Origin of the sequence: Pseudomonas sp. MAG733B (assembly GCF_036884845.1) — a bacterium.
GTDB lineage: Bacteria > Pseudomonadota > Gammaproteobacteria > Pseudomonadales > Pseudomonadaceae > Aquipseudomonas.
On sequence record NZ_CP145732.1, the window covers coordinates 976,225 to 1,091,567 of the forward strand.

Consider the following 115,343-nt stretch of genomic DNA (forward strand, 5'->3'; position numbering starts at 1 on the left):
TCAGGCGTTCACCGGTTTCCAGGTCGCTGATCAGGTAGTTGATCTTCAACCGGTTCTCCCACTCCACCAGATTGGCGCGCACGTTCAGTTTCTGACCGAACACCGCGCCGCGCACGTAGCGCAGCTGCAGGTCGATCACCGGCCAGGCGTAGCCCGACTCGGACATCGCGGTGTAGTTGTGGCCGATCTTGTCCAGTAACGCGCAGCGGGCGATTTCCAGGTATTTGACGTAATGGCCGTGCCAGACGACGTGCATGCTGTCGACGTCAAAGAACGGCACGAGGATTTCCGTATCGGTGTGCAGCACTCCCTTGCTACGCATGCAGCCTCCAGTGTTGTTTGGCGATTCGTTGCAGGCACAGGCGCAATTCGCCTTCCAGCGCGCGGTCTTCGATGACCGGCGGGAAGTCCTTGCGCAGCTCTTCATGCATGGCCGCGAGCGCTGGCGGCAACGGTCGCGCCTCTGCGGCCTGACCGCGCAGCCAGACGCCTTGGTTTGCGGCGAGCAACGTGGCGGCGGCGACTTGTTCTGTCAGCTCCAAAACACGGATCGCATCGCGGGCGGCAATGGTGCCCATGCTGACCTTGTCCTGGTTGTGGCACTCGGTGGAGCGCGAAAACACGCTGGCCGGCATGGTGTTTTTCAGCGCTTCGGCGGTCCAGGCGCTGGTGCCGATCTGCACGGCCTTGAAGCCATGATTGAGCATGGCGCGCTCGGCCGTTGCGCCGGACAGGTTGCTCGGCAAACCGTGGTTGTAACGCTCGTCTACCAGCAACGCGAGCTGCCGGTCCAGCAAGTCGGCGACATTGGCCACGAGGTTTTTCAGGCTGTCCATGGCGAATGCGATGTGGCCGCCGTAGAAGTGCCCGCCGTGCAGCACACGTTCGGCTTCGGCGTCGATGATCGGGTTGTCGTTGGCGCTGTTGAGCTCGATCTCGATGAACGAACGCAGCCAGTTCAGGCTGTCGGCCAACACGCCCAGCACGTGTGGCGCACACCGCAGGGAATAGCGGTCTTGCAGGCGATGCAGCGGCGCGGTCGGCGCATCGATCGCCAGATCCTTGCGCAGCCACGCGGCGACTTGCATCTGCCCTGGATGCGGTTTGGTGGCGAACAGGCGTTCGTCGAAATGCTCGGGATTACCTTGCAGGGCGACCACGTTCAGCGCGGTGATGCGCGTGGCCAGTTGCAGCAAATAATCGGCGCGGGCGAAGGCCAGGCAGGCGAGGCCGGTCATCACGGCTGTGCCGTTCATCAGCGCCAGGGCTTCTTTCGGACGCAGCACCAGCGGCTGCCAGCCGAGTTCGCGATGCACGTCGGCAGCCTGGCGGCGTTCGCCGCGGAACATCACTTCGCGTTCACCGGACAACGTGGCGGCGACGTAGGACAGTGGCGTCAGATCACCGCTGGCACCCACCGAACCCTCTTCCGGAATCAGCGGCAGAATGTCGTGTTCGAGGAACGCTTGCAGGCGCTCCAGCAGCTCAACGCGCACTCCGGAAACGCCGTGGCACAGCGACTGCAAACGCGCCGCCAGCACCGCACGGGTGGCTTGGGCATCGAGCATTTTGCCCAGCCCGCAGCCGTGGAACGTGTACAGATGCTGCGGCAGTGCCTCGACGTGATGCAGCGGCACCGCCACCACGCAAGAATCGCCATAGCCGGTGGTCACGCCGTAGATCACGCCTTCCTTGTCCAGCAGGGAATCGAGGAACCGTGCGCCTTTGGCAATGCGCTCGCGGTACGCAGGGTCGCTCTGCAACTGCGTCGGCGCCTGACGGTTGGCCAGGGCCAGCACGTCTTCGATGCGCAAAGGGAGTTCGCCGAAGGTTACCGGCTCAAGCGTTGACGTCGTCATCGGTCTTCCAGAAAGGGTAAAAGTTGAACCATTGTTGGGGCGCGTCGAGGCAATAGTGACTCAGGCGCTTGGCATAGCGGGAGGCCCACTGATGAATGACCTGCTCGCGGTCGCTGCGCTTCCACGTTATCGAGTCCGCGAACGGCTCAATGGTCAGGCGATAATCACCGTCGGGCTTCTTCAGGCACATCAGCAGGTTGATCGGGCATTTCAACAGGCCGGCCAGCAGCCACGGCCCCTGCGGAAATTTTGCCGGGTAACCCAGGAAGTCCACGGTCACGCTGCGCCCGCCATGCAGCGGCACGCGGTCGCCGGCAATCGCCAGCCACTCGCCGCGCTCCAGGCGTTCGTGCAGTTGCAGCATGATCACCGGGTCCAGTTCGCTGACCTGGATCAGGCGCAGATTGGTTGCACCAGCCTCGCCCAGCAAACGGTTGAACTGTTCGGCGTGCTTGGTGTGCACCAGCACGTTCATGGTGACCTTTTCGCCGATCTCGGCCAGAGCGCGGCAGACTTCGAGATTGCCCAGGTGCGCGCCCACCAGCATCTGCCCGCGTGTACCGCGCAACTGGTTGCGCAGCAGCGCCGGGTCGATGATTTCGATTTGCTCGATGCTCAGCTTGCCGTTCCACACGTCGAGCTTGTCGAGCATGGAATCGGCGAAGGCCATGAACTGGCCGAACACCCGCCAATGGGTCGGGCGCAATTCGCTGCGACCGCTCCAGTCGGCGAGCCGTTGCTGGTATTGCCAGGCGCTATGGCGGGCGCTGCGGCCGAACAGAAAAAAGTACAGGACGATGCCGTACAGCAATGGGCTCAACAGCCGGCGACCGAGCACTTTGGCGGCGAGTGCGGTGAATTTCATCAGCCAGAAACTGCCGCGTTCTTCGCGATCGGCCCAGTGTTGCTTTTCTGCGTTCATGCGCGCCACCGTCGCCAGAGGATCATCGGCGAGCGCAACAACATGCCGAAGAACAGTCGGGTGTGCATGCTCGAAATCAGCACGTTGTCGTGGAACATGCGGAAATGCGAAACACCGTCCAGCGGGTAATGAACCTTGGTTTGCAGCCACTGCATCGGCTGCCCGCGCCAGGCCAGGCGCACCAGAATGTCCGAGTCGAAATCCATGCGTTTGCCGATCTTCGCGGTGTCGATCAACGCCAGAACCGGTGGCAACGGATAAACACGGAAGCCACACATGGAATCGCGAATCTGCAACGACAGGGTGTTGATCCAGACCATGACGTGGGTCAGGTAGCGGGCGTACAGGCGACCCTTGGGCACGCTGGCGTCGTACTGCGGATAGCCGCAGATCACCGCGTAAGGGTGGGCGCGCGAGTGCTCGATAAACCGCTGCACATCTTGCAGGTCATGCTGGCCGTCAGCGTCCACCTGCAAGGCGTGGCTGAAGCCCAGACGCGACGCTTCGCGCAGGCCGGTCATCACCGCGCCGCCCTTGCCCTCATTCGCAGCGAGGCGGATCAGGTAGACCATTTCGCGTTGGGCCAGTCGATCGAGCACTCTGGCGCACGCCGGGCTGCTGGCGTCGTCCACCAGAATGCACGGCAGGTTGCTGGCGATTAGCGCGTCGACCACGGTGGTGATCGCGGTTTCGTGGTTGTAGACGGGGATGACTGCGCAGGGGCTATGCATGAGACGATGTCTCCACAAAACCTCTGTGGCGAGGGAGCTTGCTCCCGTTCGAGTGCGCAGCACTCGCCATGAAATCGGCATCGAATGGTTTTGGGGCTGCTTCGCAGCCCAGCGGGAGCAAGCTCCCTCGCCACAGGTTAGGCATGCGCAGCCTCCAGCAATATTCGTCCGCTGGAGCAGGTGGCGGTTTCGTTGCGATAGGCGAAATACAGTTTGCTGCGAACCGGGTCGAAGCGCAGGTGCAATTGGACTTCATCGCCCGGCCGCACCAGTTGCTGGAACTTCAGCACTTCCATGCCGGCAAATTTTTCCGGCAGGTTCATCAATTGCTGGCCGAGGTTCAGCGCCCATTCCACCTGCACCACACCGGGCAAAACCGGGGCGGTGGGGAAGTGGCCGCTGAAATAGGCAAGATCCGGCGGCACGGCCAGTTGCAGGCTCCACTCGCCCTCGGTTTCGGCCTGTTCCAATACCTCTGGCGCCTTGGGACGTGGCGCCAGCAGCAGGGCTTCGACGTCGGTCTGGGGCAGTTTGCCTTGACTGTTCAGCGGCATTTGCCGCAGCAAACGCCAGCGTCTTGGCAGGGCCAGCGCTTCACAATGCTGGCTCAGGTGTTGGCGCAATTGTTCGGTGAGCGTGCGTCGACCCTGATTGCGCAGGGCATGCAGGCCCGCGTCGGTCAGGACCAGCAACGCTCCCAGCGACGCGCGATTTTCCTGGACAACGCCAAGCCGCGCTTCGGCGACCCAGTCGTGGGCTGTCAGCGCCTGCTCCAACATCGGCAGCGAGATGCGTTTTTCTTCCAGTTTGACGATCCTGTCCAGCCGTCCAAGCAGCTCGAAACGCCCGTCAGCGGCGATCCGTGCAGCATCGGCGGTATGTTCGATATGACCGGGAGGCAAATACGGCGAGGCGATAAGCAGCGCGCCGTCGCGGTCCTGACTCAGTTCAACGTCCGCAAATGGCTGCCAGAGCGTTTCGCCCTGGCGCCAGGCAATGCCGCCGGTTTCCGAGCTGCCGAATATTTCGGTCGGCCATTGATGCAGGCGTTGGTGCAGGCTCTGCGCGGCTTCGGTCGGCAACGCGCCACCAGAAGAAAATACCCGGCGCACCGCGCTCAGGGCTGGCCAATCGAGATTGTCGCCCATACGCTTGAGCAGCGCCGGGCTGGCAACCCAGGCGAAGGCAGAATGTTCGCGGCCGGCGCGTTGCAGGTCTTCGGGGAAAGCCAGTTGCTTGCGCACAAACGGCCGCCCGGCGCACAGCGGCCACAGCACCCGAAACAGCAAGCCGTAGATGTGTTGGGTGGCGACGCTGCCGATAATGCACGCCGGGCCGAGATCGGCACCCCACAGCTGTTCCAGGGCTTCGACTTCATTGGCCAGTTGCCGCAGGGATTTCTCGATGCGCTTGGGTTCGCCGCTGGAGCCGGACGTGCACAGGCTCAACCGACATTGATCCAGATCCAGTGCCGCGGCACTCAGCGGTGAATGCCGATAGTCGCTCAGCTGCGCATCGTCAGGCTGATAGGTCAGCCACACATCCACTTCGCTCGACCAGCGTTGGCGGGTTTGTGGTTGCAGGTCGGCCGGCAGCAACACGCTGACCCCGGCACGCCAAGCGCCCAGAAGGGCAATCGCCAGATCGGCGGCGTCTTCAAGGTGCACGGCGATACGCTGCGCACCCTGGGCTTGCAGGCCGGCCGCCAGGCTCAGGGCCTGCTCGCAGAGCTGCGTGTGATTCAACGCCGGTTCGGCCGTTACGCCGCGTTCCGGCTCGGGCTTGAGCAACAAATGCTCAAGTTTTATCCAATTCATGGGCGGCCTCGTACCCGTTGTCGTATCAGCCATTCAATGGCAAACATCAGGCCTATCAATCCGTAGGAAATCAGGCCGGTGTACAACATCCACCAGCTCAGCGGCGCCCACAGTGTCAGGGCAGCAGCACATAAACCGTTGCAGAGAAAAAACACGCTCCAGGCGATGGTCACCTGGCGTGTATAGCGAATGCCCTTGGCCGGCAAATCCGGCTCGCGCAGGCGGGCCAGGCGCTCGACCATGGGTGGGCCGTATTTCAGGCTCAACCCGAACAATGCCAGCATGAAACCGCTGATCAATACCGGATACCAACGCAGCAGCACCGGACTGTCGAACAGCGCCAGCAGCAGGCAGAAAACGATGGCGACAGTGGCCATCCACGAGCTGCCCGGACGGTGCCGGCCGGTCAGCGCACGGGCCAGCCACAGGCTGCCCAGCAGCAGGCCGAACTGCCACGGCGCGAAGTGTTCCATGCCGAAATACACCGCAAAGGGGTACAGCAGGCCCGCCAGCAGCAGGCCGAGGCCGATCAGTCGGCTCATGCGGCCGGTTGAACCAGACGGTAGACCGCCTCGACCACGTCGCTGACGGTACGCACCGATTTGAATTCTTCGGCGGCGATTTTCTTGCCGGTCTGGCGTTTGATGTGATCGATCAGGTCGACAGCGTCGATGCTGTCGATTTCCAGGTCCTGATAGAGGTTGGATTCGAGGCTCACGCGCTCGGGGTCCAGTTCGAACAGCTCGACCAAGGCATCGCGCAGTGTGTTGAAAATGTCGTCACGAGTTTGCATGGTCCGGTCTCAAGCTGCCTGTTTTGCAGTGACGAACGCCGCAAGGCTCGCCACGTTGCTGAAGTGGTTGCGGGTGTCCTTGGCGTCGGCATCGATTTTGATGCCGTACTTTTTCTGGATGGCCAGGCCGAGCTCCAGTGCGTCCACCGAGTCCAGGCCCAGGCCTTCGCCGAACAGCGTCTGGTCGTTGCCGATGTCTTCGGCGCTGATGTCTTCGAGGCCCAGGGCTTCGATGATCAGGTCTTTGATTTCACGGTGCAGATCGCTCATCTTCGGCGAGCTCCTTGATAAAGTAAGAATGCAGATAATCGTTGAGCTTGCGCGAGGCCTGTGGGGCTGGGCCCAGCGCGGCGAAGGCTTGTGGGTCTATATCGGCCCCGACGCGGAAACTGAAGTGCACGCGACGCTTTGGGATCCGATACCAGGGCTCGGCCTTGGTCAATGTGGTCGGACTGACCTTGATCACCACGGGGGTGAGGATTTTCGCACCCCGCACGGCAATTGCAGCTCCCCCCCGATGAAAGGCCGGCGCCTGACCCGGCTGGGTGCGGGTGCCTTCGGGAAAGATGATCAGGGTTTGACCCTCTTTCAGTGCATCGGCGGCGGCATCGAGCATGTCCATGCTGCCGTCGTTGCTGATGTATTCGGTGCGCCGCAGCGGGCCACGGGTGAAGGGGTTTTCCCAGAGACTTTGCTTGACCACGCAGTTGGCGTGGCGCACCAGGCCGATCAGGAACACCACGTCGATCAGCGACGGGTGATTGGCGATGATCATCTGCCCCGGGCGCCCGAGTTTCTCGGCGCCCTGAATGTCATAAGTGAGCACGCCCGCGCGGGCCATGAACTGCACGAAAAACCAGAAGCAGCGGCTGACCATCTGCCGCGCGCGCAGCCGGTGGGTCCGGGCATCGCCCGGCAGGCAGGCGAGCAGGGGGAAAACAACCACGCGCAGGCACAACCCGCCCAGCCCGAACAGGGCGAAGCTTGCGGCGGTGGCCAGCAGACGCCAGTAATAGGCGTCGCGGTTCTTTTCGGTCATGGGTTGCGTTGCCAGGTCCATACACGATTTTTCCAGGCATGTTGGCAGGTGGTTTGCTGGCCCAACAGCGCACTCAACAGATTCAGTGCGTGGGGCCAACGGGGTTTGGACAACGCATCCGTGGGGCTGTTCAGGGACAGCTGCCAGTCATTGCCGGGTGTGATCAGCAGCCCGACGGCGTACGGGAAAGGCACGTCATCGATCCACGTCGAGTAAGCCTCGGGCGGTTGTTCTTCGGTCACCACCAGCAATACGGCTGGTGCGCCTTCGTTGAGCAGGGCAGCTGCCTCCAGCATGCCGTGTTCAAGGCCATCCCCAGCGGCGGCGAGGGCGGTCATTTCGCTGGTTTCGCCGCGCATGATCGACCACAGGCCAATGATCGCGTTGTGCACTGACAGACTGAACTGCGTCGGCGACAGCGGCTGTTCGACGGCCAGGTCGCTGAGAATGTCAAAGGTGCGCGGCGTTTCACCGTGACGGGAAAAAAAGACCAGCGGCAGGTTCTGGCGGCCTTCTGCCAGGGGCCAGCCGACACAGAACGCCATTCGCGCCAGTCGGCTCAGGCGCCGGCGTTGCATCGCGGGCAGGAACGATACGTCAGGAGCGGCATCGCTGGCCGGCAGAACGACCGGTTGTCGACTCCAGGCGTGCCAATCGTCCACGCTTTCGAGCCCCGGGGCCCACGCGCGCCACTGGGCGATGTTGAAATTGATCACAGACATTCATCCCGCCCCTGCGGGCTCCGTTGACGCGGTGAGTGGCGCAAAATGCACGGCACACCTACGTGGCGCTGGGCGCCGAGTGGTGCGCATTATCCCGGTGCCGGGAACGTGTAGCAAATGCTGGTTACATTTTGCTCAATGAGATGTACCGGTTAGTTCGCAAAAATTGAACGTTTGGCAATTATTCACGTTTTCATCACCCCGTCTGTCGGTTCTGGCTTCGATTGAGCGGGATGTTTGCCGGTTTTTTCGCAAGAGATGACGACTGACCGTGTAGTCCCATGCCTGCGAGGTAGCTAAGCAGCGCTGTGGAACACTACACTCGGTCATTCTTTGGTACACGGAGGTTTTGACATGCGGCGCGTGGTGTTCAATCAGAAAGGTGGCGTGGGCAAATCCAGCATTGCCTGCAATCTGGCGGCGGTCAGCGCCAGCGAGGGCTTTCGCACCTTGATGGTGGATCTCGATGCCCAGGCCAACTCCACTCAATACCTGACGGGGCTCACCGGCAGTGACATCCCGATGGGCATTGCCGATTTCTTCAAGCAGACACTGTCTTCCGGGCCGTTCTCCAAGAAGAATCAGGTCGACATCTACGAAACCCCGTTCGACAACCTCCACGTCGTGACCGCTACCGCTGAGCTGGCTGACTTGCAGCCAAAGCTCGAGGCCAAGCACAAGATCAACAAGCTGCGTAAATTGCTTGAAGAACTGAGCGAAGACTACGACCGGATTTACCTCGATACGCCGCCTGCACTGAATTTTTATGCAGTTTCAGCGTTGATTGCCGCCGATCGTGTGCTGATTCCCTTCGATTGCGACAGTTTCTCGCGTCAGGCGCTGTACGGCCTGCTGGCGGAAATCGAAGAGCTGAAGGAAGACCATAACGAAGGGCTGGAAGTGGAAGGCATCGTCGTCAACCAGTTCCAGGCCCGTGCCAGCCTGCCCCAGCAAATCCTCGACGAACTGATCGCCGAAGGCCTGCCGGTGCTGCCGGTGTACCTGGCAAGCTCGGTGCGCATGCGCGAATCTCACCAGGCCAACACACCGCTGATCCACCTCGACCCACGGCACAAACTGACGCAGCAATTCGTCGAGCTGCATAACCTGCTGGAAAATGCCTGAAAGCCTGTCAGGCCGATCTCAGATGCCCTGACTGCGCAACCAACTCATCAATTGCGGTAACGGGAAGGCCCCGCTCTGGCGTGCAACTTCCCGGCCGTTCTTGAACAGGATCAGGCTTGGAATCGAGCGAATCCCCAGCTGTGCCGACAGCTGCTGATTCGCCTCGCTGTCCAGCTTGGCCAATCGGCATTTGCCCGCAAGTTGCGCCGCCGCCTGCTCAAACACCGGCGCAAACGACTTGCACGGCCCGCACCAGTCCGCCCACACGTCCACCAGCAACGGCAAATCGCCCTTGATCTGGCTGGCATAGTCGCCCTGTTTCAATTCGAAAGGCTTGTTCAGCAGGACTTCGGCCTTGCAGCGTCCGCATTTTGGATGGTCGTTCAGGCGCTCGGCGGGAATGCGGTTGAGGCCGTTGCAGTGGGGGCAGGGGATCAGGAGTGGGTCGGGCATAGTGAGGCTCTTCTGAAGTTGGTTGTCAGAGCATTGATCTGGAGGTAAGAACCATGTTTATCAAGATTCGAATTTGTAGGCAGGAACCTTCTGCAATTGGAGACGCCCCCTACAGGACGCGTTGCCTATGTCTGCTAGGTTGCGAGTGATTCAGTTTGTAATCTTTCGCGCACTTTCCGATAACAACCAAAAGGCGCAAAAATGCAAGGAATCGTAAAGCAAGCCATTGATCACTGGTCATCCGTATCTTGGCTGCTAAAACGGCCTCAATCAGAATTTGAATTCGACCGGTTGGTTGAATCACGGGACGAGCTACTAGTGATGATGGGCGGCGATGAGTTGCACTCACTCGAGGGTTTGGTCTCGATTATAAGCGATCATATTGAAGCCTATGAGCGAGAGCGCCGTTCATCGCCAATCCAAAATGCTTAACGTTCTGCCTCACGAAGAACAACTGATCTCCAGATGCTTGCCCCATTCCGGCGGCCGTTCGGCATAACTTTCCATCCCTGGTTGTTCCTCGAACGGGTTGCTTAGCACCGCGTGCAGTCGCCGAACCTCCGAGTAGTCGCCACTCTCCGCCGCATCGATAGCCTTTTGCGCCAGGTAATTGCGCAGGATGTACAGCGGATTGACAGCGTGCATCCGCTTGCGGCGCTGCACCTGATCCAGTTCGCCTTCGCGGGCAACCCGGTCGATGTAAAGCTCGCCCCAGGCGTCGAAGCCCTTGATGTCGACGAAGTCATCGCGCAAGCGAGCGATTGCAACTTCTGGTGATTCTTCACCCAGGCGACGGAAGAACAGGCTGTAATCGACGCCGCTGTTCTGCATCAGTTGCAGCAGGTGTTCCAGCAGTTTCTGGTCGTCGTCTTCGGCGGTGGTCAGGCCGAGGCGGCGGCGCATCAGGTCCAGGTAATGGGCCTGGAACAGTGGTAGGTACAGGCCGAGGGTTTCGCGCAAAGCTTCAACACTGATGAACGGCGTCAGGGATTGGGCCAACGCGCTGAGATTCCACTGGCCGATTGGCACCTGATTACTGAAGGAGTAGCGACCCTGATCATCGGAGTGGTTACAGATGAAGTTGGCATCAAAGTCATCGAGGAAGGCGAACGGGCCGAAGTCGAAGGTGATGCCGAGGATCGACATGTTGTCGGTGTTCATCACGCCGTGACAGAAACCGTAGGCCTGCCATTTGGCGATCAGCTCGGCGTTGCGCTCGACGATCTCGCGGAACATCGCCAGATACGGCTCCGGTTGCTCCAGGCATTCGGGGAAATGGTTGGCCAGCACATGATCGCCGAGTTCTTTCTGCTTCTCGGGGCGTTTGGTGTAGTAGAAATATTCGAAATGCCCGAAGCGCACGTGGCTCGGCGCCAGGCGCAGAACCATGGCGGCGCGTTCCTGTTTCTCGCGCCACACCGGGGTGTCTGAGCCGATCACGCACAATGCCCGGGTGGTCGGGATGTTCAGGGCGTGCAGCGCTTCGGATGCAAGGAATTCGCGGATCGAGGAGCGCAGTACCGCACGGCCATCGCCCATGCGTGAAAACGGCGTCTGGCCCGCACCCTTGAGGTGCAGGTCCCAATGTTCGCCGGCTTCGTTGTAGACCTCGCCGAGCAGCAGGCCACGACCGTCGCCCAACTGCGGGTTGTACGAGCCGAATTGATGCCCGGAATAGACCATCGCTCGCGGAACCGCGTCGGCCCAGAGCTTGTGGCCGCTGAACAGCTCGGCGAACTCCGGGGTTTCGGCCACGGCCGGGTCGAGATCCAGCAGCGCCATGGCGGCGGGACTGGCGACTACGAGGCGCGGATTGTCGATCGGCTCGGGCAGCACGTGGGCGGAAAACGTATCGCCCAGGCGGTCGAAGCGATTATCGAAGGTCAGTTCGTCGAGGGCTTTCAAGGGCCGGCTCCAGCAGAATGTCCGAGCATTCTGCTGGGGAAAAGCCGGTTAGTCGAGTTTGGCGGCGGGGGGCATTTGCGGCGGTTGTTTGCCATCCGTCAGCGGCACGATGGTTTTCGTTTCCGGTTCGATCGGCACCATCTTGTATTCCTGGCCGTGCAGGTTCTTGAGGTAAACCTCCATTTGCCGGAACGAGATGTTGATGTGCTGCTTCTTGAACTCGCGGTTGATGAAGCGGTTGACCTCATCGAGTACCGGGTTGCGGTCGCCGAGATCGCGCACGTGCATGCGCAACTCGTGGTCGAGCGTGCTTTCGCCGAAGTTCAGGAAGTACACGTGGGGTTCCGGATCTTTCAGTACACGCGGGTTATCGCGCGCGGCCTTCAGCAAAAGCTCTTTCACCAGATCCAGGTCCGAGCCGTAGTCGACTCCGAGCTTGAGGGTCACCCGGGTGATGGTGTCGGTCAGCGACCAGTTGATCAGTTGCCCGGTAATGAACGTTTTGTTCGGGACAATGATGTCCTTGCGGTCGAAGTCGGTGATGGTCGTGGCGCGAATGCGGATCTTGCTCACGGTGCCCGACAGGTTGCCGATGGTGATGGTGTCGCCGATCCGCACCGGGCGCTCGAACAGGATCATGATGCCGGAGATGAAGTTGGCGAAGATCTCCTGCATGCCGAAGCCGAGGCCGACCGACAGCGCCGCCACCAGCCATTGCAACTTGTCCCAGCTCACGCCGAGGGTCGACAGGGTCGAGACGAAACCGACACCGGCAATCACATACGACAGCAACGTGGTGGTGGCGTAGGCGCTGCCCTGGGCCAGGTTCAGCTTCGATAGCACGAACACTTCCAGCAGACCGGGCAGGTTGCGCGCCAGGGCGAAGGTGATGCCGATGATGATCAGCGCGCCGAGCATGTCGCCGATGCTGATCGGCACCATGCTCATATTGGCGCCCGTGCCGCTGGTGTATTCGTAGAGGGTCACGTTGTCCAGGTACGAGAACACGGTGATCAGGTCGGCCCAGACCCAGTACAGCAACGCCATGAAGCCACCGAGCAGTGCCAGGCGAATCAGGCGCAGGGACTGTTCGTTGACCTTCTCGATGTCCATGGTCGGTTCTTCGATCACCGCTTCGCCATCGCCGGCCTCTTTCGCCGCCTGACGTTTGGCCAGGGCGCGCTGGTAGGCCAGGCGCCGTGCGGCCACGCTTAGACCGCGAACGAAAGTGGCTTCGATCACCAGCCAGAACATCAGCAAGTACAGCGTGTTGATCAACCGGTCGCTGAGTTTTAGCGCGGTGTAGTAGTAGCCGAAGCAAACGGCCACGAACAACGCGACAGGCAGGGCGGTGAACATGATGGCCATGAACTTGCGGAACAGCGGCGTGCTGTCGTGGGTCGGGCTGCTGATCAGCAGGCGACCGAGCAGCCAGGTCATCATCGCATAACAGGTCAGTACCACTGGCATGCCGAGCACGTCGTCAGCCAGCGTCGCCGGTTGCAGTTCGGCGACCGCCACCACCGCCACCAGCGCCATGACCACGATGCCGAGGCGACGGATCCAGCCACGCAGGAATTCGACCTGAGGCTTTTCCCAACGGAAATGCAGTTCGGCCACGCCACCCGGCGCCAGAATCCGGTACGCGGTGTAGAACACCAGCCAGGCCTGGGCCATTTGCAGCAGGGCCGCGCCCATGTTCGCATTCTGCCCACGGGCGTCGATTTGCAGGGCCAGACCGCACAAGGCCAGGCCCAGCGCCACCGGCATCGCCAGCAGAATATTGATCAGAATTGCCTGCGGCGTGTGCCACTGGCTGTCGCGCTTGAAGTGGCCGATGTCCTGGTGAACCTTGTTCAACCGCGCATACAGACTCTTGCGACGCCACAGCAACGCACCGATCAGCAATGCCAGCGGCAGGAACAGCAGCGGCCGCTGGGTCAGGCCGTCAGTCAGTTCGCTGAGGCTGGAAGCCCAAGGCAGCGTCGTGACCTGGCGCTCCAGGCGATCCGGCACGGCGCGTATCCATTCCAGGTCCAGCGGCTTGTTGCTGGGAATCCAGAACATCTGCTCATCGAGTGTCGCGCGCAGGCTTTGCGCGGTGCTGAGCAGTTGTTTCTGGTTCAGTTGCAGGGTGATGGACTCGTTGAGTACCGCGCTCAATTCGCGGTTCAGGCGCTCCAGCAGGTCGGCGCGGGTGGTCGCCAGCTCCAGCAGGCTCTTGCGTAGCTGCGGAGTGACCTGCTCAGGCGGCTGGGTCGACAGCAAATTGTCGACGTAAGTAGCCGGGTTGCTGAGCAACTCCCGTTGCTGGCTGACTTCGAACTGATACAGGCGAATGTCGGCGATCTGGTCGGCCAGGTCGCGGTCGACCTTGAGACGCGGCAATGCCAGTTTCTGTTTATAGAGAATCTTCGAGAGCAGCAGGCTGCCCTTGAGCACGTTGATCTGTTCGTCCAGCGCCGCATCGCTTTGCGTCACGCTGTCCAGCTGTTGCTTGGTCTGCAGGTTCTGCTGGGTGACTTCGTTGAGGCGGTCAGTGCTTTTGAGCAGGTAGTCCGAGAGCTTCAGGTTGGCCGAGCTTTCGGTGGCCAACAGGCTGCTGCCACCGGCCTTTTGCGCTTCGATGGATTGCTGTGTCACCGTCTCCTGGGATTGGGCCAGGCGCTTCTGATTGATCAGGCTTTGCAGGTCCTGGATTTCCTGGTCCAGGCGGTCGGATCGTTCCGACAACAGGTCATGCTGACTGTTGCCCAGGTCTTGCAGCTGGGTATTGCCGGCCAGTTCCTGGCGACGCAGCGGAATCAGTGCGTTGAGTGCCGCCAGTTCGGCGTTGAGCTGGTCGCGCTGCTCGGCGCTCAAGGTCTTTCCGGCGTCTTTGCCGGTCTTGAGGATGTTGTTGATCTGCTGGATGCGCGTCTGGCTGGCGGATATTTCGGCCTGGGCGCGTTCGGGGCGGGTCTGGGCGGTAATGATCAGGCTGTTGGCGTCGGCCAGAGCTTTCTGTAGATCGCTTTGCTGGGTCGAGCGCTCGGTGAGCATTTGCTCGAGCTGCTGAATCGACTCCTTGGTAAAGCGTTGCGCCACCGGCACCACGGCGCTGGCCTTGAGACGCGTCAGCTCACGCTGGTTCTCGATGGTTTGCTTAGGGGCCGTGGCCAGTTGTTGCTTGAGGTCGCTGAGTTTCTGCTCGTAGTCACGCTTGTTGTTGAGCTGCGTCAGCGTGCCTTGCAGAACGGACTGTAAAGCCTTTTGATCCGCCTCCGGCAGTTTGCGGTCGGCGATCTTGTCCAGACTCGTCTGTACGGATTCGCGGGTGGGCGGTTCGGCGGCTTGCAAGGTGCCGACAGAGAGGCTCAGGCCCAGCAGGGCCATGATGAAAAAGGTGCGCAGGCTTGACATAAAGACCGATCAAATACGAGGCGAAGAATGGAGTTTAGAGGAACAAGCCCGGGCCCGGGCGACTTCCTTCGGGGAATCTGACGCCCACTTTGCCGATCTTGTTCCCCTCCATGACCGCGACGGTCCAGATGGTGTTGTTCCATTCCACCTGGTCGCCGACTACCGGAGCACCCCCCACTTTCTGGGCAATGAACTTGCCCAGGGACATCTCCGGATCGATGCCTTCGACCTTCAACCCGTACAGGGCAGCAACTGCGGCCAGTTGGGCGTCTCCTTCGAGTACGAAGTCGCCGAAGAAGCGCAAATCGAGGCCCCGTTGCGGCGCCTGGCTGAACAGTTTTCCGAGGGCCGGAAGGTTGTGTTCGTGGCCGATAACACACAGCAAATCATCGACTTCCAGCACCGTACTACCCGACGGATGGAGCAGTTGTTGGCCACGAAACAGGGCAGCGATGCGGGTGCCTTCGGGCATTTTCAGTTCGCGAAGGGGCGATCCGATGCACCATTTTTCGGCACCGAGGCGATAAACGAACAGTTCCCACTCGCTGGTGACATGCACTTCCAGGGCCGAACGAGAAATCGGCGCAGGCTCCGGCGGCACCGTCACCTTCAACAACTTGGCGACCCACGGCAGGCTTGTGCCTTGCACCAACAGCGAAACCAGCACGATAAAGAAGGCGAGGTTGAAATACAGTTGGGCGTTGGGCAGGCCGGCCATCAGCGGGAACACCGCCAGAATGATCGGGACCGCGCCGCGCAGGCCAACCCAGGAAATGAACGCCTTCTCGCGGCCATGGAATGCCTTGAACGGCAGCAAGCCAACCACCACCGACAGCGGCCGGGCAAACAGAATCATCCACAAGGCCAGCGCCAGTGCCGGCAGGGCAATCGGCAGCAGGTCGTGGGGCGTGACCAGCAGCCCCAGCACCAAAAACATGCCGATCTGCGCCAGCCAGGCCATGCCATCGAGCATGTGCAAGATACCGTGACGGCTGCGCACCGGACGATTGCCGATCATCAGGCCGCACAGGTACACCGCGAGGAAGCCGCTGCCGTGCAAGGCGTTGGTCAGGGCGAACACCACCAGACCACCGGCGATGACCAGGATCGGATACAGGCCGGTGGCCAGGTTGATCCGGTTGACCAGTTGCAGCATCAGCCAGCCACCGCCCAGACCGATGACGCCACCGATGCCGAACTCGCGCAGCAGGTGGGTCAGCAGGCTCCAGTGCAGGCCGGTCTGGCCGCTGGCGAGCATGTCGATCAGGGTCACGGTGAGGAACACCGCCATCGGGTCGTTGCTGCCGGATTCGATTTCCAGGCTGGCGGTCACCCGCTCGTTCAGACCTTTGCCGCCCAGCAGCGAGAACACCGCTGCGGCGTCGGTTGAGCCGACGATGGCGCCGATCAGCAGGCCCTGAATCAGGTTCAGGTCGAACAGCCAGGCCGCGGCCATGCCGGTCAGCCCGGTGGTGATCAACACGCCGACCGTGGCCAGCGACAGCGCCGGCCATAACGCCACGCGGAAACTCGACACCCGCGTGCGTAAACCGCCGTCGAGCAGGATCACCGCCAACGCGAGGTTGCCGACCAGATAAGCCGTTGGGTAGTTATCGAAAATAATCCCGCCGCCATCGACGCCAGCCGCCATGCCGACGGCCAGGATGATCACCAGAATCGGGATGCCGAGGCGGGACGAAAGTGAACTCACCAGAATGCTTGCACCTACCAGCAACGCGCCGATCAAGAACAGGCTGTTGATGGTCGTCGCATTCAAAGGCAGTACTCCAGAAAGCTGAAAGGCGGGCACAAACTGACCATGCAGTCTGCGTGCCAGCGATTCTAACCTGTTGAAATGTGATGCTGTCAAAAAGCTTTTGACGGTTTGACGCGCCGCGTGCGAACCCTGTGGCGAGGGTGCTTGCTCCCGTTGGGTCGCGTAGCGACCCCGCGAGTAGTTTCAGACAAATTTTGCAAGCCCGATTGCGACTGCTGCGCAGTCGAGCGGGAGCAAGCTCCCTCGCCACAGGGGTTGTGGGGTCCAGTTACAGGCTAAACCGCCCAACCATCGTGTTCAGGTCCACCGCCAAGCGCGACAACTCATTGCTCGCCGCGCTGGTCTGGTTGGCGCCGGTGGCCGATTGCACCGACAGATCACGAATGTTCACCAGATTGCGATCCACTTCACGGGCCACTTGCGCCTGCTCTTCGGCGGCGCTGGCGATCACCAGGTTGCGCTCGTTGATTTCGACGATGGCGCTGTTGATGGTGTCCAGCGACATTCCCGCGCCACGGGCGATGTTCAGGGTCGACTCGGCGCGCTCGGTGCTGTTGCGCATCGAATCCACGGCGTGCTCGGTGCCGCTCTGGATGCTGCCGATCATACGTTCGATTTCGCTGGTCGATTGCTGGGTGCGATGGGCCAGGGCTCGAACTTCGTCGGCCACCACCGCAAAACCACGACCGGCCTCACCGGCGCGTGCCGCTTCGATCGCGGCGTTCAAGGCCAACAGGTTGGTCTGGTCGGCCAAGCCGCGAATCACGTCCAGTACCTTGCCGATGTCACGGGATTCATTGGCCAGGTCGCCAATCAAAGTCGCGGTGCTCTGCACATCAGCGCTCATGCGTTCGATGGCGCTGACGGTTTCCTGCACCAGATCACGACCATCACCGGCGGATGTGGTGGCGTTCTTCGAGGCTTCGGAGGTGCTGACCGCGTTGCGCGCAACTTCTTCCACGGCGCTGGTCATTTCGTTGACCGCCGTGGCGGCCTGTTCAATTTCGTTGTTCTGCTGGGTCAGGCCGCGGGCGCTTTCGTCGGTGACGCTGTTGAGTTCTTCGGCGGCGGAGGCCAACTGCGTGGCCGAACCGGAAATCCGTTGCAGGGTGTCGCGCAGCTTGTCCTGCATCTTCGACATCGCCAGCAGCAAGCGACCGGCCTCGTCTTCACCGTCGACGGTGATCGGGCGCGTCAGGTTGCCTTCGGCGATCTGCTCGGCGGCATTCAAGGCATTGGCGATCGGCTTGGTGATGCTGTTGGTCAGCAACCAGGCGAACAGAATGGTCAGGCCGGTGGCGATGACAAGCAGGGTGATCACCAGATTGAAGGCCGAGTCGTATTGATCGGCGGCTTGCTGGTTGGTGTCGAGAGTCTGCTGGGTGTTGATCTCCAACAGCTTGTTCAGCACTGCATTGACGGCTTCGGAGTTGCTCAGCAGGTCGGCGTTGAGCAGGCTGCGCAGTTCGTCAACCTGGTTGTTGCGCGACAAGGTCTTCATCCGGTCTTCGATCTGGCGGTATTGCGCCAGCAACTGCACGTATTGATCGTAGGCCGCACGTTCCTGCGGGCTGCTGATCAGTTTTTCGTAGGTGGTCTGGGCGGCGCGGATCTGCTGGTTGCGCATGTCCAGCAACTCCATGGTTTTCTGCTGCACGTCTGGCTCGCGGTTGACCAGCAAACGGTAGGACAGCACGCGCAGTCGCAGCGTCAGCTGGGTGAATTCGTCGAGGCTCTTGATGCTCGGCACGCTGCTGACGGTGATGTTCTCGGCGGCGTCGCGGATCTTGCTCATCTGGTTCAGGGCAAACACGCCCAGAAGCATCATCAAACCGCCAATCAGGGCAAAACCGAGGAACGCTCGCGGCGCGATATTCATATTACGAAGGGACATGGTGTTTACCGAAAAGGGCGCACCAGAGCGGTGGCGAGGCTGACGTATGAATGACTTATCGGTCATGCGACTAAAGTCTTGAGGCCCTGCGCGGTTTTGCCGCACAAACGCCGTGGCGACGAAGTGCAGGAACCAGATGGGCCGATCACAGTCTCTACAGTTCGCGAGAGCGGTCACTCGTCAGGAAAATCAAGGCCTTGCGCCCGTATAACCCTGGCATCCACGGTGACTTTTCTTTATCGTACGCGCCCTTTGAAAATGCCTGGAAAATCAAAATGTTGGAAGCATCCCTAAGCCAATTGGAACAGCTGGTCAGCGACCTGGTACAACAGAACCAGACCCTGCTCGGCACCAACCAGACCCTGAGCGCCGAACTGGCCCAGGCCAAGGATGAAAACGAAAGCCTGCAATTGAGTCTGATGGAGCAGGAAGAGAAACAAGGCGCCACCGCCGCACGCATCCAGGCCCTGGTTGAGCGTGTCAGCGCTGGCCCAGTCAGCGCATGAGTTACGGCCCGGGTGTGAAAGTCGTCTCGATCCTGGGTGAGGACTATTCGATCAAGGCGCCGGCCGGGGAAGAGCAGACCCTGCTGGACGCGGCCATGATGTTGAAGGCTGCCCTGGCCGACACCAAAAGAAAGTACCCGACGCTGATCGGTGACCGACTGCTGGTACTGGCCGCGATGAATCTGTGCTCCCAGCAGATCGAAATGCAAAAGCAGCACAAGCTCGAACTCGACCGTTACCAAGAGCAAGTCAGCGCCACGGTTGAAGTGATCTCCAAGACGATCAATCAGGCCTGATCGGCTTTGCGCACAACCAAAGAATAGATTGTCGGTTGCGTTGTATACAATCGGCACGGCTGTTGCAGTGTTTCAGCCTCTTATTCTTTGGGGGTGCTCCATGCAGTTCTGGCGACGCAGTATTCAATGGCAGTTGATCCTGAGTATGGGCACCGCCCTGCTCGTCAGTATTCTGATCGTGGTTGGCATTTATACCCTCGTGGTCAACCGCCTCGCCCAGAGCTATCTGGTCGAACAAGCTCTACCGTCGAGCATCGAAGCGATGCGCAATGACATCGAGCGCATCCTCGTTCAACCGCTCACCGCCGCCAAGGACATCGCCAGCAACAGCATGGTGCGCAACTGGCTGGCCGAAGGTGAAAACAGTGCCCAGATTGGTACGTTTACCACCTATCTCGAAGGCATCCGCGCCGAGCACAAGGCCTTTACCGCGCTGATTGTCGGCACCGCGTCCAACCATTACTTCACCGAGAAAGGCCTGGACCGGACCCTCAGTCGTTCCAACCCCAAAGATGCCTGGTTCTACGCATTTCTGGACAGCAACCAGCCGCGGACCCTCAATATCGACAACGATACCGCGACCGGAGAATTGGCGCTTTTCATCGATCTCAAGGTTGAGCAGGCCGGCAAAGTCGTCGGTGTTGCGGGGCTTGGCCTGAACATGAAAGAGCTGTCGGAGCTGATCCACAACTTCAGCTTCGGGGAGCGCGGCAAGGTCTATCTCGTGCGTTCCGACGGTTTGATCCAGGTTCATCCTGAAGCGCAGTTCAGCGGTAAACGCACCTTGGCCGAGCAAATCGGTGCAGATGCCGCACAAGCGGTCATGGGTCAAAAAACTGCCATCAGCAGCGGCTTCCAGCGCGACGGAGAAGATTTCCTCGCCCTGAGCCTGCCATTGCGCGATCTAGGCTGGACCCTGGTGGCCGAAGTGCCACAGTCGCAGATCTACGCCGAAGCCCGCCGCGCCATGTGGATGAGCAGTGGCATCGGCCTGGCGGTGGCATTGGTTTGCTTGTTGCTGGTGGTGTTGCTGGCTCGTGGGCTGGTGCGACCGATTCGTCAGGTAACAGCGGCGCTGGTGGCCATCGGTAGCGGTGGTGGAGATTTGACCCACCGGTTAGATTCCAGCCGCGCCGATGAGCTGGGCGATCTGGCGCGCGGGTTCAATCGCTTCCTCGACAGTCAGCGCGAGATGATTGGCGAAGTGCTTACCACGAGTGAACGCTTGCGTACGGCTGTGGGCCAAGTGGCGCGAGTGGTGGATAACACCGCCGAGCGCTCAGGCCGGCAGCAGGAAATGACCGACATGGTCGCCACCGCCGTCCACGAAATGGGCCTGACTGTGCAGGAGATTGCGCAGAACGCCGGCAACGCGGCAGTCGCGTCGCAAACCGCTCGGGATGAAGCGATGCAGGCACGGGAAGTGGTGGGCGGTTCGATACGGCACATCGAAAGCATGTCCGAAGAAATCGGCATTGCCGCCACTGCGGTCGGCGAATTGGCCCATCAGGTGGCGTCCATCGATCAGGTACTGGCGGTGATTCGCGGGATTTCCGAGCAGACCAATTTGCTGGCGCTCAACGCCGCTATCGAAGCGGCGCGGGCCGGGGATATGGGACGTGGGTTCGCGGTGGTTGCCGATGAAGTGCGGACCCTGGCGCGGCGCACGCAATCGTCTACCGATGAGATTCAGCAGATGATCGGCAGCCTCAAGCAGGGTGCGGAGAACGCGGTTTCATCGATGCACAGCGGTCAAGCGGCAACCGGCACAGGCGTTGAATCGAGCCAGCGCACCGGAGCTTCGTTGACTGCGATTACTGGACAGGTTGAGCGTATCAGCGACATGAACCATCAAGTGGCCACGGCCACGGAAGAGCAGTCGGCGGTGACGGAAGAGATCAACCGCAATGTGCAGGGGATTTCCGGTCTGGCCCGCGCCACCGCCGGAGAGGTGAGAGCCTGCCGCGAAGATTGCCAGACGTTGCAGCGGTTGGCGGATGATTTGGCGCGGCAGATGTGTGGGTTTCGTCTGAGCTAAAAGATCAAAAGATCGCAGCCTTCGGCAGCTCCTACATTTGGAATGCGTTTCCCTGTAGGAGCTGCCGCAGGCTGCGACTTTTTTGTGGCCGTTACACCGATCCAAACAAGATCAGAACCACTCATCCTGCATGCCCAGGCAAACATCATCCCGAGCCTCAAGAATCGCCAGCTCATGGTGGCAACCGGGCACTTCCCATGTCAGGAAATATCGCGCCGCCTGCAACTTGCCTTTATAAAAACTCGCATCGGCCGCATTGCCCTTGGCCAAGCCTTCTTCGGCACGAATCGCCTGTTCCAGCCAGCGCCAGCCGATCACCGTGTGACCAAACACCTTCAGGTACAACGCCGAATTCGCCAGGCTGCTGTTGACCTTGCCTTGCGCCAGATCGGTCAGCAGGCCGATGGTCACGGTTTGCAGGCGTGCAACCAGTTTTTCCAGCGGTTCACGCAGCGGCGTCAATGAATCAAATGCCTGGGCGCGTTCGGCGGTGTCGGCGATCAGGCGGATCAGTCGCTTGAGCCCGGATCCGCCGTTTTGCGCCAGTTTGCGGCCCAACAGGTCCAGCGATTGAATGCCGTGGGTGCCTTCATGGATCGGGTTCAGGCGGTTGTCGCGGTAGTACTGCTCCACCGGGTATTCGCGGGTGTAGCCGTGGCCGCCAAGAATCTGGATCGCCAGTTCGTTGGCTTTGAGGCAAAACTCCGATGGCCAGGATTTGACGATTGGCGTCAGCAGGTCCAGCAGTTCGTGGGCTTGCTTACGCTCGGCATCGGTCTCCAGCGTGGTGGTGTCATCGAACAGGCGTGCGGCGTACAGACCGAGGTCGAACGAACCTTCGACGTAGGCTTTCTGTGTCAGCAACATGCGTTTGACGTCGGCGTGATTGATGATCGCCACCGGCGCGGTGTTCGGGTCCTTGCTGTCCGGCACTCGTCCCTGCGGACGCTCGCGGGCGTACTCCAGCGAATACAGGTAGCCGGCGTAACCCAGCATCACCGCACCCATGCCGACGCCGATCCGTGCCTCGTTCATCATCTGGAACATGTAGCTCAAGCCCTGGTGCGGCTTACCCACCAGATAGCCGACACATTCACCGTTATCGCCAAAGTTCAATGCGGTAGAGGTGGTGCCGCGCCAGCCCATTTTGTGAAACAGGCCAGCCAGCAGCACGTCGTTGCGCTTGCCGAGGCTGCCGTCATCGTTGACCAGGAACTTGGGCACGATGAACAGCGAAATCCCTTTCACGCCAGCCGGCGCGTCTGGCAACTTGGCTAGCACCATGTGCACGATATTTTCCGACAGTGGGTGATCACCACCGGAGATGAAGATCTTGTTGCCCTTGAGGCGATAAGTGCCGTCAGACGCAGGCTCGGCTCGGGTACGAATATCCGACAGCGATGAGCCGGCGTGCGGTTCGGTCAGGGCCATGGTGCCGAAGAAACGCCCGTCGATCATCGGTTGCAGGAAGCGGCGCTTCTGCTCGTCGGTGCCGAAGCTTTCGACCAGGTTCGCCGCGCCCATGGTCAGGAACGGATAGGACGTCGAAGCGGCGTTGGCCGACTGGAAGTGCGAAAAACAGGCCTGGGAAAGTAGTGTAGGAAGTTGCATGCCACCCGCGTCGAAACTGCGCGCAGCGTTGAGAAAACCGGCTTCAAGGAAGGCATCTACCGCCGGTTTCACTTCCGGAATCAGAATCGCCTGACCGTTCTCATAGCGCGGCTCGTTCTCGTCGCCCTTGCGGTTGTGCGGGGCGAAGAACTTTTCGGCGATGCTGCGGGCGGTGCTGATGGCCGCATCGAAGGTCTCGCGATTGTGCTCGGCGAAACGCTCACGCTGGGTCAGGCCCTCGGCATCGAGGACTTCGTACAGCTCGAAAGCCAGATTGCGGGAACTGAGCAACGTCTCGGACATGGCGGCCTACCTTTTATTGGAGTGGACCGAGTCTAGGCTGGCGAATAGAGGCTGAACAGGATGATTGATGAGGGTGATGGTGGGGTAGGGCAGTGACTTAGTGGTCACCACAAACCAAATGTGGGAGCGGGCTTGCTCGCGAAGAGGCCGCCACATTCAACATTTACGTTGATTGACAGTCCGCCTTCGCGAGCAAGCCCGCTCCCACAGGGGTTTTGCATTTCAGGCGCCCATTGCGGGCACCTGGACTTACAGCTACTTAGCCGATGGTCATCAAGCTGGCATTACCACCCGCCGCCGCCGTGTTAACGCTCAACGCACGCTCAATCACCAAACGCTCCAGCGCAATGTTGGACTCGCCTTGCGACAGACCCTGCACGCCAACGATGGCGCCGGCACGCTTGGCAACCTGCTGGCACACCGCGCGCAACTGGTCGGAGTGGCCGTGATGCAGAACCGCATCAAACACCACTTCGTCCTTGTTCCAGTCGGAAACCAGCTTGATGCGTGCCTGAACTTCCTTCGGCAGACGTGCGAACAGCGCCTTGGTCAGCTCAGCTTCCGGCCACACCGCCGAACCACCGACGGCCAATACCGCCGCCAGTTGCGTCAGCAGATCGCCTTCGACTTCCGCCAGGCACAGCACGTGTTCACGTGGCAGGATCGCATAGCTGTTGCGCTCGCCGGTCGGGCCAGCCAGCAGGCGGGTGATACCGCTTTGCGATTGCGCGGCGAACTGTACGCACAGGGTGCTCAGGTCGGCGAACTTGTTGCTGTCGGCCCAGGCCTTCAGGGCGGTCAGCGGCTTGCTCATGGAATCGCGCAGACGGACGTCCGGTGCTGCAGCAGCATCACCGCGAGCGAAGGATTGTTCGATGGCATCGGTAGGACGCGTCGATAGCAAGCGGTACAGGTACAACGGACCACCGGCTTTCGGGCCAGTACCCGACAGGCCTTCGCCGCCGAACGGCTGCACGCCGACCACGGCACCCACGATGTTGCGGTTTACATAGACGTTACCGGCATTGACGTTGTCGATCACCTTGGCGATGGTTTCGTCGATGCGGGTGTGCACGCCCAGCGTCAGGCCGTAGCCGGAAGCGTTGATCTGAGCGATCAGTTGATCGATGTCTTTGCGCTTGTAGCGAACCACGTGCAGCACCGGACCGAAAATTTCACGCTGCAGTTCGTCGAAGCTTTCCAGTTCGATCAGCGTCGGCATCACGAAGGTGCCGCGTTTCACTTCTTCGGCATCGGCGATGGCCACTTGGTACACGCTGCGACCTTTGTCGCGCATGGCCTGGATGTGCTTCTCGATGCCGGCCTTGGCTTCGGCGTCGATCACCGGGCCGATGTCCACAGACAGGCGCTCAGGGTTGCCGAGACGGCTTTCAGCCATCGCCCCTTTAAGCATTTCGATGACGCGGTCAGCGGAATCTTCCTGCAAGCACAGCACGCGCAATGCCGAGCAACGCTGGCCAGCGCTGTCAAATGCCGAGGAAACCACGTCGATTACGACTTGTTCGGTCAGTGCCGACGAGTCGACGATCATTGCGTTCTGCCCACCGGTTTCGGCGATCAGCGGGATCGGACGACCCTGGTTGTCCAGGCGACCGGCGATGTTGCGTTGCAGCAGGCGAGCGACTTCGGTGGAACCGGTGAACATTACGCCTTTGACGCGATCATCGCCCACCAGGCCAGCACCGACGGTTTCGCCACGGCCCGGCAGCAGTTGCAACACGCCTTCCGGAATGCCGGCCTCGAGCAGCAGGCGCACGGCTTGAGCGGCAACCAGCGGAGTCTGTTCCGCAGGCTTGGCCAAAACCGGGTTACCGGCGGCCAATGCAGCAGCGACTTGACCACTGAAGATTGCCAGCGGGAAGTTCCACGGGCTGATGCACACCACTGGACCCAGCGGACGGTGAGCGTCGTTGGTGAAATCGTTGCGTGCCTGCACGGCGTAATAACGCAGGAAGTCCACGGCTTCACGCACTTCGGCGATGGCGTTGGCGAAGGTCTTGCCAGCTTCGCGAGCCAGCAGGCCCATCAGCGGCTGGATCTCGGCTTCCATCAGGTCGGCGGCACGTTCAAGGATTGCAGCGCGCTCGGCTGGCGGGGTGGCCTGCCAGATCGGTGCGGCGTTGAGGGCGCACTGGATCGCGTTGTCGACGTCTTCAACGGTCGCTTCCTGCACGTAACCAACCACGTCACGCAGGTCGGACGGGTTCAACACAGGAGCCGGAGCTTCATTGCTGGAGGCGCAACCTAACATCGGCGCGGCTTTCCAGTGGTTGTGTGCGGTGGCCAGCAAGGCGCAGGACAACGACGCCAGACGATGTTCGTTGGCCATGTCGATGCCGCTGGAGTTGGCGCGCTCGGAACCATACAGGTCACGCGGCAGCGGAATACGTGGGTGCGGCAGGCCGAAACCACCTTCCACGGTTGCCATCTGCTCGATGCTGGCTACCGGATCGGCTACCAGTTCCTGGATAGAAATCGACTGGTCGGCGATACGGTTGACGAACGAGGTGTTCGCGCCGTTTTCCAGCAGACGACGTACGAGGTACGCCAGCAGGGTTTCGTGGGTGCCGACCGGAGCGTACACGCGGCACGGACGGTTCAGCTTGCCTTCGGAAACTTTGCCTACAACCTGTTCGTACAGCGGTTCACCCATGCCGTGCAGGCACTGGAACTCGTACTGGCCCGGGTAATAGTTCTGACCGGCGATGTGATAAATGGCCGACAGAGTGTGCGCGTTGTGCGTGGCGAACTGCGGGTAGATGACTTCCGGCACCGACAGCAGTTTGCGTGCGCAAGCGATGTAGGAAACGTCGGTGTACACCTTGCGGGTGTAGACCGGGTAGCCTTCCAGGCCTTCGACCTGGGCGCGCTTGATTTCGCTGTCCCAGTACGCGCCTTTTACCAGACGGATCATCAGGCGATGACGGCTGCGGCGAGCCAGGTCGATCACATAGTCGATCACGTACGGGCAACGCTTCTGGTAAGCCTGGATCACGAAACCGATGCCGTTCCAGCCGGTCAGTTGCGGCTCGAAGCACAGACGCTCGAGCAGATCCAGCGAAAGCTCCAGACGGTCAGCTTCTTCGGCGTCGATGTTCAGGCCGATGTCGTATTGCTTGGCCAGCAGGGTCAGCGACAGCAGGCGCGGGTACAGCTCCTCCATCACACGCTCGTACTGCGCACGGCTGTAGCGCGGGTGCAGTGCAGACAGCTTGATGGAAATGCCCGGGCCTTCATAAATCCCACGGCCATGGGACGCTTTGCCGATCGAGTGGATGGCTTGTTCGTACGAGGCCAGGTACTTCTGCGCGTCGTGCTCGGTGAGTGCTGCTTCACCCAGCATGTCGTAGGAATAGCGGAAGCCCTTGGCTTCGAACTTGCTCGCATTGGCCAGGGCTTCGGCGATGGTTTCACCGGTCACGAACTGCTCGCCCATCAGGCGCATGGCCATGTCGACGCCCTTGCGGATCATCGGCTCGCCGCTCTTGCCGATGATGCGGCTCAGGGACGAAGTCAAACCCGCTTCGTTGTGCGTGGACACCAGTTTGCCGGTCAGCAACAGGCCCCAAGTGGCGGCGTTGACGAACAACGAAGGGCTGTTGCCCAGGTGCGGGTGCCAGTTGCCGGTGCTGATCTTGTCGCGGATCAGCGCGTCGCGGGTGCCTTTATCCGGGATACGCAGCAGCGCTTCGGCCAGGCACATCAGCGCCACGCCTTCCTGGGACGACAGGGAGAATTCCTGCAGCAGGCCCTGAACAATGCCGGCACGGCCGCCAGCGCTCTTCTGGTTACGCAGTTTTTCCGCGATGGACGCGGCGAGTTTGTTGGTGGCTTCAGCCATCGCTGCCGGCAGACGCGCCTGCTCCATCAGCATCGGAACCACTTCAGGCTCCGGGCGACGGTAAGCGGCGGTGATCGATGCGCGCAGTACCGATTGCGGCAGGATGCTTTCGGCGAATTCGAGGAAGCACTGATGGGCGTGATCCAGAGGCGCGTCGACGGCATCGTCGGAATCCTTGGTCAAACCGTTCAGCTCGGTCAGGGTTGCACCACCCTCGAGTTTTTCCAGGTAATTGAAAATTGCCTGCTTGATCAGCCAGTGCGGCGTGCGATCAATCGAGGTCGCGGCGGCCTTGAGGCGTTCGCGGGTCGGGTCGTCAAGTTTGACGCCAAGGGTGGTGGTAGCCATGTTTTTATCCTCATGTTTGCCACGACCGCGTGGCATCAGCTGGCCGCAAGATTAGCCGTGCGACTGTTGAGGTGCAACCGGGTGCAACCCTTTTTTTGTCGGAATATTACGCAGTTCGTCAGGAAATAAATTCTGGTACGAAGGTACTGCAACTACTTGGTGCTTTTTAGTTTGGTAGGTGCCGGTTCTTGCTCCGAAAAGGAGCAAAAAACAGGCTTTAAAGTATTTTTCCGACTAGGTGCAACTTATTCCCGAGAAATGGGTTGCACCTTATTTGCTTTGTTGAATAGCATTCGCGCCCAAGGTGCAACCGGACCAAGAGTCAGGTGTGCCGGCTGATGGCTTTCCTGGGGAAACATCAGTCATAAATGCGCGGGATCCCGAATCGTCTGTCAAACGTCACCGTTTGCGAGCGGTTCACCAGCCGCCGCTACATAAAAACAAAGCCAGGGCGTCACATAATGAGCGTAAGCAATCCAACACTGATCACGTTCGTGATCTACATCGCAGCAATGGTGCTGATCGGCTTGATGGCCTATCGCTCCACCAACAACCTTTCTGACTACATTCTGGGTGGCCGTAGCCTGGGCAGCGTCGTGACTGCACTGTCCGCCGGTGCTTCCGACATGAGCGGCTGGTTGTTGATGGGCCTGCCGGGCGCCATCTACATGTCCGGTTTGTCTGAAAGCTGGATCGCCATCGGCCTTGTGGTCGGTGCTTACCTGAACTGGCTATTTGTCGCCGGTCGTCTGCGCGTGCAAACCGAGCACAACGGTGATGCCCTGACCCTGCCGGATTACTTCGCCAGCCGTTTTGAAGACAAAAGCGGTCTGCTGCGGATCATCTCTGCAGTCGTGATCCTGGTGTTCTTCACCATCTACTGTGCTTCCGGCATCGTGGCCGGTGCCCGCCTGTTCGAAAGCACCTTCGGCATGTCCTACGAGACAGCGCTGTGGGCCGGTGCTGCGGCAACGATTGCCTACACCTTTATCGGTGGTTTCCTGGCAGTGAGCTGGACCGATACCGTACAAGCCACCCTGATGATTTTCGCGCTGATACTGACGCCAATCATCGTGCTGTTGGCCACTGGCGGTGTCGACACCACGTTCCTGGCCATCGAAGCCAAGGACGCCAGCAACTTCGACATGCTTAAAGGCACCACTTTCATCGGCATCATCTCGCTGATGGGCTGGGGTCTGGGCTACTTCGGTCAGCCGCACATCCTGGCGCGTTTCATGGCGGCTGATTCGGTGAAGTCGATTGCCAAGGCTCGTCGCATCTCCATGACCTGGATGATCCTGTGCCTGGGCGGCACCGTGGCTGTGGGCTTCTTCGGTATCGCTTACTTCTCGGCACATCCTGATGTGGCCGGTGCAGTCACCGAAAACCCGGAGCGCGTGTTCATCGAGCTGGCCAAGATCCTGTTCAACCCATGGGTTGCCGGCATTCTGCTGTCGGCCATTCTGGCTGCCGTGATGAGCACCCTGAGCTGCCAGTTGCTGGTGTGCTCGAGCGCCCTGACCGAAGACTTCTACAAGACTTTCCTGCGCAAATCCGCTTCCCAGGTTGAGCTGGTATGGGTCGGTCGTGCCATGGTGCTGTTGGTGGCGCTGATTGCCATCGCCTTGGCTGCCAATCCGAACAACCGCGTTCTGGGTCTGGTGAGCTACGCCTGGGCTGGTTTCGGTGCTGCGTTCGGTCCGGTTGTCCTGATCTCCGTGATCTGGAAAGACATGACCCGCAACGGCGCACTGGCCGGTATCCTGGTCGGCGCGATCACCGTGATCGTCTGGAAACACTTCGAGCTGCTGGGCCTGTACGAAATCATTCCTGGTTTCATCTTCGCCAGCCTGGCGATCTACTTCGTCAGCAAAATGGGCGCGCCGACTGCCGGCATGCTGCAGCGTTTCGACGCAGCCGAGAAGGATTTCCGCCTGAACAAGTAATCGGCACGAGCGAAAGCTCTGAGCCAATGGCTTGAATGAAAACGGCCCGCTTCCTTTGGAGGCGGGCCGTTTTTTTGTGCGCCATTTTCCGGATACCCTGTAGGAGCCGAGCTTGCTCGCGATAGCGGTCTGGAAGCCAACACAGGTGTTGAATGTGTTGACGCCAACGCGAGCAAGCTCGGCTCCTACAGGAAATGGTGGTGTTTTCGAGGTTGTCTGTAGTCGGATAAACCATTTTCTGACAGCCGATGCTTCAGAGGCAGTAGGGCAAATCTGAATTTCCTGCCTCTTGATCTGGGCTTCTTTGTGCTCATGCAGAATCGCTCGCTTTCATTCTGCAGAGACACATCGGATGTTCGCTTCTGCCAATCAACCGCGTTTCACGTTGACCGTCGACGGTGTCCAGAGTGAACTCAAAGTACTTGAGTTCACGGGCAAGGAAGCCATCAGCCAACCTTATCGCTTTGAAGTGGAACTGGTCAGCGAGCGACCGGATATCGAGCTCGAAAGCTTGCTGCATCGTCAGGCGTTTCTGAGTTTCGATGCGCAAGGCTCCGGTGTTCACGGTCAGATTTTTCGCATTGGCCAGGGCGATTCCGGCAAGCGTCTGACGCGCTACCAGATCAGCCTGGTGCCGCGCCTGACCTACCTGGGCCAGCGCATCAACCAGCGGGTGTTCCAGCACCGAAGTGTGCCGGCCATCATCACGCAGATTTTCAAGGACCACGGCATCCTCGGCGATGCCTTCGAGTTTCAGCTGGGCGGCGACTACCCCGAGCGCGAGTACTGCGTGCAATACGCTGAAAGCGATCTGGCATTCATCCAGCGGTTGTGCGCCGAGCTCGGCATTCATTACCACTTCCAGCACAGTTCCGACGGGCACCTGTTGGTATTCGGCGATGACCAAACGTTTTTTCCACGTTTGCCACAATCGACCTCGTATCGACCGGGCAGCGGTATGGCGGGGGATGAACCCGTCATCAACCGGTTCAACGTGCGCCTGGAAACCCGACCCACCGTGGTAACGCGCCGCGATTACGACTTCCATAAACCTCGTATTGAGCTGGAAAGCCGACTCGACAGCGAACAGCTGCCGGTGCTGGAGGATTATGGCTTTCCCGGTCAATTCAATGATCGCGAGGTTGGCAGGCATCTGGTCGGGCGAGCATTGGAGAGCCACCGCGCGGATTACCGTCAGGCGAAAGGTGAGGGCGATCAATCGACATTGGCCAGCGGGCATTTCCTACAGCTCGACGAGCATCCTCAGCAAGAATGGAACAGCCTTTGGCTGCTGACTGAAATTGAACATCAGGGCCGACAGCCGCAAGTGCTTGAGGAGTCGGCGGGAAGTGGCCCGGATGAACTCCAGGGTTACCGCAATTCGTTTCTGGCGACGCCTTGGGATGTTTTCTTCCGCCCGCCGCTGATTGGCAAACCTCGCGCCGCCGGTTATCAATCTGCCGTGGTGACCGGCCCCAAGGACAGTGAAATCCACTGCGACGAGTATGGTCGGGTCAAAGTTCGGTTCTTATGGGATCGCGACGGTCAGTTGAACGAACATTCCAGTTGCTGGCTACGTGTGGCCGGCGGTTGGGCTCACGATCGTTACGGCAGTGTGTTGATCCCCCGTGTCGGCATGGAAGTGCTGGTGGGGTTTGGTGATGGCGATGCCGACAAACCAATAATCATCGGCTGCGTGCCAAACGCCTCGACACCGCTGCCGCTTAATCTCCCTGCGGACAAAACCCGCAGTATTTTCCGAACCCAGAGTAGTCCCGGCGGTGGTGGCTACAACGAATTGCGCATCGAGGATCGCAAAGGTGCCGAGGAAATCTACCTGCGCGCCCAGCGAAACTGGAATCAAGACGTGTTGGGGGACTTGCATGTTCAGGTCGGCAACCAGCGCAGCGTACTCGTCGGCAGCGCCGAAGGGCGTGTCTCAATAGATCGCCTTCACGTCCACGGCGACCGCCATGTCCGCGTCAGCAACCAATCGCTCGATGCGAGCGAGAAAGTGCATGTCAGCGCCGGCCAAATGGTCGTTATCGACGGCGGTGACAACGCCACAATCCAGTCGGGTGGGCACTGGATCAACATTGGTCCGGCGGGGATCTTCAGCAGCGTGCCCATTGAGGTTGGGGGCGCGCCGATACCGGCATCGGGTGCCTCGACTGTTCAAAGAAAACTTGAAGCACTCAGCCCAGCACAGGTTTTGAGCCTGAAAAGCGCCGCGCCGTTCTGTGAGGAATGCGCACGTTGCAAGGAGGGTTTCTGTGCCGCCTGAATCGTTGTCACCTCGCGTTTGGCTGGAGCGCCAACCGCTCCAGACTGGCGAGCAGTTGTTCGCCGTTTTCAGCAACACCAGCTCCGCTGAACCCTTCAAGGCCTGGCAACGCTCAGGCCCCGCTCAGGGTCCGCGTCCGATCTGGGCGGACACCGTTTATGCCGAGTGGGAATCGGTCATGCCCTATGTCGCGATCGTCGATCCGGGCAGTGAGTTTATGGCGTGGGTCGCCAGCACCGAATCGTGCGATTGGGGTTGGCTGGCGGTTTCTGCTGCAAGCCCGGCGGTGCTGGTCGAGCATTTGTGCAGCCTGACGCAAGTGTTGTTACCCAATGGTAGCCCGACGTTCTTTCGTTTCTGGGACGGGCGATTTCTGTTGCCGATTCTGCAGTCCGCCGAAGTCGACGCGGCGAAATTGATTCCGGTGATCGAGCGCTGTCTGGTCAATGGTCAGCCGCTGGAAATTGGCGGTAGTTCGCTGAAAGCCTCCAGGGATTTTCCATGGTGGGAAGTCCCCGAAGCGCTGCTGCGAGTGCTCGCTGCCGAGTCCGCGGTAACCCTGGTCAACAATCTGCTGAAGTGGTTGAGCGAGGACCGCCCGGATTTGTTCGAGGCGTTTTCCGAGGTGGTATTGCGCCACAAGATCGCGGCATTTCTGCAAACCTCCGGCCTGCCTGACGCACCCAAGACAGCGTTGGTGGAGTTCTTGTCTGCGGAGCTGAATTGATGGATCACATCGCCCGCATCGAGCACGAACTCGACAGTTTCCCGGACACCCTGACGCTCTACCGCCAGCAGCTCAAACGCTGGTTCAGCCAGGCCGCCGACAAGATCAGCCGCGCCACCGACATGCCTTCGCTGATGGACGTGGAGCGGGTGATCAAGCTGGGCAACACCCGCACCGTGGTCAGCAGCGCTGACGACGATTTTATTTCGACCGTTGCGCAGTGTCCGCAAGGCGGAACCCTGCTGATCGAAAGCAAGTTCGAGTCGGTGTATGACGTTCCGCTGGGCAACATTCAGGTCGATGTGATCGCGGTGGAGGGTGGCGAGTCGACGCCGGTCACCCTCGATGAAAACGGCGAGGGGCAGTTCGAAGGCGTGCCGGGCAAGTTCTATCGCGTGCGTGTGCAGAACGAGGTGACGTCGCAGCAGGTTGATGAGCTGTTTTCCTCGTATGACGGCCTTGGTCAATCACTGGAAACCTGGCTGCGCAGCGAGTGGGATGAGTTCAAACCTCGGTGGTCGCAGTCGACTTCGGCCGCCGTGGGCAACGGATTGCTGGCCGGCAGTTGGGCGGCAATCGAGGGCGTGTGGGACGGCATCAACCTGCTGTCGGACATGCTGCAGGATCCCGGCAAGTTTGCTGATCGGCTGGGCAGCGGCGTCGAGCAGTTGAAAGACCTGGCGGAAAAAACGCCCGAAGCCATGGCCAGACTCCAGCTGCTGGCCAGTGATGAAGCGGCGCTGTGTCTACTGTTGCGCACGGCCAGTCTCTGGCTGGAGATGCTGCCACCGAGCGTAATTGCCGGCGAAACCGCCAAGGCCGTATCGATGCGGGTGGTGGAGCTGCTGATCGACATCCTGATCGCCGTCGTCCTGACCTTCGCCACGGCGGGGGCGGGAGTTGCCTATCTGGCGATGCGCTTGGCTCGTCGCGGTACGCAGTTGATCCGTGCGGTCACGCGGCTGGTTGAGTCATTGTTCTCGATCCTCAAAACCTTCAGCGATTACGTCGACCGCTACAAAAAAGTGGCGGCACGGGGTGTCGCGGCAGGGCTGAAAAAAGGCCGGATGCAGTTGCGCTGGAAGGCCCGCAACAACACCTCGCTGAAAAAAGACGAGCCCTTTGACGACGCTTCGGTTCAGGCGAAAAACCCCAACGGCGACAGCGCCGATTCCGCGGATCGCACCGCCACCCATGGCTGCCCGGTATCGCTGGTCAGCGGCGAAGAACTGTTGACCCTGACTGACTGCGTGCTGGATGGGCTGCTGCCGTTCGAGTTCACCCGTTTGTATCGCACCAGCGCCGTGGAACTCGACGGCGGCCTCGGTTTTGGCTGGAGCCATTCGCTGGCCCAGCGCCTGGAAATCGACGGCGACACCGTCATCTGGATTGATGCGGAAAACCGGCGCACGCCGTTTCCGCTGCCGAGTCTGACGCGTCCGACGATCCACAACAGCTTGTCGCGGGCGGCGATCTACCTCGGTGAAGAGCCGGAAGAACTGATTGTCGCCTTGGCTGGCGAGTCGGTGCGCTTTTTCCATTTTCTGACTGGGCGCTTGAGCGCGATCAGCGACGCCTATGGCAATCGTCTGAGCGTGCAGCGCGATTTTTCCGGGTGCATCCAGCGCCTGGACAACGGCGCCGGGCGTTGCCTGTGGTTGCGTTACGAGCGTAACCATTTGGTCGCCGTCGACTACCAGCGCTTTCACCTCGGCGACGACCAGCCGCCGGCCTGGCGCACCGAGCAGACGCTGGTGACTTACCGCTACGACGCGCGCTGGCGGTTGATCGAAGCGACGAATGCCGCCGGTGAAAGCGAGCGTTACGACTACGACGAACAGCAGGTCATCCTGCAACGGCAACTGGCCGGTGGCGCGAGTTTCTACTGGGAGTGGGAAAAGTCCGGCAAGGCTGCCCGATGTATCCGTCACTGGGCCTCGTTTGCGCAGATGGACACGCGGTATCGCTGGGACGACGACGGTGGTGTGGTCCTGAAACACGCTGATGGCAGCGAAGAGGTTTACCTCCACGACTCGCAGGCACGGCTGGTGCGGCGGGTCGCCGCCGATGGCGGGCAGCAGCACAAGGCCTACGACGCACAGGGCCGTTTGCTCGCCGAGCAGGACGCGCTCGGCGCCGTCACCGAATACCGCTACGACGAGCTCGGACGGCTGATCGCGCTGATTCCGCCAGAAGACGAGCCGACGTCCTACGAGTACCGCAACGGTTTCCTGCACGCGCGTTATCGCGGTAAGGCCAAGTGGACCTACCAGCGCAACGCCCAGGGCGATGTGACCTGGCTGATCGATCCGGACGGGCAAAGCACCTATCACGAGTACGACGGACAAGGGCGCTTGCTGGCGATCCGTTACCCGGACCACAGCCGCCATGTGTTCGAGTGGAACGACCTCGGCCAGTTGCTCGGCGAAACCCTGCCCGACGGCGGGCGACGGCAGTTTGCCTACGATGCGCTGGGGCGGCGGACGACGGCTGAGGACGAACATGGCGGGGTCAGCCGTTACCAGTGGGATGCAATGGGCCGCTTGTTGCAGACGACCGCGCCGAGCGGCGCCAGTCGCTGCTTCAGCTACAACGCCTACGGCCGGATCACCGCTGAAACCGACGAACTGGGGCGGGTCACCCGTTTTGAATACGCCGACGACCTGCACCTGGTCAGCCGACGGATCAACCCCGACGGCAGCGAACTGAAGTACCGCTACGACCATGCGCAGTTGCTGTTGACCGAGATCGAAAACGAAGTCGGCGAGCGTTATCGGCTGGACTACACACCAAACGGCTTGATCCGACAGGAAAGCGGCTTCGACGGCCGGCGCACGGCGTATGCCTACGACCTCAATGGCCAGTTGCTGGAGAAAACCGAGTTCGGTGATGACGGCTCGCAACTGATCACCGCTTACCAGCGCGACGCCGCCGGACGGTTATTGGTCAAAACCCTGCCCGACGGGGTCAAGGTCGAGTACCGCTATGACGGGCTGGACCGACTGCTCAGCGTCGATGATGGCCAGGACCATCCGCTGGAGTTCGAATACGACGTCCACGACCGGCTGATCACCGAACATCAAGGCTGGGGCACCTTGCGTTATGGCTACGACGTCAGCGGCCAGCTCAAGCACTTGCGTCTGCCGGACAACAGCCGTCTTGAATACCACCGCGCCAAGGGTGGGGCGCTGACCGCCATCGACCTGAATGGCACGCGACTGACCGGTCATCATTTCGAGTTCGGTCGTGAAAAAAGCCGTCAACAAGGCCTGCTACTCAGCGACTATGCCTACGACGAACAGGGTCGTTTGCAGGCCCACGCTGTCAGGCAAAACCAGCGTCCGCTGTACCGCCGCGAGTATGCCTACAGCGCCAACGGCAACCTCGCACAGATCAGCGACACACGCCACGGCCCACGGCGCTACCAGTACGACCCGCTCGACCGCCTGACCGGCGTGCGCCACGCCCGCGAGCAGGCCCCGGAAAACTTCACTCACGATCCGGCCGGTAACCTGCTGATCCACGACCGCCCAGGTCCCTGGCAACTCAAGGGCAACCGCCTGCGACGCCACGCCGACCGGCATTACGACTACGACGCCTACGGCAACCTGATCCGCGAACAGCGTGGCGAGAACGTCACCGTCTACACCTACGACAGCCAGCACCGCCTGACCGGCCTCACCTTGCCCGACGGCCGCACAGCGAGCTACCGCTACGACGTCTTCGGCCGCCGCATCAACAAAACCGTCGACGGCCACAGCACGCAGTTTTTCTGGCAAGGCGACCAACTCGTCGCCGAAAGCAGCCCCAACCACTACCGCAGCTACCTCTACGAACCGGGCAGCTTCCGCCCGCTGGCCATGCTCGATGGCAAAGGCCCGAAAAAAGCCTGCCCGTTTTACTACCAACTCGACCACCTCGGCACCCCGCAGGAACTCACCGACTACGGCGGCGAGATCGTCTGGTCGGCGAAATACACCGCCTACGGCAAAGTCAGCCAAATCACCCACGGCGGCGGCGAACAGCTTGAGCAACCGCTGCGTTTTCAGGGCCAGTACTTCGACGCCGAAAGCGGCTTGCACTACAACCGCCATCGCTATTACCACCCCGATACCGGGCGTTATCTGACGCCGGATCCGGTGAAGCTGGCGGGTGGGTTGAACGCCTATCGGTACACGCCGAATCCGGCGGGGTGGGTGGATCCGTTGGGGTTGAGTGGGAATTGTCCGGGGGCGAATAAGCCGGGTTGTTCGGCGCCGGATGGGGTTGTCGGGGTTAGGGTTGACGAGGGAGAGCCGCAACTCCCGAAGATGACAGGTGCGCAGCGGCGAGAGAGGATTGATGAGCTGGCAGAGTCGAATGCTAAACGGCGGGTTCTCGAGTACGAGAAAAAGTACGACATGCATACAGTTGAAAAGCATGGCCCGGAAATATCTGATTCAGCACTCAAACAGAGGGCTATAAATGGAGCAAACCCTCACACGGGTAAAATTCCGAAAGGTGCAAAAGGAAGCTTAAGTTCGCAGTTCAGTAACTGGCGGATTCATCTGGGTGCACTGAATAAGGCAATGTCAAGGGAGATGTTGGGGCTAAGCCCTCACACGGGAAAGGATCATAATAAAGATCCAATTGTAAGAATGGAGCTCCCAGGAGCCGGTCGTGGCTACAGACCGAACAAAAAAGACTCGAATAATCCAAAGCTGAATGAAAATATGAACTGGTTTGAAGTGAAGTTTGATCAGGGTGATACACGGCGTCCCTATACAGCTTTTCCTGCGGAGAAAAAGTGATGTTGCGAGATCCATTCGTAGATGAAGAGTTTGAGCCGGATCTTATGTGGTTTATCGGGGCGTTTAATGTTTACGACCGTGAAGAAACACGAGGCGTAGAGTTAGAGGTTTACGATCCTAATAAGGAGACTGATAGGGTAGAGCTTATTAAGAAATACAGTTTGAACCTAGGATGCCTGTCCTATAGGCATAAGCTTGTACTGCTGGAGTCGCTAGCGGATAAACTCAACGACAAGGGTTTTGATTTCCAAATTTTGTTTGACATCGATGAGGACCTAGCGTCGAGTTGGCCTCGTGGCGAGTGGTATGAATTACAGAGCCCAAGGGAGTTTTTTCAGGATGTGTACACGCTGGCTCAAAAATTATGGAAGGAGGAACTGGACAAAGCGAGACTTGAAGATCGATCTACTTGGTAAATGCATTTTGCTCATTCGGTGGCAGCGGCTTTCCCGGGCAGCGTCCTAGGAGATTTCCTTCAAGCTCTATCGGTTTCCATGAACTGGTGCAGCACAGAACTCATCGATAGTCTTTTGCCTGTCACTGCAATTGAGTGGCAGGGTGTGGAAGCCCTCTATCGTTAGGTGCATCAGTTTTACCATTCCGCGTTTTTTCGCCTGTGTTTTATGGTGGCTGTGCGCGGGGCGCTTTCGAGTGCGCCGGGTGCCTAACGTCCCGGTCTTCCACACCTTTGTACAGCCGCCACCTATTGCTTTATCACCATCCCGTTGTGGGGTTGTCCGCTCAGCCGTGAACCCCTGACTTGCCGGCCGGTAAAAGGTAAACTTCCCGGCCTTCGCAGGAGCAGCCATGAATTATCGTCACGCCTTCCATGCCGGCAATCACGCCGATGTGTTCAAACACCTGACCTTGACCCGCCTCATCGCCCTGATGTCGCGCAAGGAGCAGCCGTTTGCCTATCTCGATACCCACGCCGGCATTGGTCTGTACGACCTTCAGGGCGATCAGGCCAACCGTACCGGTGAGTACCTGGAAGGCATCGCGCGTTTGTGGGATCAGCCGGATCTGCCGATCCTGACGGCTGATTACATGCAGGTGCTGCACGAGATGAACCCGGATGGCCAGTTGCGTTATTACCCCGGTTCTCCAGAGTTGGCGCGGCGTCTGACCCGCCCGCAGGACCGTGTGCTGCTCAACGAGAAACACCCGGAAGACGGCGTGCTGCTCAAGGACAACATGGCCGGTGATCGTCGGGTGAAAGTGCACCTGGGCGAAGGCTGGCATGTGCCGCGGGCCTTGTTGCCGGTACCGGAGAAGCGTGCGGTGATGTTGATCGATCCGCCGTTCGAGAAGCTCGACGAGATGCAGCGTTGCGCGGCGTCGTTGAAAGAGGCTATTGGCCGGATGCGTCAAACCGTAGCGGCGATCTGGTATCCGGTGAAGGATCAGCGCGCCTTGCGTCGTTTCTATCAGGACCTGGCCGGCACCGGGGCGCCGAAGTTGTTGCGCGTGGAATTGCTGGTGCATCCGCTGGATACGCCGAACAGCCTGAACGGCTCCGGGTTGGCGATTGCCAATCCGCCTTGGGGGCTGGAGGAAGAATTGCGTGAGCTGCTGCCGTGGCTGTCCCAGAAACTGGGGCAGACCCAGGGTGGGTGGCAGATGGATTGGTTGATCGCCGAGTAACAAGTAGCAAGATCAAAAGATCGCAGCCTGCCGCAGACTGCGATCTTTTGCGTTAAGCGCTTAAATCGGGCAAGTCACGCCCGTACCGCCAATCCCGCAATAGCCTTCCGGATTCTTCGCCAGGTACTGCTGGTGATACGCCTCGGCGAAGTAGAACGTCGGCGCTTCGTCGATTTCGGTGGTGATGATGCCCTTGCCGGCTTTGGTCAGTTCGACCTGAAACACCTGTGCGCTTTTTTTCGCGGCTTCCAGTTGGGGCGGGTTGGTGGCGTAGATCACCGAGCGGTACTGGGTGCCGAGGTCATTGCCCTGGCGCATACCCTGGGTCGGGTTGTGCAGCTCCCAGAACATCTTCAGCAGCTCTTCGTAGCTGACCTTTGCCGGCTCGTAGACCACCAGCACGACTTCGCTATGGCCGGTCAAGCCAGAGCAGACTTCTTCGTAAGTCGGGTTCGGGGTGAAGCCACCCGCGTAACCCACGGCCGTACTGACTACACCTTCACGTTGCCAGAATCTGCGTTCCGCGCCCCAGAAGCAGCCAAGGCCGAAGATCGCGAAATCCACGTCCATCGCGAACGGGCCCAGTAGAGGGGCGTCGTGGACGAAGTGTTTTTCCGGCACGGTCATGGGGGTTTCGCGGCCAGGCAGAGCTTGTTCTTTGGTAGGGAGCACGTTTTTGTTCACCAGAATTTCCGAGCGCAGAACCATCATCAGTCCTCTCAGTCGTTGGAATATTTAGACATGCAGTTTGCCCGAGTGTCGGCTCGCTGTCAGGCGATTGGGCCGCGCGGGTAGCGTTTGAGCTTCTCGATCAGCTCGGCGCCCGGGATCGGCTGGTCGAACAGATAGCCCTGGCCGACGTCGCAGCGGTGGCGACGCAGGAAGGTCAGCTGTGCGGACGTTTCGATGCCTTCAGCCACGACCTTGAGTTTCAGGTTGTGGGCCATGGCGATCACCGCGGAGGTGATTTCCATGTCGTCCTGGTTGTCCGGGATTTCGTGAATGAAGCTTCGATCGATCTTAATGATGTCGATGGGGAATTTTTTCAAGTAACTGAGCGACGAGTAACCGGTGCCGAAGTCGTCCATCGCCAGGGTCAGGCCCAGGCGCTTGAGCTGGTCGAGCTGCAAGTGGGTGTCTTCGGTGGCTTCCAGCAGCAGGCCTTCGGTCAGCTCCAGCTCCAGCAGGTGCGCCGGCAGCGCTTCTTCCTTGAGGATGTTGGCGATGGAGGCCACCAGGTCCGGGTCGGAGAACTGCTTGGGCGACAGGTTGATTGCCACCTGCAAATTGCCCAGACCGGCAGCGGTCAGCGCTTTGCTCATGCGGCAGGCCTGGCGGGCGATCCATTTGCCGATCGGGATGATCAGGCCGGTTTCTTCAGCGACGCTGATGAACTGGTCCGGACGAATCATGCCTTTTTCCGGGTGGTCCCAGCGCAACAACGCTTCCATGCCCAGCAGGCGACCGCTGCGCAGACAGAGCTTGGGCTGATAAAACACATCGAGCTCGTTCTGGGTCAGGGCGCGGCGCAGGTTGTTCTCGACGAACAGCTTGTAGCTGGCCTCGGCGTTCAGCGCTTCGGTAAACACCTGCACCTGATGTTTGCCGTTGGCCTTGGCCTTGTGCAGCGCCAACCCGGCGTTGCGCATCAGGGTTTGCGGGTCGCGCCCGTGCAGCGGCGCGCAGGCCAGGCCCACGGATCCGGTGACGCTGATCAACTGGTTGTCGACGAACATCGGCTTGTCGAGGGTGGTCAGCAACTGGCTGGCAACTTGCTGGCCGACTTCAAGGTCGGTGTTGTCCAGCAGCACCGCGAATTCGTTACTGGCAAACCGCGCCAGGCTGCCGCTCGGGCTGAGGCTGTTGCGCAGGCGCCGGGCGAGGCTGATCAGCAGCTTGTCACCGGTCTGGTGGCCGAGGCTGTCGTTGATCCGCTTGAAGTTGTCGATGTCCACCAGCAACAGGCTGATGGGTGTATCGCTGTCTCGGGCGAAGCGTTCATCAAGGTTGCGGATGAACGCCGGGCGGTTTCCGAGGTTGGTCAGGTTGTCGGTGTAGGCCAGGCGCTCGATGCGTTGCTGAGCGAGCTTGGTCTGGGTGATGTCTTCGTAGATGCCGATGTAATGGGTCAGTTCGCGGTTATCGCCATAGACCTTGGAGATCGACAATTGGCCCCAGTAGGGTTCGAGGTTTTTCCGGCGGCTCTTGAATTCGCCCTGCCAACTGTTGCTCTTGGCCAGCGCGGAAGGTGCGTCGAACAGCAGTTCGCTGAGGTTTTCCAAGGCCGGCAGTTCCGACAGGCGCTGGCCGTGGACTTCCTCGGTGCTGTACTGGGTGATCGCTGTGAAGCTCGGGTTGACGTACTCCACCACGCCGTCGCAATTGACCAGCAAAAAGGCGTTGGCGCTTTGTTCGACCGCACGCTGGAACAGGTGCAGGGCGCTGGTGGCGGTGCGTCGGTTGTGATTGCTGATGACCTGAGCGAACTGATCCGCCAGTTCACCGGCGAAGGCGATTTCGTCCGACTGCCAGGCGCGAGTCGCGCCGGTTTGTTCCAGGCAAAGCACGCCGACCACTTGGCCGTCGACGCGGATACTGGCGTCGAGCATCGCGTTAACGTCACGCGGGCGCAGGCTTTCGGCCATTTCCCGGGTGCGTGGGTCGCGCATGGCGTTGTGGGCGTCGATGGCGCGACCGGTGTGCAAGGCGTCGAGATAGTCGGGGAACACGCTGACGTCGATCGGTTCCGGCAGCAGGTATTCCTGGTTCGTGCGGTGATAGGCCGAGATCGGCACCAGCTTCGAACCTTCGAGGTGCCACAAGCTGGCGCAGTCGATTTCGTAGATATCGCAGGCGCTGCGGGTGATCAGTTCGGCGGCTTCTTGCAGGGAGTTGTTGCTGCTGTAGCGCTGGCGGGTCAGCAGCAGGATCAGGTCCTGCTGGGCGCGCACCCGATCCAGGTGCAGCAGCTGTTCCTGTTGGGCGCGCTGGTTGAGTTCCAGAGCGATTTGCAGGCGCGAGTTCTGGGTTTCCAGATCCAGCGCCGGTAGCAGCGGGTCATCGTCGAACAGGCCGTCGATCACCAGCAGGTAGCCGCGCAACAGGTGTCGATTGTGTTGTTTGTAGGCTTCGCCGAGTTCCAGCAGGTTCAGGGAACCCGAGGCGGTGTGCAGGGTGTAGCGGATCAGGTAATGCGTGTGTTCGCTCAGTTGCTGCTGGACTGCGTCATGCAGTTGATAGCGCGCTTCAGGCTCCATCAGGCTGGCGTAGGGCGAGCCGACCAGCGCGCACAACTCCACAGCCGGCAGGCCGAACTGTCGTTCGCAATTGGGATCGAGAAACAGCAGCGCCCAGCTCGGTTCATTCAGCCGTTCGAAACGCAGCATGCCGAGCCGCGAGGGCACAGGCAACTGCGTCACTACCTCGGCCACCATACGGCTGGCGGCATCGGGTTGGCTTTTCATATGAAGGGAAACTCGCTTCGAATTTGCTGAACGCGCCGGGCTCTCGCCCTCTTTACTGTTGCCTGCGGCAAGGTTGCATCATTGCGGCACCGACTGACAAGAGACATGAAGGCCAAGTGCTATAAGAATATGTCGGCAGAAGCGAAGATTTCTTCAGTTAATAGAAAAAAGTCAGGCTATTGACTGAATTTCAGCCTTGATTCAAGGCAATGCGTGTCGATTGCAACAGGTTGCCATCCCGATCGTGGTAGCGCACATGAATCTGTTCTGCATCGACCGTCAGGTGCGCGAAGTTGTCCTGGCTGATCACCTTGCCGGTCAGGTCATGTCGATAATCACCCGCGGCGGTTTGCACCAACGGTTGATCGAGGATAAAGGTGGACGCTTTGGCATAAGGCAACAGTTTGCTGTTGCACAGCGGCGACGAGACGATGGTATGAACTTCGAAGTCCGGGTCCTCGCTGTGAGTCAAGCGGCTAATCAGGGAGCCGTGAACATCGCCGGAAATGAAGATAACGTTCTTGATCCCGTGGGTGCGGATCGTTTCCAGCAGCCGTAGTCGCTGTTCGGGAAAGGCTTGCCAGGCATCATCACCGAGGCGTTTGCGGTCGGGGTAGAACATCACGCTGGTGACCAAGAACTTGACCCGGGCGGGGCTGTGGATCAGCCAGTCGCACAACGCCTGTTCCTGATCGGCATCAAGGATGCGCCGGTCGGGGTCGGTGAGATTGCGCCGGGTGCGGCTGTCGGTGACAAACCACTCGATATCGCCATTGGCAAACTGATACCAGTATTGTTTTAACGATGGGCTTATTCGCCCTTGGGTATTCAGTTCATGGGCCGGGCTGTGGCTGGCTTGGTATAACTCATAAGCGTTCATGGCGTTCTTGTATAAATGATCGTCGGCGCTGTTTTTATTGGCTGGCCAGTTATCTTCTATTTCATGATCGTCAAGGATCATGTAAGTAGGCATGCCGGACATTAACTTTGAGATATGTGGTTGAGAGAACGCCGTGCGGTATTTGGCGAGTATCTCCTGGTATTCCCGATCGGGTGCTATGAAGTTCAAGTCATCGACATAAACCTGGTCGCCGGTCATCAACATGGCATTGATCGGCGGCGTGGCGTTTTGTGCCAGGCTGGCGATGGAGGCGAAGATCCGGTCGCCCAGGTGCGGGGCCGCCGGTCTCCCGGCGGTCATGCGCAAGTAGCGGCAGGAGCCGACGACGTACGCCCGCGGCGTGGTGGCTTGGCTCGATTGCGTGCGCAGGCGATAAATATCCCGGGGCCATTGCAGCGGCAGCTCCTGCACCGTCTCCACGGTATGCACCGGGTTCATGGGGCTGAACCAGCCGGCCTGGTATTCGTATTCGGTGTCGGCGACAAGATCATGCAGAACAATGACATCAGACATGTCACGCAAAGCGGTCAGTTGGGTAAATACACCTTTGTTCCAATACACATCACCGATTCGGCGATAACGAATGCCCGCAAATGCCAGTGAATCTTTTTGCGATGCGCCACGTAGAAAGATGCGGGCATGATGAGTTGTCGTGTGGCCCACGATAGGGCCGACAGTAGGTTTGAACATATTCGAGTCCATTCGAAATAATGTTGATCAAGTTGTCGCTTCAAAAAGACTTGTTGGCGACTATTGAACTAAGCCTAGTGAGTCGAGCCGGAAAAATACCGCGCTAAAGCAGACGAAAGTTGTGGGCGATGTAAGCCGCGAATGTAGGAATAAGATTTTTTCAGGCAAAAAAAGCCCCGCCAAATTGGCGGGGTTGAGGTACGAGCGTGGCGCTCGGAAAACGTGAAACTCGACAGGCCCTCCGGTGAAGGAGGGCCTGCCGGTGTTACAGCAGGATGGTGCGGATGTCCGCCAGCAGATCGCTCAGACGCTTGGTGAAGCGTGCAGCAGCGGCGCCGTTGATCACGCGGTGATCGTAGGACAGCGACAGCGGCAGCATCAGTTTCGGCTGGAAGGCTTTGCCGTCCCAGACTGGCTGGATGGTTGCCTTGGAAACACCGAGGATCGCCACTTCCGGCGCGTTGACGATCGGCGTGAAGCCGGTGCCGCCAATGTGGCCGAGGCTGGAAATGGTGAAGCAGGCGCCTTGCATTTCGTCCGACGAGAGCTTCTTGGTCCGGGCTTTTTCAGCCAGGGAAGCAGCTTCGGCGGCCAGTTGCAGCAGGCTCTTCTGGTCGACGTTCTTGATGACCGGTACCAGCAGGCCATCCGGGGTGTCGACGGCGAAGCCGATGTTCACGTATTTCTTGCGGATGATCGCTTTGCCGCTTGGCGCCAGCGAGCTGTTGAAGTCCGGCAGTTCCTTGAGCAGGTGCGCGCAGGACTTGAGCAGCAACGGCAGGATGGTCAGCTTGACGCCGGCCTTCTCTGCAACGGCTTTCTGGGCGTTACGGAACGCTTCAAGCTCGGTGATATCCGCCGAGTCGAATTGCGTCACGTGTGGCACGTTCAGCCAGCTGCGGTGCAGGTTGGCAGCGCCGACCTGCATCAGGCGGGTCATCGGCACTTCTTCGATTTCACCGAAGCGGCTGAAGTCCACGACCGGAATCGGCGGGATGCCCGCGCCACCGGTTGCGCCAGCAGCAGCGGCCGGTGCTTCCTTGGCCTTCTGCATCATGGCCTTGACGTAAACCTGCACGTCTTCTTTCAGGATGCGGCCGTGCGGACCGCTGGCGCCGACAGCGCTCAGCTCAACGCCGAATTCGCGGGCCAGTTGACGCACGGCAGGGCCGGCGTGAACCTTGGCGCCAGGCTTGGCTGGAGCAGCGGCAGGGGCAGCAGGTGCGGCGGCAGGAGCAGCAGCGGCCGGAGCTGGAGCAGCAGCGCTCGGTGCGGCAGCGGCAGGTGCCGGAGCAGCGGCCGGGGCAGCGCCTTTGACTTTCAGCTTCAGGATCAGGTCGCCGGTACCGACTTCGTCATCGAGCTTGATGGAAACGCTTTCCACCACGCCAGCGGCTGGCGATGGAATCTCCATGCTCGCCTTGTCGGATTCCAGGGTAATCAGCGATTGGTCGGCTTCAACGGAATCGCCGGCCTTGACCAGGACTTCGATGATCTTGGCCTTGCCCGCCGAACCGATGTCCGGCACGTGGATGTCCTGGACGCTGTCGGCAACCGGTGCAGCCGGAGCGGCAGCGGCTGGCGCTGGAGCAGCGGCGGCAGGTGCAGCGGCGGCAGGTGCAGCAGCCTGGGCCGGAGCGGCAGCAGCAGGCGCCGCAGCACCCGCCACTTCCAGGTCCAGAATCAGGTCGCCAGTACCGACTTCGTCGTTGAGCTTGACGCTGATGGCCTTGACCACGCCAGCGGCAGGCGAAGGAATTTCCATGCTCGCCTTGTCGGATTCCAGGGTGATCAGCGACTGATCAGCCTCGACGGTGTCGCCGACCTTGACCTGGATCTCGATGATCTGGGCCTTGCCCGCCGAGCCGATGTCCGGCACGTGCACTTGCTGAACCGAAGCGGCAGCAGGAGCAGCGGCTGGCGCAGCGGCGGCAGGTGCAGGCGCTGCTTTCTTCTCTTCAGCCTTGGCAGCCGGCGCAGCGGCAGCCGCAGGGGCCGCAGCAGCGGCACCTTCGACTTCCAGCTCCAGCAGTTCGTCACCTTCTTTCAGGCGATCGCCCAGCTTCACTTTCAGGCTCTTGATGATACCGGCCTTCGGCGCAGGCACTTCCATGCTCGCTTTGTCCGACTCAAGTGTCAGGATGCTCTGGTCGGCTTCGATACGGTCGCCGACCTTCACAAACAGTTCAATTACTTCACCTTCACCGCTGCCGATGTCAGGTACGCGAATGAGTTCGCTCACAGAATCTCTCCTCAGCAGTCCAGTGGGTTGCGTTTTTCCGGGTTGATACCGAACTTGGCGATGGCTTCAGACACCACCTTAGGTTCGATATCGCCACGGTCAGCCAGTGCTTCCAGGGCTGCCAACACCACGAAATGACGGTCGACTTCGAAGAAATGACGCAGTTTTTTGCGGCTGTCGCTGCGGCCGAAACCGTCGGTGCCCAGGACTTTGAATTCCTTGGACGGTACCCACTGACGGATCTGCTCGGCGAACAGTTTCATGTAGTCGGTAGAGGCGATGACCGGACCTTTACGGCCGTTCAGGCACTCTTCCACATAGCTCAGCTTAGGCTTCTGGCCCGGGTGCAGACGGTTGGTGCGTTCAACGGCCAGGCCGTCGCGACGCAGTTCGTTGAAGCTGGTAACGCTCCATACGTCGGCGCCGACGTTGAACTGTTCACGCAGGATTTTCGCTGCTTCACGGACTTCACGCAGGATGGTGCCGGAGCCCATCAGCTGAACGTGGTGCGCCGCTTCGCGGGTGTCTTCTTCAAGCAGGTACATACCCTTGATGATGCCTTCCTCGACACCGGCCGGCATGGCTGGCTGCTGGTAGGACTCGTTCATCACGGTGATGTAGTAGAAAACGTCCTGTTGCTCTTCGGTCATCTTCTTCATGCCGTCCTGAATGATCACCGCCAGCTCGTAGCCGTAGGTTGGATCAAAGGTGCGGCAGTTCGGGATGGTCGAAGCCAGCAGGTGGCTGTGACCGTCTTCGTGTTGCAGGCCTTCACCGTTCAGGGTGGTCCGGCCGGCGGTGCCGCCGATCAGGAAGCCACGGGTACGGCTGTCGCCGGCAGCCCAGGCCAGGTCGCCGATACGCTGGAAGCCGAACATCGAATAGAAGATGTAGAACGGCAGCATTGGCTGGTTGTGGCTGGAGTACGAAGTACCGGCCGCGATGAAGGAGCTCATGGCGCCCGCTTCGTTGATGCCTTCTTCGAGGATCTGGCCTTTCTTGTCTTCCTTGTAGAACATCACCTGGTCTTTATCGACCGGATCGTAGAGCTGGCCGACGGACGAGTAGATGCCCAACTGACGGAACATGCCTTCCATACCGAAGGTACGGGCTTCGTCCGGGATGATCGGAACGATGCGCGGGCCGATGTCTTTGTCTTTCACCAGTTGCGCGAGGATCCGCACGAACGCCATGGTGGTGGAAATTTCACGGTCACCCGAACCGTCGAGGATAGCCTTGAGGGTATCCAGTGACGGAGTCGGAACGCTGAAGCTTTGAGCGCGACGCTGTGGCACGAAACCGCCCAGTGCAGTGCGACGCTCGCTCAGGTAACGGGCTTCGGCGCTGTTCGGCTCAGGCTTGAAGAACGGCAGGTTTTCCAGCTCTTCGTCTTTTACCGGAATGTCGAAGCGGTCACGGAACAACTTCAGGCTGTCGACATCGACTTTCTTGGTGTTGTGCGCGGTGTTTTTCGCTTCGCCGGCACCGGTGCCATAACCCTTGATGGTCTTGGCCAGGATGACGGTAGGTTGTTCTTTGTGGTTGACCGCTTCGTGGTACGCCGCGTAGACCTTGTACGGGTCGTGGCCGCCACGGTTGAGCTTCCAGATCTCGTCGTCGGACAGGTCTGCAACCATCGCCTTGAGTTCCGGCGAGTTGAAGAAGTGTTCACGCACGAACGCGCCGTCTTTGGCTTTGTAGTTCTGGTACTCGCCGTCGATGACTTCGTCCATGCGGCGTTGCAGGATGCCGTCGACGTCCTTGGCCAGCAGTGGGTCCCAGAAACGGCCCCAGATGACTTTGGTCACGTTCCACTGAGCACCGCGGAAAACGCCTTCGAGTTCCTGGATGATCTTGCCGTTGCCGCGAACCGGGCCGTCGAGGCGCTGCAGGTTGCAGTTGATGACGAAGATCAGGTTGTCGAGCTTCTCGCGGCCAGCCAGCGAGATCGCGCCCAGGGATTCCGGCTCGTCGCACTCGCCGTCGCCCAGGAAGCACCAGACTTTTTGCTTGCCTTCAGGGATGAAGCCACGGGCTTCCAGGTACTTCATGAAACGTGCCTGGTAGATCGCCTGGATCGGGCCCAGACCCATGGATACAGTCGGGAACTGCCAGAAGTCAGGCATCAGCCAAGGGTGCGGGTAGGACGACAGGCCCTGACCGTCGACTTCCTGGCGGAAGTTGTTCATCTGGTCTTCGGTGATGCGGCCTTCCATGAACGCACGGGCGTAAACGCCTGGCGAGGTGTGGCCCTGGAAGTAGATCAGGTCGCCGCCGTGTTCGTCGGTTGGGGCCTGGAAGAAGTAGTTGAAGCCGATGTCATACAGGGTCGCACTGGAGGCGAAGCTGGAGATGTGACCGCCGAGGTCAGAATCTTTCAGGTTCGTACGCATTACCATGGCCATCGCGTTCCAGCGTACCAGCGAGCGAATGCGGCGTTCCATGAACAGGTCGCCAGGCATGCGTGCTTCGTGGGTAACCGGGATGGTGTTGCGGTAAGGCGTGGTGATGGCGTAAGGCAACTGCGAACCGCTGCGGGTTGCGAGTTCACCCATACGGGTCATCAGATAGTGAGCACGGTCTTCGCCTTCTTTGTCGAGAACCGATTCCAGGGCGTCCAGCCATTCCTGGGTTTCGACGGGATCGAGGTCTTGCATGGCTTGCTCCAGGGCGGAAAGGCTACCAGAATCGGTTGCCTGAGTTAGCGACTGGCCTTGTGGGCAGACGTTATGAATTCTTGGATTGCCGATAGGTTGTTCCGGCGGTGTGTAGTTTTACTACAAATGATCCGGCATTTCAGCCTTACTAATGTATATACGAGTAGTAAAACTACAGATGAGCGGCTTGTGGCCCCCGACTGTGTTGTGAGAATAATCGTTAAGGTTGGTCTTTTTCCAACTGTATAAGGTGAAAGCTTGATGTTGGCTGCCAATAATAAAGAAATTTCAGCTATTTCTAACTTTTGTTCGACACTCAATCAGGTAGTGGGTTTGCGAGATTCACTACATGCAGCCCGTTGCACGCCGATCAAGGATAGACCATGAGCCTCCCTTCGCTTGCCCAACTGCCCGCCATTCTGTTGCCGTTTGTCACCCGCGCCGAGCAGTCGTTCCGTACTGCGGTCGCCGCTCTGGATGACGATCATGGCCTGTCGACCTGGACGCCTGAGCGCTGGGCGCAATTCGCCCGCGTGACCGCCGCCAGCGATTTCGTGATTGAACAGAGCGTGCGTGACCCTTTGATGTTGCTGGAGCTGGTGCGCTCCGGCGAACTGGATCGCAGCTTTGCCCCCGGCGAGTTGTGCGCGCAGATCGCTGCAGCGACGAACGCTGCCGAAACCGATGATCAATTGGGCCGTGCCTTGCGCCGCCAGCGCACTCGCCACCAGGTGCGCATCATCTGGCGCGATCTCAACCGCCAGGCCGATCTGGTCCAGACCTGCCGCGATCTCTCCGACATGGCCGATGCCAGCATCGATCAAGCCTATCAATGGTTGTACACGCGCCATTGCCAGCAATTCGGCGTGCCGACCGGGCGACGCAGCGGCGAGACGCAGCAGATGGTGGTCCTGGGCATGGGCAAGCTCGGTGCGGTGGAGCTCAATCTGTCGTCGGACATCGACCTGATCTTCGCCTACCCCGAGGGCGGTGAAACGGTCGGTGTAAAACGTCCGCTGGATAACCAGGAATTTTTCATCCGTCTCGGCCAGCGCCTGATCAAGGCCCTGGACCCGATGACCGTCGACGGTTTTGTGTTCCGTGTCGACATGCGTTTGCGCCCTTACGGTTCGGCGGGTGCGCTGGTGCTGAGTTTCAACGCGCTGGAGCAGTATTACCAGGATCAGGGCCGCGACTGGGAACGCTACGCGATGATCAAGTCGCGGGTGGTGGCCGGCGATCAAGTGGCCGGCGCGCAACTGCAAGAAATGCTGCGGCCGTTCGTTTACCGGCGCTATCTGGATTTTTCCGCCATCGAAGCGCTGCGCACTATGAAGCAGCTGATCCAGCAGGAAGTGCGGCGCAAGGGCATGGCCGATAACATCAAGCTCGGTTCCGGCGGCATTCGTGAAGTGGAGTTTATCGCCCAGGCCTTCCAGCTGATCCACGGTGGTCGCGACTTGAGCCTGCAACAGCGCCCATTGTTGAAAGTGCTGAGCACCCTGGAAGGTCAGGGTTACCTGCCGCCAGCGGTGATCAGCGAACTGCGCGAAGGCTACGAATTCCTGCGCTACACCGAACATGCGATCCAGGCGATCGCCGACCGCCAGACCCAGATGCTGCCGGATGGCGCTCAGGATCAGGCGCGCATTGCCTTTATGTTGGGTTTTGACGATTGGTCGGCGTTTCATGAGCAATTAATGTACTGGCGCGGCCGTGTGGCCTGGCATTTCGGTCAGGTGATCGCCGATCCCGATGAAGAGGAGGGTGCCGAAAGTGAAGTGGTGGTCGGTGGTGAGTGGCTGCCGTTGTGGGAAGAAGCCCAAGACGAAGAAGCGGCCTGCCGTCAGCTGGAGGAGGGCGGTTTTGCCGATGCCCCAAAAGCGCTGAAGGCCTTGGCCGGCTTGCGCAGCAGCCCGCAATTGCGTGCCATGCAGCGACTGGGGCGCGAGCGTCTTGATGCTTTTATTCCGCGCTTGCTGGCGCAAGCCGTGGAACACGCCAATCCCGATCTGGTGCTGGAGCGGGTGCTGCCACTGGTGGAAGCCGTGGCGCGGCGTTCTGCTTATCTCGTTTTGCTGACCGAAAACCCCGGCGCACTGCGCCGCTTGCTGACGTTGTGCGCGGCGAGCCCGTGGATCGCCGAGCAGATCACCCGTTTCCCGTTGCTGCTCGATGAGTTGCTCAACGAAGGCCGGCTGTTCAAACCGCCCCTGGCGCCGGAGTTGGCCGCCGAATTGCGCGAGCGGCTGACGCGGATTCCCGAGGACGACCTCGAACAGCAAATGGAAGCCTTGCGTCATTTCAAACTGGCGCACCGCTTGCGGGTTGCCGCTTCGGAAATCGCCGGTAGCCTGCCGTTGATGAAAGTCAGCGATTACCTGACCTGGCTCGCCGAAGCGATTCTTGAGCAAGTGTTGGCCCTGGCCTGGCGGCAGACTGTCGCCAAGTACGGCACGCCGTTGCGCACAGATGGCAGCTTGTGCGATCCGGGCTTCATTATTGTCGGTTATGGGAAAGTCGGTGGCCTGGAACTCGGGCATGGTTCTGACCTGGACCTGGTGTTCATCCACGACGGTGATCCGCAGGCGGAAACCGACGGACCGAAACCGATCGATGGCGCGCAATTTTTCACCCGGCTCGGGCAGCGGATCATTCACTTGCTGACGGCGCAGACCAACTCAGGGCAGCTGTATGAAGTGGACATGCGCCTGCGACCGTCCGGCGCGTCGGGTTTGTTGGTAAGTTCACTTGGGGCCTTTTCCCGCTATCAGGAAAATGAAGCCTGGACCTGGGAACATCAGGCGCTGGTGCGTGCACGGGTGTTGGTGGGCAGCGAGGATGTCGGTCGCGCATTCGAGCAGGTTCGCGCTGCAATTCTGGGTAAAACGCGCGATTTGACGACGCTGCGCCAGGAGGTCAGCGAGATGCGCGCCAAGATGCGCGATAACCTCGGCAGCAAGAGCACGGCGGCCGGCACCGGGGCGAATGCCTTCGAAGCCACGGCGCCCTTCGACCTCAAGCAGGACGCCGGAGGTATCGTCGATATTGAATTTATGGTGCAATACGCGGCCCTGGCGTGGTCCGAAACACACCCGCCATTGCTGCGCTGGACGGACAACATCCGCATTCTGGAAGAGCTGGAACACGAAGGGTTGATGCCCGTCGAAGACGCCAGTCTGTTGCGTGAGGCCTATAAGGCTTACCGCTCCGCCGCCCACCGGCAGGCCTTGCAGAAGGACGCCGGGGTGATACCGGGCGATCAGTTCGCGGACGAACGGCGACAGGTCATGCGGATCTGGCGTGAGCTGGGGCTAAGCTGATTCTCGAAACGGGGAGGCCTTTGCCTCCCCGGATCGTTTTTGGAAACTACATGAAAATTCTGATCGTTGGGCCCAGTTGGGTCGGTGACATGGTGATGGCGCAGACACTGTTTCAGTGTCTCAAGCAACGCCACCCGCAATGCGAAATCGACGTGCTGGCCCCCGAGTGGAGCCGGCCAATTCTTGAGCGCATGCCCGAAGTTCGCCAGGCCTTGAGCTTCCCGCTCGGCCACGGCGCGCTGGAGCTGACGACGCGTCGGCGCATCGGCAAATCCCTGGCCGGCCAGTACGACCAGGCGATCCTGTTGCCCAATTCCCTGAAGTCGGCGCTGGTGCCGTTCTTCGCGGGTATTCCAAAGCGCACCGGCTGGCGTGGCGAATTCCGCTACGGCCTGCTCAATGATGTGCGCATGCTGGACAAAGATCGTTACCCGCTGATGATCGAGCGCTTCATGGCGCTGGCCTATGAGCCCGGTTTCGATTTGCCACAGCCGTATCCGCGTCCGAGCCTGCAGATCGATCCGGTGACCCGCGAGGCGGCACTGGCCAAATTCGACCTGACCCTTGATCGCCCGGTGTTGGCGCTGTGCCCCGGCGCCGAGTTCGGCGAATCCAAGCGCTGGCCGTCCGAGCACTACGCCAAGGTGGCCGAAGCGAAAATTCGCGAGGGTTGGCAAGTCTGGCTGTTCGGTTCGAAAAACGATCATGCCGTGGGTGAAGACATCCGTTCACGGCTGATTCCCGGTTTGCGCGAAGAGTCGGTGAACCTCAGTGGCGGCACCTCGCTGGCCGAGGCCATCGATCTGCTGTCCTGCGCCGACTCGGTGGTGTCCAACGACTCCGGCCTGATGCACGTCGCTGCCGCGTTGAACCGCCCGCTGGTGGCGGTCTACGGTTCGACCTCTCCGGGCTTCACGCCGCCGCTGGCCGAGCATGTCGAGATCGTGCGCCTGGGCATCGAATGCAGCCCTTGCTTCGACCGCACCTGCCGTTTCGGCCATTACAACTGCCTGCGCCAGCTGATGCCGCAAGCGGTGAACGAAGCCTTGCAGCGTTTGCAGGGCACTGTGGTCGAGGTCAAATAGTTTGCGCGTACTGCTGATCAAGACTTCATCGCTGGGCGACGTGATTCACGCGTTGCCGGCGCTGACCGACGCGGCGCGGGCGATCCCCGGCATCAAGTTCGACTGGGTGGTGGAAGAAGGCTTCGCCGAAATCCCGACCTGGCACCCGGCGGTGGGCAAGGTGATTCCGGTGGCAATCCGTCGCTGGCGCAAGAACATCTGGCAAACCATCAAGAGCGGCGAGTGGAAGCGCTTCAAGCAAAGCCTTCGCGCGACTAAATACGATCTGGTCATCGATGCCCAGGGTCTGCTGAAAAGCGCTTTGCTGACCCGTTATGTGAAAGCACCGGTGGCTGGCCTCGATAAAGCGTCGGCGCGCGAGCCGATCGCTGCACGTTTCTACAATCGACGCCTGGCGGTTGCCCGTGGCCAGCACGCGGTGGAGCGAGTGCGGCAGTTGTTCGCCATCGCCCTGGGTTACGACTTGCCCAAAGGTTTGGGCGACTATGGCCTGAGTGTCGAGCGCCTGGTGGAATTGCCGCGCAAGAATCCTTACGTGCTGTTCCTGCACGGCACCACCTGGGACACCAAACACTGGCCTGAAGCCTATTGGCGTGAGCTGACCGAGCGTGTCGGTTATCTCGGTGTGGGCGTAAAACTGCCATGGGGCAACGCAGCGGAGAAAGCCCGCGCCGAGCGCATCGCCGCTGGGTTCAAGCACGCCGAAGTGTTGCCGAAGCTGAACCTGGCCGGTGTCGGCAAGGTGCTGGCCGGCGCGCAGGCGTGCGTGGCGGTGGACACCGGTCTCGGTCACCTGGCCGCTGCGCTGGATGTGCCGACGCTGTCGCTGTTCGGTCCGACCAACCCCGGCCTGACCGGCGCCTACGGCAAGTCGCAGATTCACCTGGCCAGCGACTTCCCGTGCGCACCGTGCCTGCAAAAGAAATGCACTTATCAACCGACGGCCGAAGATGCCCGTCAGTTTGACCTTAAACGCGAGTGGCCACTGTGCTTCACGCGTCTGAATCCCGAGCGTGTCGCCAGCCGACTGAGCACGTTGTTACTGGCTGAGGAGCTGCGCTGATGCAATTGGCATTTGTCCTGTACAAGTACTTTCCGTTTGGTGGCTTGCAGCGCGACTTCATGCGCATCGCTCTGGAGTGCCAGAAGCGCGGCCATCAGATCCGTGTCTACACGCTGATCTGGGAAGGCGACGTGCCGCCGGGATTCGAAGTGCTGGTGGCGCCGGTCAAGGCGTTCTTCAACCATCGTCGCAACGAAAAGCTCAGCGAGTGGATGGAAGCGGACCTGGCCAAGCGTCCGGTGGACCGTTTGATCGGCTTCAACAAAATGCCCGGCCTGGACGTCTACTACGCCGCCGACGGTTGCTTCGAAGACAAAGCGCAAAACCTGCGTAACTCGCTGTACCGCCGCTGGGGTCGCTATCGCCACTTCGCCGAGTACGAACGCGCGGTGTTTGCCAAAGACGCAAAGACTGAAGTGCTGATGATTTCCGAAGTGCAGCAGCCGCTGTTCATCAAGCATTACGACACGCCGCTGGAGCGCTTCCATCTGCTGCCGCCGGGCATCGCCCAGGACCGTCGCCGTCCAGCGAATGCTGATGAAATTCGCGCCGGGTTCCGTGCCGAATTCAACCTCAAGGACGATGAATTGTTGCTGGTGCAGATCGGCTCCGGGTTCAAGACCAAGGGCGTCGATCGCAGCCTCAAGGCGTTGGCGGCATTGTCCGCTGATCTGAAGAAACGCACCCGGCTGTTTGTAATCGGCCAGGACGACCCCAAATTGTTCCAGATGCAGAGCGCGACATTAGGGCTTGGTGACAACGTGACGTTCCTCAAGGGTCGCAGCGATATTCCGCGTTTCCTGTTGGGCGCCGATCTGTTGATCCACCCGGCATACAACGAAAACACCGGCACCGTGCTGCTTGAAGCGCTGGTGGCCGGGTTGCCGGTATTGGTGAGCGCAGTCTGTGGTTACGCCCATTACATTGCCGAGGCCGACGCCGGCCTGGTACTGGACGAGCCGTTCGAACAGGCGCAACTGACACAGTACCTGACCGGCATGTTGAACGACGCTCAAGCACGGGCGGCCTGGAGCCGCAACGGTCTGGCCTTCGCCGAGACGGCCGACCTCTACAGCATGCCGCAGCACGCGGCCGATGTGATTCTGGCGGAGCACGCTTAAATGAAGTTGATGCTGGCTGAACCGTTCAAGAGCCTTTGGGCCGGGCGCGACCCGTTTGCCGAAGTCGAAGGCTTGCAGGGCGAGGTGTACCGCGAACTTGAAGCTCGCCGCACCCTGCGCACTGAAGTGAACGGCAACGGGTTTTTCGTGAAGATCCACCGTGGCATTGGCTGGGGCGAAATCTTCAAGAACCTGCTCACCGCCAAATTGCCGGTACTCGGTGCCGGCCAGGAATGGAAAGCCATCCAGCGCCTGCAAGAAGTCGGCGTGCCAACCATGACCGCCGTCGCTTACGGCGAAAAGGGCAGCAACCCGGCGGATCAGCATTCGTTCATCGTCACCGAAGAACTGGCGCCGACCGTCAGCCTCGAAGACTTCAGCATCAACTGGATCAAGCAGCCGCCTGAGCCAAAACTCAAGCGTGCACTGATCGCTGAAGTGGCGCGTATGACCGGCATGATGCACCGCGCCGGGGTCAATCACCGCGACTGCTACATTTGCCACTTTCTGCTGCACACCGACAAACCGGTGACCGCTGAAGACTTCAAGCTCTCGGTGATCGACCTGCACCGTGCCCAGACCCGTCCGGCGATCACCGCGCGCTGGCGCAACAAGGATCTGGCGGCGCTGTACTTTTCGGCGCTGGACATCGGCCTCACCCGCCGCGACAAATTGCGCTTCCTCAAAGGCTATTTCCAGCAACCGCTGCGGCAGATTCTCAGTGAGGAAGCCGGGCTGTTGAGCTGGCTCGAAAGCAAGGCCAACAAACTCTACGATCGCAAGCAGCGATACGGGGACGCCCTCTGATGGCGGGTTGGAAACTGGAGCCTGAGTACAGCGACCTGGCGGGCGATTTCGGCAGCCTCGACGCGGTATTTGCGCTTGAGGGCGAGCGCCTGACCCGCGACCCGTTGTCCGAAGTCATTCGCGTTCAGCGCAATGGCGTCAATTATTACGTAAAACGCTACGTGGGTGCCGGCAAGGGCTTGCGTCGTTACCTGGGCAAGCCCCGGGTGAAGATGGAATGGCAAAACCTCAAGCGCTTTGCCAAGTGGGGCATTCCCACCGCCGAAGTGGTGGCGTGGGGGTTGGAACGTCGCGGTGCAGCGTACGACCGCGGCGCGATGATTACCCGTGAACTGCCCAATACCGAGGATCTGTCGGCGCTGGCCGAGCGGCACGATCCCAAGCTCGCCGACCGCGCCTGGGTCGACACCGTCAGCCGCCAGTTGGCCGGCTACACCCGGACCATGCACGATCATCGCTTCACCCATAACGATTTGAAGTGGCGCAACCTGCTGATCGACGACCATGCCCGGTTGTTCCTGATCGATTGTCCGAACGGCGATTTCTGGAGCGGTTTCTGGCTCAAGTACCGCATCACCAAGGACCTGGCCTGCCTGGACAAGGTCGCCAAGTATCAATTATCGACCACCCAGCGCCTGCGCTTTTATCTGCAATATTGCCAACGGACCCGGCTCAATGCCGCGGACAAGAAACGGATCCGGCACGTGGTGAGATTTTTCGAGGGACGCGAATGACTGATTTTCTGGCCGCCGAAGACCGTGCGTTGCTTGAACGCCACGGCCTCGGTACGTTCGACGCACTGTGGGCCCGGCAACTCGAAGCCGTGGACGAACCCAACACCCTTCGCGGTGGCTGGAGCAGCGTGTTTCGACTCGATCTGGAGGGTCAGGGCTTTTATCTCAAGCGTCAGAGCAACTACCAGATGCACACGTTGCACGCGCCCTTCGGTGAGCCGAGCTTCGCCCGGGAATTTCGCAACATCAGCCTCTATGAAAAGCTCGGTATTCCGGCGTTGAAGGCGGCGTTCTTCGGTGAGCGCAAAGTCGACGGCGAGGTCCGGGCGATCTTGCTGACCCGTGCTCTGGACGGTTGGGATGATCTGGATTCGTTGTTGCAGCGCTGGTCGGAACTGAGCGAGGCGCAACACAGCGCCATCATGCAGGCCTGCGGAAAGCTGGCGCAGCGCCTTCACGGCAAGCGTCAGGTGCATGGCTGCTTTTATCCCAAGCACATTTTCCTGTGCGCCTCCGGCGACGGCTATCAGGCCCAATTGATCGATCTGGAAAAGACCCGACCGTTACTGTTCGGTCAGCGTGACCGGGTCAAGGATCTGGAGCCTCTGTTGCGACGGGCGCCCGAGTGGAGTGAAGCGCAGTTGCGCATTTTGCTGGCCGCGTATCTGGATCAGCCGCAAGACAGCTCGCTTATCGACACTTGGCTCAATCGCCTGACCGCACGGCGTAACCGCAAGGGGAAACGTTGATGCGTTTGTCAGAACTGAAGAACGCCGGCCGCAGCCCGACGCTGCCGCTGAGCCTTTCGCTGGCCGATGCCGCCGGACCGGCGGATTTGCAGCTGCTGAGTCTGTTGCGGGTGTTGCCCGGGCAGCGATATGTCGGGGCCGGTGTCTGGCGTGGCCGTCCGGTGCTGGCCAAATTGCTGGTCGGTGCCAAAGCGGCGCGGCATTTTCAGCGGGAGCTGGATGGCGTGCGCCTGCTGGCGGCGCAAGGCTTGACCACACCGCTGCTGTTGGCTGACGGGCTCAAGGACGGCGAGGGCGGTTGGCTGCTGTTCGAGTTTCTGGAAAACGCCGCAAGCCTCGGTGATGCCTGGCAGCAGGTCGAGCATCTGCCAGTGTTGGCCGATGAGCAAACGGCGGTGCTGGCGGAAGCCTTGGGCGCCATCGGCCAGATGCACCGCAAAGGCCTGTGGCAGGAAGACCTGCACCTGGACAACCTGCTGCGCCAGGGCAATCGTCTGTATTTGATCGATGGCGCCGGAATCTGCACCGAAACGCCAGGCCAGCCGCTGTCGCGGCAGAAAGTCCTGGAAAACCTCGGGGTGTTTTTCGCTCAATTGCCCAAGTCGCTTGAGCCGTTCACCGAAGAATTGCTGGTGTACTACCTGCTGAGCAATGGCGAGCACGCCTTGCCCATGGAGGCGTTGCAGAAGCAGATCGACAAGGTCCGCCGCTGGCGCCTCAAGGACTACCTCATCAAGGTCGGCCGCGAATGCACGCTGTTCAGCGTCCAGCGCGACGCGTTCGGCTTGCGGGCGATTCGTCGCGAGGAAGAAGCGGCGATGTTGCCGGTGCTTGAACAGGCCGATGCCTTGCTCGATCAGGGCCACTTGTACAAGACCGGCGGCGCGGCAAGCGTCGGCAAGGTAGAGGTGGATGGCCGCACGCTGGTGATCAAGCGCTACAACATCAAGGGGTTTGCCCACTGGCTCAAACGCTTCTGGCGCCCGAGCCGCGCCTGGCACTCCTGGCGCGAAGGCAATCGCCTGGCGTTCCTCGGGATCGCCACACCCAAGCCGCTGGCGTTGCTGGAAAAGCGCTTTCTGTGGCTGCGCAGCCGCGCGTATCTGATCACCGAGCATCTGCCCGGGCCGGACATCATCGAGCGCTTTGCGCCGTATGTTGAAAGCGGTGATGCACCGGAATCCGAACTGGCGGCGCTGGATCATTTGTTTGCCGAACTGATTCGTGAGCGCATCAGTCACGGCGACTTCAAGGGTCACAACCTGTTCTGGCAGGAGGATCGCTGGGCGCTGATCGATCTGGATTCGATGTGCCAGCACGGCTCGCTCGCCAGTTTTGCACCGGCGTATGCGCGGGATCGGGCGCGGTTCATGCGGAATTGGCCGGAAAGCAGTGCGCTGTATCAGGTTATCGATCAGCGTTTGCCCAAAGATATCTCCAGCGCGGCCTGAATCGGACCTTCGGTCCTTTCGCGAGCAAGCCCGCTCCCACATTAGCTCCCCGGCGAACACAATATTTGTGCGCAACATGGATCAAGTGTGGGAGCGGGCTTGCTCGCGAAGGGGCCCAGCCAGCCGATGAAGATTAGGGACAAGTTCTTGTGAACCGTCCTACGCAATCTTCGGAAGCCATGAACTGTGGCCCGATTCCCCCCAATGCTAGTTTGCCCAGACGTTCTCGGAGGGCAGGCTTTGACAATAAAAATGGCAGTTGCATCGGGCGTTATCTCGCTGGCTTTGACCGGCTGCGGGACCGCCGTAACGGTTCTGCAGGACGATGCCGACGCGGCTCAGGGGCTGCGAAGGCAAAAAACCTATTGCCAGTCCATTCCCAGGGTTTACAGCGGCCTCTCCTACGATTTCTGTGTGTTGAATGCACCGCCCGATCCCACGGGTATCCTCGTACCACTTGTATTGCTGGACCTGACCTTGTCCGGCGCTCTGGACACCGTTGTCTTGCCGTACACGATTTACCGGCAAGGCGTGGACGGCAATATCCTTATCTACTGGCGACCCGCGCGCGGATAAACACCGGCAAGGTCATGGCCGAAAAAGCATGCCGTTAGCCGCTAGAGGCTTGCCGCTGCTTTTAAGCTATAATCCCGCCCTTTAGCTGTCTCTCGCCCCTTGCGAGGGCACATTAATTTTTGAGGCGCGTTGCGCCTGCACGCAGACTAAAGAGGCTAGACCCCTGTGGCATTGACGATTCTTGGCCTGTCCGGCGCCCTTAGCCATGATCCTTCCGCAGCCTTGTACATCGACGGCAAGCTGGTCGCGGCGGCTGAAGAAGAGCGCTTTGTGCGCGATAAACATGCAAAGAACCGCATGCCCTACGAATCGGCGAAGTTCTGCCTGGAACAGGCCGGCATCAAACCTTCCGACGTTGACGTGGTAGCGATCCCGTTCGCTCCGATCAGCCTGTTCGGCAAGGCCCGCTGGCAGTACGCCAAGCGTTACTGGTACGCCCCGGATCGTGCACTCGACGCGATCCTGATGGGCAACCGTCGCTACAAGCGCTATCGCAACAAGATCGTCTGGTGCCTGGAACAACTGGGTTTTGATCCGAAGAAGATCAAGATCGAGCCGGTCGAGCACCACCTGGCCCACGCCTCCAGCGCTTATCACTGCTCCGGTTTCAAAGAGAAAACCGCGATCCTGGGCATCGACGGCAAGGGTGAGTACGCCACGACCTTCTTCGGTTATGGCGAAAACGGCAAGATCCACAAGATCAAGGAATTCTTCGATCCGGACTCCCTCGGCGGCCTCTACGGCGCGATCACCGAGTTCCTCGGTTTCGACATGCTCGACGGTGAGTTCAAGGTCATGGGCATGGCGCCGTACGGCGACGCCAGCAAATACGATTTCTCGCGCCTGGCCTCGTTCGAAAACGGCGAGCTGGTGATCAATACCGACTACGCCAACGTCATCGGCCTGCGTCGTTATAAAGAGAAGGGCAAGGGTTACTACTTCTCGCCGAAGCTGATCGAGTGGCTGGGTCCGAAGCGCGAAGGCGACATCGCCGACGAGCCGTATATCCACTACGCCGCCAGCATTCAAGCGCTGTTCGAAAAAATTTCGCTGCAGATGATCGACCACTACCTGGGCGACGTGCTCAAGGAAACCGGCAAACTGGCCTATGCCGGTGGCTGTGCGTTGAACGTCAAGCTGAACCAGAAAATCATTGCCCGCGACGACGTCAAAGAGCTGTTCGTACAGCCTGCGTCCGGTGATGCCGGCACCGCCGTCGGCGCTGCTGCCTATGTGTCTCACGCCCGTGGCGTACCGGTCGAGAAGATGGAACACGTCTACCTCGGCCCGTCGTACAGCAACGAAGACGTGATTGCCGCGTGCGCCCGTCACGAGAACAAGCCGACCTGGCGCAAGCTCGACAACATGCCGGAGCAGATCGCCAAGATCATGGTCGACGGCAACCCGGTGGCCTGGTTCCAGGGCCGCATGGAGTTCGGTCCGCGCGCACTGGGCGGTCGTTCGATCATCGGTTGCCCGAGCATTCCCGGCGTGGCTGACCGCATCAACCACCAGATCAAGTTCCGCGAGCGCTGGAGGCCTTTCTGCCCGTCGATGCTCGACACCGTCGCGCCACAGATGATCAAGATCGATCACCCGGCACCGTTCATGACCTTCACCTTTGAAGTGGCGGAAGAGTGGAAAACCCGCGTGCCGGAAGTCGTCCACGAAGACGGCACTTCCCGGGCCCAGGTGCTCAAGCGCGAATACAACCCGCGCTACTACGACATGATGAAGGCGCTGGAAGTACTGACCGGCAACGGCGTGTCGCTGAACACCTCGCTCAACCGTCGTGGCGAACCGATGATCTGCTCGCCGACCGATGCACTGAACATGTTCTTCGGATCGGATCTACAGTATCTGATCATGGAAGACATCCTGGTGGTCAAAGAGGGCGCGAACACCTATGACACGCTCGGCTGAACGCCATGTGTTGCAGTTCTGCCACGGCTATGACGGGCCGTTTCTGGACTGTGCCCGGCAGTACGCCAGCCTGTTCGCGGGGACCGGTTATCGCGTGACCACGGTGTTTCTCACCGGGGTCGCCGACGCCGAAGTCGCTGCGGGTTGCGCTTCCGACGAAGTGTTGTTCATGGAATACAGCTCCAAGGCCATTCGTGGTCTGAAGCTGGGCGCCATCGGCGATCTGCGCAAGATCGCCGCTTCGCGCAACTTCAGTTTCTGCATCGCCCATCGCTTCAAGCCGATCTACATCGCCTTGCTCGGCACGTCGTTGCCGGTGATTGGCGTGCATCACGCGTTTGACGATTACAAACGAGGTACGCGCAAACTGTTCGCGCAGATTTTCCGCAAGCGCCTGAGCCTGCTCGGGGTGTCCGATGCGGTGCGCGATGACATGCGCCGTTGCCTGCCAAAGTGGTCGGCGTCGCGGATTCAGACGCTCTATAACCGCATCGATGTGCAAACGTTGCAGGACAGCCAGGTGACGGCTCGCAAGGCTCGGGAAATTCTCGGGCTGGCGCCGGATGCCTGGGTGGTCGGCAACGTCGGACGGCTGCATCCGGACAAGGATCAGGCCACATTACTGGACGGTTTTGCCGCGGCGCTGCCGGGGTTGCCGGCCAGCAGTCAGTTGGTGATTCTCGGTAGTGGCCGTCTGGAGCAGGATCTCAAGGCTCAGGCCCGGGAGTTGGGGATTGGCGATCGCGTCCTGTTCCTCGGCCAGGTGCCCGAAGCACGGCGCTATTTCCGTGCATTTGACGTGTTCGCCCTGAGTTCCGATCACGAGCCGTTCGGCATGGTGCTGCTCGAAGCCATGGCCGCCGGCGTACCGTTGCTCGCCACCGCGTGTGGTGGGGCAAAGGAAGTGGTCGAGGGCGTGGGCATTCTGTTCCCCCTGGGCGATGCCGAACACCTGGCTCAAGGGCTGCAACATCTGGCCGCGATGGACGATCAGCAACGTCGCCAATGCGCCGAGCTGATGCTCGATCGCTTGCGCGAACGCTTCTCCGACCGCGCGGTACGCGATGCTTTCTGGCATTTGCCACACGTTATCGAACTGGCACCGAGGGGCTGATGCTCAACCGATTTCAAGGCTGGCGCGAACGTGGCTGGTTGGTAGCCGATGCCTCGACTTACGCCGAGGCCTGGCAGCGTTATGGCGGCAGCGTCGCGACCCATCCAATGGTGGTCGAGCGTCTGGCGCAGTTGGCCGATATCCCGGTGCGTTACCTGGCCTGGGAGCAAAACGGCGAAGTCAAAGCAGCGATCCCGACTTGGGGACGCGACCTTGCCTTGTCCAAAGACGTGCTCAAGCGTCGCGGCAAAAAAGGCCTGTTCGACCTCGGCAACGCCGAGATCATTCTGCCTGCCGCTGAAGATGCCCAGGCACCGCTGCGTCACCGTGGTCGTTACTTGTCGGCGCTGAACGAAAGCCGTTTCACCGGCATCAAGTTGCAGACCGAACAACTGGCCATGGCCCGCACGCCTGAAGAATTGTCGAAGAAATTTCGCTACAACCAGCGCCGTGAATTGCGTTTGCTGGAAGAAGCGGGCGGCACGGTGCGGCCGGTGTCCGAGTTTTCCAGTGGCGAGCTGGCGGCGATTTACTGCGACTTGTTCCAGCGCCGCTGGGGCTTCCCGGCGACCGGCGCCGAGCGCATGGCCGAAGTCATCGAGTTGCTGCGCGAGTTGCTGATCGGTTCGGTGATTTTCCTCAACGATGCGCCGATCGCGATTCAACTGGTGTACCGCGTCGAGACACCGCAGTGGATCAGCGTCGAGTACATCAATGGCGGCGTCGACCCTGAAACCCGCGAGTTCAGCCCCGGCAGCGTGCTGAGTTTTCTCAACACCCAAAGTGCCTGGGAACATGCCCGGGCGCTGGAAAAGCCCTTGCGCTTTTCCTTCGGTCGCGCCGACCGGGAATACAAGGATCGCTGGTGCAACCCTGTGCCGGTCTACACCGTATGAGTCAGCCCATGAGCCGCAAACAGCAACTGCTCAAGCGCCATCGACGCAACAAACGCATCGGTCTGTTGATCGCACTGGCGGTGTTGGTCGCCATCGGTGTGATGGTGGCTTGGTGGTTGCCGCTGGTGCTGGCGGTGCTGGGCTGGATCGCCCACGAAGCCTGGTTTGCCGATCATCTGTTCTACTCGCCCAACGACGATTACCAGTACAACTTCCCGCCCTACACGCCAAAACCCAAGGTCCATCTGAGCGGCGACCGCCTGCGACTGGACGACGGTGTGATGCTGGTCGACGACGCGACGCTGGTGTTGGCGCTGCGGATCAAAAGCACATGGCTGGGGCGTTTTCTCGATCCGGTGGTGGAGTTGTCCGGGGGTGATAACCCGGACCGACAAACCTTCGAACGTGGTGTGAACGGCCTGCGTTACCTCAATCTCAGTGGTCAGGCGCAGGTGCTGTCACGAGGCGAATTGCGTCTGCGCGGGCGTTATTGCCGACTGCTCGGCGAGCCTGTGTTGTGGGCGTTCGAACATCCGGATTACCGCCGTCAGCGGGTGATGGTCATCGCGCCCCATGCCGATGATGCGGAGTTGGCGGCCTACGGTTTGTACAGCCAGGCCGATGAAACCTGGGTCGTCACACTGACGGCCGGTGAAATCGAAGCCGAACACTATCAGCAGATGGGCTTGGGCAAGGTCGAGGCCGCGCGGCTCAAAGGCCGTTTGCGTGCCTGGGACAGTATTGCGGTGCCGCGCTGGGCCGGGGTGCCTGAAAGCCGTTGCGTGCAGTTGGGCTATTTTTGTCTGCAACTGGCGGCCATGCAAGCCTCGCCTGCTCAGCCGGCAGGCTCGCGCGAAGCGGACTTGAACGACACCCGGTTGTTTCGCCAGTTGAACCCGTTTGCCTTGCCGGGCGATGTCGACGGTGCGCCGACCTGGAACAATTTGTTGGCCGACCTGCGTGAGCTGCTGCTGCGGGCACAGCCTGAAGTGATCGTGCTGCCACACCCGAGCCTTGATCCACACCCGGATCATATCTGCGCTCACGCAGCAGTTCTCGAAGCCTTGAACGGGCTCGACTGGCAGCCGACGCTGCTCGGTTACGCCAATCACCTGCATGACAACGATCGCTGGCCAATGGGCGATAGCGGTGCCGGTGTGACGTTGCCACCGGTGTTCGATCCGGCCTCGTTGCTGCATCCCTACTGCCTTCTGCTGGCTCAGTCGCAGCAGCGGGACAAGGCCATGGCACTGGGTATGATGCATGACTTGCAGCCCAGGGCCCCGTTCAAACGACGGTTACGTCGCGGGTTGCAGCGACTGCTGGCCGGGCGCTCCGGCTCGCCCTATGGCGAGAACGAGTTTTTTCGCAAGGCTGTGCGTCGCCATGAGCTGTTCTGGCATTTGTAAAGTGTTACGGGCCTGAAGTCCGCCTGCTGCGAGCAGGAAGGGTGTCAGGTGTTGCTCGGTTTGCCTGTTGCGGCAAGGAAGACGATGAAAGTTCTATTTCTGGTGCAGAAAGATCAACGGGCCATCCTGGACCGTTTGTACGACGGCGTGGCGGCTCATTGCGAGTGCGACCTGCGGTGGCTGAGCAGCAGTGAACAGCGCAACCTGCGCAGCTATTTCCGGCGCGAAGTCGATGTCTCGCGCTATGACCGCATCGTGTTTTTCCTGCGCTTCAAGCAGGAAATCCGTCAGGTCGGGTTTATACGCACGATCCCCAACTTGGTGATTCTCGAACACGATGCGTACCAGAACTACATTCCTTGCAAGTACACCGGCAAGTTCAGCGCGCACTACCGCCGGCTGCCGTGGGCGCGAGTCATCAGTTCCGGTTTCGTTGTCACCGAACGGCTGCGCGGCGAGGGGTTCGACGCGGTGTTCGTGCCCAAGGGTTACGACCAGACGCAACTCGAGGATCAAGGCCGCGAGCGGGATATCGAACTGGCTTTTGTCGGCAGCACCAACAGTGTCGCCTACAGTGGACGCAAGGCCCTGCTCGATGAGTTGGCCCGTGTCGAACCCCTGGTGGTCACTCGCACGAAATCCGGTGAGGAGTACCGCGACACGCTCAACCGTATTCGCTTTTTCGTCAGTGCCGATGTCGGCATGGGCGAATTCATGATCAAAAATTTCGAGGCCATGGCCTGCGGTTGTGTGTTGCTGGCGTATGACCAGGGGGAGGCGGAAAGCCAGGCGCTGGGGCTGCAGGATATGCACAACATTGTGTTCTATCAGAGCATCGCGCAGCTTCAGGAAAAGCTGGCGCTATTGCGCAGCGACCCGGAACTGGCACAGCGTATCGGCAGAAATGGTCGTGAGCTGGCGGTCAGCCAGTTCAGTTTTGCGCGCATCGGTCAGCGGATCGTCGAGGAACTCAAGCCTGCTTTGGGTGCTCGCGCACCGTTGAGTCTGCTGGAAAAAATCCGCCTGAATTTGGGCATTTGACTGCTATGAGCATTCTTAACGTCATGTGGGCCAGCGGTGCTCCGTTCGCCTCGACTCATAAGGTGCACCAACAGATATTGTCTCAGGCTCCGACCACCGTACCGATTGAAACCTGGCTGCTTCAGGGACATGCGTCCGACAGCGGGGTAGAAGTCGGTGAAGTGCGGGAGTGGGGGTTGTCCTCTGCCCGGTTGAAGGGGCGACATTTCTGGCGGTTGACCAGACCATGGATGCGCCACAGGTTTCAGCGTGCCCTCCAGGACAGCGATGCTCACGTACTGTTGCTCGATGGCCTGGGTGTAGCGCGAACGCTGCTGCCTGTGCTCGAGGTCTTGCCACATATCCGTGCGGTGGTGGTTTTCCATGGTTCGACGCGGGTTCACGCGACTGATCGGGCGCTCTTTCAGCGGCTCCCGGCTTCCCGGCTGACGGTGGTGGCTGTGTCGCAAACCCTCGCCACTTCGTTGAGCCAGGACCTGCAAGTACCGGTCACGACGCTGCGCAGCGCTTTCGACCCTGCTGCCTTCCGTTCGGCTCTGCTGCCGCGTGAGCAGGCGCGTGCGCGTTTGGGGCTGCACCTGGATAACACGCCGGTACTGGGAGCCGTCGGACGGCTGGTCGCAGGAAAAGGTTTCGGTTGCCTGCTCGATGCCTTTGCGGCGGCATTGCATGAACGGCCGGATCTGCTATTGGTAATTGTGGGAGAAGGTACGGCCCGTGCCGATCTGGAAGCGCGAATCGATACGCTTGGGCTTCGCGACCGGGTGTTGTTGCCGGGCCACGTCAACGATGTGGCGCAACTCTATCGTGCATTCGACTGGGTCGCGATGCCCTCGCTGAGCGAAGGCTTGGGACTCATCATGCAGGAAGCGGTGATGGCGGGCGTTCCGGTAATCGCCAGCGAACTGGACGTGTTCCGTGAGCAACTGGGCGATACTGGCTGGTACGCCCCGGTCGAGGATGTGAGTGCCTGGCGCGACGCCATTGTGCGAGCGTTCAGCGTCTCTGCCCAGACGATCGCGGCAGATCAGTATCAGGCACTCGCGCCGGATCAAGCCTGGCTAAGCTTCAGCCAGACCTCCCGGGCATTGCTTTCATGATGGCAGCAATGCTTGTTCGAGTGCTTGCATCGGAAAGCTGTCGTTCAGGTTCTCTCGTGCAATATAGCGCGCGAAGTGCTGCAGGTTGCGCTTGATCAAATGGCGGGGCAACGGCGCCCGCAGAAAACGCATGTCTGCCACATCGATGAGGCCCATGCGGTTATCGGGTGTCACCACGATGTTGCCCAGGTGCAGTGACCGGAAGTAAATCCCCGACTTATGAAGACTTTGTATCAGCCCGACCAGCTCCGGCAGGGCCTGCGGCCAGGTGAAGCCTTCCTTGCTGGCGATCTGGCGCAGGGTCTCTCCTGGCAGAGGCTGGTAAAGCACTGCAGTCATGCCCGGTGTTTGCAGTCGGTAGTACTGCAGGACCTGCAAGGTCGGCACACCGAGCTTTTGCAGTTCGGTGGCATTGTCGATGAAGCGTTTCGAGTAGGGACGAAACAGCGCGGAGGAAAAAATACGCTTGCGGCGGAACAGTTTCAGAATATTCCCATTCTGCAACAGGTAGACTTTCGGCCCAAAGCTGTCGGCTTCCAGTACTCTGGCGCCTTCAATCATCTGATTTAGAGCGGCTATCGAAAGCCTAGAACATTGCATCGTAGAAGCCTTGTTGGAATACGGGGTGTTGTGGCGGGCAATGATGCCGAAAAGTTTCAGCTTTAACCATGCCGGGCGGGGTGGGTGATTTTTCTCAGGGGTAATTTGATGCAAGAAAAACGCTGGGCGCAAGTATGGATGACAATAGGTCTGCTGTGGTTTTTGTTGGCCATCGCAGTTGCGCCTACCAACAAAATCTATCAACAAGGTTTGGTCGCATTGCTGTGGGTGCCGGCGATATTTTTTTCATGGTCCGCACGTTTCCGACTCCGGGAGTTGTTCTATGAGCAACGCTGGATCTACCTACCGATGCTCGGTCTTCTGGTCTGGTCGCTGATCAGTCTTGCATGGACGAACACTCCTGACCTCGCTCGCGAGGCCAAGCGTTTGCTCTATATCGTGGTGTTCCTGTTGTTCTTTCCGGTTTTTGCCAATGGCCGGCCCGAGCGTGTGATCCGCATCATGCAATGGGGAGGCATCGGGTTGGCAGCGACGGCGCTGGTAGCCATCGTCAGGTTTTATGGCGTTGACGGAAACGACTGGACTTCGCGTCTTCAGGGGTTGGGTGAGTTGTCTCATCCGATTCTGGGGGGCTATGTCATTGGGTTGGCAGCGGTATGGCTGGCTTTCTGGCCTCCGAACAACCGCAGGATGCAAGGAGTCTGGGCGGTTGCTCTGGGCCTGCTTTGCGCCTTTGTGATGCTTAGCCAGAGCCGCGGTGCCGGGGTGGCATTGTTTTTCACCATACTCGCCATGCCTGTGTGGAGCGGTGACCGACGCAGTCGCATCATCGCGGCGGTTGCATTGATCGTGGCGGTGCTGGCTGTCTGGTTCTTCGAATCCTTCGTCGTGGCGCGTGGGGTGTCTTATCGCCCGCAGATCCTGATAGCCAGTTTGCAGATGATCAGTGAGCATCCATGGCTTGGCCTGGGTCTTGGCGGTAATTACCGAGTGTTCGCTTCGGATCTGTATTTTGACCATACGCACAACTTGTTTACCCACGTGACCATCGAGTTGGGGTTGCCAGGACTGCTGTTGTGGTGTGCGATTTGGCTTGCAGTACTGTACGAGGCCTGGAAAGTCCGCGAGACGCTCTATGCCAAGGGGATCATTGGCATCTGGCTGTTTTCGACACTGGCCATGCAGTTTGACGCCGCCAGTCTGTCCGGTACACCAAGGCCCGAATGGTTCATAAGCTGGTTACCCGTGGGGCTGGCCAGTCTTTTGGTGTGGGCGCGGGCCAATTCCGACGCCTGTGATAAAATTTCGCGTTCTACCTAACCAGTGAGCTCTACGATGACTGACGCACCGCCCAAAGCGGGACAGGATTCCAGCCTGAAAATCTATCTTCGGCTGTTGGGTTATGTGAAACCCTATGTCGGCCTTTTCCTGCTGAGTATCGTGGGCTTCGTGATCTTTGCCTCCACACAACCGATGCTGGCCGGGATTCTCAAGTATTTCGTCGATGGCCTGAGCAATCCTGAAGCGGTGCTCTTCCCTACAGTTCCTTACCTGAAGGATTTGCAGTTGCTGATGGCTGTACCGTTGCTGATCATCCTGATCGCGGCGTGGCAGGGCCTGGGCTCATTTCTCGGCAACTACTACCTGGCCAAGGTGTCGTTGGGGCTGGTGCATGACCTGCGCGTCGAATTGTTCAACAAACTGCTGGTGCTGCCCAACCGCTATTTCGACACCCACAACTCCGGGCACTTGATCTCGCGCATCACGTTCAACGTGACGATGGTGACCGGTGCGGCCACGGATGCGATCAAGGTGGTGATCCGCGAAGGCCTGACCGTGGTCTTCCTGTTTGCCTATCTGCTGTGGATGAACTGGAAGCTGACCCTGGTGATGCTGGCCATCCTGCCGCTGATTGCACTGATGGTGGGCAACACCAGCAAGAAATTCCGCAAGCAGAGCAAGAAGATCCAGGTGGCGATGGGCGATGTGACGCACGTGGCTTCGGAGACCATTCAGGGCTATCGCGTAGTGCGCAGCTTCGGTGGCGAGAGCTACGAAGAACAGCGCTTTGCCGCCGCCAGCCAGGGCAACACCGACAAGCAATTGCGCATGACCAAGACCGGTGCGGTCTATACGCCCATGCTGCAACTGGTGATCTACACCGCCATGGCCGTGTTGATGTTCCTCGTGCTGTTCCTGCGCGGTGACGCCACCGCCGGTGATCTGGTGGCCTACATCACCGCCGCCGGTCTGTTACCGAAGCCGATCCGGCAGCTTTCGGAAGTCAGCTCGACCATCCAGAAAGGCGTTGCCGGTGCCGAAAGCATTTTCGAGCAACTGGACGTCGAGCCTGAAGTCGATAACGGCACGGTCGAGCGTGATCGCGTCAACGGCCACCTGCAGGTGCGCAACCTCAGCTTCACGTATCCGGGAACCGACCGTGAAGTATTGAAGAACATCAATTTCTCGGCGGCGCCGGGGCAGATGATCGCCTTGGTTGGTCGCTCAGGCAGCGGCAAGTCGACCCTGGCCAGCCTGATTCCGCGTTTCTATCATCACGACGTCGGCGAAATCCTGCTCGATGATGTCGAGATCGAAGACTACCGCCTGCGCAACCTGCGTCGGCACGTGGCCCAGGTCACGCAGCATGTCACCCTGTTCAATGACACTATTGCCAACAACATCGCTTACGGTGACCTGGCCGGTGCACCCCGTGCCGACATCGAAAAGGCCGCCACGGATGCGTTCGCAATGGACTTCATTTCGCAGATGCCCGAAGGCCTGGATACACAGGTCGGTGAAAATGGCGTGTTGCTCTCCGGTGGTCAGCGACAGCGTCTGGCGATCGCTCGGGCACTGTTGAAAAATGCGCCGCTGCTGATCCTCGACGAGGCGACCTCGGCACTCGACACCGAATCCGAACGCCACATTCAGGCGGCGCTGGACCAGGTCATGAAAGGTCGCACCACGCTGGTCATCGCTCACCGCTTGTCGACCATCGAGAAGGCTGACCTGATCCTGGTGATGGATCAGGGCCAGATCGTCGAGCGCGGCACCCACGCGCAGCTGCTGGCGCAAAACGGCTACTACTCGCGACTGCATGCGATGGGCCTGGACACGCCGGCTGAAGACATCGCCTGAAACCCTCCCTCGTAGGAGCTGCCGCAGGCTGCGATCTTTTGATTTTGTTTTTAAAGAAGATCAAGAGATCGCAGCCTCGTTGCTCTCGACAGCTCCTACAGTCGCCTTCGAGAATTTATCCGTTACAGCCGTCGCACAAGCCGATGCCTACCCTGTGTTAATATCGCGCCCCTGTTCATTTTGTATGTGGGTTGCTCCATGAAGTTGTCCATGCCGCGATTCGATCAAGCCCCTGTCTTGGTGGTCGGCGATGTCATGCTCGACCGTTACTGGCATGGTGGTACCTCACGGATTTCTCCTGAGGCGCCAGTACCGGTAGTCAAGGTCGATCACATCGAGGACCGCCCGGGCGGTGCCGCCAACGTTGCGTTGAACATTGCCGCCCTTGGCGCACCGGCCTCATTGGTCGGTGTGACCGGCGACGATGAAGCCGCCGACAGCTTGGCCAATAGCCTCAAGGGTGCCGGTGTACGGGCGTTGTTCCAGCGCATTGCGCACCAGCCGACCATCGTCAAGTTGCGGGTCATGAGTCGTCACCAGCAACTGTTGCGTATCGACTTCGAAGAACCCTTCGCCACAGATGCCCTGGAGTTGTCGGTGCAAGTCGACGAACTGCTCGAAGGCATCAAGGTGCTGGTGCTGTCCGACTACGGCAAAGGCGCGCTGAAAAATCATCAGGTACTGATCCAGGCCGCCCGTGCCCGTGGCATTCCGGTACTGGCCGATCCCAAGGGCAAGGATTTCTCGATCTATCGCGGTGCGAGCCTGATCACGCCGAACCTCAGCGAATTCGAAACCATCGTCGGCGGTTGCGCCGATGAGCACGAGTTGGTGAGCAAGGGCGCGCAGTTGATGCACGACCTCGACCTCGGCGCCTTGCTGGTCACCCGTGGCGAACACGGCATGACCCTGTTGCGCCCGGATCATCCGGCGCTGCACCTGCCGGCCCGCGCCCGTGAAGTGTTCGACGTGACCGGTGCCGGCGACACGGTGATTTCCACCCTGGCGGCAGCAATTGCTGCCGGAGAGGAACTGCCGCATGCGGTGGGCCTGGCCAACCTGGCGGCGGGCATCGTGGTCGGCAAACTCGGTACGGCGGCCATCAGCGCGCCGGAGTTGCGTCGCGCCATCCAGCGTGAAGAAGGTTCCGAGCGCGGCGTACTGGGTCTCGAACAACTGCTGCTGGCAGTCGACGATGCCCGTGCGCACAACGAGAAGATCGTCTTCACCAACGGCTGCTTCGACATCCTGCATGCCGGTCACGTGACTTACTTGGAACAGGCGCGGGCGCAAGGCGATCGCCTGATCGTTGCGGTTAACGACGATGCGTCGGTCAGCCGCCTGAAAGGGCCGGGTCGTCCGATCAACAGTGTCGACCGGCGCATGGCCGTGCTGGCAGGTCTGGGCGCGGTGGACTGGGTGATCAGCTTCCCTGAAGGCACGCCGGAGAACCTGCTGCGCGAGGTCAAACCGGATGTGTTGGTCAAGGGCGGTGACTACGGGATCGATCAAGTGGTCGGCGCGGACATCGTGACCGCTTACGGCGGCACCGTGAAAGTGCTGGGGCTGGTTGAAAACAGCTCCACGACCGCGATTGTCGAGAAGATCCGCAAGTCCGAGTGACGTGTGATCACTGTGGCGAGGGAGCTTGCTCCCGTTCGACTGCGAAGCGGTCGTAAATCATTGCATGCGGTTTGCCTGGTGCAACTCGATTGTAGGTTTTAGGGTCGCTCCGCGACCCAACGGGAGCAAACTCCCTCGCCACAACAGCGTCCTGATCAGACTATCGTGCAGCCTTGCGCGGCACGATCTTCTTCAGCAGCTGCTTCGCTTTCCCGCGTAATAGCGCCAACCCCGAATTCTTCCCTGGTGGGGTCAATCCCTGCTGCCGCACCCAATCCTTCCAGCGAATCCGCTCATCCCTCACCAGCCAGCCTTCCTGTCGGGCAAAGCTTTCCGCCAGGTACAACCCTCGCGTGCTCGCCGGATACAGCTGATCCTTTTTCAAGGTATAGAGCTCGGCCGTGGGGTGGCCGTCCTGCAAAGGCATCAGGTACAGATCGGGACGCTTGCGGTCGAGGCGGGCCACCAGTTGATCGCCTTCCAGTCGTTCGTCGACATGGAACAGGCTCAGGGGCTTGGCTTCCTTGGGCACGTCCAGGCGCAAATCGTAGATCAACTGCAACGACGCGGTCGGCAAGTGCACATAGGCCCGTGGACGTTCGATCAACTGCAGATTGGCGCAGCGCACCGGTCGTGCCGAGCCCGACAATGGCGTCAGGCGAAACGGCAGGGCTTCGCGGTAATGCAGGGCAGACGAATAGGGCGCCGGCAGCCATGTATCGTTGAAGCGCCCGCCGAGCCAGCCTTCCGGGGTTTCCAGCAGGCACTCCTCGGCAATTTCCTGGATCGCCGTGTGCAACGGCAGGTTCAGTTCATGGGCCGGTACATATCCGGAAATCAGCTTGAGCACTACGTCGCCACGGTCCTGGCGACGTTGGCGCACCAACACCCAGTAATCGCGATTCTGCCAATGCAGGGTCAGGCGCACCGAAACCCCGAGGTTGGCCAGCTCAAGAGAAAACCGCTCGCTATCGGCGACGGTTACCGGGCGGCGACGTTGCAGGATCTGGGAGAAGTTGAGCGGTCTCCCGACGCTCTGATAACTCAGGCCTTCGGGAGTCGCTTCGACGAATAACGGCAGGGTCTTGAAGTTGCTCGGGTTCTTTCTTATGAGCGTACGCGGCATGTCGGCTCCTGCTTAAGGCCGCGTGGGGCGGCATCAGTTGCTACGTAGGACTTGGGCAACGGTCGCGACGTTATGGGCGAGGTGCAGCGGATTGATGGTCCCGACAATAGCACTGGCAACACCCGGATGTTCAAACAACAACTCGAAACTGGCACGCACCGGATCCACCCCCGGACTCAGGCACACGTGGCCGCTGGCGAGGGCTTTTTTCACCAGAATGGCTTTGCCGTGAGCAGCAGCATAGTCAATGACCGGCTTCTCGGTTTGTTCGTTCAGATTGTAGGTGACCATCGCGCAATCACCTTGCTCCAGCGCCTTCAAACCGCCTTCAACGGTTTTGCCGGAAAAGCCGAAGCCGCGAATCTTGCCCTCAGCCTTGAGCTCGGCGAGGGTCGCATAGACTTCGCAGTCGTTGAGGATGGCCATATCGTTGCCATCGGAGTGCACCAGCACCAGATCGATGAAATCCGTTTCCAGCCGTTGCAGGCTGCGCTCTACCGAGAACCGAGTATGCGCGGCGCTGAAATCGTGGCGCGACTGACCGTCGGCAAACTCTTCGCCGACCTTGCTGACAATCACCCAATCCTGACGCTGACCACGCAGCAATGGGCCAAGGCGCTCTTCGCTGCGACCGTAGGCCGGAGCGGTGTCGATCAGGTTGATGCCCAGATCGCGCGTGAGTTTGAGCAGCATCCGCGCTTCATCATCATCCGGGATCTGGAAACCGTTGGGGTACTTCACCCCTTGATCGCGACCGAGTTTTACCGTGCCCAGGCCCAGCGGCGATACCAGCAGGCCGGTGGTGCCCAAGGGACGATGCAGGTCGTGCAGCGTTGGTTGGCTCATGGCAGCAATTGCTCCCAGGCCGGAACGCCCATTGGCGGTTTTGGCAGCGGCGGCAGCGCGGTCACCGGACCCGGTTGAATGCCGTCGCGGGCCAGGCTGGCGATCACGCGGTCGGCGAAGTCCGGGGCCAACGCCAGTTTGGTTGGCCAGCCCACCAGCAGTCGACCTTCCTCGGCGAGGAACGCATTGTCGGGACGGGTCAGCCCCGATTGCAGCGGTTCGGCACGATCCACGCGCAAGGTGGCCCATTGCACGGTGCTCAGATCGATCCAGGGCAGCAATTGGCCAAGTTCTTTCTGTGCGGTGGCAATCTGTTCGGCGGGCTCACGGGCCACGCCTTCGCTTTCGGCGATATCGCCGCCCATGTACCAGACCCACTGACCATCGGCCGCCGGGTGCGTGGTCACGGTAATCCGCGGTTTGGTGCCGCCACCCAGGCAGTGGGCGTACAGCGGTTTGAGGCTCGGGCCTTTGGCAATGATCATGTGCAGCGGGCGGCGTTGCATGGCCGGTTGGCTCAGGCCCAGCGCTTCGAGCAGCGCAGCAGTGCCGGCGCCAGCGCTCAAGACGATGCGTTGCGCGCGGATCTCGCGTTCGTCCACCTTCAGTCCGACCAGCACGCCACCCTCCAGCAGCGGTTCGATTTTTTGGCCGGCGAGCAAACCGTCACCGGCCAGGTCGGCCAGGCGCTGGACCAGACTCGGCACGTCGATCACCAGTTCGGCCAAGCGATAGACCTTGCCCTTGAAACGTTTGTCTTGCAGAGCGGGCGGCAGTTGGTCGCCCTTGACCTGATCGACGCGGCCGCGCACGGCTTTGCTGGCGAAGAAACTGGTGAGGTTGCCGGCGATCGTGCCGGGGGACCACAGGTAATGGGCTTCGGACAGCAGGCGCACACCGGACAGGTCCAGCTCGCCGTCACCGGCCAAGGCTTCACGCCAGCGGCGCGGCATGTCGGCGATGGCTTCCGAGGCACCGGTCAGCGCGCCGTGCAGCGCGTACTTGGCGCCGCCGTGAATGATGCCCTGGGACTTCACGCTCTGCCCGCCGCCGAGGCTGGCGCTTTCCACCAGCACGGTCGAAAAACCCTGGCGGCGCAGGCGCGCGTTCAGCCAGAGGCCGGCGACACCAGCGCCGACAATCAGAACGTCGGTGGAAATTACGGATGGCATGCGGCGACCTCAGTGTTCAAGACGAGGGCGCAGTATACAGAGCTCGGCGAGGAATAAAGATCGCAGCCTGCGGCAGCTCCTACAGATGGATACGGTTCGCCTTTGTAGGAGCTGCGGCAGGCTGCGATCTTTTTTCAATGCCCTGCGGTTTTGGAGAAGAGTTGAATCACCACAACACCCAACACAATCAGCGCCATGCCCAGCATCGCCGGTACATCTAGCTTCTGCCCATATATAAACAGCGCGGCGACGCTGACCATCACGATGCCCATGCCGGCCCACACCGCGTAGGCAACGCCCACCGGTACGCTGCGCACCACCAGGGTCAGCATCCAGAAGGCGATGCCATAGCCGACGATGACCAGCACCAGCGGCAACGGCGTGCTGAAGCCTTTGACCGCTTTCATCGAAACAGTGGCAATCACTTCGGCGCAGATGGCTATGGCCAGGTAGTAGTAAGCGGTCATGGTTCAATCCTCGTGTGAAGTGTTGCTCTCTCAGGTCGGCATTCTAGAGATTCTCCAGATGCGGTAAAGTCATTACCTATCTGTTTGGAAGATGGGTTGAGCCATGAACATGCAATGGAATCTGGAGCAGTTGCGCTTGTTTGTCAGCGTAGCGGAGCAACGTTCGTTTTCCGCCGTGGCGCGGGACCAGCGCAAGGCGCAATCGGCGGTCAGTAGTTCGATTGCATTGCTGGAGGAAGACCTGGGCGTGAGCCTGTTCGACCGCAGCAGCGGCCGTCAGCCGAAACTCACTGAGGCCGGGACTGCATTGCTGGATGAGGCGCGTGAAGTGCTGCGCCAATGTGAGCGTCTCAACGGCCGGGCGCTGGCGATGATGCGCGGGCAAGAGGCGCGCCTGCGACTGGCTCAGGACGAGGCGATGCCGTATTCACCGGTCATCGAAAGTTTTGAGGCGCTGGCTGAAAAATTCCCCAGCCTTGAAGTGCAATTGACCAGCGCTGCCCAAGGCGAAGTCGCACGCAAACTGGTGGAGCGTCGCGCCGATCTCGGCTTGCTGTTCTTTCACGATCAGATCCCGGAAGCGCTGGAGCGGCGGGTGCTCGGCAGTGTGGAAATGGTGACCGTCTGCGGCGTCGATCATCCTTTGGCGAAGCAGGCGCAGGTCGATTGCCAGCAACTGGCGCAGCATCGCCAGTTGCTGATGTCCACCCAATCCAGTGTTTACCCCGGCAGCGAGCCGGCCAGCCCGCAAGTCTGGCGCGCCGACAGTTTTTACGTGATGGCCGAATGGCTGGTGCGCGGCCTCGGTTGGGCCTGGCTGCCGCGCCATGTGGTGCAGTACCCGACCTATCACGGCCAGATGGTTGAACTGAGCAGCGAATGGACCCCGCCAGCACTGGTGGTTGAGTTGGTCTGGCGTCGTGATGAACCGCTCGGCCCGGCCGCGCGCTGGCTTGCCGAACGTTTTGCCGTGCACTTGCAGGCGATCGGCGAGAAAAGCCGATAAACTCCGCCGCCATGAATAGAACTCTCTATACCGCGCTGTTTTATCTGGGGCTGCCATTGGTGGCGATTCGGCTGTGGCTGCGTTCGCGCAAGGCGCCGGCGTATGCCAAGCGCATTGGCGAGCGTTTCTCCTATGGGATGCCGGCGATGAAACCGGGTGGCATCTGGGTGCACGCGGTGTCGGTGGGCGAGAGCATTGCCGCTGCGCCGATGATTCGCGCCCTGTTGCAGCGTTATCCAGACCTGCCGATCACCGTGACCTGCATGACTCCGACCGGCTCGGAGCGCATCCACGCGTTGTTCGCCAATGAGCCGCGCATCCAGCACTGCTATCTGCCGTATGACTTGCCCTGTGCGGCAAAGCGCTTTCTTGATCGGGTCCGGCCAAAACTGGCGGTGATCATGGAAACCGAGCTGTGGCCCAACCACATTCATCAGTGCGCCAAGCGCGGGATTCCCGTGGCGTTGGCCAATGCGCGATTGTCCGAGCGCTCGGCCAAGGGTTATGGCCGCTTCGGCAAACTGACCGGGCCGATGCTCGCCGAGATGAGCCTGTTCGCGGTGCAGACCGAAGCCGAGGCCCTGCGCTTTCGTAACCTGGGCGCGCGTGCTGAAACCGTCGAGGTGACGGGTTCGATCAAGTTCGACCTGACCATCGACCCGCAACTGTTGCAGCGTGCCGCCGAGTTGCGCGGGCAATGGCAGGCGCAGGAGCGCCCGGTGTGGATCGCCGCCAGTACTCACGACGGCGAAGATGAAGTGGTGCTGGCGGCGCATCGTCAATTGCTGGCCGGACATCCCGATGCATTGCTGATTCTGGTGCCGCGTCATCCAGAGCGTTTCAATTCGGTGTTCGGGTTGTGCCAGCAGCAGGGGTTCGCCACGGTCCGGCGCTCCAGCGGTGAGCCGGTCACCGCCGCCACTTCAGTGTTGTTGGGCGACACCATGGGTGAACTGCTGTTTCTCTATGCCTTGGCCGACAGCGCTTTTGTCGGCGGCAGCCTGGTGCCGAACGGCGGGCATAACCTGCTGGAACCGGCGGCGCTGGCCAAACCGGTTTTAAGCGGCCCGCACCTGTTCAACTTCCTCGAAATCGCCGCGCAATTGCGCAGTGCCGGGGCGTTGCAGGAAGTGGAAGACGCCGAAGGGCTGGCGCTGGCGGTGCAGCGTTTGTTTGAATTGCCGAGGGATGCGCAGCGCATGGCGGAGGCGGGGCTGAAAGTGATGCGGACCAATCAGGGCGCGTTGCAGAGGTTGCTGGATGGGTTGGGGCGGTTGATCGACCGGTAAATCTGGGTGGTACGGTGCACACAAACCTGTAGGAGCACGGCTTGCCGGCGATAGCGATCTCGAGGATGCCATCGCCGGCAAGCCGTGCTCCTACAGGGTTTATTGGCCCGGTCTTGCTTTGAGCTGTTCAGCCGCAGCCTTGGCCAGATCCGGCGGCAGGAAATCCTTGTCCGGGTTGTAATCAGCCTTGAGCCAGCGCGCCAGATCCTGCAAATCCCCCGGATTCAACGTCCCGGCCTGTTGCTTGAGGCGCAGGTTGTCGAGGATGTAGTCGTAGCGGGTGTTGTTGTAATCACGCACCGAGGTGTACAGCTGACGCTGCGCATCCAGCACGTCGACGATGTTTCGCGTACCCACCTGATAGCCGATTTCAGTCGCTTCCACCGCACTCTGGTTGGAAATGATCGATTGCTTGCGCGCCTGTACCTGCTCGACGTCGGTGTTCACCGCGCGGTGCAAGTCGCGGGTGTTTTCGACGATCTGCCGTCGCAGGGATTCGCGTTGCTGCTCGGTCTGGTCCAGTTGCGAGTAGGACTGGCGCACCTGGGAATTGATCAGGCCGCCGCTGTAGATCGGGATGTTCAGTTGCAGGCCGATCGAGGATTGCTCGACGTCACCTTTGTACGGCTGGCCGAAGGCGTTCGGGTTACTGAAACCCAGTGCATCGTTGTCGCCTTTTTCGTATCGGGCCACCGCGTCGACGGTCGGTGCATGGCCGGCTTTGCGCTGTTTGAGGGTTTGCTCGGCGGCGCTGACGGCGTAGTTGCTGGCCAACAGATTGAGGTTCTGTCTGGCCGCGGTTTCGACCCAGGCCTTGGCATCATTCGGTGCTGGCGGCAGGATCGGCAAGTTATGGGAAATGCCCCAGATGGCGTTGTATCGACGGTTGGTCAGGGTCACCAACGCTTCGAAGGCATCATCCACCTGGCGCTGCGCGACGATCCGGTTGGCGCGCGCGGTGTCGTAGCTGGCCTGTGAGTTCAGTACGTCGGTCTTGTCCGAGAGACCGACATCGAAACGCTCGTTGGACTGGTCCAGTTGACGCTTGAACGCGGCTTCTTCGGCTTTGGTCGAGGCCAGGTTGTCCTGGCTGCGCAGCACGTTGAAATAACTGTCGGCGGTTTGCAGAATCAGGTTTTGCTCGGTCGCCGAGAGTTGCAGGGCGGCCTGTTCGTTGACGTCCTTGGCGGCCTGGAACTGGAACCAGCGATCGGCACGGAACAGTGGCTGCGCCAGGGTTGCCTGGTAGGAGTGCGCATTGCGGTTGGCGGTGGCCGACGGTTGATCGATCGACGTGCGAACGCTGGTGACATCCGCGCCACCCGACAGATTGGGCAGCAGCCCGGCGCGGGCCTGCGGTACGACTTCTTTCTGCGCGCCATACTGGGCGATGGCTGCGGCGAGGTCGGCGTTGTTGTCTACCGCCTCCTGATAGACGCTGACCAGATCGTTCTTTGTCGACATAGGCGCTTCTGCTGCCCAGGCCATTGTGGTGGACGCACAAGACACGGCAACAGCCAGTGAAAGTTTGCGCAGCATGAGGCGATCCCTAGCATTGATATTATGAGAATAATTCTGGCGCCAAGGTACGGCGCGGCCCCTACAGCGTCAATGCGCAGCTTGGCGTAGCGAGTGTAGTTGCGCATTCAAGCGGCAACAATCCTGCCGTTCCCGGTAATTGCGCCATTCATCATGGTGTTTGCAGCGGGGTTGGCGTTCTCTGCCAGTTGTGTCTAGACTGGCCGGGTTCTTGTCGGGGTGCCTTGCTATGAGGCTGAGATCGAATAATTTCGGATCCCGTTGAACCTGATCAGGTTAGCGCCTGCGTAGGGAACAAGATTTCTCGTCACCCGGCGAGTCCTCTTGTGCTTCGTCCGGGAAATTGTTCGACAATCGAACGCTCCCCGTGTGACGACGCACAGCACCAGTCCTGGTGCGTCCGTGCCTTTCAGGTTCTGCTCCGACAATCCACTGCCTGGATGCTGTCTGGAGAGCCCGTGATGACCATAAAAGCAAAAAACGCGATCAATCTGAGTGAATCGGCCAAGGTCGATGAGCAGTCGGTTCAGCCGTTTACCCGTTCGCAAAAAATCTACGTACAGGGCTCTCGCCCGGACATCCGCGTACCAATGCGGGAAATCTCCCTCGACGTGACACCGACCGACTTCGGCGGCGAAATCAATGCGCCGGTAACGGTCTACGACACCTCGGGTCCGTACACCGATCCGAACGTGGTGATCGACGTGCGCAAAGGCCTGGGCGATGTGCGTTCGGCGTGGATCGACGACCGTGGCGACACCGAACGCCTGAGCGGTCTGAGCTCGAACTTCGGTCAGGAACGCCTCGCCGATGCCGAGCTGACCAAGCTGCGTTTTGCCCACGTGAACAACCCGCGCCGCGCCAAGGCCGGGGCCAACGTCAGCCAGATGCACTACGCGCGCAAAGGCATCATCACTGCCGAGATGGAATACGTCGCCATCCGCGAAAACATGAAGTTGCAAGAGGCCCGCGCTGCCGGCCTGTTGAAGCAGCAGCACGCCGGCCACAGTTTCGGCGCGAGCATCCCGAAAGAAATCACCCCTGAATTTGTACGCGAAGAAATCGCCCGCGGCCGCGCGATCATTCCGGCCAACATCAACCACACCGAACTGGAACCGATGATCATCGGCCGTAACTTCCTGGTGAAGATCAACGGCAACATCGGCAACAGTGCCTTGGGTTCGTCCATTGAAGAAGAAGTGGCGAAACTGACCTGGGGCATTCGCTGGGGTTCGGACACGGTGATGGATTTGTCCACAGGCAAACACATTCACGAAACCCGCGAGTGGATTATCCGCAACTCGCCGGTGCCGATCGGTACCGTGCCGATCTACCAGGCGCTGGAGAAGGTCAACGGCGTGGCCGAGGACCTGACCTGGGAGCTGTTCCGCGACACGTTGATCGAGCAGGCCGAGCAGGGCGTCGACTACTTCACCATCCACGCCGGCGTGCTGTTGCGCTACGTGCCGATGACCGCCAAACGCGTCACCGGTATCGTTTCCCGTGGCGGATCGATCATGGCCAAGTGGTGCCTGGCGCACCACAAAGAGAACTTCCTCTACACCCATTTCGACGAAATCTGCGAAATCATGAAGGCCTACGACGTCAGCTTCTCGCTGGGCGATGGCCTGCGTCCGGGCTCGATTGCCGATGCCAACGACGAAGCGCAATTCGGCGAACTGGAAACCCTCGGCGAGTTGACCAAGATTGCCTGGAAGCACGACGTGCAGTGCATGATCGAAGGTCCTGGCCACGTGCCGATGCAGTTGATCAAAGAGAACATGGACAAGCAGCTGGAGTGCTGCGACGAGGCGCCGTTCTACACCCTCGGCCCGCTGACCACCGACATTGCACCGGGCTACGACCACATCACCTCCGGCATCGGTGCGGCGATGATCGGCTGGTTCGGTTGCGCCATGCTCTGCTACGTGACGCCGAAGGAACACCTGGGCCTGCCGAACAAGGATGACGTGAAGACCGGGATCATCACCTACAAGATCGCCGCGCACGCCGCCGATCTGGCGAAAGGGCATCCGGGCGCGCAGATCCGCGACAATGCCTTGAGCAAGGCGCGCTTCGAATTCCGTTGGGAAGACCAGTTCAACCTGGGCCTTGATCCGGACACCGCTCGTTCGTATCACGATGAGACGTTGCCGAAGGATTCGGCGAAGGTCGCGCACTTTTGTTCGATGTGCGGGCCGAAATTCTGCTCAATGAAAATCACCCAGGAAGTCCGCGAGTACGCGGCCAACCAACGGATCGAGGCGGTGGACGTGGATGTCGCCCAAGGCATGGCCGAACAGGCCGAGCGCTTCAAGAAGGAAGGCAGTCAGCTGTACCAAAAAGTTTGATCTGACCGGCGCACTTAGGTGCGCCGCTTACCTCTGTGGCGAGGGAGCTTGCTCCCGCTCGGCTGCGAAGCAGTCGTAAATCCGGCAATCGCGATCTGACTGTCGGAGCGCGGTGACTGAATTTGGGTCTGCTTCGCAGACCAGCGGGAGCAAGCTCCCTCGCCACAAGGGGTCACAAATCATCACAACAACAAATGTCCCTCTGAGATAACACCCTTGAGCATTCAACCCAGCACTTATTCACCTGATATCGCGGTGCCGATCGACAAACGTGTCTTCGGCGGTCGCGACCTGTTTTCCCTGTGGTTCTCCCTCGGCATCGGCCTGATGGTCCTGCAGACCGGCGCACTGCTCGCACCGGGCCTGGGCCTGTCCGGCTCGTTGCTGGCGATTTTCCTCGGCACGCTGGTTGGCGTTCTGTTGCTGGCAGCGGTCGGCGTGATCGGCAGCGACACCGGCCTGTCGTCGATGGCCGCACTCAAACTCAGCCTCGGTGCCAAAGGCGCGAGCCTGCCGGCGGTGCTGAACCTGTTGCAACTGATCGGTTGGGGCTCGTTCGAAATCATCGTCATGCGCGATGCCGCCAGCCTGCTGGGCGCAAAGGCTTTCAGCGACGGTAGCGCAATGTCCAACCCGATACTGTGGACGCTGTTCTTCGGCGCCTTGGCAACCTTGTTGGCCGTCAGTGGGCCGTTGACCTTCGTGCGCCAGATCCTGCGTAAGTGGGGCATCTGGCTGCTGCTGGCTGCGTGCATCTGGCTGACCTGGAACCTGTTCGCCAAGGCTGATCTGGCCGCGTTGTGGGCACAAGCTGGTGACGGTTCGATGCCGTTCGCCGTGGGCTTCGACATTGCCATCGCCATGCCGCTGTCGTGGCTGCCGCTGATTGCCGACTACTCGCGTTTCGGCAAGCGGGCGAAAAACGTCTTCGGTGGCACCGCCATCGGTTTCTTCATCGGTAATTTCTGGCTGATGAGCCTGGGTGTGGCCTACACGCTGGCGTTCGCGCCGAGCGGTGAAGTCAATGCTTTGCTGTTGGCGCTGGCGGGTGCCGGCCTGGGGATTCCGCTGCTGCTGATTCTGCTGGATGAATCGGAAAACGCCTTTGCCGATATTCACTCGGCGGCGGTGTCCAGCGGGATTCTGTTGCGCTTGAAAGTCGAGCACCTGGCGTTGGCCATCGGCGTGGTCTGCACCTTGATCGCCTTGCTGGCGCCATTGGCGCAGTACCAGAACTTCCTGCTGTTGATCGGCTCGGTATTTGCGCCGCTGTTCGGCGTGGTGCTGGTGGATCACTTCATCCTGCGCAAACGCAGTGGCCAGGTGGCGTCAGCCGCATTGCGCTGGCCGGCGCTGCTCGCCTGGCTGGGCGGGGTCAGCACTTATCATCTGCTGGCCAATCTGTATCCGGACATCGGCGCAACCCTGCCAGCATTGGTGGTGGCAGGGCTGCTGCAACTGGTGCTGGGCCGGGCCTTCAGTTACGGCCGGGAAACAGCTCGGGCTTGATAATGCCGTTCAGGCGAGGGTAGGGGATCTTCAGTTCGACATGGCCCAGCGCGTAAGGCGCGATGCTGCTGGTTTCGTACTTGAGGATCACCCCGCCATAGGTCAGCGCCACGTTCTGGGTTTTCTGGAACGGCCAGCTCTTCACGAACTCCGGTTCCTGATCGAGCTTGGTGCTGATCAACCAGCTGTTGTGCGCCACTTGCGCCGCTTTCCAGAACGCTTCTTCCTGCCCCGGCACCAGCATGTCCGACAGCGTCAGCACTTTGTGCTGCTGGCGTGAATAGTTGATGAAGCCGCGCCCCGGCGTGCCATGGGCACCGCCCGTGTCCAGGTAGCTGGATAATTCGACAATCACCAAGCCGTCATGCTGCTCGCGTACTTTCGCTTGCAGGTAGCTGCTGTTGCGCGGACCGGCGGTGCGCAAAAACTGTTCGCGATAGGCCGCCAGCGTCGGCGCCACTTGCGCATCGGGCGAGGTGCGGGTCATTTGCAGCAAGCGTTTTTCGATGATGCCGTCCAACTGTGGCTCGGCCGGGAAGTGCACGGTGTCGATGTTCACCAGCGGGCAGTCCTGGTCCGAGCAGCCTGGCTTGAGCTGTTCGGTGGCGTCGCGGGTGGTTTCCAGCGGCGCCCTGTAGTTGGGCTGGAACAGGCTCTGGCACGCGCCCAGAGTCAGGGCGATGGCGGCCACGGAGGCGATTTTAAAAAGCGACATGGGTGTCCTTCATAAATCAGGGAAAGGCAAAAAGTTACCCGCTTCGACTCTCAACGGGGCAGTCAGTTCGCCACTAAGCTAATTAGAGTGGGTTTCGCCCTCACCGTCTATCCCGCTGACGGGAAAGGGGCTGCATCAAACGTCACGGGCGCGTTAGGATGGCGCGAAGTCGAGGCTCAGGAAAAAATGTAGCCTCGAACAGGATTTGTAGAACGAGGATTGTCATGACTGATTTTGCCAACGCCATTCCGACCGCCGTCGATATCGTCCGGCGCGAAAAATGCTTCGAGGGTTTTTACAAACTCGATCGCGTGCACTTGCGCCACGAATTGTTCGCCGGCGGCATGAGTCGTGAAATCAGCCGTGAACTGTTTGTTCGCCACGATGCGGTGTGTGTGCTGCCTTATGATCCACAGCGCGACGAAGTGGTGCTGATCGAGCAGTTTCGCGTCGGCGCCATTGGCAAGACCGACAATCCATGGCTGATCGAACTGGTCGCTGGTCTGATCGACAAAGACGAACAACCGGAAGAAGTTGCTCACCGCGAAGCGCAGGAGGAAGCTGGGCTTGTGTTCGGGGCGCTGTGGCCGATGACCAAGTATTTTCCATCACCGGGCGGCAGCAACGAATTCGTGCATTTGTACCTGGGGCGTTGCGACAGTAAAGGGGCCGGCGGCCTGCATGGGCTGGAGGAAGAAGCAGAAGATATCCGCGTCACGGTGTGGGCGTTTGAAGATGCCCTGCAAGCCGTACGCGACGGACGTATTGCCAACGCGGCCACCATCATTGCCTTGCAATGGCTGGCTTTGAACCGCGTTGAAGTGAGGGGGTTATGGTCGTAAACAAGCTGCGCGATCGCTATCGGGTGGACCTGGTGGGGCTGCAAGCGTCCTGCGAGGCGAATTACGCGCGCCTGATGCGACTGCTGCCGGACATGCGCAGCGAGCCTGCGGCGCGGCGCATCGCCGTGACCCATGGCGACCAGATGCTGGGCGTGCTGGCGCTGGAGGTGCTGCAGGTCTGTCCGTACACCACCACCCTGCAAGTGCGTCAGGAACACAGTCTGCCGTGGCTGCCGGTGCCGCAACTGGAGGTGCAGGTCTATCACGACGCCTGCATGGCCGAAGTGGTCAGCGCCGAACATGCGCGACGCTTTCGCGGCATCTATCCTTACCCGAACGCCTCGATGCACCAGCCTGACGAAAAGGCTCAGCTGAACATGTTCCTGGGCGAATGGCTGAGTCATTGCCTGGCCTTGGGGCATGAGTACGAAGTCGTACGTTAATTCTGAGCCGCGTTGTGAACTGCGTCAGGTTCACAGGTTTCCCCTTTCGAGCGTCCCCCAGCATAATTGCGCCATTCATCCGATCCCGTGATCGCGCCCTGGGAGAACACCTTGCCGAGCGTATCCACATTGTCCACCGCCGAACCGGCGTTGCTGGTGCAACTCTCCGACAGTCATCTGTTCGCCGAAGCGGGCGGTACGCTGCTGGGCATGAACACCCGCGACAGCCTGCAAAAAGTCATCGAACTGGTGCAGGCGCAGCAGCCGCAGATCGATCTGATTCTGGCCACCGGTGATCTGTCTCAGGACGGCACGCTGGAGTCTTACCAGCAGTTTCGCGACCTGACCCGACAACTCGCTGCGCCGGCGCGCTGGATTCCCGGCAATCACGACGAGCCGCAAATCATGGCGGTGGCGGCGGTGCAAAGCGCTTTGCTTGAGCCGGTGGTGGATATCGGCAACTGGCGGGTCACGCTGCTCGATTCGGCGGTGCCGGGTTCGGTGCCGGGTTACTTGCAGGATGAACAGTTGCAGTTACTGGCTCGTTCGTTGAGCGAAGCGCCGGAGCGCCATCATCTGGTGTGCCTCCACCACCATCCGGTGTCGATCGGCTGTGCGTGGATGGAGCCGATCGGGCTGCGTAATCCCGAAGCGTTTTTTGAAGTCCTGGATCGTTTTCCTCAGGTGCGCGCCGTGCTGTGGGGGCATGTGCATCAGGAAATTGATCAATTGCGTAACGGCGTGCGTCTGATCGCCTCGCCGTCGACCTGCATTCAGTTCGAACCCGGCAGCGAGGATTTCAAGGTCGGAGAACAGGCACCGGGGTATCGCTGGTTGCGGTTGATGCCTGATGGGCGGCTGGAAACCGGAGTGGAGCGGGTCACCGGTTTCGATTTTACGGTGGATTACGGTTCCAACGGGTATTGATGCAGTAAACTCCCGCCTTCTTTACCCGACGCACAGGGAGTCCAAATGTCCGGTTCGATCCTTTATATCCACGGTTTCAACAGCGCGCCTGCATCGAAAAAGGCCACTCAGTTGAGCGAAGTGATGGACCGTCTGGGCCTGAGCGACCAGTTGCGTGTACCTGCCCTGCATCATCATCCCCGCGAGGCCATCGGTCAGCTGGAACAGGCGATCGCCGAGCTCGGTCGGCCGCTGCTGGTCGGCAGCTCGCTCGGCGGCTACTATGCGACTCACCTGGCCGAGCGCCATGGCCTGAAAGCCCTGCTGATCAACCCTGCCGTCAGTCCGCACCGGATGTTCGACGGATTCCTGGGAACGCAGAAAAACCTGTATACCGATGAAACCTGGGAATTGACCCACGACCACGTGACGGCCCTGGCCGAACTGGAAGTGCCGGCGCCACAGGATCCGCAGCGCTATCAGGTATGGTTGCAAACCGGTGATGAAACGCTGGATTATCGCCTCGCCCAGCAGTATTACCGGGCCTGTGCCTTGCGTATCCAGGCCGGTGGCGACCATAGTTTCCAGGGATTTGCCGCACAGCTTCCAGCCATGCTGACGTTTGCCGGCATTGGCGCAGATTTGTATCAGGCGATTGATTTCACGGCACTGTGAAACCTCGCCCCCTATTTTCAATGAACGACTGACGACGAGACCCCATGGCCACTCCCAGCGCTAGCTCTTATAACGCCGACGCCATCGAAGTCCTCTCGGGCCTCGACCCGGTGCGCAAACGCCCCGGCATGTACACCGACACCAGTCGGCCGAACCACCTCGCCCAGGAAGTCATCGACAACAGCGTCGACGAAGCCTTGGCCGGGCACGCCAAATCGGTGCAAGTCATCCTGCACGCCGATCATTCGCTGGAAGTCAGCGATGACGGCCGTGGCATGCCGGTGGACATTCACCCCGAAGAGGGCGTGTCGGGCGTTGAGCTGATCCTCACCAAGCTCCATGCGGGCGGCAAGTTTTCCAACAAGAACTACCAATTCTCCGGCGGTCTGCACGGGGTGGGTATTTCGGTGGTCAACGCCTTGTCGACCGAAGTCCGGGTGCGTGTAAAACGTGACGGCAACGAATACCAGATGACCTTCGCCGACGGCTACAAGGCCACCGAGCTGGAAATCGTAGGTACCGTCGGCAAACGCAACACCGGCACCAGCGTGTTCTTCGCGCCGGACCCGAAATACTTCGATTCACCGAAATTTTCCATCAGCCGCCTCAAACACGTACTCAAGGCCAAGGCCGTACTGTGCCCGGGGCTGCTGGTCAGTTTTGAAGACAAGGCCACCGGCGAGAAAGTCGAATGGCATTACGAAGACGGCCTGCGTTCCTACCTGGTCGACGCGGTCACCGAGTTCGAACGCCTGCCGGACGAACCGTTCTGCGGCGCTTTTGCCGGTAACAAGGAAGCGGTGGACTGGGCGCTGCTGTGGCTGCCGGAAGGCGGCGACGCGGTGCAGGAAAGCTACGTCAACCTGATCCCGACCGCGCAGGGCGGCACTCACGTCAACGGTTTGCGCCAAGGCTTGCTCGACGCCATGCGCGAATTCTGTGAGTTCCGCAGCCTGTTGCCACGCGGCGTGAAGCTGGCGCCGGAAGACGTCTGGGAACGCATCGCTTTTGTCCTGTCGATGAAAATGCAGGAGCCGCAATTCTCCGGCCAGACCAAAGAACGTCTGTCGTCCCGCGAAGCGGCGGCGTTCGTTTCCGGTGTGGTCAAGGATGCGTTCAGCCTATGGCTCAACGCCAATCCGGAAACCGGTCTGGCACTGGCCGAACTGGCGATCAACAACGCCGGTCGTCGCTTGAAGGCGAGCAAGAAGGTCGAGCGTAAACGTATTACCCAAGGTCCGGCACTGCCAGGCAAGCTTGCTGATTGCGCCGGGCAGGACCCGATGCGGTCCGAGCTGTTCCTGGTGGAAGGTGATTCCGCCGGTGGTTCGGCCAAGCAAGCGCGGGATAAAGAATTCCAGGCGATCCTGCCGTTGCGCGGCAAGATCCTCAACACCTGGGAAGTCGACGGCAGCGAAGTGCTGGCCAGTCAGGAAGTGCATAACATCGCCGTGGCCATCGGTGTCGATCCGGGCGCCGCGGACATGAGCCAGCTGCGTTACGGCAAGATCTGCATCCTCGCCGACGCCGACTCCGACGGCCTGCACATCGCGACCTTGCTCTGCGCCTTGTTCGTCCAGCATTTCCGCCCATTGGTGGATGCCGGTCACGTCTACGTCGCGATGCCGCCGCTGTACCGCATCGACCTGGGCAAAGAAATCTACTACGCCCTCGACGAAGCCGAACGCGACGGGATTCTCGACCGCCTGGTGGCCGAGAAGAAACGCGGCAAGCCGCAAGTCACGCGATTCAAAGGTCTGGGTGAAATGAACCCGCCGCAGCTGCGCGAAACCACCATGGACCCGAACACCCGGCGCCTGGTGCAACTGACGTTGGGCGATGATTTCGACGCGACCTCGGAAATGATGGACATGCTGCTGGCGAAGAAACGCGCCGGCGACCGCAAGACCTGGCTGGAATCCAAGGGCAACCTGGCGGAGGTGCTGGGCTGATGCGCTTGGGCTTTGCCCTGGCGTGTGCGTTGCTGCTGACCTCGATCACGGTGTCTGCCGAGCCGATACCGCAACTGCGTCTGTTGTCCGAGCATGCCATCGACGGCATGCGCGGCGGCAACCTGTCCGGGCTGGCGCAGTGTGGCAATAAGGAACTGTGGGCGGTATCCGACCGCGACGACGATCAGATCTATCGCCTCGATACCCAAGGTGGCGTCTGGCAGGCGGAAACCGTGGGCATCGGTGTGCCTGTTGTACCTGACAGCGGCTTACCCTGGGGGCTGCGTTCGCGGGCCTGGGCGGCATCGTTCGTGCGTGGCGGCGATCTGGATTTCGAGGGCATTACCTGCGACAGCGCGGGTAATCGCTACGTGGTCAGTGAATCCCATGCGGCAGTCCTGCAAATCCCGCCCACCGGACCGACGTCCTGGCTGAAGATTTCGCCGCTGATGGTTCGCGAAGCACGGGCCAGTGGCATGTTGTTGCGTTTCAACGCGCTGTTCGAAGGGCTGGCGATCAGTCCTGAAGGTGACAAATTATGGTTGGCCGCCGAGCGCGATAGCCGCGGGTTGCTGCTGATCAAGCGCAAGCAGACGGTCTGGGACTGCGACGGCGGTTGCGTATTACTGAGTGAGGCCGGGAAAGAAATGCAGCCAGCACAATTTCCCAACGCCAGAGCCGCGTCCCGGGACTTTGCCGACCTTTCACTGTTCAACGGCAAGCTGTTTACCCTTGAGCGCAATGCGTACGAGATTTGCCGTCGAGATGCGGTGACCGCCAAGGTCGAGCGCTGCTGGTCGTTTGCCGAGGAGATGCTGCAGGAAAATCGGCGCTATCCACAGCCTTTTGGCCTGGCGGAAGCGCTGGTGGTGGACGCTGAGGGGGCCTGGATCGGTATCGACAACAATACCGGTGTCCGCGCCGATGGCGAGGTTCGTCCGATCGTCTATCGCTTTGCCGCGCCTGACGGTGGCTGGAGCGCCAAGCCGTGAGTCAGCAAACGCCGGGAAAGCGCGCCGGTCGCGTGTTGATGGTGCTGGCCTGGTGCGCGGCACTGTTTCTGGCGACGCGGTTTTTCGGTCAGTGGGAAGAGCGTCAGCAAAACCCGAATGTGGTGGTGAGCTCGGAGCAGGGCGACGGTTTTATCGAGGTGAAACTGGCGAGCAACGCCCAGGGGCATTTCGTCGCCAGCGGCCAAATCAACGGTCAGCCGGTGGATTTCATGCTCGACACCGGGGCGACCGATGTGGCAATCCCGGCAGATTTGGCCAAGCGATTGAAACTGGAAGAAGGTTTCGGTGTGACCCTGAGCACGGCCAATGGCCTGAGCCAGGGCTATCGCACCCGTATCGACCGCCTGCAACTGGGCGACATCGTGCTGCGGGATGTCCGCGCACTGGTGGCGCCCGGCCTGCATGGCGACCAGGTGCTGCTCGGCATGAGCGCACTGAACAAACTTGAATTTACCCAGCGCGGTGGCACCATGCTGTTGCGCCAGACAACGAACCGATGAGGCCCGCATGAGCGACATCCTTGCAGACAGCTTAGATGGCGTAGAACGCCGATCGCTGGCTGACTTCACCGAAAATGCCTACCTCAACTACTCCATGTACGTGATCATGGACCGTGCCTTGCCGCATATCGGCGACGGCCTGAAGCCCGTGCAGCGGCGCATCATTTACGCCATGAGCGAGTTGGGGCTGGACGCCGATTCCAAGCACAAGAAATCGGCGCGTACCGTCGGTGACGTGCTCGGCAAGTTCCACCCGCACGGCGATTCGGCCTGCTATGAAGCCATGGTGCTGATGGCCCAGCCGTTCAGCTACCGCTACACGCTGGTGGACGGCCAGGGCAACTGGGGTGCGCCGGACGATCCGAAGTCCTTCGCCGCCATGCGTTACACCGAAGCGCGGCTGTCGCGTTATTCCGAAGTGCTGCTCAGCGAACTGGGCCAGGGCACGGCGGACTGGGGCCCGAACTTCGACGGCACCCTCGACGAACCGCTGGTGTTACCGGCACGTTTGCCGAATATCCTGCTCAACGGCACCACCGGCATCGCCGTGGGCATGGCCACCGACGTACCGCCGCACAACCTGCGCGAAGTCGCCAGTGCCTGCGTGCGTTTGCTCGATGAGCCGAAAGCCACGGTCGAACAGCTCTGCGAACACATCCAGGGCCCGGATTACCCGACCGAAGCGGAAATCATCACCCCGCGTGCCGATCTGCTGAAAATGTATGAAACCGGCAAGGGCTCGGTGCGCATGCGCGCCGTTTATCACATCGAAGACGGCGACATCATCGTCACCGCGCTGCCGCATCAGGTCTCCGGCGCCAAGGTGCTGGAACAGATCGCCGCGATGATGCAGGCCAAGCCGTCCAAGGCCCCGCAAATCGCCGACTTGCGCGATGAATCCGACCACGAGAACCCGTGCCGGATCGTGATCATTCCGGGGGCACGGAAGAACTTCGACCACGACGCATTGATGCAGCACTTGTTCGCCAGCACCGAGCTGGAATCGAGCTACCGGGTCAACGTCAACATCATCGGTCTGGATGGCAAGCCGCAGCTGAAAAACCTGCGGGCCTTGCTGGTCGAGTGGCTGGAGTTCCGGGTGCAGACCGTTCGTCGGCGCCTGCAATTCCGTCTCGACAAGGTCGAGCGTCGCCTGCACCTGTTGGACGGTTTGTTGATTGCCTACCTCAACCTGGATGAAGTGATTCATATCATCCGCACCGAGGAACATCCGAAAGCCGCGCTGATCGAGCGTTTCGCCCTGAGTGAAATCCAGGCCGACTACATCCTCGACACCCGTTTGCGTCAATTGGCGCGACTGGAAGAAATGAAGCTGCGTGCCGAGCAGGATGAACTGCTCAAGGAACAAGCCAAGCTGCAAGCGCTGCTGAGCAGCGAAGCCAAACTGAAGAAACTGGTACGCACAGAGCTGATCAAGGACGCTGAAACCTACGGCGATGACCGCCGTTCGCCAATCGTCGAGCGTACTGAAGCCAAAGCGCTGACTGAACACGATCTGTTGCCGAACGAAAAAGTGACGGTCGTGCTGTCGGAAAAAGGCTGGATTCGTTCCGCCAAAGGGCATGAAATCGACGCCACCGGACTTTCCTACAAGGCAGGCGATGGCTTCAAGGCACTGGCCGCCGGGCGTTCCAACCAGTTTGCGGTGTTCATCGACTCCACGGGTCGCAGCTATTCGGTGCCCGCCCACACACTGCCTTCGGCCCGTGGCCAGGGCGAACCGCTGACCGGTCGTCTGACACCGCCACCGGGCGCAAGCTTCGAATGCGTGCTGATGCCGGAAGATGATGCGCTGTACGTCATCGCGTCCGATGCCGGTTACGGTTTCGTGGTCAAGGGTGAAGACCTGCAGGCCAAGAACAAGGCGGGCAAGGCCCTGTTGAGCCTGCCGAACAACGCCAAGGTGCTCCTGCCGCGTGCGGTGGCCGATCGTGAACAGAACTGGCTGGCTTCGGTGACCACCGAAGGTCGCCTGCTGATCTTCAAGATCAGCGATCTGCCACAATTAGGTAAGGGCAAAGGCAACAAGATCATCGGTATTTCCGGTGAGCGTGTGGCCAGTCGCGAAGAATATGTCACGGACATCGCCGTCATCCCGGAGGGCGCCACTTTGGTGCTGCAGGCCGGAAAACGTACCTTGTCACTGAAAGCGGACGACCTCGAACACTACAAGGGTGAGCGTGGGCGTCGTGGTAACAAATTGCCACGTGGCTTCCAGAGGGTAGATGCGCTGCTCGTCGAAAACCTCAATTAAGCGTCCTAGAGCGCCGGATCTACGATTTAACGCGTAGATCGGCGCTTTGGCGCTGGAGTCGGAACGCATATTCACGGATGATATGGCCTTTCAAGCGCCGGCGTGGCCGAGCGTTCTTCATATTTATTGAGTATTTTCACTGTGGTTAGCCTTGTGGCAATCACCTGGATGGGACGATGACTGCTCTGCGCCTTCCTTTTATTTTGATGCTCGCCGGCGTTCTTGGCCTGGCGGGTTGCAGCGTTCACCAGCCGGTGTCGCTGTACCAACTGGACGCCGGAAGTCCGGTTCAGCCTGCGCAAAACGCGGGCATGGCGGTATTGCTGGGCCCGGTGACCGTTGCTGACTACCTGCAACGCGAAACCCTGTTGCAGCGTCAACCCGATGGCAGCCTGCAAGCCTCCACCGACGGTCGTTGGGCCGGGAGCTTGTCTTCGGACATCGATCAGCTGCTGCTGCGTCAGGTCGCCGGTCATCTGGACAGCCAACGCGTGGTGTTGGCGCCGGCAACCGTTGGCTTCACGCCGGATGTTCAAGTATTGCTGACCATCACGCGTCTGGATTCCGGCCAAAAGCAGCCAGCGATCCTCGATGCGCAATGGCGTTTGATCGACCGCCGTGGGCAGGTGCGCGACAACCGCATCATTCATTTGCAGGAACAGCACGCTGGCACCACGGCAGCGCAGGTTCAGGCTCAGGGCGTGTTGTTGCAGAAACTGGCCGAACAGCTGTCGACCGCGCTCAAGCCGCTGGCCAACCAGCCACCGATCGCCGAAGCGCCAAAGAAACCGGCACCCAAGCCTGTGGCGCCTGCGGCTGAAGCGGAAAAGCAGCCGAAGATCCCGATGGCTTCGCCGATCCGTACGGATATGGAAGTGTTCCGGTTCTAAGGCTGGATCGATTCAAACCAAAGCCCGCCTTGTGCGGGCTTTGTTGTTTCTGTCGTTGGAGATCTCGGGTGCCTGTTCTGGCCTCATCGCGGGCAAGCCTTGCTCCTACAGGTAACGTGTCCAACGTGTAATACGGGCACAACCCGGAACTTGTAGGAGCAAGGCTTGCCCGCGATGGGGCCGGGGCAGGCAATAAAAAAGCCCGCAGACGAGCAATCATCTGCGGGCTTCAATATGTAAAGGCTGAAAGATCGCAGCCTTCGGCAGCTCCTACGGCTTAAGCCCGACGCTCATGCATCCGCGCCAGTTGCCGCTCCAGCATCGATGGATAAGGCTCCATCAACCGCTCCACGCAGCAAGCGCCTTCAGGGCTGGCAATCGGGCGGATCCGTGCGCGTTGACGGATCAACGCGTCGTCACTGATCTTGCGCTCCACCAGCAGCAGGTTGCGGCTGTGTTGCGACAGGGCCAGGGCATCCTGGGCGGTGTCGGTCAGCAGCAGATCGATCTGGCTGAGGCCGAACAACTCGTCGCCCAAGGTCAGGCCCAACTGCAATTGCAGGGTGATGCCGCTGTCGGCGACTTCGATCTGCAACTGATGGCCCAGCGCACGCAGCAACTCGCCGCAGCAGATGGCATTGGTCAGGTAGTCGTCACCGCTATCTTCGGTGTGGAACAGCATCAGCGTGCTGCCATCGTTCAGGGTGTGCAGTTCACTCTGGTAGAGCGACGCGGCCTGGTCGAGGCAGTCGCGGTAGCGTTTGAGCAGTTCTTCCAGGCGAGTGCGCGGCAAGCGACGCAGCTGCTCCTGGGAACCCAACTGCACAGCCAGAACGGCACTGTGTTGTGGCACGTTCGATGGCGCAGGACGGGCGACCGGTTTTGCTGCGCTGTCTGCCGATTCATCGATCAAATCAGCGAAGGCATCGTCGTCGTCATCGTCTTCGACGGTGCTGACAACCCGCCGTGGCGCCGCTTTCAACGCTGCCATCGGGCGGCTTTCGTCGAAACTCGGGTCGCGCAGGTTACGCACTTCGAAGCCCGGCTCGGCATCGTCATCTTCGTCGTCAAACTCGGGTTCCGGCACCGGTTCCGGTTCGGCGGGCTCTGGGGCGAAATTGGCGTGCAGCTGACGCGCCAGGTCGCCGATCTCATCCTGGCGTTCGGTGGCCGGGGTGTATTCGTCGATATTGCGCAGCCATACGCGCAATTGCAGGAGCGGCGTGGAGATGTGCCGGCCCAGGCGCAGGCTCAAGGCCAGGGACAGCGCCAACAGGATCGCACTCAGGATGCCCATGCTTTGCAGGCTGATGGTCATCGGTTGCTGGAACTGATCCATGTCCAGGCTGATGCGCAGCTGGCCGGCGGTCACGTCCTGGAAGGTGATCTTGCTCTGGTACATGCCCTCGGCTTCGCCCAACAGGCCGTGCTTGGGGCGCTGACCGGCTTCGGCGAGGATGCGGTTGTCCACGCTATAGATGGCGGCGTGGGCCACCAGCTTGTTCTTGGTCAGGTTGTTGAGCAGCACGTTGAGGCTGAGGATGTCGTTGGACACCAACAGCTCGGTGGCCGAGGTGGCGGTCTGCGTGGTCAGGCTTTCGCCCAGCGCATCGGCCTGCTCGTGCATGGCCTGCTTGAACTGCAAACCCATCACGCAGGCGTAGATCACCAGGGCCAGAGCGACCAGGATCACGTTATGGCTGGCGATGCGTAATGCAATCGGTACACGGCGGTGGCGCAGTGCCCGGAAGATCAGCAGGAAGAAGTTATCGGTTTTTACTGGCGTGGGCCGGTTCACTTGAGCTCGGCTCTTTTGTCCGTGAAGTTGACGCGCAGTATAGCGAGAGGCCCTAGACCGGCAAAGCGCTCACGGTGCCCGATGGTCACTGAATGTGGGTAGAATGCGGTTTTTTTCCACCTGCGGGGGTGCGCCTTGCGCGAAATCGTCCTGATAAACATCACGGGAGTCGACCGTCCGGGTCTGACTGCGGCCATTACCGGCGTTCTGGCCCAGGGTGGTGTGAACATTCTCGACATCGGTCAGGCGGTGATCCACGACACTTTGTCGTTCGGCATCCTGGTTGAAATTCCCGACACCGAGCAAGGCAAGTCCGTGCTCAAGGACATCCTGTTCAAAGGCTACGAACTGGATCAACAGGTGCGTTTCACGCCGGTGTCCGAAGAGGATTACCAGCAGTGGGTCGGCAACCAGGGCAAAAAACGCCACATCGTGACGTTGCTGACCCGCAAAGTGACCGCCGGGCAATTGCAGGCTGTGAGCTCGATTACCGCCAAATACGGCCTGAACATCGACCACATCGATCGTTTGTCCGGGCGCATGCCACTGGACACCCCGGCTGACAAGGGCAAAGGCTGCATCGAGTTTTCCGTGCGTGGCGAAGCGGCCGATCCGCAGGCGCTGCGTGCTGAATTCCTCAGCGTCGCCCAAGAGCTGAACGTCGATATCGCCTTCCAGGAAGATTCGCTGTTCCGTCGCAACCGTCGTCTGGCGGTGTTCGACATGGATTCGACCCTGATCGAAGCCGAAGTGATCGACGAGTTGGCCAAGGCCGCTGGTGTGGGCGACAAGGTCTCGGAAATTACCGAACGGGCAATGGCTGGCGAACTGGACTTCCGCGCCAGCTTCAAAGAGCGCCTGGCCTTGCTCAAAGGTCTGGATGTCGGCGTGCTGGACTCGATCGGCGCCTCGCTGCGTCTGACCGAAGGCGCTGAAACCCTGTTCGCCGAACTCAAGCGTCTGGGTTACAAGACCGCCATTCTGTCGGGCGGCTTCACCTACTTCGCCAAGCAATTGCAGGCCAAGTTAGGCATCGACTACGTGTTCGCCAACGAGCTGGAAGTGGTCGACGGCAAGGTCACCGGCGTGGCAATCGAGCCGATTGTCGATGCACAACGCAAGGCGGATCTGCTGAAAGAACTGGCGCATAAGGAAGGCTTGCGACTGGAGCAGACCATTGCGGTCGGCGACGGCGCCAACGACTTGCCGATGCTGGCGATTGCCGGGTTGGGCGTGGCATTCCGTGCCAAGCCGCTGGTGAAACAGTCGGCGAAGCAGGCGATTTCCACCCTTGGGCTGGATGGTGTGCTGTATCTGCTGGGCTTCCGCGATCGCGACGGACAGCTCTAAAGCAATTGTAGGAGCGAGCCTGCTCGCGATGGACGTTAACGATGACGTGGGCATTCTGAATGTCCGCGGCGCCCTCAAGTTCTTCGCGAGCAAGCTCGCTCCTACAGTGACGGTGTCGATCAGGCTTTTGGCAGGCCCATGCCCTGACCCATCTGCACCGCCGTACCGGCAGTCATTTCTTCAGCCCACTTCACTTGATCCGGCCCGAACAGCACGACAGCGGTCGAACCCAGTTTGAAGCGGCCCAGCTCAGCGCCTTTTTCCAGATGGATCGGCGCGCGCGAAGCTTCGTCGTAACGGAAGGTTTTCAGCTCGCGTTTCGGCGGCGTAACCAGGCCGGCCCACACGGTTTCGATCGACGCAACGATCATCGCACCCACCAGCACCACGGCCATCGGCCCGCGCTCGGTGTCGAAAATGCACGCAACGCGCTCGTTACGGGCGAACAGTTCCGGCACGTTTTCAGCGGTGGACTGGTTGACCGAGAACAGGCGGCCCGGAATGTAGACCATCTCGCGCAGGGTGCCGGCCAGCGGCATGTGCACGCGGTGGTAGTCCTTCGGCGACAGGTAGATCGTCGCGAAATCACCGCCCATGAACGGCGCGGCGTTGGCCGCGTCACCACCCAGCAACTCCAGCACGCTGAAGCTGTGGCCCTTGGCCTGGAACACGCGACCGTGTTCGATCGGGCCGAGCTGGCTGACCGCGCCGTCGGCCGGGCTGAGGATCGCGCCCGGTGTTTCGTCGAGCGGGCGGGCACCGTCTTTCAAGGCGCGGGTGAAGAAGTCGTTGAAATGCTCGTAGGCGGTCAGGTCTTCGACCAGCGCCTGGGACATGTCCACTTGATAACGCTTGGCGAACCACGCGGTGAACGCGTTCTTGAACCAGCGCACGCGGCATTCGGCGACGCAGCCGGCCAGTCGCGAGAGCAAGTGGTGGGGCAGCAGGTATTGGCTGAGGATAAACAAACGTTCTTTCATTGGGTGTCCTTAAAAACCTTAAAGCTCGACGGGGGTGTCGGGGTGATTGCCCCATTCGCCCCAGGAACCGGCGTAGCCTTTGACCCGCGGATAACCGAGGGATTTGGCCACCAGATAAGTGAAGCCCGACCGGTGGTGGGTCTGGCAGTGGGTAATGATTTCTTTGTCAGGCGTAATGCCCAGTTGTTCCAGGATCTGCGGCATGTCGGTGCGGATACGCAGTTGGCGTGCCTTATCCATGCCCGCCGTCCATTCGAAATTGACCGCGCCGGGGATATGACCACCCTTGGCGGCGAGCACTTTCTCGCCGGAGTATTCCAGCGGCCCGCGCGCGTCCCAGATCGCCAGGTCGGCAGCACCGAGACGGCTTTGCAGGTATTCGCGGGTGGCGGTGGGTTCATCGTGCAACGTCAATGGAACCGGGCCGCCAACGTGCGCCGGGATCTGGATCGACATCGGCAAACCTGCTGCCAGCCAGGCCGGCAGTCCGCCGTCGACATAGTGGTACTTGCTGTGGCCGATGACATCCAGCAGCCAGATAAAGCGCCCGGCCCAACCGCCGCCTTCGTCGTCATAAACGACGTAGACCGCATCGGGGTTGTGTCCCAACTCACCAAACAACGCTTCAAGTGCCGCTTGCGGCGGCATCAGTCCGGGCGCAGGCGCCTGGCCGAGTTGCGTGCGTTTGGGGTCGACAAAACGTGCGCCGGGGATATGCCCTTCGGTGTAGCGGGCGCTGCTGGTCAGGTCGACCAGAATCAGTTCGCGGGCGCCGAGACGAGGGAGCAAGTCGCTCGGTTCGATCACCAGCGGCAAGCCAGAGAAGTCAGACATGTGAGGTCTCCAGGGCACAAAAGGGAGGATTGTAGCGTAGCGTCATTGGCCGCGTCGGCTAAAACTGTGCAGCGCTTTCTCAATGCACTGAGCGGTTTTGCCGAAGGCTTGTACGGTGATTTCCGAAAACGGCCCGCCGCCCTGATCCGCCACCACAATCATGATCACCCGGCCATTGTTGACCAGTGAACGCAGCAGCAGGTGCTCGCCGCTGAACTGCGAGCGCAGGGTGTTGGGCAGCAGGGCGGAAAATTGCGCATTGTTGGCTGGCGTCAGGCGCACTTGGGCCTGTTGCGCGAGCAGTCGTTGCAGCACGGTGCTCTGACTGACCGCGATGTTCAACCCGGCGACTTCTTTCGGCAAACCCGCCGTCTGATGGACCCGAAGATTGGCGTGGGTGCGGTCGGCCATCAAAATCATTACCCGACGCATGCCGCACGCGACCAGCGCATCGCGGGCAGAGGTGGTCAAGTGCATGGCGTTGGTGAAGCGACTCGGTTCGACCAGCAGCTCGGCGCACTGGCTGCGCCACTTTGTCAGATCTTCGGCAGTCGGCGCCGGGGCCGGTAACAGGCCGGCATGAACGCGATTCGTGCCCCATGGCCAGAGCAACGCAACGGCGGGGTGCCAGAGATCGGGCATGGCGTGATGGCGGGCGCTGTTGGCAGCCTGCTGGTGCAGTTGTTGCTGCACTTCGTCCATCGGCATTTGCAGGTAAAGGCTGGTCAGATACTGCCAGCGCTCGCTGTGCGGACTGTCCCAGGCCTGTTGTGCCGACAGCGCCAACCCATTGGCCAGCAACACGGTGTTGGCTGGCTGGTTAAGCCAACGGCGCAGCGTCGGATCGTCATCGAGGCGATTTTGTTGACGCAGTGGATGCTCGCTGTCGCGGGCAATGCGCAGGACTTTGACCAGTTCGCGCTGCTCGGTGAGCAACAGTTTATAGCCTTGTTGCACCCAGATCGGCAGGCGCCAGATATCCACCAGGGCCAGGCCGATTTGCAGCAAGCGCGTGCCAAACAATTGCTTTTCGACTTTGCGCGCCGACTCACCTTTATGGATGACCCGCAGTTCCCACTCTTCGAGCAATTGCGGATGCGTCAGCGCCAGTGGCCACAGCGGTGACAGAAACAGCAGGCTGCCCCAATGGATGTCCTGCCACAGTCGCGCCAGGCGACTGGAGAAAAAACCGTTGGCCTGTTGCGTGGCGTGCTGGCTGATCATTTGCAGCTGGCGCAGGGCTTTCGGAATCTCGGCCATGGGTTCGGCCGGCAAGCGCTCGAGCAGTTCTTCGGTACGTTTCAGGCCGAGGCGATTGATCGCGATCTCAAGGTTTTCCGCCGGCTCGGTCATGCTGCCATGGGTGTGCCGGTTGGCTTCGCGAATTACGCTCAAGGCCAGGGCCGGACTGTCCTGCATCAAGTCGGCGATGTCGCGCAACGAGCTGCGGCTGTCGCGGATCGCACGGCAGACACGGTCGTGACTGGCCTGCGGAACCGGCAGGCGCACGCCATCGAGAAGCTTGACCCAGCCTTCAAGAGTGTTGGGTTTCGGAGTCGGGACGTTCGTTTCGTTAACCATGTCGGGAGGCGATCATCTTCAGCATTAACGGGGCCCGGAGTGGGTCGAAGTGGCTTTTCGCCTGAACTGGCTATAGTCTGGCGCAGTTTTGCCGATAAGTAGAAGAAGAGATTTTTTAACTTCCGAATATGACCTTGAACCCGACTCAGTAAGTGCTCTCCTACCTATGGCTAAAATAATCGGCATCATCGTCGTATTCGCGAGCGTGCTCGGCGGATACGTGCTCTCCCACGGCAAAATTGCTGCCCTGATCCAGCCCTTCGAGGTGTTGATCATCGGCGGTGCGGCCCTCGGTGCATTCCTCCAGGCCAACCCCGGCTACATGACGATGCACGTGCTCAAGAAATCCCTGAGCATGTTCGGCTCGCGTTTCACTCACGGCTTCTATCTGGAAGTGCTGGGGCTGATCTACGAGATCCTCAACAAAAGCCGCCGCGAAGGCATGATGGCCATCGAAGGCGACATCGAAGATGCCGCTGCGAGCCCGATCTTCGCCAAGTATCCGACCGTCCTGAAAGACGAGCGCATGACCGCGTTCATCTGCGATTACCTGCGCATCATGTCCTCCGGCAACATGGCTCCCCATGAGCTGGAAGGCCTGTTCGACATGGAGCTTTACAGCCTCAAGGAAGACCTTGAACACCCGTCCCACGCGGTGAACGGCATCGCCGACGCCATGCCCGGTTTCGGTATCGTTGCGGCGGTACTGGGTATCGTGGTGACCATGGCGTCCCTGGGCGAGGGCGATCAGAAGTCCATCGGCTTGCACGTAGGTGCGGCGCTGGTCGGTACCTTCTTCGGTATTCTTGCTGCTTACGGTTTCTTCGGTCCGTTGGCCCATTCCCTGGCCCACGACGCCAAGGAAGAGCTGAACGTCTACGAAGCCATCAAGGCCTCGCTGGTGGCTTCGGCATCCGGCATGCCGCCATCGCTGGCCGTGGAGTTCGGGCGCAAGGTTCTGTACCCGGCGCACCGTCCAAGCTTCGCCGAGCTGGAACAAGCGGTTCGTGGTCGTTAAGTTATGGAAAACAATCAGCCGATAATCATCAAGCGCGTCAAGCGCATCGCCGGCGGGCATCACGGGGGCGCCTGGAAAATCGCCTTCGCCGACTTCGCCACGGCGATGATGGCGTTCTTCCTGGTGTTGTGGCTGCTGTCCACGGCAACGCCGGAACAGAAGATCGCCATCGCCGGTTACTTCAAGGACCCGATCGGCTTTTCCGAAAGCGGCACGCCTTACATCATCGACCTGGGTGGTACACCGACCCTGGCGCCGGAAAACACCCTCAATCCCGAGGTGAAGTCCCAGCCGCAACCGGACAAGGTCACCGTCGACGCCGAACAGGTCGAAGGCATGGCCGAAATGGTCGAGAAGGAGCGTCTCGAACTGTTGCTGCAAGAACTGCAGAACAAGGTCGAAGAGAACCCGCAACTGCAGAAATTCAAAGATCAGATCATGTTCGAGATCACCCCGGACGGCTTGCGCATCCAGATCGTGGATGCCGAGAATCGGCCGATGTTCGACTCGGGCAGTGCGCGTCTGAAATCGTATTTCGAAGACATCCTGCTGGCCATGGCCGACACCATCAAAGCGGTGCCGAACAAGATCAGCATCAGCGGCCACACCGATGCCAAACCGTACAGCGGCCAGGGCGATTTCGGTAACTGGGAACTGTCCGCCAACCGTGCCAACGCCGCTCGCCGTGCGCTGGTGGCGGGCAGTTATCCGGACGCGCAGGTGGCGCGGGTAGTCGGTTATGCCTCGTCGGCCCTGTTCGACCGCGAGCATCCGTTCAACCCGGTCAACCGCCGTATCGACATCGTGGTGCTAACCAAGAAAGCCCAGCGCGCCATCGAAGGTTCGCAGGGCGCAGAGCCTGCACCCGATACCCCGCAAGGTTCGGCTGCTCCGGAAGCCACACCGGCTACACCGGTCGACCCGAATGCGTTGCCGGCGGACAAGGAGCCGCTGCCGGCTCACGAGCTTCGGGAGCGTCTGAACCTGTTCGACGACCCGGCACCGAAACCGGGTGAGCCAGCCAAACCGGCTGAACCGCCCAAGCATTGACCGACAAAAAAGCCGACAGTGATGTCGGCTTTTTTGTGCTTGTAAGAATGAATTCAGATCCGCTGCATTGCGAGAAAACTCAAGGAATGAGGTTTGGTCTGAGAATTGTGTAGGACGGGTCTGAGACCCGTAAACCGGGTTTTACTTCGCTTGGGGCCTCGGTACAGTTCGCCTGTCGCCGACGAATCGGTGATCGACCTTAGCCGGTTGTAACAGATGACGCACAAGCGCCCGTATAATCGCGGCGCTTTTTGCTGCCTGGCATCTAATGTCTATGGTGGCTGTGCGTGGGACACCTCCGGGTGTGCCGGGTTCATCTGTCCGGTCGGCTAACCCGCGTACAGCTACCACCCCAATTCGTTTAGCCGCGAAAGGGGTGGGAGTTCCACCTATCAGATGAGAATCCAGCCATGTCCAGATACCACCCGCTCCAAGGCAACTTCAGCGTCGGCCCGACGCTATACATCGACACCGAAGCCCGCACTTCCGATCTTCTTGAAACCGCCGTGCATCGAATCAAAGCTGCGCGCAACCTACTTAACAGCGTCACCTGTCTATGCGTCAAAGACGCCGAAGGGCATGACCTGGAGCATTTCGCCAACGCTGCACACATGTTGATCCAGGATGGCTGTGACGCTTTGGAAGCGCTGGGTTGGCAGCTGGAAAAAGCCGTACGCTGAGAATCAGAAAGCCGAGTTGTTCGCAGCTTTTTTCGTTTGTGGGCTGGGGTTGCCCGCGTAGATACCGGCTAAAAACGAGAAGGGGGTCACTTCGGCTCGAAGAACTTGTGTCTCTGCGGGGACGCTGGTTGGCTCCGACGAGCAGCATGGCCCTCGTCTTCGCATATCTTGCAAGTGCCACAAAGAATCTATACTGTCCCGTGAGTTTTGCGGCAAGACATGATGTCTACTGCTTGAGCGACCCCCATTTCATGTGATGCCATTCTAGGGAGGAGGGATCTATGACCACAGTTCAGAATCTTTACTCCGCCTTAGACAAGCAGGGCATTTCGAAAAGAAAGCTCGCTCTTCTGCTGCCTGACTGGTGGACAGATGAGGTAGAGGCATCACCTTCAGGTGTGCAACAAGCCAAGGTTTATTTGGCCAAAGCATTAAGTCTGCGTATGCGTCCTTTCAGTGAGACGCCTCCCCGGATTGAGTTCGACTTACCGGCGGATAAGCGCTTCAAAAAGTCTGCCAAGACCTCTGAAGCAGATGTGAATCTTGCGGTTGCCTTGGCTCGTAGTGCCTCGCGCCTCGCGCTTTCTGCGTTAGACACTCAATTCGTTCCGCCTCCACCGGACGCACTGGTGATTCGCGAGCACTTGCTTTCATCGGGGGCTCCTTGGGTGGGGTTGTCTGCGCTGCTCGACTATTGCTGGAACACTGGCATCCCAGTCATACACCTGGCTACACCTCTGCTCGGTCGAAAAATGGACGGTATCGCCATGGCGATCAACGGCCGGCCATCGATCGTTCTTTCTAACAATCGAAAAAGCGGTTTCTTGCTTTTCCATTTGGCACATGAGCTCGGGCACATTGCCTTGGGGCATGTCGGCGCAAATGGAACGATTGTTGATGATGAAATTAAAAAAGACGACGATCTGGGCAAAGACGCTGATGAGCTTGCAGCGGACCAGTTCGCTATCCAGTTATTGACTGGGAATGCTCATGGCAATCTAACGCTTCAGCACTTGATCAAAGCACCTGTGCTGGCCCGGCAAGCAGTGCAGTATGGGGCAGAGCATAAAATCGATCCTACACACATCGTTTTAAATTGCGCTCATAACGATAAGCGGCTTTTCCCGTTGTGTGTTTCTGCTGCAAATTTTATCGCTGGAGAAAGCACAGATCAGTCGTTGGTTTCAGACGTTGTTTTTCGGCATCTGCAAGGAAACCTAAAGCACGACAGCGAGCATTTACTGCGGAAACTTATCGCATAAATGATTCTCCTCACCGACAACGACATATTGGTAAAGCTTGCTCAATGTGACTTGATTGATGAGGCTTTGGCAGTTTTTCAGTGCGGGCTTAGTGATTGTTACGTTCTAGACAGTGCCAAGCATTCTCTCTACTTAAATGACGTAGAAAAGTGCGTATCCAGACGCGTCGGCAGCTACCAATCTTATGATCGGCTTTGTAATCTCGTCCAGTCCTGCTGCGTGCTTGATGCGGCCGATGAAGATCTGGATTTCATGGACGAATTGCTTCAAATTGACAGCGTCGACGATGGCGAGCTTTTGCTGTTGATGCATGCTTTCTCTCTCTATCAAAATCAACAGCCTTACTCATTTACCACAGGTGACAAACGCGCACTCGTCGGTATCTCGATGTCACAGTCCGATAGAGCCAAGCAGATACTTTTCCAGCGGGTGGAATGTGTCGAGTCAATCATTCTGAAAGCAATTCGAATATATGGTTTTGCGCATATCAGCACGAAACTTATACAAGCTCAGGCTCTTGTTGCTGAGGAAAAATATGACAAGGTTTTGAGAATGACTTTCGGTGCTGGACGTGATGAACATCACTCTAATGCATGCCTTTCTCAATACCTCGCACCCATCGGCCAGTTCATAAAGCCCTGACTTATGTACGAACTCGGAAGGGCACCGAAGCCGGCTGAGCCCGCCAAGCAGTGACCTACAAAAAAGCCGACAGTGATGTCGGCTTTTTTGTGCGCGATGACTTTTAGAATCCGCGAATGATTCGAGACTTGAGATCCGTATGGAACCGATCGGCATTCGTCCTGTTCACGCTGCGCGTCGACTCACTGCCGGTCACGGATTCCAGCGACATCGAGCGCTTGAGCGTCGATTCATTGCGATACGCATCAATAAAGAACTCGATGTCCCTTTCACTGCTCAGCTTCGGCCATTTGTCGAGGTACAGCGGCAGCTCTGTCGGGCCGGTCTTGAATGAGCAGATGCGTCGGTTGGTGATGGTCGCCTCGCCAATTTCGAACGGCACCCACCAGGACAGCGCGGTTTTCTCCGAGACCACTGCCAGCAGGTGCGTGCATTCGCTGATGTTGCGGGTGATGACCCCGGTGATGTCGTCGGTGGTCTGGGATTCGGCGTCCAGCACGTCGAGATAAGTCTTGATGTTCGCCTGCATCAGGCGTGTGTTGATGTTGATCGCATAGGCGCGATCCATGTGGCGGTAGCTGATAAACACTGGCATCAGAAATGTCCCTTGATCGCGAGTTCGCGGTAATAGGCGCCGAGCGCGGTGAGGCGGCAACCTGTGGAGTGAATGGCGGCGTAGTACATGTGTTCGGCATCCACCGGTTCGATCAGGCTGTGGCGATTGCACTTTTGCAGTTGGGCGAAGACATCGCCGTGTTCCGGGTTGAAATCAGGTTCGGTGGGCTCAAAGCTGGGGGCGAGGGGGTACACCGATTCCGCTTCGGCAAACCATTCGGGCAGCTTGCGCAGAATTTCCTTGGAGATCAGCGGCGACACTTCGCGCAGGGAGATGAACTGCGACACGTTGGTCTTGAATACCGGTCGCTGCTCCCAGGCATCGAGCGCGTTATCGACAAACGAGTAGAGGCTGCCGGGGGTGATCTTGCCGAGGATGTTCGCGGCGCCGCCGTGCAGCGCCTGGAGCAGTAATCCGGTGAACACGCCGTGCTGCCCGCCTTCCATGGCCGGCTCTTCCTTTTTGCACGCTGTGAGAATGGTCATGCCTTCGCCGACCACGCTGCCTTCGCTACGCAAGGCGCGGAGTTCCCCGGCCGAGCCGCTCTGGCAGCAGTCGAGAATGATCACTTTGTTTTTGATCTTCGTGGCTTTGCTCGCCCAGTTGAGAATGTCGCTAAGGCGAATCCCGTCCTTGGCGCTCTTGTAATCTTGCGGAATCAGCATGCCTTCGTCGGTATCGGTGTCGAACGTGCCGTGCCCGGCGAAATACAGCAGCGCGACATTGCAATCGCCGGAAAACAGCTCGCGGATCTGGTCTTCGAGCTTTTCCCGGCTCAGGTAGTCTTCGGCGGAGTTCAGTACGATGTTCTTGAAGTTCGGATCGCCATTGGCGTCGGTCTTCAGCACGGAAGCCATGGCCATGGCGTCATTGCAGCAACCGTTCAAACGCGAAACATGGGTGTAGTCGTTGATGCCGATAAACAGTCCCTTGCGCATGATCAGGCCACCGTATGCAGGCGAATGGCTTTGACGATGCTGCCGGTGTTCCACGCACACTCGGCGTGAGCCGCATTGCGCACCACTGTGGAGATCCGCTCGGCGCCGAACGGTTTGATCGCGATGATCACCTTGCCCATGCGCTTGGCGATGTCGATTTCCTTGTTGATCCACTTGCTGTAGGTGGAATACATGCCGGCCATGATCAACACGGCGGAGCAGGGGCGGATCTTGTTTTCGATGGCTTCTTCGAGTTGCTTGTCGGTGCGGGCGCCGAGGATCGGGTTGTGCGGCGGCACGGAGAAATTCTTGAAGGTGAAGTCGGGTTGCGCGTTCAACAGGCGCACGAGATTGTCGTGGGCGTGAGGGTAGTTCCACGAATGGCTGATGAACAAATGGTAGGTTTGCAAAGGTTGTCCCTCGGTGTCGCAGGAGTGCGAAGAGGGTTTGAACTTAGGCCAATGGTTGGCGGCTACAAGGGGGAGGAAGTTAAAGAGAAATGTCCTACAAGTGCGCGTGCAGGCGCCTTACAGAAAGTTCTGATGTTTGGCTGGCAGGGGAATTAAACAGTAGAACCGGCAATCCACCGCCCCGTTTGTTCGGAGCGGTGGACGGGCCTGTTTAGTAGCCGTTTTCCGGCAAACTGGCGATGATCGAGCGATAGCTGTTCATCCGTTGCTGCTGCACGCGGCCATCTTCCAGAGCCTTGAGCAGTGCGCAACCAGGTTCACGGTCGTGCTTGCAGTCGCGGAAACGACACGTGCCGAGCAAATCGTTGAACTCGATGAAGCCGGCCTCGACGTCGGCACGGCTGACGTGGCCCAGACCGAATTCGCGGATGCCCGGGGAGTCGATCAGCTCACCGCCACCGGGGAAGTGGAACAGTCGCGCGGTGGTCGTCGTGTGAGTGCCCTGGCCGGACAGCTCGGACAACGGGCCGACGCGGGTTTCGACTTCCGGCAACAAGCTGTTGACCAGCGACGACTTGCCGACGCCAGACTGGCCGACGAACACGCTGATGCGCCCGTCCAGTTGCTTCTGCAGTTGCTCCATGCCGTTGCCGTGGTGGGCCGACACTTCGAGCACCGGATAGCCGAGCGTGCGGTAAACCGCCAGCAGGGCATTCAGCGCCGGGGCGTTGTTCTCGTCGATCAGGTCGAACTTGTTCAGCAGCAGCAACGGCTTGATGCCCGCGTGTTCGGCGGCTACGAGGTAGCGGTCGATCAGGTTGGCATGGGGCTCGGGCAGCGGCGCAAACACGATGACGATCATGTCGACGTTGGCCGCAACCGGCTTGAGCTGACCACGGCTGTCCGGGCGGCACAGCTCGGTGTTGCGCGGCAGTTGCGCCACGATCACGCCGATGCCCTGGTTGCCGGCACGCCAGACCACCTGGTCGCCAGTCACCAGCGCCGGCAGGTTGGCGCGCAGGTGGCAACGGAACACCTGGCCGGCCAACTCGCCATCGCGGGCCTCGACCTCGACCTGCACACCGAAGTGCGCGATCACCAGGCCGTGCTGTTCCGGGCCCAGGTCGCCACCCTCAAGTGCCTCGACAGCCGAGGACTCGCGTTTGGCGGCGCGGGCAGCGCGCTCGCCCTGAATCTTTTCGATGCGCCAGTTTTGACGACGATTGAGTTGGCGTTTGGCCATGGGTGTTCCGTATCAAGAATGCAGCGATTAGGTAAAACGGCCGCGAGTTTAGCACGCCCGGCCACCGGCCTAGGCTAAACTGCGCAGCATTGCCTAGGAGCCGACACATGCAAAATTCGCAAAACCTGATCTGGATCGACCTGGAAATGACCGGTCTGAACCCGGACACCGACGTCATCATCGAAATGGCCACCATCGTCACCGACAGTGAGCTGAACACCTTGGCCGAAGGCCCGGTGATCGCCATTCACCACAGCGACGCGGTCCTCGCCACCATGGACGAGTGGAACACCCGCACTCACGGTAACTCGGGCCTGACCCAGCGCGTGCGCGACAGCCGCATCAGCATGGCCGAAGCCGAAGCCGAAACCATCGCGTTCCTGGAGAAGTGGGTGCCGAAGGGCAAATCGCCGATCTGCGGCAACAGCATCTGCCAGGATCGCCGCTTCCTTTATACGCACATGAAATCCCTGGAAAGCTATTTCCACTACCGCAACCTCGACGTCTCCACGCTCAAAGAGCTGGCCGCCCGCTGGGCGCCGGACGTGCGCGACAGCTTCCAAAAGGGCAGCACCCACCTGGCGCTGGACGACATCCGGGAATCGATCGCCGAGCTGCAGCATTACCGCAAGCATTTCATCAAGTTCTGATTGGTAGGCACCTGATCGGGCGCCATCGCGGGCAAGCCTTGCTCCTACGGTGCGGGCGTGTGCACGTCATTGCGTTCGACGCGAACCTGTAGGAGCAAGGCTTGCCCGCGATGCAGGCGACGCGGTCCGATGTTTTTCCTGCCCTCTTTTGGTGCTGCCTCTAAATGGCTAGACTGCGCGCCTTTTTGCAAGGACCGCCACCATGTTGCTGATGCTCTACCTGATCGCCATCACCGCCGAAGCCATGACCGGCGCCCTGTCTGCGGGGCGTCGTGGCATGGACTGGTTTGGCGTGGTGCTGATTGCTTGCGTCACGGCGTTGGGCGGCGGTTCGGTACGCGACGTGTTGCTGGGCCACTACCCGCTGACCTGGGTCAAACACCCGGAATATCTGGTCCTGACCACCATCGCGGCGATGTTCACCGTGTTCACCGCGCGCTGGATGCGTCACCTGCGCTCGTTGTTTCTGGTGCTCGACGCCGTGGGTCTGGTGGCATTCACCCTGATCGGCTGCATGACCGCCCTGGAAATGGGCCATGGCATGTTGGTCGCGTCGGTCAGCGGTGTGATCACTGGGGTTTTCGGCGGCATCCTGCGGGATATCTTCTGCAACGATATTCCGCTGATCTTCCGTCGAGAGCTGTACGCCAGCGTCTCGTTCGCGGCGGCATGGTGCTACATGCTCTGTCTGTACCTGAATTTGCCGGGAGAACAGGCGATTCTAATCACGCTGTTCGGTGGCTTCCTGCTGCGATTACTGGCGATCCGTTTCCATTGGGAAATGCCTAAATTCGTTTACAACGACGAAGCCTGACGCTCGGCATGTTGTTTTAGCGCCCATTCGACGTGCTCTCGCACCAGTTCCGACGGATAGTCGCGTCGCGCCTTCAGCGCTTCCAGCACCGGAATCGTTGAAGGCGCATTGCCCAAGCCCACCGCCAGGTTACGCAACCAGTTTTCATAACCCGTCCGGCGCAATGGCGAACCTTCGGTGCTGCTCAGGAATTTGTCCTCGTCCCACATGAACAGATCCGCCAGCCCGGCGTTGTCCAGATTGTGGCGCGGCTTGAAGTCGCCTTCGCCGGACGGACGGGCGAAGCGGTTCCATGGGCAGACGATCTGACAGTCATCGCAACCGAACACCCGGTTGCCGATCAGCGGTCGCAGGTCTTCGGGGATGGCGCCTTTGAGCTCGATGGTCAGGTAGGAAATGCAGCGTCGGGCGTCCAGCACATACGGTCCGACGAAGGCGTTGGTCGGGCAGATGTCGAGGCAGGCGCTGCAACGACCGCAGTGTTCGGTGGCGTGGGGCGGGTCCACGGGCAGCGGCAAATCGACGAACAGTTCGGCGAGAAAGAAATAACTGCCGGCTTTACGATTCAAGACCAGCGTATTTTTGCCGATCCATCCAAGGCCGGCCTGTTCGGCGATGGCTTTTTCCAGCACCGGCGCACTGTCGACGAAGGCGCGAAAACCGAATGGGCCGATCTCGGCCTGAATTTTATCTGCCAGTTGTTGCACGCGTTTGCGGATCAATTTGTGGTAATCGCGGCCCAAGGCATAACGCGAGACGTAGGCTTTTTCCGGTTGGGCGAGAACTTTCGCCATTTGCGTGTCGCCGGACAGGTAGTCCATGCGCAGCGAAACCACGCGCAACGTGCCCGGCACCAGTTCATCCGGATGCGAGCGTTTGCTGCCGTGGGCGCCCATGTAATCCATTTCGCCGTGGTAGCCGGCGTCGAGCCAGCACTGCAAATGCTGCTCGTGCTCGCCCAGGTCGAGACCGCTGATGCCGACTTGCTGAAAGCCCAGCTCGCGGCCCCAGTCCTTGATGGATTGGGCGAGGGCGGGCAGGTCTGTGGTAATAGCGGGCATGAGGCGAGAGAAACCGGAGCTGAGGTGCGTATAATTCTGCCAGACATCGGAGCCTGAAGACGCATGCCGCACACTAAAGATGAATTACCCGACGCGCTGTACAGCGCCGCGCAGGTCCGAGTGCTCGATGCGAGCCTGATCGCGGCTGGCACTCCGGGCTTCGAATTGATGCAGCGCGCGGCGCGGGCGACCTGGCGCGCGCTGGTTCGCCAGTGGCCGACGGCGAACGAATTGACGGTTGTCGCCGGTCACGGCAATAACGCCGGCGATGGTTATCTGGTGGCCGTGCTGGCCCAACGTGCCGGGTGGTCGGTGCGGGTGCTGGCGGCGGGTGATCCGCAGCAGTTGCGCGGTGATGCGGCATCGGCTCATGCCGAGGCAGTGTCGGAAAAAGTCTCCGTCGAGTCCTGGGCAGAAAACGCCCGACTGCGCGGCATCGTGCTGGACGCTTTGCTCGGCACCGGCCTGACTGGCGAGGTGCGCGAGCCCTATGCCAGCGTTATCGCGGCGATCAATGCCAGCGGCTTGTCCGTTGTGGCGGTGGATATCCCTTCCGGGCTGTGTGCCGATACCGGTCGTCTCCTTGGCTGCGCGGTGCGAGCCGACCTGACCGTGACCTTCATCGGCTTGAAACTGGGATTGTTCACCGGCGATGCGGCGGATGTAGTGGGCGAACTGGTGTTCAATGATTTGCACGCCGATCCGCAGCTGATCGAGGCTGCGCCGCTGACCGCACGTCGTTTGGCTGCCGGCAACCTCCCGCGTCTGGCTTCACGCGCACCTGCTTCCCACAAAGGCAGGTTCGGCCATGTGCTGCTGATCGGCGGCGATCGCGGCTTCGGTGGCGCGATCCTGTTGAGTGCGCAAAGTGCGCTGCGCAGCGGTGCCGGCATGGTGTCGGTGGCGACCCGCAGCGAACACGTGCCTGCTGCTCTGGCGCGGATTCCCGAGGCGATGGTACTGGGCACTTCGTCGGCCAACCAGTTGATGGGTTTGCTTCAAAAGGTTTCCGTGCTGGTTGTCGGCCCGGGACTTGGGCAGGCTGGCTGGGGGCGCAGTCTGCTATCGGCCGCCGCTAATGCACCGCTGCCGCAAGTCTGGGATGCCGATGCGCTGAACATGCTGGCCGAGGAGCGTGTGAGATTGCCCAAGGATTGCGTGATCACACCGCATCCGGGCGAAGCGGCACGCTTGTTGGGGATCAGCACTGCCGAGGTGCAGGCGGATCGTCCGGCGGCGGCCCATGCGTTGAGCAAAAAATATACAGCCGTGGTTGTGCTTAAAGGTGCCGGCAGCCTGATCGCCAGTCCCGACGGGCGGCTGGCCGTGTGTCACCAGGGGCATCCGGCGATGGCGACGGCGGGTTTGGGCGATGTGCTGGCCGGTCTGGTCGGCGCATTGCTGGCTCAAGGCATGACCGCATTCGACGCGGCTTGCCTGGCAGTCTGGCTGCACGCCAATGCCGGTGAGCAACAAGGGAAATTCGGCCGTGGGCTGGCGGCCAGTGATCTGATACCAGCCATTCGTCAGTTGTTGGAGGAGCAAGCACCGTGTCTGAAGTAACCCTGTACCTGGCTGATGAAGAGGCGATGACCGCATTTGGCGCGCGTATCGCTCAAACGACTCAAGGGCACGGTTTGATTTTTCTTGAAGGCAACCTGGGGATGGGTAAAACCACGCTGTCGCGGGGCATCATCGGTGGTCTTGGCCATGTCGGGGCGGTGAAAAGTCCGACCTTCACGTTGGTTGAACCCTACGAGATCGGCGACATTCGCGCCTTCCACTTCGACCTGTATCGACTGGTCGACCCGGAAGAGCTGGAATTCCTCGGCATCCGCGACTACTTCGAAGACGATGCGTTGTGCCTGATCGAGTGGCCCGATAAAGGTGCAGGCTTTTTGCCAAAGCCTGACCTGACCATTACCATTAGCCCGCAAGACAGCGGACGATCGCTGAAAATTTTATCCCAGGGCTCGCGTGGCGAGACTTGGTGTGCCGCTTTGGCAGTGGAATCCAAATAGATGATGGGGTTAGGTATGCGCTTTCGCGCGTTGGTTGCTGCCGTTGGGGTGTTGTTTTTGGCGGTGACCGTCGACGCTGTGGCCGAGACGAAGGTCAACAGTGTTCGCCTGTGGCGGGCGCCGGACAACACGCGGCTGGTGTTTGACCTGACAGGTCCCGTGCAGCACAGCGTCTTTACCCTGTCGGCGCCGGATCGCCTGGTCATCGACATCAATGGCGCCAGCCTCGGCGCGCCGCTGAACGTCAACACCTCGAACACCCCGATCACTTCCATGCGCTCGGCCCAACGCACGCCGACCGACCTGCGCGTGGTCATCGACCTGAAAAAGGCTGTCACGCCGAAAAGCTTCTCCCTGGCGCCTAACGCACAGTACGGCAACCGACTGGTGGTCGACCTGTTCGATAACCCGGCCGACGCCGCGCCGCCGCCAGCACCGACGCCGTCGGTCGCCACGGTGCCTGCCGTGCCGGTCACACCGACGGAGCCTGCGATTAAATTGCCGCCAGCCCCGGCCGGCAAGCGCGACATTGTTGTGGTGATCGATGCCGGTCACGGCGGTGAAGACCCGGGCGCTTCCGGCTCTCGCGGTCAGCGCGAGAAAGACGTGGTGCTGCAGATTGCCCGCGAAACGCAGCGCCAGGTCAACGGCATGAAAGGCTTCCGCGCCGAACTGACCCGCACCGGCGACTACTTCATTCCACTGCGCGGCCGTACGGAAATTGCCCGCAAGAAAGGCGCCGACCTGTTCGTCTCGATCCATGCCGACGCAGCGCCTTCTGCCGCTGCGTTCGGCGCCTCGGTGTTTGCCCTGTCTGATCGCGGCGCCACTTCGGAGACAGCCCGTTGGCTGGCCGACAGCGAAAACCGTTCCGACTTGATCGGTGGTGCCGGCAACGTCAGCCTCGATGACAAAGACCGCATGCTCGCCGGTGTGCTGCTCGACCTGTCGATGACCGCTTCCCTGACGTCCAGCCTGAACGTTGGGCAGAAAGTCTTGAGCAACATTGGTCGGGTTACGCCGCTGCACAAGCAGCGTGTCGAGCAGGCCGGATTCATGGTGTTGAAGTCGCCGGACATTCCATCGATCCTCGTGGAAACCGGATTCATCTCCAACGCCAACGAAGCGTCGAAACTCGCTGCATCGAGCCACCAGCAAGCGCTGGCGCGTTCCATCAGCAGCGGCGTGCGCCAGTTCTTCCAGCAGAACCCGCCACCGGGCACTTACATTGCCTGGTTGCGTGACTCCGGGAAAATCGCTCAAGGCCCGCGTGATCACCGGGTAAATCCGGGCGAGACGCTGGCGATGATCGCCGTGCGTTATCAGGTGTCGCCCGCCGCGGTGCGTAGCGCCAACAACCTGTCGAGCGATGAACTCAAGATCGGTCAGCACCTGACCATTCCGGGCAATGATCTGGCGGCCAAAGAATGAATCAGGTGGTGAACAACAGCGCTCGCATCGAGCTGCTCAGCCCGCGTCTGGCGAACCAGATTGCTGCGGGTGAGGTGGTTGAACGCCCGGCTTCGGTGATCAAGGAGTTGCTGGAAAACAGCCTCGACTCCGGCGCCAAGCGTATCGACGTCGATGTGGAGTTGGGTGGCGTCAAGCTGCTGCGGGTGCGCGACGATGGCAGCGGCATTTCTGCCGATGACCTGCCGCTGGCCCTGGCGCGACACGCCACCAGCAAGATCCGCAATCTGGAAGACCTCGAACAGGTCATGAGCCTGGGCTTTCGCGGCGAGGCGCTGGCGTCGATCAGCTCCGTGGCGCGTCTGACCCTGACTTCCCGCACCCGCGATGCCGATCAGGCCTGGCAGGTGGAAACCGAAGGCCGCGACATGGCGCCCCGCGTACAACCGGCGGCGCATCCGGTGGGCACATCGGTGGAAGTGCGCGACCTGTTTTTCAACACCCCGGCGCGACGCAAGTTTCTCAAGACCGAAAAAACCGAATTCGATCACCTGCAAGAAGTGATCAAGCGTCTGGCGTTGGCGCGTTTCGACGTGGCATTCCACCTGCGCCACAACGGCAAGACCATCCTCAGCCTGCACGAGGCCCATGACGATGCGGCCCGCGCGCGGCGTGTGGCGGCAATCTGCGGCCCGGGTTTCCTTGAGCAGGCGCTGCCGATCGAAATCGAGCGCAATGGCCTGCATCTGTGGGGTTGGGTCGGTTTGCCGACGTTCAACCGCAGCCAGGCGGACTTGCAGTATTTCTTCGTCAACGGCCGCGCCGTGCGCGACAAACTGGTGGCTCACGCGGTGCGCCAGGCTTATCGCGACGTGCTGTTCAATGGTCGGCACCCGACGTTCGTGCTGTTTTTCGAGGTCGATCCGACGGGCGTCGACGTCAACGTGCACCCGACCAAGCACGAAGTGCGCTTCCGTGAAGGGCGCATGGTCCACGATTTCCTT

91 protein-coding genes, 1 pseudogene and 1 riboswitch (2 of these 93 only partly in view) are annotated in these 115,343 nt (G+C 60.2%); of the genes and pseudogenes, 54 read left to right on the forward strand and 38 right to left on the reverse strand.

What is annotated here, in order from left to right; genetic code table 11:
- From V6Z53_RS04505 to V6Z53_RS04550, 10 genes are all read right to left on the reverse strand, one after another.
- Positions 1 to 322 carry the 5' portion of an acyl-CoA thioesterase gene (locus V6Z53_RS04505; RefSeq protein WP_338584342.1) on the reverse strand. It extends 104 nt beyond the left edge of the window, so only the first 322 of its 426 coding nucleotides appear in the window; it begins with the start codon at positions 320 to 322; its stop codon lies off the left edge, out of view.
- Positions 315 to 1,859, reverse strand: coding sequence for an aromatic amino acid ammonia-lyase (locus tag V6Z53_RS04510; RefSeq protein WP_338584343.1), 1,545 nt, complete (start codon positions 1,857 to 1,859; stop codon positions 315 to 317). Before V6Z53_RS04510 ends, V6Z53_RS04505 begins: the two co-directional genes overlap by 8 nt.
- On the reverse strand, positions 1,840 to 2,781 hold the full coding sequence (locus V6Z53_RS04515; protein ID WP_338584344.1) for a glycosyl transferase: 942 nt from the start codon (positions 2,779 to 2,781) through the stop codon (positions 1,840 to 1,842). The genes V6Z53_RS04510 and V6Z53_RS04515 overlap by 20 nt, the downstream gene beginning before the upstream one ends.
- Positions 2,778 to 3,512: a glycosyltransferase family 2 protein gene (locus tag V6Z53_RS04520; RefSeq protein WP_338584345.1), complete on the reverse strand. Its 735-nt coding sequence runs from the start codon at positions 3,510 to 3,512 to the stop codon at positions 2,778 to 2,780. Before V6Z53_RS04520 ends, V6Z53_RS04515 begins: the two co-directional genes overlap by 4 nt.
- Positions 3,513 to 3,649: 137 nt before the next feature.
- On the reverse strand, positions 3,650 to 5,329 hold the full coding sequence (locus tag V6Z53_RS04525) for an AMP-binding protein (protein WP_338584346.1): 1,680 nt from the start codon (positions 5,327 to 5,329) through the stop codon (positions 3,650 to 3,652).
- A complete protein-coding gene (locus V6Z53_RS04530; protein ID WP_338584347.1) occupies positions 5,326 to 5,871 on the reverse strand; it encodes a hypothetical protein in 546 nt (181 codons plus the stop codon). The genes V6Z53_RS04525 and V6Z53_RS04530 overlap by 4 nt, the downstream gene beginning before the upstream one ends.
- A complete protein-coding gene (locus V6Z53_RS04535) occupies positions 5,868 to 6,122 on the reverse strand; it encodes an acyl carrier protein (protein WP_007992314.1) in 255 nt (84 codons plus the stop codon). The genes V6Z53_RS04530 and V6Z53_RS04535 overlap by 4 nt, the downstream gene beginning before the upstream one ends.
- Before the next feature lie 9 nt (positions 6,123 to 6,131).
- Positions 6,132 to 6,392 carry a phosphopantetheine-binding protein gene (locus V6Z53_RS04540; RefSeq protein WP_338584348.1) on the reverse strand — a complete coding sequence of 87 codons (261 nt, stop codon included), beginning with the start codon at positions 6,390 to 6,392 and terminating at the stop codon, positions 6,132 to 6,134.
- Positions 6,373 to 7,182 (reverse strand): lysophospholipid acyltransferase family protein, encoded by an 810-nt coding sequence (locus V6Z53_RS04545; RefSeq protein WP_338584349.1) that lies wholly within the window; start codon positions 7,180 to 7,182, stop codon positions 6,373 to 6,375. The genes V6Z53_RS04540 and V6Z53_RS04545 overlap by 20 nt, the downstream gene beginning before the upstream one ends.
- Positions 7,158 to 7,883: a beta-ketoacyl synthase chain length factor gene (locus V6Z53_RS04550; RefSeq protein WP_338584350.1), complete on the reverse strand. Its 726-nt coding sequence runs from the start codon at positions 7,881 to 7,883 to the stop codon at positions 7,158 to 7,160. Before V6Z53_RS04550 ends, V6Z53_RS04545 begins: the two co-directional genes overlap by 25 nt.
- Before the next feature lie 354 nt (positions 7,884 to 8,237).
- On the opposite strand from V6Z53_RS04550, the gene V6Z53_RS04555 reads away from it, so the two are divergent.
- Complete coding sequence (locus V6Z53_RS04555) at positions 8,238 to 9,008, forward strand: ParA family protein (protein WP_338584351.1); 771 nt, start codon at positions 8,238 to 8,240, stop codon at positions 9,006 to 9,008.
- An 18-nt stretch (positions 9,009 to 9,026) separates the two neighbouring features.
- Here the strand turns inward: V6Z53_RS04555 and trxC are convergent, their stop codons facing one another.
- From trxC to V6Z53_RS04580, 5 genes are all read right to left on the reverse strand, one after another.
- Positions 9,027 to 9,461: a thioredoxin TrxC gene (gene trxC, locus V6Z53_RS04560; protein WP_338584352.1), complete on the reverse strand. Its 435-nt coding sequence runs from the start codon at positions 9,459 to 9,461 to the stop codon at positions 9,027 to 9,029.
- A 441-nt stretch (positions 9,462 to 9,902) separates the two neighbouring features.
- The gene (locus V6Z53_RS04565; protein WP_338584353.1) at positions 9,903 to 11,366 is read right to left on the reverse strand and encodes a YdiU family protein; all 1,464 of its coding nucleotides are present in this window, start codon (positions 11,364 to 11,366) and stop codon (positions 9,903 to 9,905) included.
- A gap of 48 nt (positions 11,367 to 11,414) precedes the next feature.
- Positions 11,415 to 14,768, reverse strand: a complete 3,354-nt coding sequence (gene mscK / locus V6Z53_RS04570; RefSeq protein ID WP_338584354.1) for a mechanosensitive channel MscK — start codon at positions 14,766 to 14,768, stop codon at positions 11,415 to 11,417.
- Positions 14,769 to 14,802: 34 nt separating this feature from the next.
- The gene (locus tag V6Z53_RS04575; protein WP_338584355.1) at positions 14,803 to 16,545 is read right to left on the reverse strand and encodes a potassium/proton antiporter; all 1,743 of its coding nucleotides are present in this window, start codon (positions 16,543 to 16,545) and stop codon (positions 14,803 to 14,805) included.
- Positions 16,546 to 16,813: 268 nt separating this feature from the next.
- Positions 16,814 to 18,439 (reverse strand): methyl-accepting chemotaxis protein, encoded by a 1,626-nt coding sequence (locus V6Z53_RS04580; protein ID WP_338584356.1) that lies wholly within the window; start codon positions 18,437 to 18,439, stop codon positions 16,814 to 16,816.
- Positions 18,440 to 18,714: 275 nt separating this feature from the next.
- Here V6Z53_RS04580 and V6Z53_RS04585 point away from each other — a divergent pair, with 275 nt between their 5' ends.
- From V6Z53_RS04585 to V6Z53_RS04595, 3 genes are all read left to right on the forward strand, one after another.
- Positions 18,715 to 18,945: a hypothetical protein gene (locus V6Z53_RS04585; protein WP_008149645.1), complete on the forward strand. Its 231-nt coding sequence runs from the start codon at positions 18,715 to 18,717 to the stop codon at positions 18,943 to 18,945.
- Positions 18,942 to 19,241: a cell division protein ZapA gene (locus V6Z53_RS04590; protein WP_338584357.1), complete on the forward strand. Its 300-nt coding sequence runs from the start codon at positions 18,942 to 18,944 to the stop codon at positions 19,239 to 19,241. The genes V6Z53_RS04585 and V6Z53_RS04590 overlap by 4 nt, the downstream gene beginning before the upstream one ends.
- Positions 19,242 to 19,341: 100 nt before the next feature.
- A complete protein-coding gene (locus V6Z53_RS04595) occupies positions 19,342 to 21,279 on the forward strand; it encodes a methyl-accepting chemotaxis protein (RefSeq protein ID WP_338584358.1) in 1,938 nt (645 codons plus the stop codon).
- 111 nt (positions 21,280 to 21,390) lie between these two features.
- On the opposite strand, the gene V6Z53_RS04600 is transcribed toward V6Z53_RS04595, so the two are convergent.
- On the reverse strand, positions 21,391 to 23,193 hold the full coding sequence (locus V6Z53_RS04600; RefSeq protein WP_338584360.1) for an acyl-CoA dehydrogenase: 1,803 nt from the start codon (positions 23,191 to 23,193) through the stop codon (positions 21,391 to 21,393).
- Positions 23,194 to 23,452: 259 nt separating this feature from the next.
- A complete protein-coding gene (gene putA, locus V6Z53_RS04605; protein WP_338584361.1) occupies positions 23,453 to 27,403 on the reverse strand; it encodes a trifunctional transcriptional regulator/proline dehydrogenase/L-glutamate gamma-semialdehyde dehydrogenase in 3,951 nt (1,316 codons plus the stop codon).
- 461 nt (positions 27,404 to 27,864) lie between these two features.
- Here putA and putP point away from each other — a divergent pair, with 461 nt between their 5' ends.
- The 6 genes from putP to rlmJ all read left to right on the forward strand — a co-directional run bounded on the left by putP (position 27,865) and on the right by rlmJ (position 38,794).
- The gene (gene putP / locus V6Z53_RS04610) at positions 27,865 to 29,349 is read left to right on the forward strand and encodes a sodium/proline symporter PutP (RefSeq protein WP_338584362.1); all 1,485 of its coding nucleotides are present in this window, start codon (positions 27,865 to 27,867) and stop codon (positions 29,347 to 29,349) included.
- 352 nt (positions 29,350 to 29,701) lie between these two features.
- A complete protein-coding gene (tssI, locus tag V6Z53_RS04615; RefSeq protein WP_338584364.1) occupies positions 29,702 to 31,633 on the forward strand; it encodes a type VI secretion system tip protein TssI/VgrG in 1,932 nt (643 codons plus the stop codon).
- Positions 31,623 to 32,360 (forward strand): DUF4123 domain-containing protein, encoded by a 738-nt coding sequence (locus tag V6Z53_RS04620; RefSeq protein WP_338584365.1) that lies wholly within the window; start codon positions 31,623 to 31,625, stop codon positions 32,358 to 32,360. The genes tssI and V6Z53_RS04620 overlap by 11 nt, the downstream gene beginning before the upstream one ends.
- Positions 32,360 to 37,150 (forward strand): RHS repeat-associated core domain-containing protein, encoded by a 4,791-nt coding sequence (locus V6Z53_RS04625; protein ID WP_338584366.1) that lies wholly within the window; start codon positions 32,360 to 32,362, stop codon positions 37,148 to 37,150. The genes V6Z53_RS04620 and V6Z53_RS04625 overlap by 1 nt, the downstream gene beginning before the upstream one ends.
- Positions 37,150 to 37,566: a hypothetical protein gene (locus tag V6Z53_RS04630; protein WP_338584367.1), complete on the forward strand. Its 417-nt coding sequence runs from the start codon at positions 37,150 to 37,152 to the stop codon at positions 37,564 to 37,566. The genes V6Z53_RS04625 and V6Z53_RS04630 overlap by 1 nt, the downstream gene beginning before the upstream one ends.
- A 391-nt stretch (positions 37,567 to 37,957) precedes the next feature.
- Entirely contained in the window at positions 37,958 to 38,794 is an 837-nt protein-coding gene (gene rlmJ, locus V6Z53_RS04635) for a 23S rRNA (adenine(2030)-N(6))-methyltransferase RlmJ (protein ID WP_223447514.1), read from the forward strand.
- Between the two features lie 60 nt (positions 38,795 to 38,854).
- Here the strand turns inward: rlmJ and msrA are convergent, their stop codons facing one another.
- The 5 genes from msrA to aceE all read right to left on the reverse strand — a co-directional run bounded on the left by msrA (position 38,855) and on the right by aceE (position 48,748).
- The gene (gene msrA / locus V6Z53_RS04640) at positions 38,855 to 39,502 is read right to left on the reverse strand and encodes a peptide-methionine (S)-S-oxide reductase MsrA (RefSeq protein ID WP_338586447.1); all 648 of its coding nucleotides are present in this window, start codon (positions 39,500 to 39,502) and stop codon (positions 38,855 to 38,857) included.
- A gap of 62 nt (positions 39,503 to 39,564) precedes the next feature.
- Positions 39,565 to 42,258, reverse strand: a complete 2,694-nt coding sequence (locus V6Z53_RS04645; protein WP_338584368.1) for an EAL domain-containing protein — start codon at positions 42,256 to 42,258, stop codon at positions 39,565 to 39,567.
- A gap of 190 nt (positions 42,259 to 42,448) precedes the next feature.
- Entirely contained in the window at positions 42,449 to 43,849 is a 1,401-nt protein-coding gene (locus V6Z53_RS04650) for an alkaline phosphatase D family protein (protein WP_338584369.1), read from the reverse strand.
- Positions 43,850 to 44,114: 265 nt separating this feature from the next.
- On the reverse strand, positions 44,115 to 46,091 hold the full coding sequence (gene aceF / locus V6Z53_RS04655) for a dihydrolipoyllysine-residue acetyltransferase (protein ID WP_338584370.1): 1,977 nt from the start codon (positions 46,089 to 46,091) through the stop codon (positions 44,115 to 44,117).
- An 11-nt stretch (positions 46,092 to 46,102) separates the two neighbouring features.
- Entirely contained in the window at positions 46,103 to 48,748 is a 2,646-nt protein-coding gene (aceE, locus tag V6Z53_RS04660; protein ID WP_338584372.1) for a pyruvate dehydrogenase (acetyl-transferring), homodimeric type, read from the reverse strand.
- Between the two features lie 383 nt (positions 48,749 to 49,131).
- On the opposite strand from aceE, the gene glnE reads away from it, so the two are divergent.
- From glnE to V6Z53_RS04735, 15 genes are all read left to right on the forward strand, one after another.
- A complete protein-coding gene (glnE, locus tag V6Z53_RS04665; protein ID WP_338584373.1) occupies positions 49,132 to 52,071 on the forward strand; it encodes a bifunctional [glutamate--ammonia ligase]-adenylyl-L-tyrosine phosphorylase/[glutamate--ammonia-ligase] adenylyltransferase in 2,940 nt (979 codons plus the stop codon).
- Positions 52,072 to 52,121: 50 nt separating this feature from the next.
- The gene (gene waaF, locus V6Z53_RS04670; RefSeq protein WP_338584375.1) at positions 52,122 to 53,156 is read left to right on the forward strand and encodes a lipopolysaccharide heptosyltransferase II; all 1,035 of its coding nucleotides are present in this window, start codon (positions 52,122 to 52,124) and stop codon (positions 53,154 to 53,156) included.
- Position 53,157: 1 nt separating this feature from the next.
- Positions 53,158 to 54,219, forward strand: coding sequence for a lipopolysaccharide heptosyltransferase I (gene waaC, locus V6Z53_RS04675; RefSeq protein WP_338584377.1), 1,062 nt, complete (start codon positions 53,158 to 53,160; stop codon positions 54,217 to 54,219).
- Positions 54,219 to 55,340 (forward strand): glycosyltransferase family 4 protein, encoded by a 1,122-nt coding sequence (locus V6Z53_RS04680; protein WP_338584378.1) that lies wholly within the window; start codon positions 54,219 to 54,221, stop codon positions 55,338 to 55,340. Before waaC ends, V6Z53_RS04680 begins: the two co-directional genes overlap by 1 nt.
- Complete coding sequence (gene rfaP / locus V6Z53_RS04685) at positions 55,341 to 56,147, forward strand: lipopolysaccharide core heptose(I) kinase RfaP (RefSeq protein ID WP_338584379.1); 807 nt, start codon at positions 55,341 to 55,343, stop codon at positions 56,145 to 56,147.
- Positions 56,147 to 56,881, forward strand: a complete 735-nt coding sequence (locus V6Z53_RS04690; protein WP_338584380.1) for a lipopolysaccharide kinase InaA family protein — start codon at positions 56,147 to 56,149, stop codon at positions 56,879 to 56,881. The genes rfaP and V6Z53_RS04690 overlap by 1 nt, the downstream gene beginning before the upstream one ends.
- Positions 56,878 to 57,630: a lipopolysaccharide kinase InaA family protein gene (locus tag V6Z53_RS04695; protein WP_338584381.1), complete on the forward strand. Its 753-nt coding sequence runs from the start codon at positions 56,878 to 56,880 to the stop codon at positions 57,628 to 57,630. The genes V6Z53_RS04690 and V6Z53_RS04695 overlap by 4 nt, the downstream gene beginning before the upstream one ends.
- Positions 57,630 to 59,081 (forward strand): lipopolysaccharide kinase InaA family protein, encoded by a 1,452-nt coding sequence (locus V6Z53_RS04700; RefSeq protein ID WP_338584382.1) that lies wholly within the window; start codon positions 57,630 to 57,632, stop codon positions 59,079 to 59,081. Before V6Z53_RS04695 ends, V6Z53_RS04700 begins: the two co-directional genes overlap by 1 nt.
- A 240-nt stretch (positions 59,082 to 59,321) precedes the next feature.
- Positions 59,322 to 59,657 carry a YceK/YidQ family lipoprotein gene (locus V6Z53_RS04705; RefSeq protein ID WP_338584383.1) on the forward strand — a complete coding sequence of 112 codons (336 nt, stop codon included), beginning with the start codon at positions 59,322 to 59,324 and terminating at the stop codon, positions 59,655 to 59,657.
- 165 nt (positions 59,658 to 59,822) lie between these two features.
- Complete coding sequence (locus V6Z53_RS04710; RefSeq protein ID WP_338584384.1) at positions 59,823 to 61,580, forward strand: carbamoyltransferase; 1,758 nt, start codon at positions 59,823 to 59,825, stop codon at positions 61,578 to 61,580.
- Positions 61,564 to 62,694, forward strand: coding sequence for a glycosyltransferase (locus V6Z53_RS04715; RefSeq protein WP_338584386.1), 1,131 nt, complete (start codon positions 61,564 to 61,566; stop codon positions 62,692 to 62,694). The genes V6Z53_RS04710 and V6Z53_RS04715 overlap by 17 nt, the downstream gene beginning before the upstream one ends.
- Positions 62,694 to 63,590 carry an antimicrobial resistance protein Mig-14 gene (locus tag V6Z53_RS04720; protein ID WP_338584387.1) on the forward strand — a complete coding sequence of 299 codons (897 nt, stop codon included), beginning with the start codon at positions 62,694 to 62,696 and terminating at the stop codon, positions 63,588 to 63,590. The genes V6Z53_RS04715 and V6Z53_RS04720 overlap by 1 nt, the downstream gene beginning before the upstream one ends.
- Before the next feature lie 8 nt (positions 63,591 to 63,598).
- Positions 63,599 to 64,999: a PIG-L family deacetylase gene (locus tag V6Z53_RS04725; RefSeq protein WP_338584388.1), complete on the forward strand. Its 1,401-nt coding sequence runs from the start codon at positions 63,599 to 63,601 to the stop codon at positions 64,997 to 64,999.
- A gap of 84 nt (positions 65,000 to 65,083) precedes the next feature.
- Entirely contained in the window at positions 65,084 to 66,040 is a 957-nt protein-coding gene (locus V6Z53_RS04730) for a glycosyltransferase (RefSeq protein ID WP_338584389.1), read from the forward strand.
- A gap of 5 nt (positions 66,041 to 66,045) precedes the next feature.
- Complete coding sequence (locus V6Z53_RS04735; RefSeq protein WP_338584390.1) at positions 66,046 to 67,140, forward strand: glycosyltransferase; 1,095 nt, start codon at positions 66,046 to 66,048, stop codon at positions 67,138 to 67,140.
- Here V6Z53_RS04735 and V6Z53_RS04740 read toward each other — a convergent pair.
- Positions 67,135 to 67,740: a serine/threonine-protein kinase gene (locus V6Z53_RS04740; RefSeq protein ID WP_338586448.1), complete on the reverse strand. Its 606-nt coding sequence runs from the start codon at positions 67,738 to 67,740 to the stop codon at positions 67,135 to 67,137. The two genes, V6Z53_RS04735 and V6Z53_RS04740, sit on opposite strands and share 6 nt — an antisense overlap.
- A 108-nt stretch (positions 67,741 to 67,848) precedes the next feature.
- On the opposite strand from V6Z53_RS04740, the gene V6Z53_RS04745 reads away from it, so the two are divergent.
- The 3 genes from V6Z53_RS04745 to hldE all read left to right on the forward strand — a co-directional run bounded on the left by V6Z53_RS04745 (position 67,849) and on the right by hldE (position 72,465).
- Entirely contained in the window at positions 67,849 to 69,021 is a 1,173-nt protein-coding gene (locus V6Z53_RS04745; RefSeq protein ID WP_338584391.1) for an O-antigen ligase family protein, read from the forward strand.
- A 15-nt stretch (positions 69,022 to 69,036) separates the two neighbouring features.
- The gene (gene msbA / locus V6Z53_RS04750; protein ID WP_338584392.1) at positions 69,037 to 70,842 is read left to right on the forward strand and encodes a lipid A export permease/ATP-binding protein MsbA; all 1,806 of its coding nucleotides are present in this window, start codon (positions 69,037 to 69,039) and stop codon (positions 70,840 to 70,842) included.
- A gap of 198 nt (positions 70,843 to 71,040) precedes the next feature.
- The gene (gene hldE / locus V6Z53_RS04755) at positions 71,041 to 72,465 is read left to right on the forward strand and encodes a bifunctional D-glycero-beta-D-manno-heptose-7-phosphate kinase/D-glycero-beta-D-manno-heptose 1-phosphate adenylyltransferase HldE (RefSeq protein WP_150704323.1); all 1,425 of its coding nucleotides are present in this window, start codon (positions 71,041 to 71,043) and stop codon (positions 72,463 to 72,465) included.
- Positions 72,466 to 72,625: 160 nt separating this feature from the next.
- Here hldE and V6Z53_RS04760 read toward each other — a convergent pair whose 3' ends face one another.
- From V6Z53_RS04760 to V6Z53_RS04775, 4 genes are all read right to left on the reverse strand, one after another.
- Positions 72,626 to 73,591, reverse strand: a complete 966-nt coding sequence (locus V6Z53_RS04760; RefSeq protein ID WP_338584393.1) for a metal ABC transporter ATPase — start codon at positions 73,589 to 73,591, stop codon at positions 72,626 to 72,628.
- Between the two features lie 33 nt (positions 73,592 to 73,624).
- A complete protein-coding gene (locus tag V6Z53_RS04765; protein ID WP_338584394.1) occupies positions 73,625 to 74,437 on the reverse strand; it encodes an aldo/keto reductase in 813 nt (270 codons plus the stop codon).
- Entirely contained in the window at positions 74,434 to 75,609 is a 1,176-nt protein-coding gene (locus V6Z53_RS04770) for an FAD-dependent oxidoreductase (protein WP_338584395.1), read from the reverse strand. The genes V6Z53_RS04765 and V6Z53_RS04770 overlap by 4 nt, the downstream gene beginning before the upstream one ends.
- Positions 75,610 to 75,743: 134 nt before the next feature.
- Complete coding sequence (locus V6Z53_RS04775; RefSeq protein WP_015093202.1) at positions 75,744 to 76,076, reverse strand: multidrug efflux SMR transporter; 333 nt, start codon at positions 76,074 to 76,076, stop codon at positions 75,744 to 75,746.
- Positions 76,077 to 76,179: 103 nt separating this feature from the next.
- On the opposite strand from V6Z53_RS04775, the gene V6Z53_RS04780 reads away from it, so the two are divergent.
- Both V6Z53_RS04780 and waaA read left to right on the forward strand, forming a co-directional pair.
- On the forward strand, positions 76,180 to 77,082 hold the full coding sequence (locus tag V6Z53_RS04780; RefSeq protein ID WP_338584396.1) for a LysR family transcriptional regulator: 903 nt from the start codon (positions 76,180 to 76,182) through the stop codon (positions 77,080 to 77,082).
- 11 nt (positions 77,083 to 77,093) lie between these two features.
- Positions 77,094 to 78,371 carry a lipid IV(A) 3-deoxy-D-manno-octulosonic acid transferase gene (gene waaA, locus V6Z53_RS04785; protein WP_338584397.1) on the forward strand — a complete coding sequence of 426 codons (1,278 nt, stop codon included), beginning with the start codon at positions 77,094 to 77,096 and terminating at the stop codon, positions 78,369 to 78,371.
- A 99-nt stretch (positions 78,372 to 78,470) separates the two neighbouring features.
- Here the strand turns inward: waaA and V6Z53_RS04790 are convergent, their stop codons facing one another.
- Positions 78,471 to 79,910 (reverse strand): TolC family outer membrane protein, encoded by a 1,440-nt coding sequence (locus V6Z53_RS04790; protein ID WP_338584398.1) that lies wholly within the window; start codon positions 79,908 to 79,910, stop codon positions 78,471 to 78,473.
- 205 nt (positions 79,911 to 80,115) lie between these two features.
- Positions 80,116 to 80,221: riboswitch (TPP riboswitch) on the forward strand.
- 150 nt (positions 80,222 to 80,371) lie between these two features.
- Here V6Z53_RS04790 and thiC point away from each other — a divergent pair.
- Complete coding sequence (gene thiC, locus V6Z53_RS04795; protein ID WP_338584399.1) at positions 80,372 to 82,261, forward strand: phosphomethylpyrimidine synthase ThiC; 1,890 nt, start codon at positions 80,372 to 80,374, stop codon at positions 82,259 to 82,261.
- 216 nt (positions 82,262 to 82,477) lie between these two features.
- The gene (gene cytX / locus V6Z53_RS04800; protein WP_338584400.1) at positions 82,478 to 83,770 is read left to right on the forward strand and encodes a putative hydroxymethylpyrimidine transporter CytX; all 1,293 of its coding nucleotides are present in this window, start codon (positions 82,478 to 82,480) and stop codon (positions 83,768 to 83,770) included.
- On the opposite strand, the gene V6Z53_RS04805 is transcribed toward cytX, so the two are convergent.
- Positions 83,739 to 84,485 carry an RsiV family protein gene (locus V6Z53_RS04805; RefSeq protein ID WP_338584401.1) on the reverse strand — a complete coding sequence of 249 codons (747 nt, stop codon included), beginning with the start codon at positions 84,483 to 84,485 and terminating at the stop codon, positions 83,739 to 83,741. The two genes, cytX and V6Z53_RS04805, sit on opposite strands and share 32 nt — an antisense overlap.
- A gap of 224 nt (positions 84,486 to 84,709) precedes the next feature.
- On the opposite strand from V6Z53_RS04805, the gene V6Z53_RS04810 reads away from it, so the two are divergent.
- From V6Z53_RS04810 to V6Z53_RS04850, 9 genes are all read left to right on the forward strand, one after another.
- Positions 84,710 to 85,327, forward strand: a complete 618-nt coding sequence (locus V6Z53_RS04810) for an NUDIX domain-containing protein (protein WP_338584402.1) — start codon at positions 84,710 to 84,712, stop codon at positions 85,325 to 85,327.
- On the forward strand, positions 85,318 to 85,770 hold the full coding sequence (locus V6Z53_RS04815) for a DUF1249 domain-containing protein (RefSeq protein ID WP_008063540.1): 453 nt from the start codon (positions 85,318 to 85,320) through the stop codon (positions 85,768 to 85,770). The genes V6Z53_RS04810 and V6Z53_RS04815 overlap by 10 nt, the downstream gene beginning before the upstream one ends.
- A 111-nt stretch (positions 85,771 to 85,881) precedes the next feature.
- Positions 85,882 to 86,697: a 3',5'-cyclic-AMP phosphodiesterase gene (cpdA, locus tag V6Z53_RS04820; protein ID WP_338584403.1), complete on the forward strand. Its 816-nt coding sequence runs from the start codon at positions 85,882 to 85,884 to the stop codon at positions 86,695 to 86,697.
- Positions 86,698 to 86,742: 45 nt separating this feature from the next.
- Positions 86,743 to 87,351, forward strand: a complete 609-nt coding sequence (locus V6Z53_RS04825) for a YqiA/YcfP family alpha/beta fold hydrolase (protein WP_338584404.1) — start codon at positions 86,743 to 86,745, stop codon at positions 87,349 to 87,351.
- Between the two features lie 44 nt (positions 87,352 to 87,395).
- Positions 87,396 to 89,303, forward strand: a complete 1,908-nt coding sequence (parE, locus tag V6Z53_RS04830) for a DNA topoisomerase IV subunit B (RefSeq protein WP_338584405.1) — start codon at positions 87,396 to 87,398, stop codon at positions 89,301 to 89,303.
- A complete protein-coding gene (locus V6Z53_RS04835) occupies positions 89,303 to 90,295 on the forward strand; it encodes an esterase-like activity of phytase family protein (protein ID WP_338584406.1) in 993 nt (330 codons plus the stop codon). The genes parE and V6Z53_RS04835 overlap by 1 nt, the downstream gene beginning before the upstream one ends.
- Positions 90,292 to 90,816, forward strand: coding sequence for a TIGR02281 family clan AA aspartic protease (locus V6Z53_RS04840; protein ID WP_338584407.1), 525 nt, complete (start codon positions 90,292 to 90,294; stop codon positions 90,814 to 90,816). The genes V6Z53_RS04835 and V6Z53_RS04840 overlap by 4 nt, the downstream gene beginning before the upstream one ends.
- Before the next feature lie 7 nt (positions 90,817 to 90,823).
- Positions 90,824 to 93,091, forward strand: coding sequence for a DNA topoisomerase IV subunit A (gene parC / locus V6Z53_RS04845; protein ID WP_338584408.1), 2,268 nt, complete (start codon positions 90,824 to 90,826; stop codon positions 93,089 to 93,091).
- 176 nt (positions 93,092 to 93,267) lie between these two features.
- A complete protein-coding gene (locus V6Z53_RS04850; protein ID WP_338584409.1) occupies positions 93,268 to 93,981 on the forward strand; it encodes an ABC-type transport auxiliary lipoprotein family protein in 714 nt (237 codons plus the stop codon).
- A 277-nt stretch (positions 93,982 to 94,258) separates the two neighbouring features.
- Here the strand turns inward: V6Z53_RS04850 and V6Z53_RS04855 are convergent, their stop codons facing one another.
- A complete protein-coding gene (locus V6Z53_RS04855; protein WP_338584410.1) occupies positions 94,259 to 95,779 on the reverse strand; it encodes an AhpA/YtjB family protein in 1,521 nt (506 codons plus the stop codon).
- Between the two features lie 135 nt (positions 95,780 to 95,914).
- On the opposite strand from V6Z53_RS04855, the gene serB reads away from it, so the two are divergent.
- Together serB and V6Z53_RS04865 are read left to right on the forward strand one after the other, a co-directional pair.
- Positions 95,915 to 97,129, forward strand: coding sequence for a phosphoserine phosphatase SerB (gene serB / locus V6Z53_RS04860; protein WP_034148725.1), 1,215 nt, complete (start codon positions 95,915 to 95,917; stop codon positions 97,127 to 97,129).
- A gap of 28 nt (positions 97,130 to 97,157) precedes the next feature.
- Positions 97,158 to 97,238 (forward strand): annotated as a pseudogene (locus V6Z53_RS04865) (outer membrane lipoprotein carrier protein LolA); the annotation flags it as partial.
- 10 nt (positions 97,239 to 97,248) lie between these two features.
- Here the strand turns inward: V6Z53_RS04865 and asd are convergent.
- The 3 genes from asd to V6Z53_RS04880 are packed head-to-tail and all read right to left on the reverse strand — an operon-like array spanning position 97,249 to position 100,524.
- Positions 97,249 to 98,109: an archaetidylserine decarboxylase gene (gene asd, locus V6Z53_RS04870; RefSeq protein WP_338584411.1), complete on the reverse strand. Its 861-nt coding sequence runs from the start codon at positions 98,107 to 98,109 to the stop codon at positions 97,249 to 97,251.
- An 18-nt stretch (positions 98,110 to 98,127) separates the two neighbouring features.
- Positions 98,128 to 98,943: a thiosulfate sulfurtransferase gene (gene rhdA, locus V6Z53_RS04875; protein ID WP_338584412.1), complete on the reverse strand. Its 816-nt coding sequence runs from the start codon at positions 98,941 to 98,943 to the stop codon at positions 98,128 to 98,130.
- Positions 98,944 to 98,985: 42 nt separating this feature from the next.
- Entirely contained in the window at positions 98,986 to 100,524 is a 1,539-nt protein-coding gene (locus V6Z53_RS04880) for an HDOD domain-containing protein (RefSeq protein WP_338584413.1), read from the reverse strand.
- Between the two features lie 166 nt (positions 100,525 to 100,690).
- Here V6Z53_RS04880 and motA point away from each other — a divergent pair, with 166 nt between their 5' ends.
- The 5 genes from motA (at position 100,691) to V6Z53_RS04905 (ending at position 105,176) form a co-directional block, all read left to right on the forward strand.
- A complete protein-coding gene (motA, locus tag V6Z53_RS04885; RefSeq protein ID WP_338584414.1) occupies positions 100,691 to 101,542 on the forward strand; it encodes a flagellar motor stator protein MotA in 852 nt (283 codons plus the stop codon).
- Between the two features lie 3 nt (positions 101,543 to 101,545).
- Positions 101,546 to 102,592 carry a flagellar motor protein MotB gene (motB, locus tag V6Z53_RS04890; protein ID WP_338584415.1) on the forward strand — a complete coding sequence of 349 codons (1,047 nt, stop codon included), beginning with the start codon at positions 101,546 to 101,548 and terminating at the stop codon, positions 102,590 to 102,592.
- A gap of 410 nt (positions 102,593 to 103,002) precedes the next feature.
- Entirely contained in the window at positions 103,003 to 103,272 is a 270-nt protein-coding gene (locus V6Z53_RS04895; protein ID WP_338584416.1) for a hypothetical protein, read from the forward strand.
- A gap of 281 nt (positions 103,273 to 103,553) precedes the next feature.
- Positions 103,554 to 104,534: an ImmA/IrrE family metallo-endopeptidase gene (locus V6Z53_RS04900; RefSeq protein WP_338584417.1), complete on the forward strand. Its 981-nt coding sequence runs from the start codon at positions 103,554 to 103,556 to the stop codon at positions 104,532 to 104,534.
- Positions 104,535 to 105,176: a hypothetical protein gene (locus V6Z53_RS04905; RefSeq protein ID WP_338584419.1), complete on the forward strand. Its 642-nt coding sequence runs from the start codon at positions 104,535 to 104,537 to the stop codon at positions 105,174 to 105,176.
- A 103-nt stretch (positions 105,177 to 105,279) separates the two neighbouring features.
- Here the strand turns inward: V6Z53_RS04905 and V6Z53_RS04910 are convergent, their stop codons facing one another.
- From V6Z53_RS04910 to rsgA, 4 genes are all read right to left on the reverse strand, one after another.
- Positions 105,280 to 105,771 (reverse strand): toll/interleukin-1 receptor domain-containing protein, encoded by a 492-nt coding sequence (locus V6Z53_RS04910; protein WP_338584420.1) that lies wholly within the window; start codon positions 105,769 to 105,771, stop codon positions 105,280 to 105,282.
- Complete coding sequence (locus tag V6Z53_RS04915; RefSeq protein ID WP_338584421.1) at positions 105,771 to 106,730, reverse strand: caspase family protein; 960 nt, start codon at positions 106,728 to 106,730, stop codon at positions 105,771 to 105,773. The genes V6Z53_RS04910 and V6Z53_RS04915 overlap by 1 nt, the downstream gene beginning before the upstream one ends.
- Before the next feature lie 2 nt (positions 106,731 to 106,732).
- Positions 106,733 to 107,140 (reverse strand): TIR domain-containing protein, encoded by a 408-nt coding sequence (locus V6Z53_RS04920; protein WP_338584422.1) that lies wholly within the window; start codon positions 107,138 to 107,140, stop codon positions 106,733 to 106,735.
- A gap of 211 nt (positions 107,141 to 107,351) precedes the next feature.
- Positions 107,352 to 108,383, reverse strand: coding sequence for a small ribosomal subunit biogenesis GTPase RsgA (gene rsgA / locus V6Z53_RS04925; protein ID WP_150727887.1), 1,032 nt, complete (start codon positions 108,381 to 108,383; stop codon positions 107,352 to 107,354).
- A 107-nt stretch (positions 108,384 to 108,490) separates the two neighbouring features.
- On the opposite strand from rsgA, the gene orn reads away from it, so the two are divergent.
- Positions 108,491 to 109,033, forward strand: a complete 543-nt coding sequence (gene orn, locus V6Z53_RS04930; RefSeq protein WP_338584423.1) for an oligoribonuclease — start codon at positions 108,491 to 108,493, stop codon at positions 109,031 to 109,033.
- Between the two features lie 202 nt (positions 109,034 to 109,235).
- Positions 109,236 to 109,847, forward strand: coding sequence for a trimeric intracellular cation channel family protein (locus V6Z53_RS04935; protein WP_075947737.1), 612 nt, complete (start codon positions 109,236 to 109,238; stop codon positions 109,845 to 109,847).
- Here the strand turns inward: V6Z53_RS04935 and queG are convergent.
- Entirely contained in the window at positions 109,829 to 110,908 is a 1,080-nt protein-coding gene (gene queG, locus V6Z53_RS04940; RefSeq protein ID WP_338584424.1) for a tRNA epoxyqueuosine(34) reductase QueG, read from the reverse strand. The genes V6Z53_RS04935 and queG overlap by 19 nt on opposite strands.
- A 63-nt stretch (positions 110,909 to 110,971) precedes the next feature.
- Between queG and V6Z53_RS04945 the strand changes: the two genes are divergently transcribed.
- The 4 genes in view from V6Z53_RS04945 to mutL are tightly spaced (at most 8 nt apart) and all read left to right on the forward strand, a layout consistent with a single transcriptional unit that may run on beyond the window.
- On the forward strand, positions 110,972 to 112,471 hold the full coding sequence (locus V6Z53_RS04945) for an NAD(P)H-hydrate dehydratase (protein WP_338584425.1): 1,500 nt from the start codon (positions 110,972 to 110,974) through the stop codon (positions 112,469 to 112,471).
- Positions 112,459 to 112,929 (forward strand): tRNA (adenosine(37)-N6)-threonylcarbamoyltransferase complex ATPase subunit type 1 TsaE, encoded by a 471-nt coding sequence (tsaE, locus tag V6Z53_RS04950; RefSeq protein WP_338584426.1) that lies wholly within the window; start codon positions 112,459 to 112,461, stop codon positions 112,927 to 112,929. The genes V6Z53_RS04945 and tsaE overlap by 13 nt, the downstream gene beginning before the upstream one ends.
- 3 nt (positions 112,930 to 112,932) lie before the next feature.
- Positions 112,933 to 114,360, forward strand: a complete 1,428-nt coding sequence (locus tag V6Z53_RS04955) for an N-acetylmuramoyl-L-alanine amidase (RefSeq protein ID WP_338586449.1) — start codon at positions 112,933 to 112,935, stop codon at positions 114,358 to 114,360.
- Positions 114,361 to 114,368: 8 nt separating this feature from the next.
- Positions 114,369 to 115,343 carry the 5' portion of a DNA mismatch repair endonuclease MutL gene (gene mutL, locus V6Z53_RS04960; RefSeq protein WP_338586450.1) on the forward strand. It continues 924 nt past the right edge of the window, so the window shows 975 of its 1,899 coding nt (coding positions 1-975); its start codon is at positions 114,369 to 114,371; its stop codon lies off the right edge, out of view.

Coding starts and splice junctions, on each gene's coding strand:
- V6Z53_RS04835 (WP_338584406.1), top strand. CDS start 89,303: ATGCGCTTGGGCTTTGCCCTGGCGTGTGCGTTGCTGCTGACCTCGATC.
- V6Z53_RS04740 (WP_338586448.1), bottom strand. CDS start 67,740: ATGCAATGTTCTAGGCTTTCGATAGCCGCTCTAAATCAGATGATTGAA.
- asd (WP_338584411.1), bottom strand. CDS start 98,109: ATGAAAGAACGTTTGTTTATCCTCAGCCAATACCTGCTGCCCCACCAC.
- motA (WP_338584414.1), top strand. CDS start 100,691: ATGGCTAAAATAATCGGCATCATCGTCGTATTCGCGAGCGTGCTCGGC.
- V6Z53_RS04540 (WP_338584348.1), bottom strand. CDS start 6,392: ATGAGCGATCTGCACCGTGAAATCAAAGACCTGATCATCGAAGCCCTG.
- V6Z53_RS04825 (WP_338584404.1), top strand. CDS start 86,743: ATGTCCGGTTCGATCCTTTATATCCACGGTTTCAACAGCGCGCCTGCA.
- parC (WP_338584408.1), top strand. CDS start 90,824: ATGAGCGACATCCTTGCAGACAGCTTAGATGGCGTAGAACGCCGATCG.
- putA (WP_338584361.1), bottom strand. CDS start 27,403: ATGGCTACCACCACCCTTGGCGTCAAACTTGACGACCCGACCCGCGAA.
- V6Z53_RS04805 (WP_338584401.1), bottom strand. CDS start 84,485: ATGTCGCTTTTTAAAATCGCCTCCGTGGCCGCCATCGCCCTGACTCTG.
- V6Z53_RS04515 (WP_338584344.1), bottom strand. CDS start 2,781: ATGAACGCAGAAAAGCAACACTGGGCCGATCGCGAAGAACGCGGCAGT.
- V6Z53_RS04545 (WP_338584349.1), bottom strand. CDS start 7,182: ATGGACCTGGCAACGCAACCCATGACCGAAAAGAACCGCGACGCCTAT.
- V6Z53_RS04550 (WP_338584350.1), bottom strand. CDS start 7,883: ATGTCTGTGATCAATTTCAACATCGCCCAGTGGCGCGCGTGGGCCCCG.
- V6Z53_RS04735 (WP_338584390.1), top strand. CDS start 66,046: ATGAGCATTCTTAACGTCATGTGGGCCAGCGGTGCTCCGTTCGCCTCG.
- msbA (WP_338584392.1), top strand. CDS start 69,037: ATGACTGACGCACCGCCCAAAGCGGGACAGGATTCCAGCCTGAAAATC.
- V6Z53_RS04780 (WP_338584396.1), top strand. CDS start 76,180: ATGAACATGCAATGGAATCTGGAGCAGTTGCGCTTGTTTGTCAGCGTA.
- waaA (WP_338584397.1), top strand. CDS start 77,094: ATGAATAGAACTCTCTATACCGCGCTGTTTTATCTGGGGCTGCCATTG.
- motB (WP_338584415.1), top strand. CDS start 101,546: ATGGAAAACAATCAGCCGATAATCATCAAGCGCGTCAAGCGCATCGCC.
- V6Z53_RS04815 (WP_008063540.1), top strand. CDS start 85,318: ATGGTCGTAAACAAGCTGCGCGATCGCTATCGGGTGGACCTGGTGGGG.
- orn (WP_338584423.1), top strand. CDS start 108,491: ATGCAAAATTCGCAAAACCTGATCTGGATCGACCTGGAAATGACCGGT.
- V6Z53_RS04600 (WP_338584360.1), bottom strand. CDS start 23,193: ATGTCCGAGACGTTGCTCAGTTCCCGCAATCTGGCTTTCGAGCTGTAC.
- V6Z53_RS04700 (WP_338584382.1), top strand. CDS start 57,630: ATGCGTTTGTCAGAACTGAAGAACGCCGGCCGCAGCCCGACGCTGCCG.
- V6Z53_RS04720 (WP_338584387.1), top strand. CDS start 62,694: ATGCTCAACCGATTTCAAGGCTGGCGCGAACGTGGCTGGTTGGTAGCC.
- V6Z53_RS04775 (WP_015093202.1), bottom strand. CDS start 76,076: ATGACCGCTTACTACTACCTGGCCATAGCCATCTGCGCCGAAGTGATT.
- thiC (WP_338584399.1), top strand. CDS start 80,372: ATGACCATAAAAGCAAAAAACGCGATCAATCTGAGTGAATCGGCCAAG.
- V6Z53_RS04730 (WP_338584389.1), top strand. CDS start 65,084: ATGAAAGTTCTATTTCTGGTGCAGAAAGATCAACGGGCCATCCTGGAC.
- V6Z53_RS04525 (WP_338584346.1), bottom strand. CDS start 5,329: ATGAATTGGATAAAACTTGAGCATTTGTTGCTCAAGCCCGAGCCGGAA.
- V6Z53_RS04905 (WP_338584419.1), top strand. CDS start 104,535: ATGATTCTCCTCACCGACAACGACATATTGGTAAAGCTTGCTCAATGT.
- V6Z53_RS04770 (WP_338584395.1), bottom strand. CDS start 75,609: ATGCCATCCGTAATTTCCACCGACGTTCTGATTGTCGGCGCTGGTGTC.
- V6Z53_RS04790 (WP_338584398.1), bottom strand. CDS start 79,910: ATGCTGCGCAAACTTTCACTGGCTGTTGCCGTGTCTTGTGCGTCCACC.
- glnE (WP_338584373.1), top strand. CDS start 49,132: ATGAGCCTCCCTTCGCTTGCCCAACTGCCCGCCATTCTGTTGCCGTTT.
- V6Z53_RS04895 (WP_338584416.1), top strand. CDS start 103,003: ATGTCCAGATACCACCCGCTCCAAGGCAACTTCAGCGTCGGCCCGACG.
- V6Z53_RS04535 (WP_007992314.1), bottom strand. CDS start 6,122: ATGCAAACTCGTGACGACATTTTCAACACACTGCGCGATGCCTTGGTC.
- V6Z53_RS04900 (WP_338584417.1), top strand. CDS start 103,554: ATGACCACAGTTCAGAATCTTTACTCCGCCTTAGACAAGCAGGGCATT.
- tssI (WP_338584364.1), top strand. CDS start 29,702: ATGTTCGCTTCTGCCAATCAACCGCGTTTCACGTTGACCGTCGACGGT.
- hldE (WP_150704323.1), top strand. CDS start 71,041: ATGAAGTTGTCCATGCCGCGATTCGATCAAGCCCCTGTCTTGGTGGTC.
- V6Z53_RS04695 (WP_338584381.1), top strand. CDS start 56,878: ATGACTGATTTTCTGGCCGCCGAAGACCGTGCGTTGCTTGAACGCCAC.
- rlmJ (WP_223447514.1), top strand. CDS start 37,958: ATGAATTATCGTCACGCCTTCCATGCCGGCAATCACGCCGATGTGTTC.
- V6Z53_RS04765 (WP_338584394.1), bottom strand. CDS start 74,437: ATGAGCCAACCAACGCTGCACGACCTGCATCGTCCCTTGGGCACCACC.
- V6Z53_RS04530 (WP_338584347.1), bottom strand. CDS start 5,871: ATGAGCCGACTGATCGGCCTCGGCCTGCTGCTGGCGGGCCTGCTGTAC.
- waaF (WP_338584375.1), top strand. CDS start 52,122: ATGAAAATTCTGATCGTTGGGCCCAGTTGGGTCGGTGACATGGTGATG.
- V6Z53_RS04910 (WP_338584420.1), bottom strand. CDS start 105,771: ATGCCAGTGTTTATCAGCTACCGCCACATGGATCGCGCCTATGCGATC.
- V6Z53_RS04595 (WP_338584358.1), top strand. CDS start 19,342: ATGCAGTTCTGGCGACGCAGTATTCAATGGCAGTTGATCCTGAGTATG.
- parE (WP_338584405.1), top strand. CDS start 87,396: ATGGCCACTCCCAGCGCTAGCTCTTATAACGCCGACGCCATCGAAGTC.
- V6Z53_RS04510 (WP_338584343.1), bottom strand. CDS start 1,859: ATGACGACGTCAACGCTTGAGCCGGTAACCTTCGGCGAACTCCCTTTG.
- V6Z53_RS04880 (WP_338584413.1), bottom strand. CDS start 100,524: ATGGTTAACGAAACGAACGTCCCGACTCCGAAACCCAACACTCTTGAA.
- rsgA (WP_150727887.1), bottom strand. CDS start 108,383: ATGGCCAAACGCCAACTCAATCGTCGTCAAAACTGGCGCATCGAAAAG.
- rfaP (WP_338584379.1), top strand. CDS start 55,341: ATGAAGTTGATGCTGGCTGAACCGTTCAAGAGCCTTTGGGCCGGGCGC.
- V6Z53_RS04850 (WP_338584409.1), top strand. CDS start 93,268: ATGACTGCTCTGCGCCTTCCTTTTATTTTGATGCTCGCCGGCGTTCTT.
- V6Z53_RS04585 (WP_008149645.1), top strand. CDS start 18,715: ATGTTGGAAGCATCCCTAAGCCAATTGGAACAGCTGGTCAGCGACCTG.
- V6Z53_RS04645 (WP_338584368.1), bottom strand. CDS start 42,258: ATGAAAAGCCAACCCGATGCCGCCAGCCGTATGGTGGCCGAGGTAGTG.
- queG (WP_338584424.1), bottom strand. CDS start 110,908: ATGCCCGCTATTACCACAGACCTGCCCGCCCTCGCCCAATCCATCAAG.
- V6Z53_RS04680 (WP_338584378.1), top strand. CDS start 54,219: ATGCAATTGGCATTTGTCCTGTACAAGTACTTTCCGTTTGGTGGCTTG.
- V6Z53_RS04590 (WP_338584357.1), top strand. CDS start 18,942: ATGAGTTACGGCCCGGGTGTGAAAGTCGTCTCGATCCTGGGTGAGGAC.
- putP (WP_338584362.1), top strand. CDS start 27,865: ATGAGCGTAAGCAATCCAACACTGATCACGTTCGTGATCTACATCGCA.
- V6Z53_RS04625 (WP_338584366.1), top strand. CDS start 32,360: ATGGATCACATCGCCCGCATCGAGCACGAACTCGACAGTTTCCCGGAC.
- V6Z53_RS04690 (WP_338584380.1), top strand. CDS start 56,147: ATGGCGGGTTGGAAACTGGAGCCTGAGTACAGCGACCTGGCGGGCGAT.
- V6Z53_RS04760 (WP_338584393.1), bottom strand. CDS start 73,591: ATGCCGCGTACGCTCATAAGAAAGAACCCGAGCAACTTCAAGACCCTG.
- V6Z53_RS04725 (WP_338584388.1), top strand. CDS start 63,599: ATGAGCCGCAAACAGCAACTGCTCAAGCGCCATCGACGCAACAAACGC.
- mscK (WP_338584354.1), bottom strand. CDS start 14,768: ATGTCAAGCCTGCGCACCTTTTTCATCATGGCCCTGCTGGGCCTGAGC.
- V6Z53_RS04955 (WP_338586449.1), top strand. CDS start 112,933: ATGGGGTTAGGTATGCGCTTTCGCGCGTTGGTTGCTGCCGTTGGGGTG.
- rhdA (WP_338584412.1), bottom strand. CDS start 98,943: ATGTCTGACTTCTCTGGCTTGCCGCTGGTGATCGAACCGAGCGACTTG.
- V6Z53_RS04630 (WP_338584367.1), top strand. CDS start 37,150: ATGTTGCGAGATCCATTCGTAGATGAAGAGTTTGAGCCGGATCTTATG.
- V6Z53_RS04915 (WP_338584421.1), bottom strand. CDS start 106,730: ATGCGCAAGGGACTGTTTATCGGCATCAACGACTACACCCATGTTTCG.
- V6Z53_RS04810 (WP_338584402.1), top strand. CDS start 84,710: ATGACTGATTTTGCCAACGCCATTCCGACCGCCGTCGATATCGTCCGG.
- V6Z53_RS04945 (WP_338584425.1), top strand. CDS start 110,972: ATGCCGCACACTAAAGATGAATTACCCGACGCGCTGTACAGCGCCGCG.
- V6Z53_RS04520 (WP_338584345.1), bottom strand. CDS start 3,512: ATGCATAGCCCCTGCGCAGTCATCCCCGTCTACAACCACGAAACCGCG.
- msrA (WP_338586447.1), bottom strand. CDS start 39,502: ATGGTTCTGCGCTCGGAAATTCTGGTGAACAAAAACGTGCTCCCTACC.
- V6Z53_RS04555 (WP_338584351.1), top strand. CDS start 8,238: ATGCGGCGCGTGGTGTTCAATCAGAAAGGTGGCGTGGGCAAATCCAGC.
- aceE (WP_338584372.1), bottom strand. CDS start 48,748: ATGCAAGACCTCGATCCCGTCGAAACCCAGGAATGGCTGGACGCCCTG.
- V6Z53_RS04745 (WP_338584391.1), top strand. CDS start 67,849: ATGCAAGAAAAACGCTGGGCGCAAGTATGGATGACAATAGGTCTGCTG.
- V6Z53_RS04650 (WP_338584369.1), bottom strand. CDS start 43,849: ATGTTCAAACCTACTGTCGGCCCTATCGTGGGCCACACGACAACTCAT.
- V6Z53_RS04580 (WP_338584356.1), bottom strand. CDS start 18,439: ATGTCCCTTCGTAATATGAATATCGCGCCGCGAGCGTTCCTCGGTTTT.
- trxC (WP_338584352.1), bottom strand. CDS start 9,461: ATGCCCGACCCACTCCTGATCCCCTGCCCCCACTGCAACGGCCTCAAC.
- V6Z53_RS04715 (WP_338584386.1), top strand. CDS start 61,564: ATGACACGCTCGGCTGAACGCCATGTGTTGCAGTTCTGCCACGGCTAT.
- V6Z53_RS04935 (WP_075947737.1), top strand. CDS start 109,236: ATGTTGCTGATGCTCTACCTGATCGCCATCACCGCCGAAGCCATGACC.